At 71.2% G+C, this 115,343-nt stretch carries 77 protein-coding genes (1 of these 77 running past the window's edge); 43 read left to right on the top strand and 34 right to left on the bottom strand.

Annotation, left to right across the window (positions count from 1 at the left end; all coding sequences use genetic code 11):
- Positions 1-188: the 5' end (the start) of an NAD-binding protein gene (locus ACFWV3_RS35915; RefSeq protein ID WP_382418132.1), read on the bottom strand. It extends 190 nt beyond the left edge of the window; 188 of the gene's 378 nt are visible here — the first part of the coding sequence; the start codon lies at positions 186-188; its stop codon lies off the left edge, out of view.
- A gap of 224 nt (positions 189-412) precedes the next feature.
- Positions 413-778, bottom strand: coding sequence for a VOC family protein (locus ACFWV3_RS35910; protein WP_382418130.1), 366 nt, complete (start codon positions 776-778; stop codon positions 413-415).
- A gap of 55 nt (positions 779-833) precedes the next feature.
- Between ACFWV3_RS35910 and ACFWV3_RS35905 the strand changes: the two genes are divergently transcribed.
- The 8 genes from ACFWV3_RS35905 to ACFWV3_RS35870 all read left to right on the top strand — a co-directional run bounded on the left by ACFWV3_RS35905 (position 834) and on the right by ACFWV3_RS35870 (position 9,113).
- The gene (locus tag ACFWV3_RS35905) at positions 834-1,292 is read left to right on the top strand and encodes a MarR family winged helix-turn-helix transcriptional regulator (protein WP_382418128.1); all 459 of its coding nucleotides are present in this window, start codon (positions 834-836) and stop codon (positions 1,290-1,292) included.
- Positions 1,293-1,546: 254 nt separating this feature from the next.
- Positions 1,547-3,055, top strand: coding sequence for a sugar ABC transporter ATP-binding protein (locus ACFWV3_RS35900; protein ID WP_382418127.1), 1,509 nt, complete (start codon positions 1,547-1,549; stop codon positions 3,053-3,055).
- Entirely contained in the window at positions 3,052-4,080 is a 1,029-nt protein-coding gene (locus ACFWV3_RS35895; RefSeq protein ID WP_382418125.1) for an ABC transporter permease, read from the top strand. Before ACFWV3_RS35900 ends, ACFWV3_RS35895 begins: the two co-directional genes overlap by 4 nt.
- Positions 4,081-4,128: 48 nt before the next feature.
- Positions 4,129-5,157 carry a substrate-binding domain-containing protein gene (locus ACFWV3_RS35890; protein ID WP_382418123.1) on the top strand — a complete coding sequence of 343 codons (1,029 nt, stop codon included), beginning with the start codon at positions 4,129-4,131 and terminating at the stop codon, positions 5,155-5,157.
- 35 nt (positions 5,158-5,192) lie between these two features.
- Entirely contained in the window at positions 5,193-6,329 is a 1,137-nt protein-coding gene (locus tag ACFWV3_RS35885) for a Gfo/Idh/MocA family protein (protein WP_382418138.1), read from the top strand.
- A 26-nt stretch (positions 6,330-6,355) separates the two neighbouring features.
- Entirely contained in the window at positions 6,356-7,363 is a 1,008-nt protein-coding gene (locus ACFWV3_RS35880; RefSeq protein ID WP_382418121.1) for a sugar phosphate isomerase/epimerase family protein, read from the top strand.
- 38 nt (positions 7,364-7,401) lie between these two features.
- Entirely contained in the window at positions 7,402-8,625 is a 1,224-nt protein-coding gene (locus ACFWV3_RS35875; protein ID WP_382418120.1) for an ROK family protein, read from the top strand.
- Between the two features lie 164 nt (positions 8,626-8,789).
- Positions 8,790-9,113 (top strand): helix-turn-helix domain-containing protein, encoded by a 324-nt coding sequence (locus tag ACFWV3_RS35870; protein WP_382418118.1) that lies wholly within the window; start codon positions 8,790-8,792, stop codon positions 9,111-9,113.
- Here ACFWV3_RS35870 and ACFWV3_RS35865 read toward each other — a convergent pair.
- Positions 9,050-9,700 (bottom strand): TetR/AcrR family transcriptional regulator, encoded by a 651-nt coding sequence (locus tag ACFWV3_RS35865; RefSeq protein ID WP_382418116.1) that lies wholly within the window; start codon positions 9,698-9,700, stop codon positions 9,050-9,052. The two genes, ACFWV3_RS35870 and ACFWV3_RS35865, sit on opposite strands and share 64 nt — an antisense overlap.
- 113 nt (positions 9,701-9,813) lie before the next feature.
- Here ACFWV3_RS35865 and ACFWV3_RS35860 point away from each other — a divergent pair, with 113 nt between their 5' ends.
- Positions 9,814-10,248: a DUF6069 family protein gene (locus tag ACFWV3_RS35860; RefSeq protein ID WP_382418114.1), complete on the top strand. Its 435-nt coding sequence runs from the start codon at positions 9,814-9,816 to the stop codon at positions 10,246-10,248.
- Positions 10,249-10,515: 267 nt separating this feature from the next.
- Entirely contained in the window at positions 10,516-12,327 is a 1,812-nt protein-coding gene (locus tag ACFWV3_RS35855) for a protein kinase (protein WP_382418112.1), read from the top strand.
- A gap of 48 nt (positions 12,328-12,375) precedes the next feature.
- On the opposite strand, the gene ACFWV3_RS35850 is transcribed toward ACFWV3_RS35855, so the two are convergent.
- Positions 12,376-14,523 carry an ATP-binding protein gene (locus tag ACFWV3_RS35850; protein WP_382418110.1) on the bottom strand — a complete coding sequence of 716 codons (2,148 nt, stop codon included), beginning with the start codon at positions 14,521-14,523 and terminating at the stop codon, positions 12,376-12,378.
- A gap of 282 nt (positions 14,524-14,805) precedes the next feature.
- On the opposite strand from ACFWV3_RS35850, the gene ACFWV3_RS35845 reads away from it, so the two are divergent.
- On the top strand, positions 14,806-16,827 hold the full coding sequence (locus tag ACFWV3_RS35845) for a glycosyl hydrolase family 65 protein (protein ID WP_382418108.1): 2,022 nt from the start codon (positions 14,806-14,808) through the stop codon (positions 16,825-16,827).
- Between the two features lie 71 nt (positions 16,828-16,898).
- Here the strand turns inward: ACFWV3_RS35845 and ACFWV3_RS35840 are convergent, their stop codons facing one another.
- Entirely contained in the window at positions 16,899-17,399 is a 501-nt protein-coding gene (locus tag ACFWV3_RS35840) for a MarR family winged helix-turn-helix transcriptional regulator (protein WP_382418106.1), read from the bottom strand.
- An 86-nt stretch (positions 17,400-17,485) separates the two neighbouring features.
- On the opposite strand from ACFWV3_RS35840, the gene ACFWV3_RS35835 reads away from it, so the two are divergent.
- The 3 genes from ACFWV3_RS35835 to ACFWV3_RS35825 all read left to right on the top strand — a co-directional run bounded on the left by ACFWV3_RS35835 (position 17,486) and on the right by ACFWV3_RS35825 (position 20,428).
- On the top strand, positions 17,486-18,106 hold the full coding sequence (locus tag ACFWV3_RS35835; protein WP_382418105.1) for an NADPH-dependent F420 reductase: 621 nt from the start codon (positions 17,486-17,488) through the stop codon (positions 18,104-18,106).
- Positions 18,107-18,573: 467 nt separating this feature from the next.
- On the top strand, positions 18,574-19,554 hold the full coding sequence (locus tag ACFWV3_RS35830) for an NADPH:quinone reductase (RefSeq protein WP_382418103.1): 981 nt from the start codon (positions 18,574-18,576) through the stop codon (positions 19,552-19,554).
- 79 nt (positions 19,555-19,633) lie between these two features.
- The gene (locus tag ACFWV3_RS35825; protein WP_382418101.1) at positions 19,634-20,428 is read left to right on the top strand and encodes an NAD(P)H-dependent oxidoreductase; all 795 of its coding nucleotides are present in this window, start codon (positions 19,634-19,636) and stop codon (positions 20,426-20,428) included.
- 33 nt (positions 20,429-20,461) lie between these two features.
- Here ACFWV3_RS35825 and ACFWV3_RS35820 read toward each other — a convergent pair whose 3' ends face one another.
- Complete coding sequence (locus ACFWV3_RS35820) at positions 20,462-21,358, bottom strand: LysR family transcriptional regulator (RefSeq protein ID WP_382418099.1); 897 nt, start codon at positions 21,356-21,358, stop codon at positions 20,462-20,464.
- Between the two features lie 96 nt (positions 21,359-21,454).
- Here ACFWV3_RS35820 and ACFWV3_RS35815 point away from each other — a divergent pair, with 96 nt between their 5' ends.
- Positions 21,455-22,531, top strand: a complete 1,077-nt coding sequence (locus tag ACFWV3_RS35815; RefSeq protein ID WP_382418097.1) for an alcohol dehydrogenase catalytic domain-containing protein — start codon at positions 21,455-21,457, stop codon at positions 22,529-22,531.
- Between the two features lie 2 nt (positions 22,532-22,533).
- Here ACFWV3_RS35815 and ACFWV3_RS35810 read toward each other — a convergent pair whose 3' ends face one another.
- The 4 genes from ACFWV3_RS35810 to ACFWV3_RS35795 all read right to left on the bottom strand — a co-directional run bounded on the left by ACFWV3_RS35810 (position 22,534) and on the right by ACFWV3_RS35795 (position 25,900).
- Entirely contained in the window at positions 22,534-23,178 is a 645-nt protein-coding gene (locus ACFWV3_RS35810) for a dihydrofolate reductase family protein (protein ID WP_382418095.1), read from the bottom strand.
- 85 nt (positions 23,179-23,263) lie between these two features.
- The gene (locus ACFWV3_RS35805; RefSeq protein WP_382418093.1) at positions 23,264-23,935 is read right to left on the bottom strand and encodes an AIM24 family protein; all 672 of its coding nucleotides are present in this window, start codon (positions 23,933-23,935) and stop codon (positions 23,264-23,266) included.
- 19 nt (positions 23,936-23,954) lie between these two features.
- Positions 23,955-25,310, bottom strand: a complete 1,356-nt coding sequence (locus ACFWV3_RS35800) for a DUF2867 domain-containing protein (RefSeq protein ID WP_382418091.1) — start codon at positions 25,308-25,310, stop codon at positions 23,955-23,957.
- Positions 25,311-25,321: 11 nt separating this feature from the next.
- Positions 25,322-25,900, bottom strand: a complete 579-nt coding sequence (locus ACFWV3_RS35795) for a hypothetical protein (protein ID WP_382418089.1) — start codon at positions 25,898-25,900, stop codon at positions 25,322-25,324.
- Positions 25,901-25,989: 89 nt separating this feature from the next.
- Between ACFWV3_RS35795 and ACFWV3_RS35790 the strand changes: the two genes are divergently transcribed.
- From ACFWV3_RS35790 to ACFWV3_RS35770, 5 genes are all read left to right on the top strand, one after another.
- Entirely contained in the window at positions 25,990-27,342 is a 1,353-nt protein-coding gene (locus tag ACFWV3_RS35790) for a cryptochrome/photolyase family protein (protein ID WP_382418087.1), read from the top strand.
- 83 nt (positions 27,343-27,425) lie between these two features.
- Complete coding sequence (locus ACFWV3_RS35785) at positions 27,426-27,980, top strand: RNA polymerase sigma factor (protein ID WP_382418085.1); 555 nt, start codon at positions 27,426-27,428, stop codon at positions 27,978-27,980.
- Positions 27,981-27,991: 11 nt separating this feature from the next.
- Positions 27,992-29,041, top strand: a complete 1,050-nt coding sequence (locus tag ACFWV3_RS35780) for a hypothetical protein (protein ID WP_382418083.1) — start codon at positions 27,992-27,994, stop codon at positions 29,039-29,041.
- Positions 29,042-29,572: 531 nt separating this feature from the next.
- Positions 29,573-34,771, top strand: coding sequence for a CHAT domain-containing protein (locus ACFWV3_RS35775; RefSeq protein WP_382418081.1), 5,199 nt, complete (start codon positions 29,573-29,575; stop codon positions 34,769-34,771).
- Positions 34,772-35,115: 344 nt separating this feature from the next.
- On the top strand, positions 35,116-36,015 hold the full coding sequence (locus tag ACFWV3_RS35770; protein ID WP_382418079.1) for a S1 family peptidase: 900 nt from the start codon (positions 35,116-35,118) through the stop codon (positions 36,013-36,015).
- Here the strand turns inward: ACFWV3_RS35770 and ACFWV3_RS35765 are convergent.
- The 8 genes from ACFWV3_RS35765 to ACFWV3_RS35730 form a co-directional block, all read right to left on the bottom strand.
- A complete protein-coding gene (locus ACFWV3_RS35765) occupies positions 36,012-37,448 on the bottom strand; it encodes an FAD-binding oxidoreductase (protein WP_382418077.1) in 1,437 nt (478 codons plus the stop codon). The genes ACFWV3_RS35770 and ACFWV3_RS35765 overlap by 4 nt on opposite strands.
- A gap of 43 nt (positions 37,449-37,491) precedes the next feature.
- Complete coding sequence (locus ACFWV3_RS35760) at positions 37,492-38,415, bottom strand: zinc-binding alcohol dehydrogenase family protein (RefSeq protein WP_382418075.1); 924 nt, start codon at positions 38,413-38,415, stop codon at positions 37,492-37,494.
- Positions 38,400-39,266, bottom strand: a complete 867-nt coding sequence (locus ACFWV3_RS35755; protein WP_382418073.1) for a dioxygenase — start codon at positions 39,264-39,266, stop codon at positions 38,400-38,402. The genes ACFWV3_RS35760 and ACFWV3_RS35755 overlap by 16 nt, the downstream gene beginning before the upstream one ends.
- 3 nt (positions 39,267-39,269) lie before the next feature.
- Positions 39,270-40,046 carry a citryl-CoA lyase gene (locus ACFWV3_RS35750; protein WP_382418071.1) on the bottom strand — a complete coding sequence of 259 codons (777 nt, stop codon included), beginning with the start codon at positions 40,044-40,046 and terminating at the stop codon, positions 39,270-39,272.
- Entirely contained in the window at positions 40,033-41,172 is a 1,140-nt protein-coding gene (locus tag ACFWV3_RS35745; RefSeq protein ID WP_382418069.1) for a CaiB/BaiF CoA transferase family protein, read from the bottom strand. The genes ACFWV3_RS35750 and ACFWV3_RS35745 overlap by 14 nt, the downstream gene beginning before the upstream one ends.
- Complete coding sequence (locus tag ACFWV3_RS35740; RefSeq protein ID WP_382418067.1) at positions 41,172-42,608, bottom strand: amidohydrolase family protein; 1,437 nt, start codon at positions 42,606-42,608, stop codon at positions 41,172-41,174. Before ACFWV3_RS35740 ends, ACFWV3_RS35745 begins: the two co-directional genes overlap by 1 nt.
- Positions 42,609-42,674: 66 nt before the next feature.
- A complete protein-coding gene (locus ACFWV3_RS35735; RefSeq protein WP_382418065.1) occupies positions 42,675-43,487 on the bottom strand; it encodes an IclR family transcriptional regulator C-terminal domain-containing protein in 813 nt (270 codons plus the stop codon).
- A 28-nt stretch (positions 43,488-43,515) separates the two neighbouring features.
- Positions 43,516-44,487 carry a TerC/Alx family metal homeostasis membrane protein gene (locus ACFWV3_RS35730; RefSeq protein WP_382418063.1) on the bottom strand — a complete coding sequence of 324 codons (972 nt, stop codon included), beginning with the start codon at positions 44,485-44,487 and terminating at the stop codon, positions 43,516-43,518.
- Positions 44,488-44,816: 329 nt separating this feature from the next.
- On the opposite strand from ACFWV3_RS35730, the gene ACFWV3_RS35725 reads away from it, so the two are divergent.
- The 3 genes from ACFWV3_RS35725 to ACFWV3_RS35715 are packed head-to-tail and all read left to right on the top strand — an operon-like array spanning position 44,817 to position 47,421.
- Complete coding sequence (locus tag ACFWV3_RS35725; RefSeq protein ID WP_382418061.1) at positions 44,817-45,629, top strand: CPBP family intramembrane glutamic endopeptidase; 813 nt, start codon at positions 44,817-44,819, stop codon at positions 45,627-45,629.
- Positions 45,626-46,765, top strand: coding sequence for a sensor histidine kinase (locus tag ACFWV3_RS35720; RefSeq protein WP_382418059.1), 1,140 nt, complete (start codon positions 45,626-45,628; stop codon positions 46,763-46,765). The genes ACFWV3_RS35725 and ACFWV3_RS35720 overlap by 4 nt, the downstream gene beginning before the upstream one ends.
- The gene (locus ACFWV3_RS35715) at positions 46,762-47,421 is read left to right on the top strand and encodes a response regulator (RefSeq protein WP_382418057.1); all 660 of its coding nucleotides are present in this window, start codon (positions 46,762-46,764) and stop codon (positions 47,419-47,421) included. Before ACFWV3_RS35720 ends, ACFWV3_RS35715 begins: the two co-directional genes overlap by 4 nt.
- On the opposite strand, the gene ACFWV3_RS35710 is transcribed toward ACFWV3_RS35715, so the two are convergent.
- From ACFWV3_RS35710 to ACFWV3_RS35700, 3 genes are all read right to left on the bottom strand, one after another.
- Entirely contained in the window at positions 47,418-48,836 is a 1,419-nt protein-coding gene (locus ACFWV3_RS35710) for a hypothetical protein (RefSeq protein WP_382418055.1), read from the bottom strand. The two genes, ACFWV3_RS35715 and ACFWV3_RS35710, sit on opposite strands and share 4 nt — an antisense overlap.
- 469 nt (positions 48,837-49,305) lie before the next feature.
- Positions 49,306-49,923 carry a TetR/AcrR family transcriptional regulator gene (locus ACFWV3_RS35705; protein ID WP_382418053.1) on the bottom strand — a complete coding sequence of 206 codons (618 nt, stop codon included), beginning with the start codon at positions 49,921-49,923 and terminating at the stop codon, positions 49,306-49,308.
- Positions 49,924-50,012: 89 nt separating this feature from the next.
- Entirely contained in the window at positions 50,013-50,600 is a 588-nt protein-coding gene (locus ACFWV3_RS35700; RefSeq protein ID WP_382418052.1) for a D-alanyl-D-alanine carboxypeptidase family protein, read from the bottom strand.
- 233 nt (positions 50,601-50,833) lie between these two features.
- On the opposite strand from ACFWV3_RS35700, the gene ACFWV3_RS35695 reads away from it, so the two are divergent.
- The 3 genes from ACFWV3_RS35695 (at position 50,834) to ACFWV3_RS35685 (ending at position 54,328) form a co-directional block, all read left to right on the top strand.
- Positions 50,834-51,226: an SSI family serine proteinase inhibitor gene (locus ACFWV3_RS35695; RefSeq protein WP_382418050.1), complete on the top strand. Its 393-nt coding sequence runs from the start codon at positions 50,834-50,836 to the stop codon at positions 51,224-51,226.
- A gap of 120 nt (positions 51,227-51,346) precedes the next feature.
- On the top strand, positions 51,347-52,444 hold the full coding sequence (locus ACFWV3_RS35690) for a calcium:proton antiporter (RefSeq protein WP_382418048.1): 1,098 nt from the start codon (positions 51,347-51,349) through the stop codon (positions 52,442-52,444).
- 156 nt (positions 52,445-52,600) lie between these two features.
- The gene (locus ACFWV3_RS35685) at positions 52,601-54,328 is read left to right on the top strand and encodes an alpha/beta hydrolase (RefSeq protein WP_382418046.1); all 1,728 of its coding nucleotides are present in this window, start codon (positions 52,601-52,603) and stop codon (positions 54,326-54,328) included.
- On the opposite strand, the gene ACFWV3_RS35680 is transcribed toward ACFWV3_RS35685, so the two are convergent.
- The gene (locus tag ACFWV3_RS35680) at positions 54,310-55,467 is read right to left on the bottom strand and encodes a mandelate racemase/muconate lactonizing enzyme family protein (protein WP_382418044.1); all 1,158 of its coding nucleotides are present in this window, start codon (positions 55,465-55,467) and stop codon (positions 54,310-54,312) included. The two genes, ACFWV3_RS35685 and ACFWV3_RS35680, sit on opposite strands and share 19 nt — an antisense overlap.
- Positions 55,468-55,608: 141 nt before the next feature.
- Here ACFWV3_RS35680 and ACFWV3_RS35675 point away from each other — a divergent pair, with 141 nt between their 5' ends.
- From ACFWV3_RS35675 to ACFWV3_RS35660, 4 genes are all read left to right on the top strand, one after another.
- Positions 55,609-56,295 carry a FadR/GntR family transcriptional regulator gene (locus ACFWV3_RS35675; RefSeq protein ID WP_382418042.1) on the top strand — a complete coding sequence of 229 codons (687 nt, stop codon included), beginning with the start codon at positions 55,609-55,611 and terminating at the stop codon, positions 56,293-56,295.
- A gap of 158 nt (positions 56,296-56,453) precedes the next feature.
- Positions 56,454-57,878 carry an extracellular solute-binding protein gene (locus tag ACFWV3_RS35670; RefSeq protein ID WP_382418039.1) on the top strand — a complete coding sequence of 475 codons (1,425 nt, stop codon included), beginning with the start codon at positions 56,454-56,456 and terminating at the stop codon, positions 57,876-57,878.
- A 5-nt stretch (positions 57,879-57,883) separates the two neighbouring features.
- Positions 57,884-59,884, top strand: a complete 2,001-nt coding sequence (locus tag ACFWV3_RS35665; RefSeq protein ID WP_382418037.1) for an ABC transporter permease subunit — start codon at positions 57,884-57,886, stop codon at positions 59,882-59,884.
- Positions 59,881-61,155, top strand: a complete 1,275-nt coding sequence (locus tag ACFWV3_RS35660) for a mandelate racemase/muconate lactonizing enzyme family protein (protein WP_382418035.1) — start codon at positions 59,881-59,883, stop codon at positions 61,153-61,155. Before ACFWV3_RS35665 ends, ACFWV3_RS35660 begins: the two co-directional genes overlap by 4 nt.
- Positions 61,156-61,179: 24 nt before the next feature.
- Here ACFWV3_RS35660 and ACFWV3_RS35655 read toward each other — a convergent pair whose 3' ends face one another.
- Positions 61,180-61,971 (bottom strand): ribonuclease activity regulator RraA, encoded by a 792-nt coding sequence (locus ACFWV3_RS35655; protein ID WP_382418033.1) that lies wholly within the window; start codon positions 61,969-61,971, stop codon positions 61,180-61,182.
- A 267-nt stretch (positions 61,972-62,238) separates the two neighbouring features.
- On the opposite strand from ACFWV3_RS35655, the gene ACFWV3_RS35650 reads away from it, so the two are divergent.
- The 5 genes from ACFWV3_RS35650 to ACFWV3_RS35630 all read left to right on the top strand — a co-directional run bounded on the left by ACFWV3_RS35650 (position 62,239) and on the right by ACFWV3_RS35630 (position 67,464).
- Positions 62,239-63,369, top strand: coding sequence for a lipase family protein (locus ACFWV3_RS35650; protein WP_382418031.1), 1,131 nt, complete (start codon positions 62,239-62,241; stop codon positions 63,367-63,369).
- 24 nt (positions 63,370-63,393) lie between these two features.
- Positions 63,394-64,323 (top strand): D-2-hydroxyacid dehydrogenase family protein, encoded by a 930-nt coding sequence (locus ACFWV3_RS35645; RefSeq protein ID WP_382418029.1) that lies wholly within the window; start codon positions 63,394-63,396, stop codon positions 64,321-64,323.
- 34 nt (positions 64,324-64,357) lie between these two features.
- Positions 64,358-64,813 (top strand): SRPBCC family protein, encoded by a 456-nt coding sequence (locus tag ACFWV3_RS35640; RefSeq protein ID WP_382418028.1) that lies wholly within the window; start codon positions 64,358-64,360, stop codon positions 64,811-64,813.
- Positions 64,814-65,285: 472 nt separating this feature from the next.
- Complete coding sequence (locus ACFWV3_RS35635) at positions 65,286-66,134, top strand: hypothetical protein (RefSeq protein WP_382418026.1); 849 nt, start codon at positions 65,286-65,288, stop codon at positions 66,132-66,134.
- A 121-nt stretch (positions 66,135-66,255) separates the two neighbouring features.
- A complete protein-coding gene (locus tag ACFWV3_RS35630) occupies positions 66,256-67,464 on the top strand; it encodes an MFS transporter (protein ID WP_382418024.1) in 1,209 nt (402 codons plus the stop codon).
- Position 67,465: 1 nt separating this feature from the next.
- Here the strand turns inward: ACFWV3_RS35630 and ACFWV3_RS35625 are convergent, their stop codons facing one another.
- From ACFWV3_RS35625 to ACFWV3_RS35590, 8 genes are all read right to left on the bottom strand, one after another.
- Positions 67,466-68,311, bottom strand: coding sequence for an XRE family transcriptional regulator (locus ACFWV3_RS35625; RefSeq protein WP_382418022.1), 846 nt, complete (start codon positions 68,309-68,311; stop codon positions 67,466-67,468).
- Between the two features lie 19 nt (positions 68,312-68,330).
- Positions 68,331-95,612, bottom strand: a complete 27,282-nt coding sequence (locus ACFWV3_RS35620) for a hypothetical protein (protein ID WP_382418020.1) — start codon at positions 95,610-95,612, stop codon at positions 68,331-68,333.
- 97 nt (positions 95,613-95,709) lie between these two features.
- A complete protein-coding gene (locus tag ACFWV3_RS35615; RefSeq protein WP_382418018.1) occupies positions 95,710-97,578 on the bottom strand; it encodes a hypothetical protein in 1,869 nt (622 codons plus the stop codon).
- A 48-nt stretch (positions 97,579-97,626) separates the two neighbouring features.
- On the bottom strand, positions 97,627-98,136 hold the full coding sequence (locus ACFWV3_RS35610; RefSeq protein ID WP_382418016.1) for a YbaB/EbfC family nucleoid-associated protein: 510 nt from the start codon (positions 98,134-98,136) through the stop codon (positions 97,627-97,629).
- A gap of 44 nt (positions 98,137-98,180) precedes the next feature.
- The gene (locus ACFWV3_RS35605) at positions 98,181-98,945 is read right to left on the bottom strand and encodes an ESX secretion-associated protein EspG (protein WP_382418014.1); all 765 of its coding nucleotides are present in this window, start codon (positions 98,943-98,945) and stop codon (positions 98,181-98,183) included.
- Positions 98,942-100,603: a WXG100 family type VII secretion target gene (locus ACFWV3_RS35600; RefSeq protein WP_382418012.1), complete on the bottom strand. Its 1,662-nt coding sequence runs from the start codon at positions 100,601-100,603 to the stop codon at positions 98,942-98,944. Before ACFWV3_RS35600 ends, ACFWV3_RS35605 begins: the two co-directional genes overlap by 4 nt.
- A gap of 40 nt (positions 100,604-100,643) precedes the next feature.
- Positions 100,644-101,030, bottom strand: coding sequence for a hypothetical protein (locus ACFWV3_RS35595; protein ID WP_382418010.1), 387 nt, complete (start codon positions 101,028-101,030; stop codon positions 100,644-100,646).
- Between the two features lie 413 nt (positions 101,031-101,443).
- Positions 101,444-102,208, bottom strand: a complete 765-nt coding sequence (locus tag ACFWV3_RS35590) for an ESX secretion-associated protein EspG (protein WP_382418008.1) — start codon at positions 102,206-102,208, stop codon at positions 101,444-101,446.
- Between the two features lie 1,230 nt (positions 102,209-103,438).
- On the opposite strand from ACFWV3_RS35590, the gene ACFWV3_RS35585 reads away from it, so the two are divergent.
- From ACFWV3_RS35585 to ACFWV3_RS35575, 3 genes are all read left to right on the top strand, one after another.
- Complete coding sequence (locus ACFWV3_RS35585) at positions 103,439-105,016, top strand: MFS transporter (protein WP_382418006.1); 1,578 nt, start codon at positions 103,439-103,441, stop codon at positions 105,014-105,016.
- A gap of 94 nt (positions 105,017-105,110) precedes the next feature.
- Complete coding sequence (locus tag ACFWV3_RS35580; protein WP_382418004.1) at positions 105,111-105,362, top strand: hypothetical protein; 252 nt, start codon at positions 105,111-105,113, stop codon at positions 105,360-105,362.
- Between the two features lie 75 nt (positions 105,363-105,437).
- Positions 105,438-105,779: a collagenase gene (locus ACFWV3_RS35575; protein ID WP_382418002.1), complete on the top strand. Its 342-nt coding sequence runs from the start codon at positions 105,438-105,440 to the stop codon at positions 105,777-105,779.
- Positions 105,780-105,821: 42 nt separating this feature from the next.
- Here ACFWV3_RS35575 and ACFWV3_RS35570 read toward each other — a convergent pair whose 3' ends face one another.
- The gene (locus ACFWV3_RS35570; protein ID WP_382418000.1) at positions 105,822-106,766 is read right to left on the bottom strand and encodes a LysR family transcriptional regulator; all 945 of its coding nucleotides are present in this window, start codon (positions 106,764-106,766) and stop codon (positions 105,822-105,824) included.
- 109 nt (positions 106,767-106,875) lie between these two features.
- Between ACFWV3_RS35570 and ACFWV3_RS35565 the strand changes: the two genes are divergently transcribed.
- Positions 106,876-108,252, top strand: a complete 1,377-nt coding sequence (locus ACFWV3_RS35565; protein WP_382417998.1) for an aminopeptidase P family protein — start codon at positions 106,876-106,878, stop codon at positions 108,250-108,252.
- Here ACFWV3_RS35565 and glpK (ACFWV3_RS35560) read toward each other — a convergent pair.
- Positions 108,249-109,742: a glycerol kinase GlpK gene (gene glpK / locus ACFWV3_RS35560; RefSeq protein WP_382418136.1), complete on the bottom strand. Its 1,494-nt coding sequence runs from the start codon at positions 109,740-109,742 to the stop codon at positions 108,249-108,251. The genes ACFWV3_RS35565 and glpK (ACFWV3_RS35560) overlap by 4 nt on opposite strands.
- A 25-nt stretch (positions 109,743-109,767) precedes the next feature.
- On the bottom strand, positions 109,768-110,532 hold the full coding sequence (locus ACFWV3_RS35555; RefSeq protein WP_382417996.1) for an IclR family transcriptional regulator: 765 nt from the start codon (positions 110,530-110,532) through the stop codon (positions 109,768-109,770).
- Between the two features lie 243 nt (positions 110,533-110,775).
- On the opposite strand from ACFWV3_RS35555, the gene ACFWV3_RS35550 reads away from it, so the two are divergent.
- Genes ACFWV3_RS35550 through ACFWV3_RS35535 form a run of 4 tightly spaced genes read left to right on the top strand, consistent with a single transcriptional unit; the run spans position 110,776 to position 115,089 of the window.
- Positions 110,776-111,546: an MIP/aquaporin family protein gene (locus ACFWV3_RS35550; protein WP_382417995.1), complete on the top strand. Its 771-nt coding sequence runs from the start codon at positions 110,776-110,778 to the stop codon at positions 111,544-111,546.
- Between the two features lie 32 nt (positions 111,547-111,578).
- Positions 111,579-113,093, top strand: a complete 1,515-nt coding sequence (gene glpK, locus ACFWV3_RS35545) for a glycerol kinase GlpK (RefSeq protein ID WP_382417993.1) — start codon at positions 111,579-111,581, stop codon at positions 113,091-113,093.
- Positions 113,094-113,118: 25 nt separating this feature from the next.
- Positions 113,119-114,759, top strand: a complete 1,641-nt coding sequence (locus ACFWV3_RS35540) for a glycerol-3-phosphate dehydrogenase/oxidase (RefSeq protein WP_382417991.1) — start codon at positions 113,119-113,121, stop codon at positions 114,757-114,759.
- A gap of 27 nt (positions 114,760-114,786) precedes the next feature.
- Positions 114,787-115,089, top strand: a complete 303-nt coding sequence (locus ACFWV3_RS35535) for a hypothetical protein (RefSeq protein ID WP_382417989.1) — start codon at positions 114,787-114,789, stop codon at positions 115,087-115,089.
- Positions 115,090-115,343 lie beyond the last annotated feature (254 nt).

Raw genomic sequence — 115,343 nt, 5'->3', positions numbered from 1 at the left:
TCGTCGAGCGCGCACCGGTCCCTCCCGTCGCCCTGCACCGCGGTCGCGCCGTTGGCCGTGGCCTCGACGACGGAGTGGAAGACGGTGTCGAGGACGGTCAGGCGCGCGTCCGGCTGCGCTGCCAGCACGCGGTTCACGGCGCAGCGCCCGGTGTCGCCGTAGCCGATGGCGAGAACATGATCGGTCACGACCGGTGGTTCGGCGCGGTGGCCGGCCCGGATTGCCCTCCGGTTCGGCGGGCGTCACACCATCAGGTGGACTGTGGCCCCAGGACGATCCGAGCGCCCCGCGGCGTGGGTATGTCCACTGTGCGGATCCGCCGGATGCGGTTCAGCCGGCTCGGGACGGCGCCGCGCACGTCCCCGTGCGTTCGAGCAACCGGGCGCACGGGGACGCGGCCCGAGGGCACCGCTCAGGCCTTGTCGTGGATGGTGATCGCGTAGCCGTCCGGGTCGGTGAAGGTGAACGTGCGCCCGAACGGCCCGTCGACCGGCGCCGCCACGATCGGGACGTCCGCCGCGACCAGCCGGTCGTGCAGCTCCTGCGCGTCCTCGGCGTGCAGCCACAGGGCGACGCCGAGCCCGGGACGGCCGGCGTCCAGGTCCACTCCCGGCAACGGTTCCCGCACCGCGAACGACGCCGGCTTGGTGTCGAACACGACGGCGCCGGGCGGGCTGACCGGCAGCCTGCGCAGCCCGAGGTGCGTCTCGTAGAAGTCGGCGGCGCGGCCGAGGTCGCGCACCTGCAGGGCGAGGAAGTCGGGTCCGGTCACGGTCATGATGTCTCTCCTATGTCAACGTGCTGACATCTCGAAGGTATGTCATGATGCTGACATGAGTCAAGCCGAGGTGGTCGGCCCGCTGGACAAGGCCGTGGGGTACGCGCTGAAGCGGGCGGCGACCGCCCTGCGCACCGCGATGGACGCCGCCCTGCGCCCGCTCGACCTGACGGTGTCGCAGTACTCGTGCCTCGAGGTGCTGTCGCAGCAGCCGGGACTGTCCAACGCCGAGCTGGCCCGCGCCGTCTTCGTCACCCGCCAGTCGATGAACCTGGTGCTGCGCGGCCTGCAGGACCGGGGCCTGGTCACCCGCCCCGCCACCGCCGCGCACGGCAGGGCCCTGCCCACCGAGCTCACCGCCACGGGCCGGACCCAGCTGCGAGCCGCCAGCACCGCGGTGCGCGCGGTCGAGCGGCAGATGCTCGCCTCGCTCACCGGCGGCGAGCAGGACCGGCTGCTGCGGGACCTGGTGGCGTGCACCGAGGCGCTCGCGGACGCCGACGAGCCGCTGTAGGGTCCGCTCGACCCACTGCGTGACCGGCCGGTTCGCCTGCGTGACCCCGCCCGGCCCACCCACGCCGGTCAAGGGCGAAAGGTGGCCGATATGCGCCACGCCGCTCTGTTGACCCCCTTCGGAACCGCTCGTTACGTTGACGTCCTCAACGTGGAATCGCTGCTGGCACAACGGTTGCCGGTCCCGGAGGACTCAATGGTGAGCTCGCCCGCGCGTAGTCGCGCGCTCGTTCGGTCGTGGACCGGGGAGGCCGCATGACGGCCGCGGCACTGCTGTCGGTCCAGGGGCTGGTGAAGCGCTTTCCCGGCGTGACGGCGCTGGGCGGGGTGGACTTCGACGTCCGCGCCGGTGAGGTGCACTGCCTGCTCGGGCAGAACGGGGCCGGCAAGTCCACGCTCATCAAGGTGCTGTCCGGCGCGCACCGGCCCGACGAGGGCGAGATCCGGTGGCGCGGCGAGGTCGTCGAGTTCGGCAACCCCACCGCCGCGATGCGCAGCGGGGTGGCCGCCATCTACCAGGAGCTCGACCTCGTGGCGGGGTTGTCGGTGGCCGACAACGTGTTCCTCGGCCACGAACTGTCCACAATGGGCTTCAGCAGGCGGTCGGAGGCGCGGCGCAGGACGCGGGTGCTGCTCGACCGGCTGGGGCACGGGGACATCTCGCCCGACCGCGACGTCGGCCGGTTGTCCGTGGCGCACCAGCAGATCGTCAGCATGGCGCGGGCGCTGTCGCTCGACGGGCAGCTGCTCATCATGGACGAGCCGTCGGCCGTGCTCGACCCGGACGAGGTCCGCGTGCTGTTCGGGATCATCAGGGAGCTCACCGCCCAGGGGGTGGCGGTGATCTACATCTCGCACCGGCTCGCGGAGATCAGGGAGATCGGCGACCGCGTCACCGTGCTCAAGGACGGCCGCACCGTCGCGACCGGACTGGCCGCGCGCGAGGTCAAGACGCCGGACCTGATCGCGTTGATGACCGGGCGCACGCTCGACAGCGTCTTCCCGGACAAGACGCCCGTCGCCCCGGACGCGCCGGTGGTGGTCGAGGTCCGCGGGCTGACCGACGGCGCCCGCTTCCACGAGGTGGACCTCACCGTCCACGCCGGGGAGGTGGTCGGGCTCGCCGGTCTCGTCGGGTCCGGCCGGTCGGAGATCCTGGAAACCATCTACGGCGCCAGGAAAGCGGCCGACGGCACTGTCGTGGTCGACGGCAGGAAGCTGCGGCGGGGGAGTGTCGGCGCCGCCGTGCGCGCGGGGATGGGGCTGTGCCCGGAAGAGCGCAAGAGCCAGGGGCTGCTGCTCGACCAGGCCGTGTTCCGCAACATCACCGTCTCGTCGATGTCGTCGTTCGCCCGCTTCGGGTTCCTCGACGACCGCGCCGAACGGGCCCGCTCCGCGAAGCTCACCGAGTCGCTCGACGTCCGGCCCGCCGGCGTCGACCGGGTGGTGCGCGGGCTGTCCGGCGGCAACCAGCAGAAGGTCGTCCTCGCGCGGTGGTTGCTGCGGGAGTGCCGGGTGCTGCTGCTGGACGAACCCACCCGCGGCGTCGACGTGGGCGCGCGCAGCGAGATCTACGAGCTGATCCGCGAGCTGGCGGACAGGGGCGTGGCCGTCGTCGTCGTGTCCAGCGACGTCGAGGAGGTGCTGGGCCTGGCCGACCGGGTCCTGGTGGTGCGCGAAGGCAGGGTCGTCCACGAGGGACCGGCCGACGAGATCGACGAGTCCCGGGTCCTCGACCTGGTCATGGAAGGACACGCCGCATGAGCGAGGACACCGCCGCCCTGTCCGCGCAGGAGAGGACTCCCGTCGTGAGGAAGGAGTCGAGCCTCCAGTCGCTGCTCGGCTCCCCTGCCGGGCGCAACACCGGTCTCGTCGTCGCGCTCGTCCTGCTCTGCCTGGGCGGCGTCGTCACCGCGGGGGACCGGTTCGCCGACGTCGACAACGTGCTCACGATCCTGCGGCTCGCCGCGGTGATCGGCGTCGTCAGCATCGGCATGACGTTCGTGATCACCGGCGGCGGGATCGACCTGTCGGTGGGCGCGATCGTCGCGCTGTCGTCGGTGTGGGCCACCACCCTTGCCACGCAGGGGATCGCGAACGACACGCACTGGATCGTCATCGTGTTCACCGCGTTGCTGGTGGGCGGTGCGTGCGGGCTCGTCAACGGCGCGCTCATCGCCTACGGCCGGGTCGTGGCGTTTATCGCGACCCTGGCGAGCCTCGCCGCCGCCCGCGGGCTCGCCGAGATCATCTCCAACCGCAAGACGCAGATCGTGAACGTCCAGGGCTTCACCGCGTTCTTCGACGCATCGGTGCTGGGGGTACCGGTGCTCGTGGTGATCTTCGCGCTGGTGGCGGCCGGGGGCTGGGTGCTGCTCAACCGCACCACGTTCGGGCGCAGGACGTTCGCGGTCGGCGGCAACCCGGAGGCCGCGCGCCTGGCCGGCATCGACGTGCGGCGCCACACCGTGCTGCTCTACACGCTGCTCGGCCTGTGCTGCGGGCTCGCCGCCGTCATGCTCATCGCCCGCACCACGACCGGCAGCGCCACCCACGGCGGCCTGTACGAGCTCGACGCGATCGCCGCGGTCGTCATCGGCGGCACGCTGCTCTCCGGCGGCCGCGGCACGATCGCGGGCACCGTCTTCGGCGTCCTGATCTTCACCACGCTGTCGAACGTCTTCACCCTCAACAACCTCTCCATCTCCGCCCAGGCCGTCGCGAAGGGCGCGATCATCGTGGTCGCCGTCCTCCTCCAGCAGCGACTGGCCCGCCGCAGCAGCGCCTGACACCTCACCCCCGGACCAACGCCGCCACCTGAGGGAGACCAGAAACCCATGCAACTCAAGAGAACCGCACTTCTCTTCGCCGCGTCGGCGCTCGTGCTGACCGCCTGCACCGGCAACACGCCCGAGAACCAGGGCGGCGGCAACCAGGGCGGTGGTGTGAAGGTCACCAACGACGAGCCGGGCAAGAAGGTCGTCATCGGCTTCTCCGCCCCCGCCGCCGACCACGGCTGGATGGCCGCGATCACCGACGCCGCGAAGAAGGAGGCCGGCAAGTACTCCGACGTCGAGCTGCGCGTCGTCGAGGGCACCAACGACCCCAACCTGCAGATCAGCCAGGTCGAGACGTTCATCAACGACAAGGTCGACGCGATCGTCCTGCTGCCGTTCGACGGCGCCGCGCTCACCCCGGTCGCCCTCAAGGCCATGAAGGCCGGCATCACCGTGATCAACGTCGACCGGCAGTTCGACAGCCCGTTCGCGGCGCGCTCGACGGTGCTGGGCGACAACTACGGCATGGGCGTCTCGGCGGGCACGTACGTCTGCGAGCGCCTCAAGGGCAAGGCCGACGCCGTCGTCGCCGAGATCGCCGGCATCGACTCGCTGCCGCTGACCCAGGACCGCAGCAAGGGCTTCGCGGACGCGCTCAACGGCTGCGGGCTCAAGGTGAACAACCGCGTCGCGGCCGAGTTCACCGTCGAGAGCGGCGAGAAGGCGGCGGCGAACCTGCTGCAGGCGGCCCGCAAGATCGACGCCATCTGGAACCACGACGACGACCAGGGCGTCGGCGTCGCGGCCGCGGTCAAGAACTCCGGCCGCAGCGAGTTCTTCATGGTCGGCGGCGCGGGCTCGGCCAACGTGATGCGGGAGATCAAGGCGGACAACGGCCCGCACAAGGCGACCGTCATCTACCCGTCCACGCAGGGTGCCGACGGCATCCGCCTCGCGCGGCTCGCCGTGCAGGAGAAGAGCCTCGGCGACCTGGTCGAGGTGGAGATCCCCCGCGAGGTCCAGCTGTACGCGCCGGTCGTGACGAAGGACAACGTCGACCGCTACCTGCCGACCGCCTTCGAGTCCTAGGAGAACCGCACGTGACGACGACACTGGGCATCGCCATGATCGGCCACGCGTTCATGGGAGCCGCGCACTCCCAGGCGTGGCGGGTCGCGCCGCGCTTCTTCGACCTGCCGGCGCGGCCGGTGATGTCCGTGCTCGCCGGCCGCGACGCCGACCGCACCAGGGCCGCCGCCGAACGCCTGGGCTGGGCGGAGGCCGTGACCGACTGGAAGGCCGTGCTCGACCGCGACGACATCCACGTCGTGGACATCTGCACACCGGGCGACACGCACGCCGAGATCGCGGTCGCCGCCCTGGAGGCCGGCAAGCACGTGCTGTGCGAGAAGCCGATGGCCAACACCGTCGACGAGGCGGTCGCCATGGCGGAGGCCGCCGAACGGGCCGCGCGGCGCGGCGTGCGGGCCATGGTCGGGTTCACCTACCGGCGGGTGCCCGCGCTGGGCCTCGCCCGCGACCTGGTCGCGCAGGGCAGGCTGGGGCGCGTTCACCACGTGCGCGCCCAGTACCTGCAGGACTGGATCGTGGACCCGCAGGCGCCGCTGTCGTGGCGGCTCGACAAGGAGAAGGCCGGGTCCGGTGCACTGGGCGACATCGGCGCGCACATCGTCGACGCCACCCAGTTCATCCTCGGTGACACCATCAGCGAGGTGACCGGGACGCTGCAGACGTTCGTGCCGGAGCGGCCGGTCGCGGCCAGCCACTCCGGCCTGTCCGGCACCGCCTCCGACGAGACGGGCCCGGTCACCGTGGACGACGCCGCGCTGTTCCTGGCGCGGTTCGCGGGCGGCGCGCTCGGCTCGTTCGAGGCGACGCGGTTCGCCAACGGCCGCAAGAACGCGCTGCGCATCGAGATCAACGGCTCGGCGGGCAGCCTGGCGTTCGACTTCGAGGACATGAACGTGCTGCAGTTCTTCGACGGCACCGAGGACTCGTCGGTGGCGGGCTTCCGCCGGATCATCGTCACCGAGCCGGAGCACCCGTACGTCGGAGCCTGGTGGCCCGCCGGGCACGGGCTGGGCTACGAGCACGGGTTCACGCACCAGGCCGTCGACTTCGTGCGGGCGATCGCCGCGGGCACCGACCCCGCGCCGACGTTCGCCGACGGCCTGCAGGTGCAGCGCGTCCTCGCCGCCGTCGAGGACAGCTCGGCGTCTCGCACGTGGCAGCAGGTCTGAGCAGGGTTTCGAGGAGGGGACCGGAGATGGCACGTCCGATCACGTTGTTCACGGGCCAGTGGGCCGACCTGCCGTTCGAGGAGGTCTGCCGGCTCGCCTCCGGCTGGGGCTACGACGGCCTGGAGATCGCCTGCTGGGGCGACCACCTCGACCCGTGGCGGGCCGCCGAGGACGACGACTACGTCGCCGACCGGCTCGCGATCCTCGCCAAGCACGACCTGAAGGTGTGGACGATCTCCAACCACCTCACCGGTCAGGCCGTGTGCGACGACCCGATCGACGAGCGGCACCAGGGCATCCTGTCCGCCCGCAACTGGGGCGACGGCGACCCGGAGGGCGTGCGGCAGCGCGCGGCGGAGGAGATGAAGGCGACCGCGCGGGCCGCGGCGAAGCTCGGCGTCCAGACCGTCGTGGGCTTCACCGGCTCGTCGATCTGGAAGACCGTGGCGATGTTCCCGCCGGTGCCGGAGTCGATGATCGACGCGGGCTACCAGGACTTCGCCGACCGCTGGAACCCGATCCTCGACGTGTTCGACGAGGTCGGCGTCCGGTTCGCGCACGAGGTCCACCCGTCGGAGATCGCGTACGACTACTGGACGACCGTGCGCGCGCTGGACGCCATCGGGAACCGGCCGGCGTTCGGCCTCAACTGGGACCCGTCGCACTTCGTCTGGCAGGACCTCGACCCCGTCGGGTTCCTGTGGGACTTCCGCGACCGGATCTACCACGTCGACTGCAAGGACGCCCGCCGTCAGGTCGGCAACGGCCGCAACGGCCGGATGGGCTCGCACCTGGCGTGGGCCGACCCGCGGCGCGGCTGGGACTTCGTCTCCACCGGCCGCGGTGACGTGCCGTGGGAGCAGTCGTTCCGGATGCTCAACACCATCGGCTACGACGGCCCGATCAGCGTCGAGTGGGAGGACGCCGGGATGGACCGGCTCGTCGGCGCGCCCGAGGCGCTGGAGTTCATCCGGCGCAACGCCTTCGACCCGCCCTCGGCCGCGTTCGACGCCGCGTTCAGCTCCGGGGGCTGACCAGGCCCGCCTTCCGGAACCGATGTGACAATTGTTCGATGGAGAGCACCTTGGGTGTAGAGGCGGGAACGCCTGCCGCAGTGCTGCGCATGCTGATGGACGGCAGCCCGCGCACCCGGGCGGAGATCGTGACCGCGACGGGCCTGGCCCGCTCCACCGTGCGGGCGAGGCTCGACCTGCTCGTGGCGGCGGGCCTGGTCAGCGACAGCGGCACGGGGGAGTCGACGGGCGGCCGCCCGGCCGGCCGGTTCGGGTTCAACCCCACCGCCCACCTGGTGCTCGCGGCCGAGGTCGGTGCCACCCACGCGACGGTCGCCGTCTCCGACCTGGCGTGCCGGCTGCTGGCCGTGGAGCAGGTGGAGCTGGACGTGGCCGACGGCCCGGAGGTGATCCTCCCGCTGCTGGTCACGACCTGGCGCTCGGTGCTCAGGACCGTGCCGGACGCGGAGATCGCCGGTGTCGGCATCGGCCTGCCGGGCCCGGTCGAGCACTCCACCGGCCGCCCGAACAACCCGCCGATCATGCCGGGCTGGGACGGCTTCGACGTGCCGGCGGCGATCGCGGCGGAGTTCGCCGTGCCGGTGCTCGTCGACAACGAGGTCAACCTGATGGCGCTGGGCGAGCACACCGCCTCGCACCCGGACGTGCGGCACATGATCGTGGTCAAGGCCGCCACCGGCATCGGCGCCGGCCTGATCAGCAACGGCGTCCTGCACCGCGGCGCGGCGGGCGCGGCGGGCGACCTCGGCCACATCCGGGTGCCCGACGGCGGCTCGGCGCTGTGCCGCTGCGGCAACACCGAGTGCCTGGAGGCGGTCGCCGCGGGCCCGGCGCTGGCGGCCAAGCTGCGCGACCTCGGCCACCCGGCGCACTCGACGGCCGACGTGGTCAACCTGGTGCGCGCCGGCAACCTGGAGGCGGGCCGGGTCGTGCGCCAGGCGGGCCGCGACATCGGTGAGGTGCTCGCGGGCTGCGTGAGCATGTTCAACCCGTCGCTGGTCGTCATCGGCGGCCTGCTGGCGGAGGCGGGCGAGATGCTGCTGGCGGGCGTGCGCGAGTCGATCTACCGCCGTTCGCTGCCGCTGGCCACGGAGAACCTGCGGATCGTCGCGTCGGGCGCGGGCGTGACGGCCGGTGCCCTGGGAGCGGCCGCGATGGTGGTGCGGCACGTGCTGTCGCCGGAGGTGCTGGACGTGCGGCTGGGCGAGGTCGCGGCCGGTGCGGTCGCGGCGGAGGTGCAGCTGTCGTCCCACGCCACGTAGCTCGTCATGTGTTCGGAAAGGCCCCGGTCGTGGCTCCACGACCGGGGCCTTCGTGCTGTTCCGGGTCAGTAATGGCGGAGATCATCCGGAAGTTGCTTGCGATTTGGCATCGGTGCACCGACTTTTGATTGACACTCGCCAATAGTCGCGAATACGGTCACCACATGTCTGTGACCCGCGTAACAACGGGGTTCGTGGTCGCGGTGCCGCACCCCCGAGGCGAACGACTGAACGACGAGCACGCCGTGCGCGAGGAGCCCACGGCGGCGACTCAGCACCTGCTGCGTCTCATGCGCACCGGCGCGACCGACCGCGCCATCGCGCGCGAGCTCGACGTCAGCCTGCGCACCCTGAACCGGCGCATCTCGCGCCTGCAGTCGTTGCTGGGCGTGCAGTCGCGGTTCCAGCTCGGGGTGCTGGCCGCTCAGCTGGAGTGGCTCTCCGCCGGCGGCGAGGAGCCGGTCGCCGACGTCGAACGGTCCGCTTGACCACCGCGTAGGTCACCACCGCACCACTCAGGGCGGTGCCCGTCGAGGAACCGCGCCACCACGGCCTTGGGGTCGGCCGGTGCCTGCGTCGACCGCTGGTCGATCCGCCGGGCGAAGGCCCGCATCATGAGCGGCCCGACGAGCGCGAAGAACGTGTGCCGCGGCGGTTCGACGACGAGGGCGCCGCGGCGCTGGTGGTGCAGGATCACCTCGTCCACCTTCTCGAGCAGCGCCTCCGGCTCGGCGAGCACCGCCGCCACGTCCGGGCTGAACTTGGCCTCCCGCATCAGGGTGAGCACGACGCCGCCGCGGGTCTCGTAGAGGCGCGCGTAGTAGCTCACGATCGTGAACAGGTCGGCGGCCACGTCGTCGCCCGGCTGGTCGAGGTCGAGCGAGAAGCCGACGAAGTTGCTGCGCACCGCCTGCCTCAGCAGGTTCTCCTTCGAGGTGAACCGGCGGAACAGCGTCGCCTCGTTGATCCCGGCCGCCTCGGCGATCGCGCGGGTGGTCGCGCGCTCGTACCCCTGTTCGGCGATCACCGCCAGGACCGCGCCGAACACGGCCTCGTCCGACACCCTGCCCGCCACTCGCCCTCCTCGATCAGTCGCCGATGCAAGTGGACACTTGCACAACTGCGGCCCGGATCGCTAGGTTAATTTGCAAGTGACCGCTTGCAAAAGCCTATCGAAGGACAGGGCCCATGGCCGACACCAGCATCCCCACCCGCTCGTCAGCGCTCGCTCCCAGCACCGCGGAGGTCGTCGTCGGCCTGCTCGGGGCCGCGGTGGTCTCGATCGCGGTCAACGCGCTGATCGCCCTGGTGGCGGGCAAGATCATTCCCGCGGACGCCGTCCGCAAGGGCCTGTCGCTGCTGGAGTACGCGCCGGCGACCGTGATCGGCATCCTGCTCGGCACGCTCGGCTGGTACCTCGTGCGCCGCTTCGCCGGCAACCCGCGCCGGGTGCTGCGCATCCTCGTGCCGGTCGTCGTCGTGCTCTCGTGGATCCCCGACCTGGGCATCATGGCGGCGGGCGCCACCTTCGTGAACTCGCTCGCGCTGATCCTCATGCACGTCGTCGTCGCGGGCGCCACCGTGCCCACGCTGTCGCGCGTGCTGCCGCTCGGCGCGAAGTGAGCCCGGCCCTCCAGGGGTGAGCGGTCGTTCGAGGGAGATCCGGTTGTCGAACTCGGGCGGCCGGATCCGCCGCTTCCGGATCGTCCTCCGCCGAACCCTCGCCCACCCGGCCGTGCGGCACGACGTCCGAACGGATCAGGAACGATCCCGTCGTTCGCACACCTGTCGGTGTGCAAGTTTGTAGGCTGCTGCGTGCACCTGGGGGAACCCGTGGCGGTCGGCGCGCGTCGACCCGGTACGGGACGAGGCGCGCGGGACACGAGGACGATGACGGAAGAGACGTTCGGGCCGTACCGGATCGAGCAGCTGCTCGGCCGCGGCGGGATGGGCGAGGTGCACCGCGCCTACGACACGGTGCACGACCGGGTCGTGGCGCTCAAGAGGCTCTCGCCCGGCTACCACGACGACGAGGAGTACCGCGCCCGCTTCCGCCGCGAGGCGCAGATCGTCGCGAGGCTGCGCGAGCCGCACGTCATCCCCATCCACGCCTACGGCGAGATCGACGACCGGCTCTACCTGGACATGCGCCTGGTCGAGGGCTCGGACCTCTCCGACCTGATCGACGGCACGTCCGTCGAACCCGCGCGGGCCGTGCGCATCGTCGAGCAGGTGGCGAGCGCCCTGGACGCCGCGCACGCCGACGGGCTCGTGCACCGCGACGTGAAGCCGTCGAACATCCTCGTGACCTCCGGCGACTTCGTGTACCTGGTGGACTTCGGCATCGCCCGCAGCGCCTCCCCGGCCGCGACGAGCCTGACGGCGTCCGGTTCGGTGGTCGGCACCCTCGACTACATGGCCCCGGAACGCTTCGAGAGCGGCCCGGTCGACGGCCGCGCCGACGTGTACGCCCTGGCCTGCGTGCTGTTCGCCTGCGTGGCGGGCCGGCGCCCGTTCACCGCGGAGGGCACCGCCGCCCAGATCTGGGCGCACATGAGGGAGGAACCGCCCAAGGCGTCCCCGCTGAACGCGGCGGTGCCGGCGGCGCTCGACGCCGTGATCGCGAAGGGCATGGCCAAGGACCCGGCCGACCGCTACGCCACGGCGGGCGCGCTCGCGGTGGCGGCGGCCCAGGCCCTCGCCACGCCCGCCCAGGTCAGGGTGATGCCGCTCGCGACCCCGCCCGGTGGGCAGCCGGGGTTCGCCACCCCGCCCGTCGCGACCCCGCCCGGTGGCCAGGTCCTGACGCCACCCGGCCAGCTCGCAACTCCGCCCGGTGGCCAGCCCGCGACCCCGCCCGCCGCCGGCCGTCCACCGCTGGCGAGCCCTCCCGGCGGCTTCCCGCGGCCCGCCTCGGGCCCGCAGCCCCAGTTCCCCCGCCCGACCACGCCCCAGCACGGGCCGCCGTCCGGCTTCCACCCCCTCACCACGGGACCCCAGCCGTACCCGGCCACCGGCACCACGTCACCGGGCAAGCGCGCCGCCCTGGTCGTCGGCGCCCTCGTCGTGGTGGCCGTGATCGTCACGACCGTGCTGCTCGCCACCAAGGGCAACGAGATCCTCGGCTCTGGCACGTCCACCGGCACCACCACGAGCAGCACCCCGACGAGCACCAGCACCAAGAGCAGTGTCCCCACCACCTCGTCGACGACCACCACGACCCAGTCCCCGCAGCACGACAAGCTGATGGCCGCGCTGCCGGAGGCCTACCGCATCTCCAACCTGTGCCTGCCCACCACGCCCGCCCAGAACTCGATCGCGTCCGTCCGCTGCGGCACGGTCGCCGACACCGACCAGTACGCCCCGCCCCCGGACGCGGCGGAGTTCCTGCTGTTCGACGACCGCGCCAAGCAGGACGCGTTCTTCCTGTCCCTGGTGCAGGGGCGTGGGATTCCGCGCAACGACGAGCGCGGCGGGTGCCGTCCGAAGGTCGACGCCATCCACTACGCGCTCTACTACCGCGACACCAGCGGCCCGCTGCCCGGCGACTTCACGACGTGCTTCCTCGTCGACGGCGAGGCCCAGGTGTGGTGGGTCGACACCAAGACGCTCACCGTCGGCGTGCTGAAGAAGAAGGGCGACATCGACGTCCTCGACAAGCTCGACCTGTGGTGGAACCACAACGTGCTGTCGATGTTCTAGTGGTGCTCGGCCGGCCAGGAGACAGGACTTCGCCGAGCCGGAGACCGGTCAGGACCGGCGAAGGCCCTCGATCTTGGCCTCCACCTCGGCCTGGTCCGGGTGCTCGAGCTGCCGCAGCATGGCGCGGGCGAGCTCCCACTGCTCCAACGCCTTCGCGGAGTCGCCGGCCGCGTGGTGGGCGTCGCCGAGCCGCATCAGCGTGGCCGCCTCGTAGTAGTGGTCACCGACGTCGCGGTACAGCACCACCGACTTCTGGTAGTGCTCGATGGCCCTGGCGTGGTCACCGCTCATCAGGTGCGCGTAGCTCAGGCTGTCGAGCGCGTGGGCTTCCGCGTCGGTGTCGCCGACGGCCTGGTGCACGGCCAGCGCCTCCTCGCAGTGGCGCACGGCTTCGGCGTAGTCCTCGACGTGGGCGAGGGCCCAGCCGAGGTAGTTGAAGGCCCGCGCGCGCCCGAGCCTGTTGCCCACCTGCTCGTACAGGGCCGCTGCCTGGCCGGCGGAGCCCAGCAGCTTCTCCTGGTCGTCGGTCTGCTCGTGCACCCAGGAGACGGCGAGGCACGTGCCCGCCATTCCGTTGAGGTCACCGGTCCGGCGCCAGATCTCCATCGACCTCTCGTGGTGGCGCAGGGCTTCGTCGTACTCGCGCAGCTGGCAGTGGGCGTTGCCCATGCCGCGGTAGGCGCGCGCCTCGGCGGACTCGTTGCCCACGGCGATCGCCGACGCCGCCGCGATGCGCTGGATCGCGAGCCAGTCGCGCCAGTGCCCGAACCGGCCGCAGAAGGTCGTGAGCGTCCACGCCAGTTTCCAGGCGTGGTCGTGGTTTCCCTCCTCGGCCGCCCGTGCGACGGCGGAGATGAGGTTGGGGTACTCCAGCGTGAACCACGCGACGGCGTCCTCGTACCCGTCGAAGTCGCGGACCTCGGCGCCCTCGGCGGGGCTGCCGGCGTCGATCGCGCCCCGGAACGGTTTCAGCTTCCGGTCGGCGTTCAGGCTGGTGAACAGGTAGTGGTCCAGGAGGCGCCGCACAGCCATCCGCCGGAACTCCTCGTCGTCGACTTCGCGCACCAGTTCCACGAAGTAGCTGTGCAGCAGGTCGTGTGAGGTGAACCGGCCGCCGACCTCGTCGAGCATACCGTTGGACAGCAGCCGTTCCAGGGTTCTGCGCAGTCGCGACGAGGTGGTGCCGGTCAGCGCGAGCAGTGCGGGAAAGCCGAACTCGCGTCCGGTGTGCAAGGCCGTGAGCCGCAGCACCGCGGCGTCCTCGGGCGCCAGGGCCCGGTACGACCACGAGAAGACGGCCCGGAGGCCGGTCCTGCTGTCCTGCATCTCGAAACCGCTCAACCGGTCCCGCTCCTCCAGCAGCTCCTCCGCGAGCACTCCGAGCGGCTGGGACGGCGCGGTGAGCGCCCGCGCAGCCACGATCCGCAGCGCGAGCGGCAGTCCGGCGCAGCAGTCGATCAGCGCCTCGACCGAGCTCCGGTCGGCGGTCGTGCGCTCGGGTCCCCACTGGCGGGCGAGGTACTCGCGCGCGTGGCCGGCGGCGAGGGCGCGCAGGTCGATCCGGCGTGCCTCGTACGTCGTCGTCAGGACCGGCAGGGTGTTCCTGCTGGTGATGAGAACCGAGGACGACGAGTGCCCCGGCAGCAGCGGGAGGACCTGGTCGGTGTCCCGCGCGTTGTCGAGGACTATCAGCATCCGCTTGCCCGCGACGAGACTGCGGTAGAGCCCAGCCTGTGCCTGGAGGTCCACCGGAATGCTCTGCGGCGGGATCTGGAAGGCGTCCAGGAACGCGCGCACGGCGACGGCGGGTCTCAGGGGGTCGGCGACCGCGTCGAACCCGCGGAGGTCGATGTACAGCTGCCCGTCGGGGTAGCGGTCGAGGTTGCGGTGGGCCCAGCACAGGGCGAGGCACGTCTTGCCGACCCCGCCGATCCCGTTCACCGCGGAGATCAGCGCGGTGCCGGGCGAGTCCGTCCCGCCCGCCAGCGCCTCGTCCAGCGCCCGCAGCTCGTCCTCCCTGCCGACGAACAGCTTCGGCGCGCGGGGCAGCTGTGCCGGCCGGACCGGGACACCGCTCGTGAACACGACGTTGCCGACCACCGTGCCGACCTGGACCACGACGTTCGCCGGACCGGTCACGGAGTTGGTGATCGAGTCAGCCGGTAACTCCGGTCCGCCGTCCTCCGCGTCGTCCATCCTCGACCTCTCCGAACGCCGAGGATCTGGCGTCATAGTTCGCCGATGAAATCGTTCTGTCCCGCATGACAGCGGGTTTCATCGGCGGGTGCGGCCGAAACGTGACATCGGATTTGCCGATGCCGTCCGGGATCGGTTCCCCGCGGCTTCGCTCACCGGGCGTGAGCGAGCGTTGACAGAAGCGGACAGGATCATCGTCGACCCGGTCGCGTGAGAGCGGTTTCATGGTCCACTGCCCTCACGGCTCCGGTCGGGTCCGGGCGCCGGGAGAGGTGCGCGGGGATGAGCCAACGGCGGCGGATCGGACGTGTCCTTCTGGCCCTGACGACGATGGTCGGCGTCGTCACGGCGGCTCCACCGGCGAGTGCCGCCACCACACCGTCGCTCAGGTTCTCGAGTCCGCTGAGCCAGGCGCTGTACGGCGACCCGTACGCGGCCGCGCTGGACAACCTGTTGCGCGTCAACACCTTGGGCTACGACTCGAAGTACGACAAGAGCGGCCTGATGGACCCGGCGGTCGGCTTCGTCCGCGCGGGTGGCGGGTACCAGCAGCCGTGGACGCGAGACGCGTCGATCAACAGCTGGAACGCGACCAGCCTGCTGTCGCCGGGACTGGCCAAGAACACGCTCTGGGCCGTGGTCGACAAGGACTCCGCCGGCGCTCTGCGGGTGCAGCAGGACGACCAGCAGTGGGACCAGGTCGTCTGGCTCACGGCCGCGTGGAACCACTACCTGGTCACGGGTGACCGGGCGTTCCTGGACAACGCCTACCGCGCCGCCAAGAACACGCTGGCGATCCGCGAACGTGCCGGCACGGCCGGGTTCAACGCCACCTACGGGCTGTTCACGGGTGCCTCGTTCTTCAACGACGGCATCGCCGGCTATCCCGCGCCGCCCGCCGACGCGACCGAGTCGGTCAGCACCGGCAGCATGCCGTGGCCCGGTGTGGCGAGCGGGATGTACTTGAGCACCAACGAGGTCTACTACGCCGCGTACGTCAACGCGGCGAACATGGCCGACCGGGTGGGACAGTCGCAGGAGGCCGCCGGCTACCGCACGAAGGCGGCGGCGCTCAAGACCGCGATCAACCGGTACTTCTGGAACGCCCAGACGGGCCTGTACAACTACCAGCTGCTCGCCGACGGGACGCCCGGCGCGTACCAGGAGGGCACCGGGCTCGCGTTCGCGCTGCTCTTCGACATCGCGTCACCCGCCCAGGCGCAGTCGATCATCTCGCGCGCGCGGTCCATGACGTGGGGCATGCCCGACACCTTCCCGCACTGGGACCGCTACTCCGACGCGCAACCGGGGCGGCACAACGCGATCGTCTGGCCGCTGGTGCAGGGGTTGTGGGCCAAGGCGCTGGCACGGCAGGGCAACCAGAGCGGGTTCGCCTCCGAGGTGACGCGGCTGGCGAAGCTCGCCAACAACAACAGCGGCTACTGGGAGATCTACAACGGCAACACCGGTGTCGTCGACGGCGGCTACCAGAGGCTCGGCGACACGGTGAAGTTCCACTGGGGCTCCGAACCCGACCAGACCTGGTCCGCCACGGCGTACCTCGACATGGTCCACAGCGGACTGTTCGGGCTCCGGTACACCGACCAGGCCCTGACCTTCGCGCCGAACCTGCCCGCAGGCTGGGGTGACGTGACCCTGCAGAACCTGCGCTACCGCGGGGCGGACCTGACCATCACCCTGCGCGGCGCCGGTACCGTGATCGCCGCGGTGAAGGTCGACGGCCAGTCGTCGCGCGCCGAGATCCCCGCTTCCCTGACGGGCTCCCACACCGTCGAGATCACGCTGACGGGAGCGGCCGCCGGCGACCGCGACGGCGACGGCGTGCCGGACGCGCAGGACCGCTGCTCCGACATCGGGGGACCGGTCTCCGGCTGCCCCTCGCCGGCTCGCCTGGACGCGGAGGACGCGCGCAACACCGGCGGTGTCAAGACGAACGTCAACCACACCGGGTACTCCGGCCGGGCCTTCGTCGACGGCATCTGGGCCCAGGGCGCGGCGTCGGCGTTCACGGTGCACCGCTCGTCGTCCGGGCAGGGCACCGGCTCGGTGACGCTGCGGTACGCGAACGCCAACAGCGACGCGCGCACGATGACGTTGTCGGTGGACGGGCGCGCGGTGCGGCAGGTGAGCTTCCCGAAGGTCTCGGACAGCTGGGACGCCTGGGGCACCGTGACGTTCGACGGCGTGCCGGTGAGCGGGCTCGACCCCGTGGTGACGTTCTCGTTCGGCTCGGCGGACAGCGGGAGGATCAACCTCGACTGGCTCAGCTACAGCGGGGCCTGACCGAGCTCGCCGACGACCGTCTGGCGGCCGTCGACGGGCAGTGGTTCGTGAACGGCCAGTTCGCGGCCCTGTCAGCTCTCCAGCCACTCCGGCCGGGTCGTGGACGCCGGGTCCAGGTGCTCCAGGATCCGTTCGTACGCGCCGTGCAGCTGGTCGAGCTGCGCGGGGTCGAGAGCGTCGACGACCAGTTCCCGCACCGTCGTGACATGACCCGGCGCCGCCCGTTCGACCGCGGCCAGCCCCTCGTCCGTGAGGACCGCCCGGCTGGCCCGGCCGTCGTCGGGATCGGCCTCGCGCCGCAGGAGCCCCCGCGACTCGAGGCGCTTCACGACGTTCGACAGCCGCGACAGCGACGAGCTGGTCAACTGGGCGAGACGGCTCAGCCGCAGCGCCCCGCACGGCGTCTCGGACAGCATCGACAGCACGTGGTACTCGAAGAACGACAGCCCGGCGTCCCGTTCGAGCTGCGCGTCGAGGGTCGCGGGCAACCGGGTCAGCACGCGCACCATGTCGAGCCAGGCGAGACGCTGCTCCGCGGTCAGCCAGCGCGGATCCTTCGAGGCCGGGGTCACCTCACCAATTTACTTGACGCTTGAACCAAACGCACCTAGCCTCGGGCCTCAGAAAGTTCAACCTTGAACTATTTGCGGAGGCAGTCATGCGAGTCGCGATCATCGGTGCCGGCAACGTCGGAGCAGGCCTCGCCACAGCCGCGGTGACGGCGGGACACGAGGTCACCGTCGCCGCCGCCCACCACGAGAACGCGCTCAAGGTCGCCGAACACGTCGGCGGCAAGGCAGCTGCGACGGCCGAGGCGGCCAGGGACGCGGACGTGATCGTGCTGGCCGTGCCCGCCAGCGCCGCCGCCGCGGTGCTGGCCGAGATCGACTCGCCCGGCGCGGTCGTCCTCGACGCCACCAACCCGCTGAACGACACGTTGAGCGACCTCACCACCTCCGCGACCAGCCACGCCGAGGACCTCGCCGCCGCGGCACCGGGCGTGAAGCTGGTGAAGGCGTTCAACACGGTCTTCGCCTCTCGTCTGGGCGCGCCGAGCGAGGACGGGCAGCCGCTGGACGGGTACTACGCCGGTGACGACGACGCGGCGAAGGACCTGGCGGCGAAGCTGTTGGCGTCGCTGGGGTTCCGGCCGGTGGACGCGGGGAGCCTGCGGATGGCGCGGTCGCTGGAGGAGTTGGCATTCCTCAACGTCAGCTTGAACGCGCGGAACGGGTGGGCTTGGCAGAGCGGGTGGCGACTGGCGGGTCCGACGGCCTGAGGGACCCCACGCTCTGAGGGGGCCCACGCTCTGAGGGGGCCCACGCCCTGAGGGACCCCACGCCGTGAAGGGCCCACGGCTTGAGGGGGCCCACGGCTTGAGGGGCCCCGCGCCCTGAGGGGGCCTACGGGCTGAGGGGCCCCCACGGCACGAGCGAACCCGCGGCACGAGCGAACCCACGGCACAAGCGAACCCACGGCACAAGCGAACCCACGGAGCGAGCGGGCATTACGGCCCGAGGGGGCCCACAGAGCGAGGGGCCCCACCCGTACAAGGGACATCACTGGCTGAGGGGGCCGGTGCGCGAGACCGACGGCGCGAGGGATGCCTGCGATCTGGGGGACTTCCGCGGCTGGGCGACCCTCGCGACCGAGAACCCCCTCGGCCCGAGAACCCCCTCCACAACCCGAAAACCGCGCACCCCACCACCACCTCCTCCTCCACCACCACAAGAAAGCGAAGCCACCATGCTCGCCTCCTGGTACGACCGGCAGGGCCCCGCACGAGACGTCCTCCGGGTGGGCGAGCTGCCCGACCCCACCCCAGGCCCGGGCGAGGTCCGGGTCGCGGTCCGGCTGTCCGGCGTCAACCCCGGCGACACCAAGAAACGGCGCGGCTGGCTGGGGTCGGAGATGCCGTTCCGGCGCGTCATCCCGCACAGCGACGCCGCCGGTGTCGTGGACGCGGTCGGTGAAGGCGTCGACAGGAGCCGGATCGGGCAGCGCGTGTGGGTCTACAACGCGCAGTCCTACCGGGCGTTCGGGACGGCCGCGCAGTACACGGTGCTGCCTGAGCACCTGGCCGTGCCGTTGCCGGACCACGTGAGCGACGAGGTGGGGGCGAGCCTCGGCATTCCCGGGATCACCGCTCACCGCGCGCTGTTCGCCGACGGGCCGGTCGACGGGCGGACGGTGCTCGTGCACGGGGTGCTGGGTGGTGTCGGGTCGCTTGCGGCGCAGTTGGCACGTCACGCCGGCGCGACGGTCGTGGGCACGGTGACCAGGACGCGCGACCTGGATCTCGTCGACCCCGCGACGGTTCAGCACGCGGTCGCGCTCGACGACCCGGACCCCGTGAAGGCGATCCGGGCGGGCGCGCCGGACGGGGTGCAGCGGATCATCGAGGTCTCGTTGTCGGACAACGCCGACCTGGACGTCGCCGTGATCGCCGACGACGGCGTCATCGCGGCTTATGGCACGCGGAACGACCGGACGGAGCTGCCGTTCTGGCCGTTGCTCTTCGCGAACGTCACCGTGCGGTTGTTCGGCAGCGACGACTTCCCGGCCGCCGCGAAACGGGCTGCCGCACGGGAACTGACGGCCGCCGCGGCCGCCGGTGCGGTGAAGGTGCACGTGGGTGAGGTGTTCGGGCTCGACGAGATCGCCGCCGCCCACGAACGGGTCGATGCCGGCGGCCGCGGACGAGTCCTCGTCACCGTGAACCGCTGAGAAACGCGGAACGCCCGGACATGCGCGTCGGACGTTCGCACATTCCTGCGCACGGAAGTCCGCCGCTTTACTGGCAGGCATGACGATCGCTCATCCGCCGAAGCCGGACACCGTGCTCTGGGTGTACGCGCACCCGCGCCGCGACTCCCTGAACGACCGCCTCCTGCAAGCCGGCACGAAGGCCCTGTCGCAGCGGTACGAGGTCGCGGTCTCGGACCTCTACGCCCAGGGCTTCGACCCCGTGCTGTCCGAGCGCGACCTGGGAGACCTGGCGGCACGTCCCGGCAACATCGCCGAGCTCGCCGGGGAGGCCTACGTCCAAGGCCGGCTGCCGGAGGACGTGCGGCAGGAGCAGGCCAAGGTGGCCGCCGCCGAGCTGCTCGTGCTCCAGTTCCCGCTCTGGTGGTACGGGCCGCCCGCGATCCTCAAGGGCTGGTTCGACCGCGTGCTCACGAGCGGGTTCGCCTACGGTGACGACGACCCCGAGCTCGGGGTGCCCCGCCGGTACGGCGACGGCGGGCTGGCCGGGCGCAAGGCGCTGGTCGTGGTCACCGCCGGTGAGGACGAGCGGTCCATCGGCCCGCGCGGGATCAGCGGTGATCTCGACTCGCTGCTCTTCCCGGTCACGCACGGCGTGCTCTGGTACGTCGGGATCGAGGTGCTGGACCTGCACGTGGTCCACGACGCCGACTCGCTCGGTCCCGGCCAGGTCGAGCAGCAGGCCGAGCGGCTGGCGACCAGGCTCGGCGGGGTCGGCGGCGAGCGGGCGCGGCGGTTCCGGCGCCTGCGCGACGGCGACTACGCGCACACCCGCGCGCTGCGGGAGGACCTCGCACCCGGCCGCACGGACCTCGGGATCCACGTGGCCGAGTGACCGAGTGACCGAGTGGCCGGGGCCCGGCCGGCGTCACCCCTGGGCGGTCGTCCTGATCGCCTCGGTCACCGCCGCGACGGCCGCCGTGGCCGGGCCGGGAAGCCGGGCGACGAGCACCCGGCGCAGCTCGGCGGGCGCGCCCTCGACCCGCAGGACGGTCACCCCGGCGGGCAGCACCGGCACCATGCTCTCCGGCACGGTCGTGACACCGGCACCCCCGGCGACCAGGTGCAGCTTCGTCAGCCAGTCCCGTGCGCTGTGGACGACCCGCGCCCGCCCCGGCAGTCCCGGCCAGACGCCCAGCAGCGGTTCGGCCGACGTGGACGGCGTGGCGACCCACGGCGCGTCGACCAGCTCGTCCACGTGGACCGAGGTGCGGCCGGCGAACGGACCGGCGGCGGACGCGGCGAGGAGCAGCTCCACGTCCTGGACGGGCGTCACGTGCAGGCGGGGTGAGTCGCCGTCGGGCGGCCGGTGCGGCGGCCGGGAGGTCAGCACCGCGAGGTCGATCGACCCGGTGCGCAACGCCCGTGCGAGCGCGGGGGTGGTGCCTTCGCGGGTGGTCACGCGGACCCACGGCGCCGTCGTGGCGAGCCGGGCCAGCGCCGCGGGCAGGAGCACCGGGCCGGCGCTGAGGATCACGCCCACCCGCACGACCTCCGCGCGGGGATCACCGGACAGGTCCTGCCCGGCGGCGTCGACGGACGCCAGGATCGCGCGGGCGTGCCGCAGCAGCGTCAGCCCGGACCGGGTGAGCCGCACGCCGTCCGTGCGCCGCTCGAACAGGGTGGCGCCCGTGCTCCGTTCGAGCGCGATCGCCTGCCGGGAGACCGCCGACTGCGTGTAGCCCAGCTGCGCGGCGGCCGCGGTGAAGCTGCCCGACTCGGCGATCTGGCACAGCACCCGCAGGCTCGCGCTCGACACGTCCATGCCGACCACGCATACCAGAGATGCTCGATCTTCGCTTCCCGCATGCCGGTTCCGCTCCTAGCGTCGCAGGGGAACAGACAGTGAGGAGCTCTTCCCATGCGAGCAGCGACGTTGACGGCCTTCGGGTCCCCGCTCACCGTGCACGAGGTGCCCGACCCGCGAGCCGGTGGTGGTGAGGTGGTGGTCGAGGTCCTCGCGACCTGCCTGGCCCCGTACTCGGACGAGGTGTTCAGCGGTGCACGGCGTTATCCGCTCGAACCACCGGTCATTCCCGGAGTCGGCGGCATCGGCCGTGTGGTGTCCGTGGGTCCTGATGCGACGAAACTCCGCGAGGGGGACCTCGTGTGGTGCGACTGCACCGTGCGTTCCCGCGACGACGCACTGACGCCCGACATCACGTTGCAGGGCTGGAGTTCTCGCGGCGAAGGCGGCGCACGGCTGGCCCGCTATCTGCACGACGGATCGTTCGCCCAGCTCATGCGAGTGCCGACCGAGAACGTCCACCGACTGCCTGCGGAAGCCGACCCAGCGAGGTGGTCCGCACTGAGCGTGCACACCATCCCGTACGGCGGTCTGCTGGCCGGCGGCCTCCAGGCGGGGGAGACGCTGCTGGTCAGCGGGGCGACCGGCAACCTCGGCAGCAGCGCCGTGGCCGTCGCGCTGGCCATGGGCGCCGGGCACGTGGTGGCGCCCGGCCGCAACCGGGCCGTGCTCGACCTGCTCGCCGACCGGTTCGGCACGCGGGTCACCCCGGTCGAGCTGACCGGAGACGAGGACACCGACCGCGCCGCCATGAGCGCCGCCGCCGGTCCGGTCGACGTGGTGCTCGACGTGCTGCCACCCGAGGCACCCAGCATGGTGGCACGGGCGGCGGCCATGACCGTGCGGGAGCAGGGGCGGGTCGTGCTGATGGGCGGCGTCGGCATGCTCGGCGGTCCCGAGCTCGCGCTGCCGTACCCGTGGATCATGCGGAACTCGGTCACCGTGCGCGGGCAGTGGATGTACCCGCGCACGGCGAACGTCGGCATGATCCGCCTGATCGCCTCAGGCGCCCTCGACCTCGCCCCCGAACGCGTCACCACGTTCGGCCTCGGCCAGGTCAACGACGCCGTCACCCACGCGGCCGCGCACGGCGGACCGTTCGAGCGCACGGTCCTGGTGCCGGCCGCCTGACGTCACTTCCGCCAGAACAGGTGGTGCGTCACGCCGCTGGAGCTGGGCACGACGTCGAGGTGGAACCGGTCGAGCAGCTCGTCCGGCGACTTCCACAGCGGCACGCCGTGCCCCAGCTCGACCGGCGCCACCGCGACGTGCAGGGTGTCGATCAGGTCGGCGTCGAGGAACGCCCGGACGGTGGTGGCACCGCCGCCGATCCGGACGTCCCTGCCCTGCGCGGCCTCCTTGGCGAGCCGGAGCACGGCGGCCGGCTCGTCGTCCACGAAGTGGAACGTCGTGTCGGACAGCGTGAACGACGGCCGCACGTGGTGGGTCAGCACGAAGACCGGCGTGTGGAACGGCGGTTCGTCGCCCCACCAGCCCTGCCAGTCTTGGTTCTCCCACGGACCGCGGTGCGGGCTGAACTTGTGCGCTCCCATGATCTCCGCGCCGATGTTGTGCGCGAAGTCGCGGGTCAGGTAGTCGTCGAGCCCGCGGCTGCCACCGGGGTCGGTGCGGTTGGGCCAGCTCGCGGTGGCACCGGCCCACGCGAACATCGTGCCGGGATCGGCGTGGCCGAACGGCCGGTCGAGGGTCTGGTCCTCACCGGCGCCGTACCCGTCGCTCGACACGACGAAGTTCTGGACCTTCACCAGCTGGGTCATGGGTCTTCCTTCCGTTCCGGGTCGAGGGGTGGACCGCGCCGCCCGCGCGAACTCATCGGTCCGGGACCGACGAGTTCCGCGTCACCTACTGGGCGGTCGGGACGGGGTGACCCTCCGACGCCTGCACGACCACGATGCCCTGGCCCTGCAGCGCGAGCTGGTACGCCTCGCCGGAACCGCGGCCGATCACCGCGCCGAGCTTGGCCGTCTTCTTGATCGACGACCGCAGCGAGGTGGACCACAGGACCGCGGACTGCATGTCGACGTACGTCGGCACGTCCACGTTGAGCACGACCGGCGTCCCGTACGCGGTGACCGCGAGCGCCCCGGTGCCGGTGAAGGTGGTGTTGAACAGGCCGCCGCTGAGCATCGACGCGCCCTCGGTGCGGTTGATGTCCCACTGGAGCGTGCTGTCGAACGCGAGCACGTTCTTGCCGTTGACGGTGACGCTCTCGTTCTCCAGGTACAGCACGAAGATCTCGTCGGCGTCCTGGGCGAGGAACACGTCGCCGCTGCCGGAGACCTTCATCAGCGACATGCCCTCGCCGGTGAACGCCTTCTTGAACAGCTTGCCGATGCCGCCGGCGCCCTCGTAGGCGAAGTCGACGTCGCCCTGGTAGGCGACCATCGAGCCCTGCTTGGCGAAGAAGAACCCGCCGCTGCCGGTGAGGTCCACCTTGAGCATCCGCTCGTTCTGCAGCTGGAAGCTCCCGGGCTCGACGGCCCGCTCCTCGTGGTTGAACAGTGAACTGCGCATGCGGAGATCATGCAGGTGATCAAGGGCTCGCGCACGCCTTTCGGACGATCCCGCGCGCCATGGTCGCGAACACGATGTCGTGCAACGGTTTCTGCGCCACCCAGTACAGCTGCCCGAGCAGCCCGTCGGCGGTGAAGGTGACCTTCTGCCGGTAGCGCGTGCGGTCGCCCTCGCGATCGACGCGCATGTCGAGGAGGGTGTGGCCGGGCATCTTCATGTCCGCTCGCAACACCAGGTGCCGCGCGTCGTCGTCGCGGTGCACCACCGTCCAGAAGTCGACGACGTCCCCTTCGCCGACCTCCGGCGCGCGGCCCCGGTACAGGCCGATGCCGCCGAAGAGGTGGTCGATCGCGCCACGGACAGTCCACACGAGAGGGATCGTGTGCCAGCCGTCCTTGCCGCCCAACGTGTTCACCGTGCGCCACACGTCCTCCGGCGACGCTTCGGTCAGCACCGTCCGTTCCTCGGTGAACACCTCGCCGTTGGTGTCCTCCGGCTCCGGTTCGATCGCGGCGCGGATGGCGTTGTCGACGCTCGTCAGCCCGCCGGAAGGCTCGGGCAGCACGTCGGTGACGGGCGGGCCGTCGGTCACGAGGTCGTGGTCGAGCGACTCGAACAGCGGTTCCGCGACCGCGGCGGACACGGGCGTCACCAGCCCGGCGACCTGCGCGGCGAGCTTGTGCGACCAGACCGGCGCCGGCAGGGGCATCCTGACCGGGAGCCGCAGCACCCGCGCGCACCGCTGCACCAGTTCGAGGTAGCTGAGGCGCTCGGGGCCGAGGACGTCGAACACCCCGTCGACCGGCTCCGGCACGTCGGCCGCGGCGACCAGGTAGTGCAGGACGTCGGCGACCGCGACCGGCCTGCTGGTGTTGTGCATCCACGACGGCACCGGCACCCACGGCGTGAGGCGCGCGGACGAGCGCAGCAGCTCGAAGCTCGCCGAGCCGGCACCGATGATCATCGACGCCTGCAGCACGAGTGCGGGCACCCGGCCGGAGGCCACCACGTCGCCCACCTCGGCCCGCGAGGCGAGGTGCGCGGACAGGCCGGGGGAGTCCGGGCGCGGCCCGCCGACGTAGACGACCTGCCGCACGGACGCGGCCGACGCCTCCGCCGCGAGCACGACGGCGGCCTCGCGGTCGACGTCGGCGAAGTCCGGCCGGTCCAGCGAGTGCACGAGGAAGTACACGACCTCGTTGCCCGCCACCGCCTCCCGGACGGCGTGCGGGTTTGTGGCGTCACCGACGTGCACCAGGACGTTGGTGGGGAAGAGCGTCGCCTGCGCGCTGTCGCGCACCAGCACGGCCACCTGGTGGCCGGCGGCGACGAGCTCCGGGACGAGGCGCGACCCGAGGTGCCCGGTCGCGCCCATCACGAGACACCTCATCGGATGCCGGTCCGGTTCTGCAACGCCCCGATCTTCGTGCCGTACAGGAAGAACACCGCCATGAACACCTCGATCTGCTGCTGTGACGACAGTCCGTCGAGGTCGACCGCGACCTCGGTGTACCGCACGTCCGCGTCCTCCGCCAGCCGGCGGTTGAAGACCGCCCGCGCCACGTCCTGGCTGCGCTCGTCCACGTCGGCGTGGAACAGCCAGCGCAGGTCGCAGTCGGGCGGCAGCGGGTGCCGGACGAGCTCGGCGGGGTAGCGGGCGGTCATGACGCGCGCGGCCGTGTTGAGCGTGTGGGCGACCAGCAGCGGCCCCTTGCCGAAGTGGTCGACCATCGCCACGAGCTCCTCGAGCGTCGCGACGTCCTCCTCGATGCTGACCGGCGTGCCGATGTCGAGGTCGAGGCGTTCCATCGCCATCGCGACGTTCTCGAGCACCTGCTCGGGGTCGACGACGAGCCGGTCGCCGAGGTGCGCGCTCGCGCGGTGGTGGTGCGGATCGAGTAACTCCTGCGCCTCGCGGTCGAGGTGTGCGGGCAGCAAGTCTTCGTGGTCGGTCGTCACGCGCATGAACTGCCCGTTTTCGGGTAGGCGCAACCGTCCATTCACGAACGAATGAACGTGGGTTGCCGGTGGGCGGCACCGGGTACCGCTCACCGATGAGGACGTCGATCGCCCTGTTCACCCGCGACCTGCGGGTCCACGACAACCCGGTGCTGCACGCCGCGGCCGCGGCCGACCGGTGCGTCCCGCTGTTCGTGCTCGACGACGCGATCCTCTCGTCCTCGTTCTTCACCGCGAACCGAGCCTCGTTCCTCGCCGACTGCCTGACCGATGTGGACTCCGCGCTGCGCGACCGCGGCGGCAGGCTGGTCGTGCGCAAGGGGAAGACGGTCGACGAGGTCGCCAGGATCGTCCGCGAGCACGACGTCACCGAGATCCACGTCGCCGCCGACGTCAGCCGGTACGCCCGCCGCCGCGAGGAGGCGTTGCAGGCGCTGGGCGTGGACCTGCACGTGCACGACGCGTCGATCAACGCCGTGCCGCCGTTGTCCCTCACGCCGTCGGGCGGTGGCGACCACTTCGCCGTGTTCACGCCGTACTTCCGCAAGTGGGAGACCGTGCAACGCCGGGGCGTCCTGCGGGCGCCCGCGAAGCTGACCGTGCCGCGGCTCGGCGGCGAGGTGCCGAAGAACCTGCGTCACGGCACCCCGTCACCGGATCTCGCCCAGGGAGGCGAGACGGCCGGCCGGAAGCTGATGACGAGCTGGGTCAACGGCGGGGTGGACGACTACGCCGGCCTGCACGACGCGCTGGCCGACGACGCCACCTCCCACCTGTCCCCGCACCTGCACTTCGGCACGGTGTCGGTGACCGAGCTGATCGACCGCACCGGCACCGCGTCGGAGGGCGCCCGCGCCTACGTCCGCCAGCTCGCGTGGCGCGACTTCCACCACCAGGTGCTCGCCGCCCGTCCCGAGTCCGCCACGAAGGACTACCGCACCCGCGACGACCGCTGGCGCCGCTCGGACCGCGACTTCGAGGCGTGGCGGGACGGCCGCACCGGCTACCCGATCGTGGACGCGGCGATGCGCCAGCTCGCGCGCGAGGGCTGGATGCACAACCGCGCGCGGCTGATCGCGGCCAGCTTCCTGTGCAAGACGCTCTACCTGGACTGGCGGCGCGGCGCCCAGCACTTCGCCGACCTGCTGGTGGACTGCGACCTGGCGAACAACCAGATGAACTGGCAGTGGGTCGCGGGAACGGGCACCGACACCCGCCCGAACCGCGTGCACAACCCGCTGGCGCAGGCCGGCCGCTACGACCAGGACGGCGCCTACGTGAAGCGCTACGTGCCCGAGCTGGCCGACGTGGACCCGCGGTACGTCCACGAGCCGTGGAAGCTGCCCGAGGACGACCGGGCGGCGCTCGACTACCCTCCGCCGATGGTGGACCTGCACGAGGCCGCCGACCGGTTCGCGGCGGCACGCGGCCTGCGCCCACGTCACTGACCTGCGGGTTCCGGCTTCCTGAACACTTTCGTCGCGCGGTGGCAAAGACGGGGTGCAAGGGAGAAGCGAACCCTAGGAGCTTCATGTCGTCAGACGCGGAACTGATCGGCAGATCGCTGCGCGGAGACAACGACGCCTTCGTGGAGGTGATCAGCCGCCACGAGACCGCGATCGGGAACTACCTCGCGCGCAGGGTGGGGCGTCAGGCCGCCGAGGACGTGCTCGGTGACGTGTGGGTGGCGGCCTACGAGTCCCGTGCGACCTACGACCGCTCGTACCCCGAGGCCAGACCGTGGCTCTACGGGGTCGCGCTGAACAGGCTGCGACGCCACTGGCGGTCCGAACCGGCCGAGGACCCCGCACCGGACCTCACCGGCCTGGCCCGCGACTGGGACCCGTGGCCGGCGGTGGACGCCCGCGTGGACGCGCAGGCACCGCTGCGCAGGGCGCTGTCCCGCCTCAAACCGGAGGAACGGGAGGTGCTGGGCCTGGTCGCCTGGGAGGACCTGACCGTCGCCGAGGCCGGCCGGGTGCTGGACATCCCGGCAGGCACGGCCCGCCGCCTGCTGCACCAGGCGCGCAAGGCGTTGCGAGAGGCCCCGGAAGTGGCCGCGCTGCTCCGAGTCCCGACGACGTGAGAAGGCGACTCATGGACGAAATGGATCTGATGAAGAAGCTGAGCGACGTGCCGTCCCCGAGTCCCGAGGCCTACGACCGTGCCCGCACGGCACTGCGGACGGCGATGGCGGACCAGCCGATGAACACCGTCACACGCCCGAAACGCCGATTCTCCTGGCCCAGGGCGAGCATCGCCGCCATGGGCGCCGCAGCCGCGGCAACCGCCGTGGTGATCGCCACGACGAGCGGCGGCACCCCGGCCACCCCCACCGAGGCAGCCGCCCCACCCGCCGTCGAGTCCCCGCTGGTGAAACTCGCCTCCGAGGTCGAGGCCGCCGCCCAGCCGGGCGACGCCTCCCTGATCATCGGCACGAAACCGGCACCGGACGGCTCGCCGTACGTCTTCTACACCGTCTACAGCGACAAGGGACAGGTCTTCCACGGCGGCGACCCGAAGGACCTGGCCGCCACGGTGAAGAGGAACGACGACCAGGCGACCGACTTCGACCGCAAGATCATGGCCGCCGCCCGCCTGGCCGCGACCGGCGAGGTGGACAAGGCCAAGGACGGCATGCTCACCGCCGCGAACAGGAACTTCCTGGGAATCGGCGTGAGCCCCGCCGAGGCGGACAAGGAATGGGCGGACGCCCAGGCAGAGGTCGCCGAGATGTTCCGCAAGATGGGCAAGGAGCCGCCCGCCCCCAAGCCCCGCCCGACGGGCAAGGCTCTCGAGAGCCTGAAGAACAACCACCTGTGGAGCAACGCCACCCACGCCCTGTTCGTGGGCGCCGCCAACGCCGAGGTCCGAGCAGGCGTGCTGAAGCTGTTCTCCACCATGAGCGACGTGGTGACCGTGGTCGAGAGCTTCGCCGACGGCAAGCGAGTGCTGACCCTCACCGCGATCCCCGAGATCCTCGGCGGCGACGCCTCCTCGGCACTGACCATCGACGCCGACAACGGCCTCCCGATCCGCAACGAGGTGTTCCCTGCCAAGGACTCGCCGACTCCATCGCAACACGCGGTGGTGAGCTACAAGTCCTCCCGCGTAACCCTGGCCGACGTGGCGGCGGGCAAGATCTGACGATCGCTGAACCACACGCCAACGGCGAAGCCGAAGCCCCAGCCAATGCCGGAGGCGAGGCGAACAAAACCCCCGCACTCCCCACCGCGATGCCGAAGGCGAGCCGTGCAGACCTGACGCCGATGGGTAGCGGTGCACCCACTCGTGGTGTGGCGATTGGGGCTTGACTTTGGGTGCGAGGTGCTACCACTTGTGGATCGGCCGGGTGCGGAGCATCCGGCCTTTTCCGGCCGACTGAGCGCCTCGCAAGGGCCCCGAAGTCAAGCCCCAATCGCGGATCGTCGCGGAGCGGCGATGAACCCAGTCTTTCGTCCGAGGTGCACGACCACGCTGGAACAGGCACCCGACCGCAAAGGCGACCACGCCGGAACTCGCTCGCCCCACGCTGGAACAGGCACTCGACCGCAATAGGCGACCACGCCGGAACTCGCTCGCCCCACGCCGGAACTCGCCACCACCCCCTGTAACACCCCACCCCACCAGAGCGAGGAATCACCGCAGGCGGCAGCACCACCGGGAGAGCGGGTGCCCATGGCCGAGTTCACCCTCCACGGCCGTGCAGCGGAGGAACCGGCCCGCGACGACGAGTTCGCGGAGCTCTACGGCGCCGACGTCGGCTACGTGGTGCGCCGCGAGGTCGAGATCGCGGGCGTCAGCCGAGGCGACTCCGACACGGTGGTCCTGACGGGCGAGGACGACGACGTGGTCGAGGTCGAGGACACCGACGGCATCGTCACCTTCTACCGCGCCGCCACCCTGGCCGGTCTGGCACGGGACGCCAGGACGGACGTGGCCGCGTACCTGAACCAGCAACGCAGCCGCGGCGAGGGCGCGCGGATCGCGGCCGTCCGGCGCTCGAAGGTGGTGCTGCCACCCGCCGTCGCCCAGGCGATCGAGGACCTGGACGCGGTGTTCGCCCCCGGGCAGACGCGGCCGGGCCCCAGGCTGACGCGGTCGGGTGCGGGGCTGACGCGGTCGGGTGCCGGGCTGGTGGCCGGCCGGCTGGCGGGGTACGTGCTGGACCCGGCAGCGAAGAAGGCCGCCGAGGCGCTCACGAGCTGGATCGACGAACCGGTGCGCGACGACGCCGACGAAGCCGTGCGACGCCGCAAGCCCAAGACCCGTGGCGTGTACCGGGTGGACGCGAAGCTGTTGCTGGAGAAGGAAGGGCTGCTGACCGCGCCGCCGTCGGACGGAGCGGACCCCTACCTCGTGCTGGTGCACGGCACGTTCTCGCACACCGAGGCCGCGTTCGGGAAGCTGCGCGGCACGCCCGAGTGGGAGCGGATCGTCGACCGCTACGAGGGCAGGGTGCTGGCGGTCGAGCACGCGACCCTGGGGCTCACCCCCGCGCAGAACGCCCTGGACGCGGTGCGGCACCTGCCCGACGCACCGCTGCACCTCGTCAGCCACTCGCGCGGCGGGCTGGTCGGCGAGGTGCTGAGCTACGCAGCACGGCACGACCCGGTGCTGGACGCCTACGGCGAGCTGGACCACCCCGACCGCGCTGCCCTGCCCGCGCTGCACGGGGAGCTGGCGCAGCGGAACCTCCGGGTCGAGCGGTTCGTGCGCGTCGCCTGTCCCGCCATGGGCACCACGCTGGCGTCGGGCCGCATCGACCGGTGGGCCTCGTTCCTGTTCAACGTGTTCACCCTCGTGCCGGTGCTGCGCGAGACCGGGATGGCCGCGCTGGTCAAGAAGTTCCTGCTGGCGATGCTGGAGCAGCGGACCGATCCCAGGGTCATGCCGGGGCTCGAGGCGCAGATGCCGGAGTCGCCCTTCCTGCGGATGCTGCTCGCCGCGCCCGAGCTCGACGACGGGCTCGCCTCCATCGCGGGAGACGTGCAGGGCAGGGGTGTGCTGAACCGGTTGCTGACGCGCGGCGCGGACCTGTTCTACGGCGAGGACCACGACTTCGTCGTCCCGACCTCGTCGATGTCCGGCGGCGTCACCAGGAAGGGCTCGCGGCGCGCGTTCTTCCAGGGGCCGTCGGTGAACCACGGCGGCTACTTCGCCAACGAGGACAGCCGGCAGGCGCTGGAGAACTGGCTCGCGGGCAACACCGCGCACGGGTTCGACGAGCCCCCTTCGCCGCAGTGGCCGGTCAAGCGCGGCGAGGCCGTCGAGGTCACCGGCGAGGTCCTGCTCGTGCCCGACCTGTTCGGCTCGACCCTGAGGTTCGGGGGCCAGGTCGTGTGGCCGGACCTGGCGCAGCTGGTCGGCCGCGGCCCCGAGGTGGTCCTCGCGGGCCGGGAGGGCGAACCCGGCGACCTCGTCGGCGGCTACTCGCTGCTCGGGTCCGCGCTCGCCTCACGGCACAAGTTCGACCCCTGGGAGTACGACCCACGTCGCACCCTCACCGAGCTCGCGACCGACCTGCGGGCAAGACTGGAGACCAGCACTCCGCACGTGGTCGCGCACGGTGCCGGAGCCCTCGTGCTGCTCGCCGCGCTGGCCCAGGGCGACCTGCGGTCGCGGTGGAGCGCGGCCGGCGGCCGGGCCGTGCTGCTCGGACCGCCGCTCGACGGCAGCTGGCTCGTCGAGGCGCGGCTCAGGGGCAGGGACGCGTTCACCGCGGCGCTGGCGTTGCTGGACCACACCGCGGACGCCGCCGGGGTGGGGACCTGGCTCGGCGAGTGGGAGGTGCTGCGGGACCTGCTGCCGGGACAGGAGGCACAACAGCGGCGCGACGCCCTGCTGCCGCCGAGCTGGACGGGGATCAGCGCGGTCTGCGGCAGCGCCGAGCAGACGGTGTGCGGCAGGACCGCCGACGACGAGTACCAGGTCTCCCCGAACGGTGACGGGTTCTCCCTGCGCCCCGGCGACCGCGCCGACCGGCCGCGGACCTGGTACGCGCTCGTGCCGCACGCGGACCTGCCCTCCGACCAGGACACCGTGGCCGCCGTCCTCGACCTCCTCGCCGGACGGACGCCGGGCAAGCTGCTCACGGACCCGACCACCGCGCCGGGAGCCCCCGGCCCGCTCACCGACCCGCGCGGGCTCATGGTGCTCCCCACGGCGGAGGAGCTGGTCCGCCTGGCCTGGGGCGGCGGGCGGTCCGCGACGCGGCGCAGGGTGCTCAAGGTCGGTGTCGTGCACGGCGACCTGCGCTGGGAAGGCGGCGCGGTGCTCGTCGGGCACCAGGACGGCACGCCGATCAGCGGGGCGGAGAAGGCCCTCGACGCCCACCTCCAGGGCGCGCTCGAACGGCGCGCTGCGTTCCGCCAGTACCCCGGCAGGCTCGGGACGTGCGAGGTGTTCGGGTCGGCCGACGGACCGGCGGGGCTCGTCATCGGGCTCGGCGACGCGGGCGACCTGACCCCCGGAGCGCTGACCGCCGGCGTCACGCAGGCGGTGCTGAGGCTCGCCGCCGTCAGGGAAGACCGGACGCCGCAGGGTGTGGTGCCGGAGCCGTTGTCGATCTCGGCGGTGCTCGTGGGCACGGCGCTCGTGCCGCCGATGCCGGTCGAGAACTCGCTCACCTCGATCGTCACCGGCGTGCGCCAGGCGAACCGGCGGCTGGAGGACCTCCGCTCCCCGGTCGTCGTCGACGACCTGAAGATCGTCGAGCTGTACGAGGAACGGGCGATCCAGGCGACCAAGGCGGCCGTACGGCTGGCGCAGAGCCTCGACGTCAAGGGCGGCGAGGTGGTCGTCGAACGCCGCATGCTCCGCGGTGTCGACGGTAAGCCCGGTGAGCCGTCCGCCTACCGCGAGGGGATCTGGCGGACCGTCCGGATCGTCGCCGAGGAGAACGAGGGCGGCGAGCAGGGCGCGGCCGCGCTGTCGTTCACGAGCATCGGCCGGTCCGCGCGCGCCGAGCAACGGGTGAACACCGCCCAGCGCAAGCTGCTCGACGCACTCGTCACCGAGGCGATCTCGGACGAGCAGCCGGACGAGCAGCTGTACAACACGCTGTACGAGCTCCTCGTCCCGAACTCGTTGAAGGGACAGGGGTACGGCAGCGAGAACCTGCTGCTCCTGATCGACGAGGAGGCCGGCGCGCTGCCGCTGGAGATGCTCGCCAGCCGGTCGCACGACCTCGACGTGCAGCCGCTCGCCGTCGAGGTCGGGGTGATCCGCCGGCTGGAGACGCGCACGTTCGCCGAGACGACCCGCCCGTCGTCGGGGCACGCCGCGCTGGTGATCGGCGACCCCGCGCGCACCGGCATGCCGGAGCTGCCCGCGGCGCGCAGGGAGGCCAGGCAGGTGGCGGACCTGCTGAGGTCGAGGGGCTACGACGTCACCTCGATCATCGGCGACACGGACGACGACGACGTCGTGCCGATCCTCAACGCGTTGTTCCGCCACGAGTACCGCATCGTGCACATCGCCGGGCACGGCCACCTCGACCCGGACGACCGCTCCCGCAGCGGGGTGGTCATCGGCGACGGCGTCTACCTGAGCGCCCTGGAGATCGCGAAGATGCGCACCACCCCGGACGTCGTCTTCCTCAACTGCTGCCACCTCGGCGCCATGCGGATGAAGGACCACCGCACCCCGCGCGCCGACCTGTTCGCGTCCAGCATCTCCCGGCAGCTCATCGAGAACGGGGTGCGCGCCGTGGTCGCGGCGGGCTGGGCGGTCGACGACAAGGCCGCGTACAGCTTCGCCACCACGCTCTACGGCGAGCTGCTGGGCGGCAACGAGCTGGGCATCGCGAGCCTCAACGCCCGCAAGGCCGTGTGGGAGGGCCACCGCGCGACCAACACGTGGGGCGCCTACCAGGTCTACGGCCCGCCCGCGTTCCGGCTGGACCCCGCGGCCGGCGGGTCGTCGCGACGGGAGGAGCTGGTGGCGCCCCGCGAGCTGGCCGACGAGCTCGAGTCGGTGAAACGACGGGCGGAGGACGCGCCGGACGTGGAGGCCGCGGCGTTGGCGAAGGAGCTGCAGCTGCTGCTCGACGCGACGCCGAAGGAGTGGCTGGGCGGTGAGGAGCTCTCGGCGGTGGGCGACGTCTGGGCGTTGCTCGCGCGGTACGAGCAGGCGGTCACCTGCTACCAGGCGGCGCAGGACGACTGGGACGCGGCCGGGTCGGTCAGGTCCTTCGAGCAGCTGCTGAACGTCCGGGCGAAGTGGGCGGTCGAACGCATCAGGAGCGCCGACACCCCCGGCCCGAAAGCGGCCGACCTGCTCAAGCTGGCGGAGGACGCGGCGAACGTCCTGCTGGAGATGGGCAGGACGCCGGAGCGCTACTCGCTCAGGGGAGGCGTCGCACGCCGGCGCGCGCTGTGCGTGGCGAACGATCCGCAGCTGCTGACGAGCGCCCTGGCCGAGGCGCGCCAGGCCTACCAGGACGCGGTCGACCTCTACCGCGAACGCCACGGGTGCGTCCACTTCTACCCGGCGCTCAACGTGGTGGTGCTCGGCTGGCTCGTGTCCCGGCGCGACGAGCGGCAGCCGTTCGCCGAGGACGAGGCGCGCAAGCTCATCGCGGGCTCCCTCGTCTCCGCGCGGGCGATGCGCCGGCCGGACTTCTGGTCCCGCGTCACGCCCGCCGACGCGAAGCTCGCGGAGGCGCTGATCTCCGGGGAGCTGGCGGAGAACGTGGACGCGGTGGCCGAGGAGTACTTCCGGGCGTTCGCGCAGTCGAGCCTGCGCGCCCGCGCCGCCGTCTTCGAGCACCTCGACCTCGCCCTGTGCGCGCTGGACGGTGTCGCGTCCGCCGGTCCTGCCGTCACGGCTCTGGAGAGCTTGAGGGACCGGGTGACCGCGTGGAGCCCGCAGTAGAACGTGTGCTCTCCTCACGTCCCACCCGCAAGACTTCGTGCAGGTCAAGCCTTGCTCAATTCGGGTGCACCGGTCTCGTACGGTCCCTAACCTCGATCCATGAGGCTGCTCCTGTGGTTCACCGTCGCGTGCGTGTGCGCGCTGAACGGTGACCTGCTGCTCGCGGCCACCACGATGGCGTTCCTGCTCGGCTGCGCCACCGACCGCGGCCGCTGCTGAGTCCCGCAGTCCGACGAAACGGTCTAAACCGGTCCGCCTCCCGGTACGTACCCCCCAAGTGAGTGGATCTCCGGTCCGCTCGCCGCCGCACGACGAACTCCCCAGACCGTTCGCGAGAGGCCACCATGGGTGCACACCACGACGACCACCGCCGTCCGAAGATCATCGCGGCCGCCGTCGGCTTCGTCGCCGTCGCCATCACCGCCGCGACCTTCACCGCCAGCCAGGCGGCGCCCGACGTGCGCACGGCGCCCGAGAAGGCCGCGGAGACGTTGCGCGAGAAGGCGACCGCCACCGGCACCGCGTGGGCCACGGACCCGAGCACCGGCGAGGTCGTCGTGACCGCCGACAGCACCGTCACCGGTGCGAAGTGGGACAGCCTGAAGTCCACCGTGGACAAGATGGGCAAGGGCGTGCGGCTCCAGCGCACCGAGGGCACGTTCCGGCTGTTCGCGGAGGGCGGCGACGCGATCTTCGCGGGCAACAGCCGCTGTTCGCTCGGCTTCAACGTCGTCACCAACGACAACCGCCCCGCGATCCTCACCGCCGGCCACTGCACCGCCGCTGGACGCCAGTTCTCGCTCAACGCCGGTGGCAGGGCGGCCGCCACCGTGGCGCGGTCGACGTTCCCGGGCAACGGCGACTTCGCGCTGCTGACCTACAACAACCGCGACACCAACGCGCCCAGCCAGGTCGACACCGGCAACGGCGGCAGGGTCCAGATCCGGCGCGCCGCCGAGGCCCAGGTCGGCAGGCAGGTGCAGCGGATGGGCAGCACGACCGGCCTGCGCTCCGGCCGCGTCACCGCCCTCAACGCGACGGTGAACTACCCGGAGGGCCGGGTGACCGGCCTGATCCAGACGACGGTGTGCGCCGAGGGCGGCGACAGCGGCGGTCCGCTGTTCGCCGGCAGCGACGCGATCGGGCTGACCTCCGGAGGCAGTGGTGACTGCCGCCGCGGTGGTGTGACGTTCTTCCAGCCCGTCACGAAGGCGCTCGCCGCTGTGGGCGCACGAATCCCCTAACGGACCGACTGGGCGAAGGCGAACACCTTGTCCGGGTCGTACTTCGCGGCAACCTCCCGCAACCGCGCGAGGTTGCCGCCGTAGTACGCCTCCGCCCACTTCGGCATCTGCGGGTCGATGTAGTTGACGTACCCGGTGTCGCCGACGAGGGCGCCGAGGCCGTCCCGCACCTCGGCCACCGCACGGGCGGTCTCGGTGGCGCCCTCGGGCGGTGTCTTGAAGTAGATCTGGGCGGACGCCAGTGCCGTGCGGTGCGGGAACGCCGTGGCGTCCGGCTTGACGTCCGCCACCGCGCCGCCCAGGCCGTCGAAGATCAGGTACGACTCGTCGGACCGGCCCTTCATCAGCGCCACGGCCCGCGCCGGGTCGCCGATCGGCTCGCGCACGATCCGGGACGACGCGACGAACGACTCGTGCTCGACCCCGGTGCCGGCGAAGTACTTCACGGCACCGGAGTAGCCCTGCGGCTGGAGGAACCGGTCGGCGGGCGCGGGCAGTCCGGACAGCAGCGACGCCAGACCGCTCACGGACCCGATGAAGCACCCGCCGACGCGACAGGTCGGCTGGGCGCCGCCGCGGATGTTCACGTTGGCCCACAGCTCGTTCGGCGCCTGCGCGATCCACGTCTGCCACGCGCCGAGCACGTCCGCCGTCGCTCCGGCGGCGTACTCCAGCGAGAACACCGTGACCTCGGGAGCGGGCACGGTGGAGAACACGAACTCGGTGACGATCCCGAAGTTGCCGCCACCACCGCCGCGCAGCGCCCAGAACAGGTCGGGCTCCTCGTCGGCCGAGGCCGTCACCAGCCGGCCGTCCGCCGTCACGACCTTCGCCGACACCAGGTGGTCGCACGTCAGCCCGTGCTTGCGCGCGAGAACCCCGATGCCACCGCCCAAGGTGAGGCCCGCGACGCCGACGGACGGGCACGTGCCGGTGGGCAGGCAGCGGCCGGACGCGGCGAGCACCCGGGACACCTCGCCGAGCGCGGCACCCGCGCCGATGCGCACCTGGTCACCGGGCAGCACCTCGATCGCGGCGAGGTCGCGCAGGTCGATCTGCAGGCCGTTCTCCGGCGTCGAGTACCCGGCGTAGCTGTGGCCGCCGCTGCGGGCCGCGATCGGCGCCCGCAGCCGGGCCGCCTCGACGCAGGCCTGCACGTCGGCGGGGGAGGAGACGCGGGCGATCGCGGCGGGTTTGCGGCTGTCCCACACCGGGTTGAAGCCCTGGTAGGCGAAGTCGTCCCCACCCGGCAGCAGGAGCTGACCGGACAGCCGGGAGCGCAGGGCGGTCCAGTCGGGCGGTCCACTCGGAACGGTCGAACTGGACGGTGGCGCGCTCGGCGCCGGACCCGGTGGGGGCGTGGTGGTGCAGGCCGCGAGAGCGGCGCCGGCACCGGCCAGTCCTGCGACTTTCAGAAACCCGCGTCGATCCACCCGACCGATACTGGCACGACTTGATCACGCGTGCGCGGAACGGCTACGGGACCAGCACGATCCTCCCGTTCGCGGAACCGGAGGCCTGCCGGGCCCACGCGCCGGCGACGTCGGCGAACGGCATCACCTCGTGGTCGACCGCGAGCGAGCCCTCCACAGCGTGCCGGGCGATGGTCGTGATCGCCTCGGCCCGTTGCTGCGCCGTCAGCTCGTTGTTGGTGTATCCCGACAACCGCAGCGAACGGCTGCGCAGCAACGACGAGCTGACCGGGCACGTCTCCCCGGCCGAGCCACCGAGGTTCACCCACCGCCCGCCGGGGCGCAGGGCCTGGGCGGCGGCCGCGGCGGGAGCACCGAACAGCGGGTCGAGCAGCAGGTCGGCACCGGCCGCGACCTCGGCGAAGTCGGCGTCCAACGCCACCACGACGTCCGCTCCGGCCCGCCGTGCCCGTTCCCGGCCCGCTTCGGACCGGGCAGCGGCCACGACCCGTCCGGCACCGGCCAGCCGTGCGAGCTGGATCGCGGCCTGCCCGACGGCGCCGGCACCCAGCACGATCACCGTCTCCCCGGCCGCGAGCTCGCCGCGCCACGTCAGCGCCGTGTGCGCGGCGACCGCGGAGAGCCCGAGCGCGGCCATCGCGACGGGATCGACGCCGTCCGGCAGGAACACGAGGTCTTCCTGCCGTGCCAGGGCTCGCGTCGCCATGCTCCCGTCGCCGGGAGCCATCCCCGCCGTGGTCGGGAACCACACCGCGCGCCCGTCGACCGTCCCGACACCCTGCACACCGGGCACGTACGGCGTCGTGGGCACGCCGAAGTACGACGTTCCCGTGGCGCACAACAGGTCCAGCGGCGTGAGAGGCGCCGCCAGGACGTCGACGACCACCTCTCCGGACGACGGGGCGGGTTCGTCCCGGTCGGCGAGCGACGGCGGCTGACCGGGACGAACGATCAGTGCTGCGCGCACGGCTGGAGCACGAAGTCGTAGCGGGCCTCGACCCACGGCACGTCGATCGTGCCGCCGTCGGGCGTCGGACCGGGCTCGCGCGGCTCGAACGTGACCACCAGCTCCTGCTTGGTGCCGAACACGACGTCGCTGTCGAGGTACTCCGCGCCCTCCTCGAACAGGTGCGTGATCAGCGGCTCGTGGTCCTCCGCGGTGACCAGGAAGTGCACGTGCGCCGGCCGGAAGTGGCTGATCTCGGTCTGCTCGATCAACGCGCCCACCGGGCCGTCCATCGGGATCGAGTAGCCCTTCGGCGCGATCGTGCGCACGCAGTAGGTGCCGTCCTCGCGCGGGTGGTACTTGGCCCGCAGCCGCGCCTCGTCGACGTCGAGCTGCGACTCGTAGGCACCGTCCGCGTCGGCCTGCCACACGTCCAGCACGGCACCGGCGACCGGCGACCCGTCGAGCGACCGCACGGTTCCGGTGACGTAGAGCGGGGTTCCCTCCACGTCGTCGGACATGTCACCGCCGAACTCGAGCTCGGGGGAGCCGTCGATGTGGAACGGCCCGAGCACCGTCGCGGGCGTCGCGGCGGGGTCGAACCGGTGGTTCATCTGCACGACCAGCATGCTCAGCCCGAGCACGTCCGAAGCGAGGATGAACTCCTCGCGCTTGGAGTCGCTGATCTGGCCGGTGGCCGTGAGCCACTGGATCGCGGCCATCCACTCGGCCTCGGTGAGCCGGACCTCACGGGCGAAGTCGTGCAGGTGCTTCACGAGCGAGGTCAGCAGCTGGGCCGTGCGCGGGTCCTTCGCGGTGGCCCAGCGCTGCTGCGCCAGCTCGGTGATGTTGTCCTCGGTGACGAGCTGCATTGCTCACTCCTCTGCGGGCGCGACCGACCGCGTGTTCGAGTCCACGGACAGGAAGATGTCGTTGGCGACCGGGTGGCGCAGCTCCTCGGCGAGCTGCCCGATCAGTCCTGCGGTGCGGGCCAGCAACGCGAAGCCCCGCAACAGCTCCAGCGGCAGGCCGAGGTCGGCGAGCGCGGCGCCGCACGTGCCCGCGCCGTTGAGCGGCAGGGTCTTCCCGAGCACCCGCGGGTGCACCCGCCCGATCGCGGCGAAGAGCGAGAGGTGCGGCCCGGTCAGGCCTTCCTCCTCCGCGATCTGGAACAGCCGGGGCGTGCGCGGGTCGCCTGCCTTGTGCACGTGGTGGCCGAGGCCGGGAATCCGTGCCTTCCCCTGCTCCTGCACGGTCTTCAACGCGAGCTCGTCCCAGCCCGCCTCGTCGGTGGGCAGGTCGGCGGTGGTCACCACGGCGTTGAGGAACCGGCTCGCGTCCTCGGTCACGCCGAGGAACCTCGACCCGCCACCGAGCAGCCCGGCGGCGAGAGCGCCCTGCACCGAGTCCGGCGCGGAGAGGTAGGTGAGCCGGCTGACGATCGCGGTCGGCGTGAACCCGTGGTCGGCCAGCGCGGCGAGCACCGCCTCGAACAGCCGGGTCTCCCCAGGCGAGGGCCTGCGCTGGGTGGCGAGCCAGAACGCCAGCTCTCCGAACCCGACGCTGCCCATCACGTCCCGCGCGAGGTCCTTGCCCAGCAACGTGATCGTGTCGGGCGTCGACGCGCCGAGCGCCGTGTCATAGACCGTCACGGTCCTCCTTCAACCAGGCGCGCAGCTCGGCGCCGTGCTCGTCCAGTCCCGGCGGCGGGAGCTCGTACACCGCCGGGGTCTCCGAGAAGCGGATCGGGTGCCGCGTGGTCGGCACGTCCCCGACCACCACGACGGGGTCGAGCCCGAACCGTTCGGCCATCGCGAACCCGCCGTCGATCGTGTTGATCGGCCCGCACGGCACCCCGGCCGCCACGAGCAGGTCGAACCACTCGACGGCACTGCGGGTGCGCAGCCGTTCCTCCAGCACCGGCCGCAGCTCCTCGCGGTTGCGGGTGCGGTCGGCGTTGCGGGCGAAGCGCGGGTCGTCCGGCACCTCCGGCAGCCCGAGCACCTCGCACAGCTTGCGGAACTGCCCGTCGTTGGCCGCCGCGACGATGAGGTCGTTGTCCTTGGTGGGCAACGGCTCGTACGGGAACACGCTGGGGTGCGCGTTGCCCATCCGGAACGGCACGGTGCCGCCCGCGACGAACGCAGAGCTGTGGTTCACCAGGCCCGTGAGCGCCGACGACAGCAGGTTGACCTCGACGTGCTGGCCCTGCCCGGTCGCGTCGCGGTGGCGCAGCGCGGCGAGGATGCCGATCACCGCGTGGTTGCCCGCCATCACGTCGAACACCGAGATGCCCGCGCGGTACGGCGGCCCGTCCGGGTCGCCGGTGAGGCTCATCAGGCCCGAGATCGCCTGCACCATCAGGTCGTAGCCCGGCACGTGGCTGCCCTCGCCCGACCCGAACCCGGTGATGGACGCGTAGACCACCTTCGGGTTGTCGGCGCTGACCGAGGCGTGGTCGAGCCCGTACTTCGCGAGGCCGCCGGGCTTGAAGTTCTCGATCAGGATGTCGGCCCGCCGGGCCAGCTCGCGGCCCAGCGCGGCGTCGTCGGGGTCGCGCAGGTCGAGGGCGATCGACCGCTTGCCCCGGTTGACCCCGAGGTAGTAGGTCGAGACGTCCTCCCGCACGGGCGGCATCCACGTGCGGGTCTCGTCGCCCTGGGGCCCCTCGACCTTCACGACCGAGGCGCCCATGTCGGCGAGGAGCATCGTGGCGTACGGGCCCGCGAGCACGCGCGAGAAGTCGGCGACGAGCAGGCCTTCCAGCGGTCCACCCATCAGACGGACGTCCGGGTGTCGCCGCGGTAGTCCGTGTACGTGTACGGGTTGTCCAGCACCTTCGACTCGGGGATGTCCGGGTTCATGCCCTTCTCCCACGCCTCCTCGCCCAGCTGGCCCTTGAGGTGCTCGACGGTCTGCTCGACCTGCGAGCGGACGTTCTTCAGGTCGACGTCCACGAGCTTGTGGCCGCGCTTCACGATCCGCCCGTCGATGACGACCGTCTCCACGTCGGACCGTTGCGCCTGGAACGCCACGTGCCCGTACGGGTTGAGGATCGGGAACATCGCGGGGGAGTTCTCGTTGCGCAGCACCACGATGTCGGCCTTCTTGCCGACCTCGATGCTGCCGAGGTCCGACTCACGGCCCAACGCGCGCGCTCCGCCCATGGTCGCCCAGTCGACGACGTGCTCGGCCCGCAACGACGAGTGCGTGACGGTGTCATTGTTGGCGTGCGCGGCCATGTGCTCGCGTGAGCGGTCGGCGCCCAGCGTCGTGCGCATCGCGGAGAACAGGTCGGCGCTCCACCACACCGAGGTGTCCATCGACAGCGACACCGGGATGCCGTGCTTGCGGATCGCCCAGGTGGGCGGGTAGCCCTGGCCCGCGCTCTGCTCGCTCTCGGTCGACACGGAGATCGACCCACCGGTGGCCGCGATGCGGTGGTAGGCGTCCTCGGTCAGCGACGCGGCGTGCACGTAGACCGTCTCCGGCGTCATGAACCCGTTGTCGTACATGAGCTTGATGCCGTCGTCGTTCGTCGCGCCCCACACGCCCGCGTGGGTGGTGACGGGGACGCCGAGCTCGCGGGCGACCTCGAACGCGGGCTTCTCCGGGAACGACGGGTCGCCGGTGACGTCGAACGCGAGCTGGAAGCCCAGCACGTCGTCACCGGGGGTGATGCGCCGGCTCACGAAGTCGCGGAACTCGGGCTTCGCGGTCCAGGAGGCGGGGCTGTCCTGGATGTTGCCGTACGCCAGGACGAACCGGCCGGGCACCGCCTGCAACGCGTCGACGGCGGCGTCGGCGTGGTCGACCGTCTGCAGGCCGTGCGACCAGTCGACGGTGGTGGTGACACCCGCGTCGATCGCCTCGACCGCGCTGAGCAGGTTGCCCGCGTGGATGTCCTCGGGGCGGAAGACCTTGCCCCACTCCAGGTAGTACCAGACGAAGTACTGCGTGAGCGTCCAGTCGGCGCCGTAGCCGCGCATCGCGGTCTGCCACATGTGCCGGTGGGTGTCGATCATGCCGGGCATCACGATGCCGTCGGCGGCGTCGACCTCCTCGGTGCCCTCGGGGACCTCCAGGCCCTGCCCGATCGCGGCGATCCGGTCGCCGACCACCAGGACGTCGTGACCGGCCAGCACCCGGTGCTGACCGTCCATCGTCAGGACCGTGCCGTTCCGCAGGACAACAGGACGTCTTTCACCGACCATGACGGGCCTCCTCGACCGGCAGGCGGACAACTGTCCGTTGAATCCTCAACCTTCTCCGGTCACCCGTCAAGCTCCTGGCCGGAACTCGACGTGCGGCACCGAGCCGAGGCGCGCGAAGTCGGCACTGATGTCGCCGGCGGCCTGCAGCAACAGCGGGAGGTGGTGCTCCAGCATCCGCTCGACGGACGTCTCGGCCGCGTGGCAGTTGACGTTGAGACCGGCCACCACCGTGCCGTCGCCGTCGCGCAGCGGCGCCGCGATCGACCGGATCCCCGGCGCCAGCTGCTCGTCGGTCATGGCCCACCCGCGCGCCCGCACCTCCCGCAGCACGGCGTCGCGCTCGGCCGCGTCCGGCTGCCACCGCGCCGTGAGGCCGGACCGGGTGGGCTGCGCGAGCACCGCCTCCAGTTCGTCCGGTGGCAGCGCCGCGAGCTGCACCTTTCCCAGCGACGTGGGCAGCGCCGGGAACTTCGTGCCGATCTGGACCGACAGCGTGACGATCTTCGGCACCGCCACCCGCGCCACGTAGACGATGTCCGGCCCGTCGAGCTGGGCGATCGAGCACGACTCGCCGGTGCGCGCGCCCAGCCGTTCCATGTGCGGCCGGGCCACGTCCCACAGCCCCATCGACCGCACGTACGCCACACCCAGCTCCAGCACCTTGGGCGTGAGCGCGAACCCGGCCTCGCCCTGCCGCACGTACCCGAGCTCGACCAGGGTGAGCAGGATCCGCCGCGCGGTCGGCCTGGCCAGGCCCGTCACCGCCGCCACCTCGCTCAGCGGCATCACCGGGCGCAACGGCCGGAACGAGCGGATCACGTCGAGTCCGCGTGCGAGCGCCTCGATGAAGTCGGGGCCGGTGTCAGGTCTGGCAGGCATGCGGTCACGATAACGGACAGTTGTCCGTTCAGTCGGTCCCGACGTCGGCCTTCCGGGTGGCGCGCAGGCTCGTCAGCGTGACGACGCCGAGGGTGACCACGATGACCGCCAGCGAGAGCGGCGTCGGGATCTCCGGCACCGCGGGCCAGATCCCGTGCGCCCAGTGCAGCACCAGCTTCACGCCGATGAACGCGAGGATCAGCGACAGCCCGTGGTTGAGGTGCACGAGCTTGGCCAGCGCGGTGTGCAGCACGAAGTACAGCGCGCGCAGGCCGAGCAGGGCGAACGCGTTGGTGGTGAACACGAGGTACGGGTCCTCGGTGATGCCATAGACGGCGGGCACCGAGTCGATCGCGAAGACGACGTCGGTGGCGAAGATCGCGACCACCACGATGGCGAGCGGGGTGAGAGCGCGCCGGCCGTTCTCGGAGACGAGCATCTTCGTGCCGCGGTAGTCGTCGGTGACCGGCATGAGCTTGCGCATGAACCGCACCGACCGCATCGTCGAGACGTCCTTCTCGGCGGTGGCCTCGCCGGTCATCGCCGAGTGCAGGATCTTCACCGCCGAGGCGAGCAGGACCAGGCCGAACACCAGGAACGCCCACGTGCCGGCGGACAGCATCGCGGCACCGGCGGCGATGAACACGCCGCGCAGCACCAACGCGCCGACGATGCCGTAGAGCAGCACCCGTTGCTGCACGGCGGGCGGCACGCTGAACGCCGCGAGCAGCAGCATGAAGACGAAGAGGTTGTCGACCGAGAGCGACTTCTCGACGACGAACCCGGTGATGAACTCGATCGACTGCCCGCCGCCGAACTCCCACCACAGCCAGAGCCCGAACACGAAGGGCAGCGCGAGGTAGAACACGGACCACCCCGCGGCCTCGCGCAACGACACCTCGTGCGGGCGGCGGGTGACCAGGAAGTCGACGACCAGCAACGCGACCAGCACGGCGATGCTGATGAACCACAGTGCGGGTGATGCCACGGAACCGGGCACGGAGCTCTCCCTCGAACGCGATCGTTCGAGGTCTCCTTCACCCGCGGGCGGGCGGCCCCCCGAGGACGCTGCGGAGCGTCCGTACTGACCGGGCAGGCGCTTGGGAAGTACTCCCCTCGGCGCGGACAGTATCACGGTCGTTAAAGGATAAGTAAAGCCGAAGTAAGTGGCTGTCGTCCGAGATCACACCGCGAGAGCCGCGCGTGATCTTGTCCCCCGTGCGAGCTACACGCAGGTGTCCACCGCGTGGTGACGTTGCGGAGCGCCGAAATCCATAGCGTTTCCGGCATCGCGGCAGACGGCCGCGGACGTCGGACGGAGGAACGATCATGCGACTGGTGAAGCAGCTCGTGGTGGTGGCGGTGGTCTCGCTGGCCGGGAGCCTGGCGGTGCAGGGGATGGGCTGGAACCCGCCGTTGACGCTCGTCTTCGGTCTCCTCACCGCGGTGCTGGCGCTGCTCGCGTACCGGTGGGTGGTGCGCAAGACCGAGAAGCGCGACCCGGTGGAGGCCGACTTCGGCATCGCCGCCGGCGCGCTCGGCCGCGGCGTGCTGATCGGCCTGGTGATGTTCCTGGCCGTCATCGCCAACATCGCGTTCCTGGGCAGCTACGAGCTGAAGGGCTGGGGCTCGGTCGGCGGAGCGGTCGCGCTCTTCGGGTTCATGGCGGCGGCCGCGGTGACGGAGGAGCTGATGTTCCGCGGGGTGCTGTTCCGGATCGCCGAGGAGCGGTTCGGCACGTGGATCTCCATGACCGCCACCGGGTTGCTGTTCGGGCTCGTGCACTTCTTCAACCCCAACGCCACGCTGTGGAGCTCCATCGCGATCGCCGTCGAGGCCGGCTTCATGCTCGCCGCCGTCTACGCCGCCACGCGCAACCTGTGGGTGCCGATCGGCGTGCACTTCGCCTGGAACTTCGCCCAGGGCGGCATCTTCAGCACCAGCGTCTCCGGCAAGGACGCGCCCCAGGGCCTGTTCGACGGCGCGACGTCCGGGTCCCCGCTCGTCAGCGGTGGCGAGTTCGGGCCGGAGGCGAGCCTCTACACCCTGGTGGCCGGTGTGGTCGTGACGGTCGTGTTCCTGTGGCTGGCGAAGCGACGGGGCAACCTCGTGCCGCGCCGTACCGCTACCCTCGTCGCGTGATCAGCCTCCTGCGGCGGGTTCCGGAGCTGTGGCGCCGTCTGGACGTCATGGTGCAGGACGCCCCGATCGCGTTGCTCCTCGTGATCGCCTCGTTCGTCCCCGCCTTGCACAACAAGGGAACCCACCTCGGTGACGTCCCCACCCACGTGATGGACTCGCTCGCCCTGGTGGTGATCGCGATCGAGTGCCTGCCGCTGCTCGTGCGCCGCCGGTGGCCGTTGGTGTCCATCGGGCTCGTGTCGATCGGGTTCGCCGCGGACCAGCTCATCGGCTACCACACCGTCGCCGGCACGGCGTTGCCGATCGCGTTGGTCAGCGCCGGTCTGCACGTGACGCGGTTCCGGCGGACGGCGGTGATCACGTTGTCGGCCGCCTACGCGATGCTCGCGGTGGCGTTGGACCGCAGCGGGTCCGACGAGAACGCGGCCGGTTTCATCACCTTCTACCTGGCACTGGCAGCGGCTTGGGCGATCGGTGCGTGGTTGAGGTTGTCCCGTGCCGCCGAGGCGGAACGCCGCAAGCACGTCGCGGAGGCCACCCGCATCGCGGAACGGACGTCGATCGCCCGCGAGCTGCACGACGTCGTGACGCACCACGTGACGGCGATGGTGGTGCAGGCGGAGGCGGCGCGGTACCTGACGGCCGCTCCCGAGCGGCTGGACCAGACCCTGCAGACGATCACCGACACCGGCCGCCGGTCGTTGACGGACCTGCGGCACCTGCTGGACCTGCTGAACCCCGACCACAACCCGGAGTCCGTCGGCGACCTGCGCAGCCTGGTCGAGCAGACGCGCCAGGCCGGTCAGCCCGTCGAGTTCGCCGAGGAAGGCGAGGCCGTGCGGGACACGGGCAGTGCCGAGGTCGTCGCGTACCGGGTCGTGCAGGAGGCGTTGACCAATGCGCTGAAGTACGCGCACGGCAGCCCCACTAACGTCTACGTGCGTTACGGAGAAAGGGAAATCACCGTGGAGGTCGGCACAACGGGCGCCAAGAGGTCCGCGGCGGCCAGTGGCAGCGGGCGCGGCCTGGCCGGCCTGCGCGACCGCGTCGACGTGCTCGGCGGTGAGTTCTCGGCGGGACAACGGGAAGGCGGCTTCGTGGTCCGCGCGCGCATCCCGGCGGGCAACCCGTCGTGACGGCACCGGTCCGCGTGCTGGTCTGCGACGACCAGGCCCTCATCCGCACCGGGTTCGCGACGATCATCGACGCGCAGCCCGACCTGGAGGTGGTGGGGGAGTGCGGTGACGGCCGCGCGGGCGTGGACCTGGCGCGGAAGCTGAGGCCGGACGTCGTCGTGATGGACGTGCGGATGCCGGTGCTCGACGGCATCGAGGCGACCCGGCTGCTCGCGGGCGCCGGCGTCGCCGACCCGGTCAAGGTCCTGGTCGTGACGACGTTCAACCTCGACGAGTACGTCTACGAGGCCCTGCGTGCGGGCGCCAGCGGGTTCCTGCTGAAGGACGCCCCGCCACCCCAGCTGCTGCAGGGCATCCGGACCGTGGCGAGCGGCGCGGCCCTGCTCGCCCCGGAGGTGACCCGCCAGCTCGTCGGCCGGTACGCCGCCCGCATCCGCCCGGCGAACGGCACCGAGCCCGAGCTCCCGCTGGCACCGCGGGAGCTGGAGGTGCTGCGGCTCATCGCGGAGGGCCTGTCCAACAGCGAGATCGCCGCGGCGCTGGTGATCAGCCAGGAGACGGTGAAGACCTACGTCTCGCGCATCCTGACGAAGCTGGACCTGCGCGACCGCGTGCAGGCCGTCGTGTACGCCTACCGCCGCGGCCTGGTCACCTAGATCCAGACGAGCTTCGCGAGCTGCAGCAACAGAACCAGCGCCGGAAGCAGCAACGCGACCTTGCCGAACACCGCGAGCATCGCGCGGTTGCTGCGAACCCCCAGCGCCCGCTTCTGCGTGCCGTTCTCGTGCTGCGCTGCCTGGATCGCGCGCGCCACGTAGAAAACCGGTGCGCCGTAACGGTTCTTCTCACCGGGGAACGGCCCCACCGCCTGCACCCGCGGATGCCAGTTCTCGTCGAACACGACCACGGCGGACGTCCACTGCTCCGTCTCGACGTCCTGGAGCCCGGTCGGCGACGGCAACAGCGCGTCGAGTCGTCCGATGTCGTACTTCCCGGGCACCAGCAGCATCAGCTTGCCCGGCGGCTGTCCCGCGCGGGCCTGCTCGACCTCCCACCACAGCCCTTCGCCCGCACCGAGCCGGATGACGATCAGCTGGGCCATGTCCATCAACGCGAGCACGCCGTCCTGCCAGTCGCCGCCCGGCAGGTAGAACCGCGCGGCACCGAGGTGCGGCAACCGTTCGCCGGGCTGCCCGACCGCCACCACGGGCCCGAACGCCCCGAGCGCGCTGACGAGCTGCTCCTCCCGCGAGTGGATCGTGAGCAACCCGGACGGCAGCGCACCGGGCAGGTCGTCCACCACGGCCGCGGTCCGGTCGTCGTCGAAACCCCTCAGGTACAGCACGGGTTTCCGCCAGTCCGAGCTGAGCGTCTGAGCCGCCGTCCGCGTCGACCGCGGCCGCGAGTACCGCAGGACGTAGAACGCGACCGTCAACGCGACCAGCCCGCTCACGAGCATGATCCCCCTGATGTCCCAGGGAATCTCCTGCGCACGGGTGACCGCCACGATGCCCAGGAAGCCCGCCACCATGAGCACGTACCCGACCCCGCTGACCACCATGAACACCGGCCGCCGCCACACCGGCCTCTTCGGCGTGAACCGGTTGACCAACGCGACCACTTCCGCGTTGGCCCCTGCCCTCCGGCGCCGGAGGACGACCGCGGCCGCGACGAGCACCGCCCCCACCACCAGCCACGGCCACGCGCGCCCCCAGGCCGCTTTCGTCGTGGCATCGAGCTCGGCCTGGTCTTCGGCGATCTTGCCGGGCAGGTCGTCGACGAACTTGTGGGCGAGGCCGACGTCACCTCGTTCGGCCGATCCGGCGGCCAGCGAGACCGACGCCCGCGTGCGGCTGCTCGACGGCGAGCGCTGCCGGAACCACTCCTCGATCTCCGTGGCCTTCGCGACGTCACCGGTGTCGAGCGCGGTCAGGAACGCCGCGTGCTGAGCGCGTGCATCGCGGAAGGCGTGGCTCTCGCGCAGGTCCTGACCCGCTGTGATGGCCAGCAGCAGGGCCACGTAGGCGACGACGGCGGTGGTGGCCGTGACGAGCCTGGTCAGTGTGCGCACGGGGGTCAGCTGATCACGTGCGGGGTGGAGGGGGTGGCGGATTGGCGGGGGATCGCCCGAAGCGAGCAGCGGGGCGGCCGGTCGGGGGTGGCAGCGAGGCGGCTGGTCGGGGTGGGGGCGGGGCGGTCGGTCGGGGTGGGCAGCGGGATGGACGGTCTGGAGCGGCAAAGGAGTGGCCGCCGACGCGAGCCGAGGGGCGACGGGGTCGGACGTCCGAAACTGTCGGTGCCGCCTGCCAGACTGGGCCGCGGGGGACTCTTGTCACGAGGGGACCCTTGCGAGAGCGTGCCCAACCGCCTGAACGAGCCACACCCAGGCGCCTCACCGCTGCCCGCACGGACCGCCGCCGCACACGAGCGGCCCCACGCCAGGCGGCCCAACTGCTCGCACGCGCCAATCCCCAGCGCCGAACCACCGCCCACCGCGTCCCCGACTGGCGTCCCCGACTGGCGTCCCCGACAGGCCAGCCCTACCGGCGCGTGATCCCCGCCAGCACCAGCCCCCGGATCTCCGCCGCGATCTCCTCCACCCCGAGCGCCGGCTCGTGCGCCTGCCACTCCCGCAGCAACCCGGTGATCGCCCCCACCAGCGCGATCGCCGTCAGCCGGTACGACCGCACCGGCGCCACCCCGGCAGCCGCCGCCCGCTCCGCCTCCGACTCGATGAACGACGCCCACGTGCCGACCCACCGCACGTGCTGCTGCTCGATCTCCGCGTTCACCCCGACGGCCTCGACGTAGTTGAGGCGCGCGGCCCGCGGGTCGGCCGTCGCGCTGGCCACGAACACGTCGAGCAACGTCGTGACGCGCGAGGAGAGATCGGTCGATGCCAGCGTGGCCAGCGACGTGCGGACCGCGGCGAACGCCGAGGCGTTGATCTGGTCGTGCAGCGAGCGGAGCAGGTCTTCCTTCGAGGCGAACTCCTCGTAGAAGTTCCTCGTGGAGACGCCGGCCGCCGTGCACAGGGCGGAGATCGTGGTGGCCGCGAAGCCCGTCGACGTGAACAGCGCCAGGCCGGCCTCCAGCAGGCGGGCGCGGCGGTCCGCCCTGCGCTGCTCGGAGGAGATGCCGGCGTAGGCGCGGGCCACGGCGTGCTCCGATCTGGTAACTGGGATTGTCAGATTAGCCACGGGCAACCTGCCGCGCACCCCGGGCGTCTAGACCTCTGCGCGGGTTCTCAGCTGCCGGTCGCACTCGGTTCGAGTGCGGGGCAGCCGCTCGTGGGGTAGCGGGTGTTGTACTCGAAATGCCACTGCTCGTTTTCGTAACGGCGGCACCAGCCGAGGGTGCTGCCGTTTTTCTCGACCCATTTCGCCGATTCGATCGGCTGGATGTCGACGGCAATCCCGAGAACGTGCATCGAACGGTCCGGCGGGTTCAGGACGTAACGCGAAGCGAGTTCTTCCGTGCCGAACTTCTGCACCGCCTCGTCGAACTCCTTCTGCTGTTGCTGCCGGCTGCGCTTGCCGTCGTTCAGGCAGAGCTGAACGCCCTGCTCAGCGGCCTTCGCGCGGAGTGCCTGCCAGGCTCGTGAAACGTCGGGCGCGAGGCCTTCCGGCTTCTCGTCGAAGTAGCGGGCGTCGATGGGGCACGGCGGTCCGTCCGGCGGTCCCGGCACTTCCGCGAGGATCGCGAGCGCCTTTCCCGGATGGCGGTCGAACACGAGCGTCAATCTCCCCAGGTAGCCCAGTGCGCCTCCGGCGGAAACCACGAGCGCGACGATCACGAGCACGCCTGTCACGACGCGTCTGGAGGTCTTGGACATGAATGGGATAATACGGGTTCGCGCACGGGCGTCTGTCAGCAACCCGTAACAGTCCGTCGGCAGCTGTGTCCCGGCGAACGTGGCGCCTGCCACATCCGTTCGGCCCAGTCCGATCCGGGAAATGTGATCGGTGAACGATTCCTGGCCCCTTTCGCCGCCGCGAAACATGCTGGCAACATCTGCGTCGGCCGAGAACCGGCCCGTTTTCGTGAGGTCTCAGGAGGACCGTTTTCATGTCCGGCCGCATTACCGCGATCGTTGCTGTGCTCGTGTCCCTTCTTGCTTTCTCCGGCACCGCGCAGGCCGCCCCGGCGTCCCACCGGGCGACCGCGCTGCTGCTCTCGGTCCGGTACTCCGAGGTGGAGGGCGGTGCCGCCAAGGCGACCGTCCTGACCTGCGAACGAGGTGACCGGCATCCGCGCAGGGCCCTCGCCTGCGCGACGCTGGACGCCGCCGGCCCCGACCTCGGGGCGATGGAGTCCGACGAGCGGGCGTGCACGTTCATCTACGCGCCCGTCGAAGTTTCTCTCTTCGGTTTCTGGCGGGGTGTGCCCGTGAACGAGACGCACACCTATCCGAACTCGTGCGTCATGCTGGCGCACACCGGTGCCGTGTTCGATTTCTAGGCACCGGCCATCAATGCGGGGCGGGGCGCGGCAGGGGCGCCCCGCCCCGCATTCTTTTGCGCACCGAAGGGGCGTTGCGCCGAATGGCGGACGGCCCTTCCGGTGTGCGAGGGTGTGATCATGGCCGCCACCTCGCGCTTCCCGCTGCTCTCCTGGACGACCATCGCTCCCGTGCTCGGCGTGCTCCTGCTCGCCCTCACGTGGGGACGTGAGCTCGGTGGCGTGCTCGTCGCGCTCGTGGCACTGGTGCTCGCCGCGACCGTGCTTGCCGCCGTGCACCACGCCGAGGTCGTGGCGCTGCGGGTGGGGGAGCCGTTCGGGTCGCTGGTCCTCGCGGTCGCGGTGACGGTCATCGAGGTGGCCCTGATCGTCACGCTGATGGTGTCCGGCGGGCCCGACGCGTCGTCGCTCGCCCGCGACACGGTGTTCGCCGCGGTCATGATCACCACGAACGGCATCGTCGGCATCGCCCTGCTGCTCGGCGCCCTCAAGCACGGCACCACGCTCTTCAACGCCGAGGGCAGCGGCGGCGCGCTCGCCACCGTGATGACGCTCGCGGCCCTCACGCTGGTGCTGCCGACGTTCACCACGACGACCCCCGGCCCCGAGTTCTCCGGCCCGCAGCTCGCGTTCGCCGCCCTCGCCTCCCTGGCGCTGTACGCGATGTTCGTCTTCACCCAGACCGTCCGGCACCGCGACTTCTTCCTCCCCGTCGACGAGGACGGCGTGATCGAGGCCGACGAGCACGCCGAGGCGCCGTCCGGCAGGGCCGCGCTGGCCTCGCTCGGGTTCCTGGTCGTCGCGCTGGTCGCGGTCGTCGGCCTCGCCAAGATCGAGTCACCGGCGATCGAGGCGGGGGTGCGCGCCGCCGGCTTCCCGCAGTCGTTCGTCGGCGTCGTCATCGCACTGCTGGTGCTGCTGCCCGAGACCATCGCCGCGGCACGGGCGGCGTTGCGCGACCGCATCCAGACGAGCCTCAACCTCGGCTACGGCTCCGCGATCGCGAGCATCGGCCTCACCATCCCGACGATCGCGCTCTCCACGATCTGGCTCGACGGCCCGCTGATGCTCGGCCTCGGCTCGACGCAGATGATCCTGTTGCTGCTCACCGTCCTGGTCAGCGTCCTCACGGTCGTGCCGGGCCGCGCGACGAGGCTGCAGGGCGGCGTCCACCTCATCCTGCTGGCGGCGTTCCTCTTCCTCGCCGTCAACCCGTAGCGCCGGCCCGGCTTCGTCCACTTCGGACTCTGTGCGGGAACGACGCTGCACGGCAACAAGAATCGGTACTGGCCGAAAGTACGAGGTGCGGTGGACACCGCGTCGGCGGGGCTGCTCGGATGGGGGTGCCCGGATCCCTGTCGCGAAAGGACCGCCGTGCGCAGAACAACCGCCGCCGTGGTGCCCACCCTGGTCACAGCACTGGTCACAGCCCTCGTCGGCACCGCCGCACCGGCGAGCGCGTCGACCGACCCGTTCGCCCGGTACGCCGGGCAGCAGCTGTCCTGGGGTGCCTGCGCCTTCACCCCTCAACCGGGCGCGGCGCCCGCCGAGTGCGCGCTCGTGACCGTGCCCAGGGACTGGGCGGAGCCCGACGCCGGCCGGGACCTGACCGTCTCGGTCAGCCGGGTCGCCGCGTCCGGGGAGCACCTCGGGTCGATGCTGCTCAACCCCGGTGGTCCCGGTGGCCAGGGCACCTCGATGCCCGGCGAGATCGCCGCTCTCCAGCCCCAGCTGCACGAACGCTACGCGCTGATCGGCATGGACCCGCGCGGCACCGGCCAGGAGGGCGGCACCGCACCGGAGACGTGCGACGTACCCGTCGGCCGTCTTTCCCAGCGCACCGACCTCGACGCGCGCGATCGTTCGGAAGGCAGCATCGCCGAGCACCTGAAGCTGCCGCGTGCCGTCGCGGAGGCGTGTCAGAGCGAGGCGATCACGCCGTACCTCACGACCTGGCAGACCGCGCACGACATGGAGCTCATCAGGATGCTCCTGGGTGAGTCCACTTTGGACTACCTGGGCTACTCCTACGGCACCTGGCTCGGTGCGAAGTACGCGTCGCTCTTCCCCCACAGCGCCGGCAAGGTGGTGCTGGACTCCAGCACGAACTTCCAGGGGCGGCTGCAGGCCGCGTTCGAGGCGTGGCCGGAGATCAACCAGCGGATGTTCGAGGGCTCGTTCGTGCCGTGGATGACGCGGCAGTTCCCGGACGACGTCGGCGCGACGCCGCAGGAGGCCACCGCCAACTGGGAGCGCGCCAGGAAGTTCTTCGCCGACAACGGCACGAGCCCCGACCAGTTCGACGCGCTCTTCACAGGCATGGGTTCCCCGCTGCGCTGGGTGTTGGGGGCACTGGTGTTCGTGCTGGGGGTGAAGGGCGCGAACGGCGAGACCTCCGCGGCCGGCTCACCTCTCGCGTCCCAGCTGGACGCCCAGGCCCGCGCCGTGTTCGGCACGCCGCTCGAGTCGCTGACCCCGGCCGCGGTGGCACGGGCGCTCGCCGACGACCCGGCGGACTACCAGTCCGTGCCGGCGACCCGCTACGCCGTGGCGTGCGGTGACCAGCCGACCCGGTCGGCTGCCTGGTACCGGCGGCTGTCCGACCAGCAGGGCCCGCGGTTCCCGTTGTTCGGCTGGCAGTACGGCCTGAGCGAGCCGTGCGCCTTCTGGTCGGACGCACCGCGGCAGCAGCTGCCGACGCTCCCGGCGGGCGTGGCGAGCCGCGTGCTGGTCGTGCAGGGCGAGCTCGACCCGCAGACCGGCTACGAGCAGGCCAGGTCCGCGGTGCGCGCCGCGCCGGGAGTCAGTCTGGTGTCGGTGGCGGACAGTCCTTTCCACGGCCAGTACGGCATCGAGGGCAACCCGTGCGTCGACGGCGCCGTGAACGTGTTCCTGCTGCGCAACTCGCGGCCGGGCGACATCACGTGCCCCGGCGTCCCGCTGCCGAACGAGACCGAGGTCCACCCGGTCCCCGGTCCGGTCGCCACGGCGCCGGTCGGCGTGCTGACGGCCGCGCAGTCACCGCTTCCCGCGCTGCGGGACTCGGTGCGGGCACGGGTCAGCGATGCCGCCGGACCGCTGCGCTACTCGAACACCCCGTAACCCGCGACGGCGTGGGCTCGGACACCGTCCATGTCGAGCTCCACGCCGATCCCGGGGGTGTCCGGGATCGTGATGTAGCCGTCCTTCACGATCGACCCGCTCCCGTCGGGAGCGTGGACGTAGCTGTCCCACACGGCGCGCTCTTCGAGGGCGTGCCACTCCTGGACGAAGAAGTTCGGGATCGCCGCGCACTGGTGCGACGTCGCCATCGTGCCGAGCGGCGTCGACACCAGGTGCGGCGCGAACGGGACGTAGTGCATCTCCGCCAGGTTGGCGATCTTCTTGGCCTCGGCGAGACCGCCGCACTTGGGCACGTCCGGCTCGATGACGTCGACGGCGCCGCGTTCGAGCAGCTCGCGGAAACCCCACCGCAGGTACAGGTTCTCGCCCGCGCAGATCGGCGTGCGGGTCTGCGCGCGCACCCGCACCAGCGCGTCGACGTTCTCCGCCGGCAGCGGTTCCTCCAGCCACATCAGGTCGAACGGCTCGAGCTCCCACGAGATCCGGCACGCGCTGGGGACGTCGTACCGCGCGTGCAGGTCGATGGCCAGGTCGACGTCCGGTCCGATCGCCTCCCGCACGGCCGCCACGCGCTCGACCATCGACCGCAGCTCGGCGGCGTTCACCGTGTGGTTGAAGTCGTCGAACTTGGCGGGGTGGCGCAGGTTGTCGATGTCGAACTTGAGCGCGGTGAAGCCCTCCGCGACCATCCGCTGGGCCCGGTCGACGCACCCGGAGACCGAGCCGGCCGGGTCGTCGCCGTCCCCGCAGTCGGCGTAGAGCCGGACCCGGTCGCGGAACTTGCCCCCCAGCATCCGGTACACCGGCTGACCGGCGGCCTTGCCCGCGAGGTCCCACAGCGCGAGCTCGATCCCGGACAGGGCGATGACGAACACCCCGCCCTGCGGTCCGGCGAAGACCTTGTTGCGGCGCAGCTTCTCCCAGCACCGCTCGACGTTGCGGGGGTCCTCGCCGATCAGCAGGGGGGTCAGGGACTCGATCATCCCGACGACGGCCCCCGCGCCGGCGTCGGGGTTGGCCTCGCCGAAACCGCTGAGGCCTTCGTCGGTGTCGATCCTGACGAGGGTGGCCTCGCCGTGGTAGGCCACCACCGCCGTCGTGACGTTCACGATCCGCATGTGCTCTCCCCGCTGGTGCCGCGTGGTGCAAATGAGACGGACTGTCGCTGTCGCTGTGCTCAACTTGTCCTATAAGCTGATGACATGCAAAGGGGACAAGAGTCTCGGGACGCTGTCAAGGTCCGGACTCTTCCTGTCCAGGTGGCCGCACTCCTGACCCGGCGCATCGTCAGCGGTGAGGTCGACGACGGCCGTGCGCCGTCCGAGCTCGACATCGCCCAGGAGTTCGGGGTCTCCCGCGTGGTCGCCAGGGAGACGCTCAAGATCCTCGCCTCGCTGGACATCGTCGACGTCGCGCAGGGCCGTCGCGTCGTCGTGCGTCCCCCCGCGGAGTGGGACTACCTGAGCCCGTTGCTGGTCGAGTGGCTGCCCTCCGAGACCGTCGGGGAGCTGCTGCAGGAGCTGCACCAGATGCGCGTGGTGCTCGAACCGGAACTCGCCGCGATGGCGGCGGCGAGCGCCACCGGGCAGAGCCTGGACCGGCTCAAGGCCGGGATCGAGCGCATGGCGGAACTCGAGGGGGACCCGAACGCCTACCTCGAGGTCGACCACGAGTTCCACATGGAGATCTGCCGGGCGGCGGACAACCGCATCCTCGACCGGATCATGTACTCGGCCCGCTGGCTCGGCACGGCCAGCAGGCGCATCACCAACGAGGCGCCGGCCGCGCTGCGCAAGGCCACCGGCGACCACGCCGAGATCTACGAGGCGCTCGTGGCGCGCGACCCCGACCGGGCCCGCGCGGCGATGCGCAAACACCTCGCGAACAACTCCGCACTGCTCGCGGAGAAGGAGAAGCGCACCAAGCGGGCCGCTCGGCGGCGCTAGCAGATCGCACCACCGCACCACCGTCTTCCGCTCCACCTGTGCGGCGCTCCGTCGCCGCATGAACGACCCGGCAGCAGGTCTCGCCTCGCTGTCCCGCCGGTTGCAACGTCGCCCCGTCGGTACGCGTCCGCTCGAGCGGACGTGAAAAAGGAGTGGTCATGGAAGAGAAAGCGGGCTTATCGCGGCGCACTTTCCTGGGGGTGAGCGCGCTCGGCGCGCTCGGGCTCGCAGGCTGCGGAGGCGGCGGCCCCGCCACCCCGCAGGTCGACGTCCAGGTGCCCCAGGCACTGCTCGACCAGGCCTCCTCGCTGCGCGGCGGGTCGGTCGGGATGCTCTCGCAGAAGCTCTACTCGGAGTCGGCCAACAAGGCGCTCGACAAGTCGCTGCAGGTGTTCGCGCAGGCGACCGGCACGACGGTCCGCAACGACCTGGTCTCCGGTGACGCCGGGGACATGGTCGCGAAGATGGACGCCGAGGTGAAGGCCGGCACGAGCCGCGACCTCGCGTTCGTGAGCGACCGGCGGTTCGTCGGCCAGCTGCACAACCTCGGCGCCCTCACCGACGTCACCGATGTCGTCGACGAGATGCGCAAGCTCTACGGGGAACCCGCGACGGAGGCGAGCACCTACTGCGTGTTCGGCGGCCGCTGGTTCGCGATCCCGTACCACTTCATCGCGTCCGCGATGTACCTGCGCAAGGACTGGTACCAGGAGAAGGGACTCCCGCTCAAGCCCTACTACACGTGGGAAGAGCTGCGGGACAACGCGTTGGAGGTCTCCGACCCGGCGAAGAAGCGCTTCGGCTGGGGCCTCACGGTCAACCGCTCCGGCGACGCCAACGGCTTCATCGCCAACGTCATCAACTGCTACGGCGGCGCGATCGCGGACAACACCGGCACCAAGGTGGTGTTCAACTCGCCGGAGACCGTCGCCGCCGTCAGCTTCATCGGGGACATCTACACGAACCCGAAGTACACGCCGATGCTGCCACCGGGCGTCGGCAGCTGGACCGACTCGAGCAACAACGAGAACTGGCTGGCCCAGATCCTCGGGCTCACGCTCAACCAGTTCAGCGTCTACGCCGACTCGAAGACCAAGAACAACCCGGTGTACGGCAACACCCACCCGTTCAACGGCGCCACCGGGCCCGCGCTGGACAAGCCGCTCGCGTTCGGCGAGTCCAACTCGTTCGTCGTGTTCAAGGGCGCGAAGAACGCGGACCTCGCCAAGGTGGTGGCGAAGTACATGGTCAGCGGGACCGCGCTGCTCGGTGTCGCGAAGGGAGCGCCGTGCCTGGTGAACCCGTCGTGGGACAAGGTGTGGGACTCCGATCCGTACTACACGACCGGTGACCAGGCGTTCCCGGCGCTGCGCGAGCAGACCCGCACGAAGCTCCCGGTGACCACCAAGACCGGGTTCTCGTTCCCGCAGGCGCCGAGCCCCGGCGAGCAGGCGGCGACCGCCGCGTACGTGCTGACCGACATGATGCAGTCGGTCATCCAGGGCACCAAGCCGGCCGACGCCGTCGCGGCCACCCACGCGCGGATCGTGCAGGTCTTCGAGCAGCAGGGCTACAAGCAGTGACCGTCGTGCGCGAGCGCCCGGCGCCGGCCAGTCCGGCGCCGGGCGGTGCGCCCTCGGTCCCGTCGTCGCAGCGGCTGCTCGGGCGGGACTGGCGCCTCGCCGCGGTCTTCATCGGGCCGACCCTCGTGCTGGTCGCGGGCCTGATCCTGGTGCCGATCGCCGACTCGGTGTTCACCAGCACCACGGAACGCCACGGCGCGGAGACGGTCTTCGTCGGGCTGGACAACTACACGGCCCTCATCAACGACACCCTGTTCCACAAGGGAGTCGTCAACTCGTTCGTCTTCACCGCGTACGCCGAGATCTTCAAGGTCGTGCTCGGCCTGATCGCGGCCATGATGCTGCACCACATGCGCCGCGGCCGGGCGTTCCTCGCCGGGCTCATCCTGCTTCCGTGGGTGGTGCCGACGGTCGTCACGGCCTTCACCTGGCGGTCGCTGTTCGACCCGATCTTCGGCAGCGTCAACGTGCTGCTCACCGACTCCGGCATCGGGCCCGTGCTCGCCTCGATCGGGCTCGTCGACCGCTGGCCGGCGGAGTGGCTGTCGGATCCGGCGCTCGCGATGCCGTCGGTCATCCTGGTCAACGTCTGGAAGGGCATCCCGTTCTTCACGGTGACGTTCCTCGCCGGGCTCAAGGCCATCGACAGCGGGCTGTACGAGGCGGCCATCGTGGACGGTGCGTCGCCGTGGCAGCGCTTCGTGCACATCACGCTGCCGGGCCTGCGGCACGTCATGATCGTGACGGTGCTGCTGTCGTCGATCTGGACGTTCAACAACTTCGACCTGATCTGGCTGATGACCCAGGGCGGGCCGGGTGACGCGACCGCGCCGTACGTGATGGTCGCCTACTCCAAGGCCATCCAGCAGCTGCAGCTGGGCGCGGGCGCCGCGGTGACACTGGTGATGCTGCCGGTCGTCGCGATCCTGGTCGTCATCCTCGTGCGGATGATGCGCCGCAACGACCTGCCGGGCGCGGGCGACCTGGGGCGTCGCCGGCTGAGTCCGGCGCAGCGCAAGGCGATGCCGTGGGTGATCGTCGCGGGTTCGGTGCTCGTGCTGGTGTGGGCGTCGCCGCACATCGTGTGGAAGGCCGCGTTCGTGCTGGGCGTGTTCGTGGTGCTCGCGGCCGCCGTGGGACGGGTCGTCTCCGTGCTCGCCGCGCGGGGCAACCGGCTGGCGGCGCGGTTGGTCAGCGGCACCGGCAGCGGGATCGCGCTCATCGGCCTGCTGGGCTTCGTGCTGGCTCCGCTCTACTGGATGACCGTCACGGCCTTCAAGTCCGACAACCAGATCGTCGCGCGCACGGACGACCTCTGGCCCACGCCGTGGACCACGGAGCAGTTCACGAACCTGTTCACGGACAGGGCGTTCGGCACCTGGTACGTCAACACGGTCATGGTGTCGGTGGCGTCCACGGTGATCGCGCTGGTCTGCGCGGCGCTGGCGGGCTATGCGCTGGCACGGCTGAGGTTCCGCGGTTCGGAGAGCTTCACGGTGACGATCCTGCTCACCTACGTGATGCCGGGCGCGCTGCTGTTCATCCCGCTGTACCAGATGATGAGCGGGATCGGGCTCAACGACTCGTTGTGGTCACTCGTGCTCGCCTACCCGACGTTCACGCTGCCGTTCGCGACATGGCTGCTGGTCGGCTACTTCAAGTCGATCCCCGCCGACCTCGAGGAGGCCGCGCTGGTCGACGGCTGCACGCGGTTCGGGGCGTTCCTGCGGATCACGTTGCCGCTGGCCAAACCGGGCCTGCTCGCGGTCGCGCTGTTCACGCTCACCAACGCGTGGAACGAGTTCCTGTTCGCGTTCGTGTTCATCACCAACGACGACTACAAGACGCTGCCGGTCGGCATGCAGTCGATGATCTTCGGCGACGTCGTGCCGCAGGGTCAGCTGGCCGCGGCGTCGCTGCTGATCAGCATCCCGGTCGTGGTCATGTACGCGTTCGGGCAGCGGTTCCTGACCGAGGGCCTCACGGCGGGCGCGGTGAAGGGGTGAGCGCGGCGGCGATCACGGAGGAGCACGTCTCGACGGCGTCCCGGCCGAGCGACCTGCGCATCACCGACCTGCGCGTGGCCAACGTGGACGGCGTGCCGTTCCGCTCGTCGATCATCAGGATCGACACGAACCAGGGCCTCGTGGGCTACGGGGAGGTGCGCGACCAGGCCAGCGCCACCTACGCGCTGGTGCTCAAGAGCCGGCTCGTGGGGGAGAACCCCTGCAACGTCGACAAGATCTTCCGCAAGATCAAGCAGTTCGGGCATCACGGCAGGCAGGGCGGCGGGGTCTCCGGCGTCGAGATGGCGCTGATGGACCTCGCCGGCAAGGCCTACGGCGTGCCCGCGCACGCGTTGATCGGCGGCCGGTTCCGCGACGAGGTCCTCTGCTACGCGGACACCCCGTCGCTGGCGGACCCGCACGCGATGGGCGCCCGGTTGCTGGAGCGCAAGGAACGCGGGTTCACGATGCTCAAGATGGACGTGGGCATCGACCTGCTCTGGGACGTGCCGGGAGCCCTGATCGCACCGCCGGGCGCCCGCGCGAACCTGACCACGATGCACCCGTTCACCGGCATCCAGGTCACCGCGAAGGGCGTCGAGCACCTGGCGTCCTATGTGGACGTCGTGCGGTCCGTCGTCGGCTACGACGTTGCGCTCGCCGCCGACCACTTCGGCCACATCGCCCTCGACTCGTGCATCCGGATCGGCCGCGCCCTGGAACCGTTCACGCTGGCGTGGATCGAGGACCTGATCCCGTGGCAGCTGACCGAACAGTGGCGCCAGCTCACCCGGTCGGTCGCCGTGCCGACGTGCACGGGCGAGGACATCTACCTGCTGGACGGCTTCCGGCCGTTGCTCGACACCGGCGCGATCCGGGTCGTGCACCCGGATCCGGCGACCGCGGGCGGCATCGCGGAGACCAAGCGGCTGGGCGACTACGCGCAGGAGCGCGGGATCCCGATGGCGTTGCACCTGGCGGCGTCGCCGATCGCGACCATGGCGTGCGTGCACCTGGCCGCCGCGACGGAGAACTTCCTGGCGCTGGAGCACCACGCGGCCGAGGTGGAGTTCTGGAGCGACCTCGTGACCGGCCTGCCCCGCCCGTTGATCCAGAACGGCCACATCACCGTTCCGGACACACCGGGCCTGGGGTTCGGCGACGTCGACGAGGAGCTGCTGCAGCGCCACCTCGACCCGCGCGACCCGGTGTTCTTCGCGGAGACGACGCACTGGGACGGGGAGGCGAGCCACGACCGTCTCTGGAGCTGAGCCGGCGGGCTCCTTTCGCGCCTGTCATGAAGGGGACTGTCGCGAAGGGAGCCCGCCGGGCGTCGCCCACCTCGTCTGGGCGCGTCCCTGTTCCGCGCGCCACTTCTCGTACTCGGGCCGCGCCTCGTCCGACAACGGGTAGTACCGCCGCAGGTCGCCGCCCTCGGACAACCGGATCCGGGAGAACTCCTCCCACTCCGCGTGTTCCTGGGCGACGGCGATCAGCGCGGGCGCGAGCTTGACCGGCACCACGACCGCCCCGTCGTCGTCGGCGACGACGATGTCACCCGGCTCGACGAGCGTGCCACCACACGCGACCGGCACGTTGACCGCCGTCGGCACGATGTCGGTCTGGGCGTGGAAGTTCGGTGTGGCACCGCGGATCCAGAGCCCGAGACCGAGCTTCTTCGCCTCGCCGGTGTCACGCAGGCACCCGTCGATCACCACGCCCGCGCCGCCACGACCCTTGAAGTAGGTCAGCATCATCTCGCCGAACACCCCGCTGCCCATGTCCCCGCGCGCGTCGACGATGATCATGTCGCCGGGCTGCGCGTGGTACATCACGTGCCGGTGCAGCTGTTTCTCCGGCTCGGCGTACTCGTCGACGGGGTAGAGGTCCTCGCGCTTGGGCAGGAACTGCAACGTCAGCGCCGGACCGGCCACGCGCACGCCGGGTGTCACCGACACGGGCCCGCGGATGAACGCGCTGCGGATGCCCATGCGACTGAGCTCGGCGCTGGCTGTCGCGCTGCCGATGGCCGCGAGGGCCGCGCTCAACTCTGCAGGCGGGCGAACGATGTCGTGCGTCTCGACCACGTCGGTAGCTCCCTCGGATCCGCGCTGACCGCTACTGTCGGAGAGTCTCGTACCCAGCCTAGTACGCCGCGAACTCCTTTGGTGGAAAGGAATTCCGCGTTTTCGGTGGATCACCGCGGCTCTTGTCGGGTGGTAACCGGCTCGTGCGGCCGCGGTGGCTCACAGGCGGGACGCGGCTCGCGCACCGTGACCCGAACGTCGTATTGCCACCTTACGACGTTCGGCCCTAGATTGCGGTAACGCCGGTTACCACAAAGGGGTCCACCGATGCCGCTCCGCGCCGTGCTCACCGCCGTTCTGCTGCTGTCCGCCCTGGTCGCACCCGCGCACGCGGCCGCGCCGGGGGAGCTGGTCAGCAGCAGGGAGGTGGCGTGGCACCCGGAGCCGTTGCGGCTGCTGTCCGCCCCGGTGAAGGCCTACGACATCCGCTACCGCTCGACGTCCGCGACGGGAGAGAGCACCGTCGTGTCCGGCATGGTGCTGGTGTCGCCGCTGCCGTGGAACAACGGTCCGCGCCCGATCGTCGCGTACGCCATGGGCACGCAGGGCATGGCCGACCGGTGTGCGCCGTCGCAGCAGCTGCAGAACGGCACCGAGGTCGAGATCGCGTTCCTCGCCCAGGCGATGTCCAAGGGCTGGGCCGTGGCGGTGACGGACTACGAAGGCCTTGGCACGCCAGGAGATCACACGTACGCGGTGTCCCGTTCGGAGGGACGTGCGCTGCTCGACGTGGCACGGGCGGCGGCCTCGGTCCCCGGTCTGTCCGCCGCCGCCCCCGTCGGTGTTTTCGGCTACTCCCAAGGTGGTCAGGCCGCGTCGTCCGCCGCCGAGCAGTGGAAGTCGTACGCGCCTGAGGTCAACGTCGTCGGCGTCGCGGCGGGCGGCGTGCCGGCCGACCTGAACGCGGTGGCGAAGTTCAACGACGGCAACGCGGGGTCGGGCCTGGTGTTCGCGGCGGCCGCCGGATACGCCACCGCCTACCCGGAGCTGCCGCTGTCGTCGGTGCTCAACGCCCGCGGCCGGCAGGTGATCGACCAGATCCGGCAGTCGTGCGTCGCCGAGATCGCTCTGGTGGCACCGTTCACGCGGCTCAACTCGCTGACGACGACACCGGACGTCATCCAGAACCCGTTGTGGCAGAAGAGGTTGAACGAGAACGCGCTCGGTTCGGTCAAGCCCGGCGCACCCGTCTACCTCTACCACGGCACGCTCGACGAGCTGATCCCGTTCGGCGTCGGGCAGAAGCTGCGCTCGCAGTGGTGCGCGCTCGGTGCCGACGTGCAGTGGACGCCGCTGCCGTTGCTCGGCCACGTCACCGCGGTCAGCGCGTGGGGCACGAACGCGCTGAACTGGCTCGGCGATCGCTTCGCCGGCCGCGCGACGCGTCCTGACTGCTGACCGCCGCTCTGACATGATCGGCCCATGAGGTGTGTGGTGCTCGACGACTACCAGGGCGTGGCGCTCGCGAACGCCGACTGGTCGGGCCTCGACGTGACGGTGCTGCGCGACCACCTGGACGATCCGGCCCCGGCGCTGGCCGACGCCGAGTGCGTCGTGGTGATGCGCGAACGGACTCCGTTCCCCGCCTCGCTCTTCGCGCGGCTGCTCCACCTCCGCCTGCTGGTCACGAGCGGCATGCGCAACGCCTCGATCGACCTGGCCGCCGCCCGCGAGCGCGGCGTCACGGTGTGCGGCACGGGCAGCGCCAAGACCCCGCCGACCGAGCTGACCTGGGCGTTGCTCCTGGGCCTTGCCCGCAACCTGGCCGCCGAGAACGCGGCGTTCCACGACGGCGGCCCGTGGCAGAGCACCGTCGGCACCGACCTGGCCGGCGCCACCCTGGGCTTGCTCGGGTTCGGCAACCTCGGCACCGCGGTGGGACGCGTCGGCAAGGCGTTCGGCATGGACGTGGTGGCGTGGAGCCCCAACCTGACCGCCGCGAAGACCGGCCCCGAGGGCGTCCGGCTCGCCGGCGACCTGCACGACCTGCTGCGGCAGAGCGACTTCGCGTCGATCCACCTCGTCCTGAGCGACCGCAGCCGCGGCCTGGTGGACGCGGCCGCACTGGCCTGCCTGAAGCCGTCCGCGTTCCTGGTCAACACCTCACGGGCCGGCATCGTCGACAGCGCGGCACTGCTGGAAGTGCTGCGGGAGAAGCGAATCGCGGGCGCGGGACTCGACGTGTTCGAGGTGGAGCCCCTACCACTCGCCGACGAGCTGCGAACGCTGCCCAACGTCCTCGCCACCCCACACCTCGGCTACGTGACGCGGGCGAACTACCGGACGTACTTCACCGAGGCCGTGGAGAACATCCACGCGTTCATCGCGGGTGAACCGATCCGGCAGCTCTAGCAACTCATTACCTACCGGTAGTAAGTTCGGCGCCATGACGCCCGACGCCTCCGCGCACATCGAGGTCACCGCCACCCCGCAGCGGGTGTTCGACCTGGTCAGCAACCTGCGCAGCCTCGGCGGCGTGGCCGAGGAGTACCAGGGCGGCAAGTGGCTCAACGCCGCCGGCCCCCGCGTGGGCGCCAGGTTCCGCGGCCTCAACAAACGCGGCTGGCGAATCTGGCCGACCACCGCAACCGTCACCGACTGCGACGCGACCCGGTTCGCCTTCGAGGTGAAGTCACTCGGGCTGGCCGTCTCCCGCTGGCAGTACGACATCGAGCAGACCGCCGGCGGCTGCCGCGTCACCGAGTCCACGTGGGACCGCAGGCCCGCCTGGTACAAACCGTTCACGATTCTCGCCACCGGGGTGACGGACCGCGCCGTGACCAACCAGCGCAACATCGAGGCGACCCTGCGCCGACTCAAGCGAGCCGCCGAGTCCTCCTGACTCTCGAACGAAAACCTCGCGCTCGATTCTGTGAATCGCAACAATGGACAGTGCTGAATCGCCGTATAAACGCACTGCCGCCCCGCAGATCAAGCGATGTCGAAGGCGAGTCGTCTTCCCGGACACCGCTGGGTAGCGGTGCACCCAATCGCAATCGTCGTGGAGCGGCGATGAACACCCTCGCTTCGTCCAAGGTGCACGACCACGCTGGAACTCGCCGTGCCAAGGCGCCCCCGCTGGAACGCAACAGGACCACTGCCCCCACCGGTATCACTACTTCGGTCTACAACGCCCCATTGGCCACCCCCGGGCCCAAACCCCGAAAATGCCCCCTGACCAGCAAGATCAACCCCTGCACCCGAACCTTAAACGAATTTAAAACCGCAACTTCCCCCGACATCTTGAACCCACTCCGTGACCTCCCCGTAGTCATCGGTACAACACCGGCCAGACCACCCCGAGGAGACACAGAATGGGCGCTCGACACCGCAAGCCCGTCATGATCGGCGCGGGCGCCATGCTCGCGGTCGCTGCTGTCGCCGGCGGCATCTTCGCCTTCAGCAGCACCAACTCGAACGCGGCTGAGGACTGCGGCGGCCTGGACACCGCGCTGCAGAACAACCTCACCTTCATCGCGGGCCAGCAGGCCAACCCGGACGCCCAGTCCGACGCGCGGATCGCCAACCGGCAGGCGGTCGTCAACCTGATCAACCAGCGGCGCGCGGCCGCCGGGTGTGGCAACAACGTCCAGGCGAAGCCCGAGAAGGGCCAGGCCGCGACGTCCGGTGAGGACTGCGGTGGCCTGGACAAGGCGTTGCAGAACAACCTGACGTTCATCGCCGGCCAGAAGGCCGCCCCTGACTCCCAGTCCGAGGCGCGCATCGCGAACCGCCAGGCCGTGGTCGACCTCATCCAGCAGCGGCGCAAGGCGGCGGGCTGCACGGGTGACGGCGGCGCGGCCAACGCGGGCCAGAACCAGGGCAACCAGGGCCAGCCGGCTGCCCAGCCGCCTGCCACCCAGCCGCCGCCCGCGGCTCAGCCTCCCGCGAACCAGGGCGACGGCGGCGCGACCGGCCAGCAGGTGTGCGTCGGCTCGACCGTCACGCTGTCCGGTGAGGGTGGCGCCCCCGCCGCGTCCAGCGGCACGTTCCCGGTCGGCACCACGCTGAAGGTCACGAACCTCGACAACAACAAGTCGACCACCGTGAAGGTGGCGTCGGTGTCCGGCAGCTGCGCGCTGCTGAACAACGCGGCGTTCGAGCAGGTGCGCGAGCCCGGCAAGTTCCTGATCCGCCGGGCGCGGATCGAGAAGATCGGCTGACCGAGCACCGTCCACAACGGACGGCCACTCCCGGGGAAGGCGCGGGGGAGTGGCCGTCCGTTGTGCTGTGCGGGCGTCAGGTGGGATGTTGGCCTGGCCCCCGAGCCACGGAGCGAGCCACGTGACCGAGAACGCAGCACCGCCGTCCGTCTTCCGGAACACCGCGTTCCTGCGGCTTTGGACAGGCACGACGGCGTCCGGACTCGCGATGTGGGCGCTGCCGTTCGTACTGGGCCTCGCCGTGCTCGAACGCTCGATCACCGCGGTGGAGCTGGGCGTCGTGCTCGCCACCAGGACGGCGGGTTTCCTGGCCGCCGTGCCGGTCGCGGGCGTGCTCGCCGACCGCCACCCGCGGCGCGCGGTCGTGTTCTGGTCGTGCCTGGTCGCGGGGCTCACCACGCCGGTGATCGCGCTCGGCATGGGCCGGTCGCTGCTGCTGATGGCCGTCGCCGCGACGGTCGTGGGCGCGGGGCAGGGCGCCTGCCGGCCGGCGTTCCAGGCGATGGTGGCCGAGGTGGTGCCCGAGCACGGACGCCAGCAGGCCAACGCCGCGACCACGCTGGCGATCAGGGTGACCACGCTGGTGGCGCCGAGCCTGACCGCGCTGGCGGCACTGCTCGTCAACGCACGGGAGCTACTGGCGGCCACCGCCGTTGTCTGGCTGATCGCCGCGCTGGTTCCGCCCGGGGGACAGAGCAGGCCCGCACCCGCCGCGGGCACCCGCGCGAGCTTCACGACCGACTTCCTGGACGGCATCCGCGAGGCACGTCGTCACCCGTGGCTGCTCGCCGGGCTCGGCGCGCTGACCGCGGTGATCGCCACCGGCTACTCCGCGACGGCCGTGGTGCTGCCGCTGGTCAGCAGGGACCGCTACGACACCGAGGCGGTGCTGGCCGCCGCCACCACCGCGTACACCGTCGGCGCGCTGGCGGGCGCGATGCTGATGGCCCGCTGGCGGCCGAAAGCCGCGGGCTGGGTCGCGTTGACGGGCCTCGCCCTCTACGGGCTGATCCCGCTGGTGCTGCTGGTCCCCGTGCACCCGGTCGTCGTGGTCGCCGCCTACGCGGTCACGGGCATCGGCATCGAGCTGTTCAACGTGCCGTGGTTCACCGCCGTGCAGCGCGAGGTCGAACCGTCGAAGCTCGCGCGGGTCTCCTCGCTGGACTTCCTGCTGTCCTACGGCCTGGCGCCGGTCGGGCTCGCGCTCATCGCCCCGGCGATCGACGCGTTCGGGGTGAGCGCGGTGCTCGGCGCCTGCGCGGTGGCCTGCTTCGCGGTGCCGGCGGCGGCCGCGCTGGTGCCCTCGTCGCGGAGGTTCAGCGCGAGGTGACCTACCAGGTCCACCGGAAGCCGCGCACGCCAGGAGGCACGTCCAGGGCCACGTCCAGCAGGGTGCGGCCGGGGGTGACCGACGAGCCGTCGGCGAGCTGGACGACGGACGCGGGCACGTCGCCCTCGAACGTCACCTCCAGCACGTACTCCCGCGTCGGCAGGCGGAACTTGCGCTCGTAGTTCGTCGCCGGCGGGCACGGCGCCTGGTTCACCAGCTCGTGCTCGATCACGACGCTCTCCCCGCGCAGCAGCGGCCGGTCGAACACCAGCTCCGCCACCAGCAGCCCCTCGGCCTGGTCGGCGACCACCCGGCCCACCGTGCAGTTCTTCAGCGCCCGGACGTGGGGGAGCGGCCGGTCGTGCTCGTCCACGTGCATGATCACGACCCAGCGGTCGGGACCGTTCATCGACGCCGACAGCACCTGCCGCGACCGGAAGCTCCGCTCGGTGCGGTCGGCGCCGACCGTCACGAAGTCCTGCTGGCTGACCCTGATGAGCTGGTCGTCCCACTGCGTGTCGAGGTCGTGCAGCGCGTGCTCGACGGGCTTGGGCGACGGCCAGAACGCCGACATCGGCGCCGGGGCCCTGCGCAGCCAGCGCCCGCGCGGGCGGGGAGGCCCGAGCAGCTCGGACAGGTGGCCGGGCGGCACCTTCAGGATGTGCTCCAGGTGCACGACGGCCTGCAGCGACTTCTTGCGCTCCGGCCGGCTGCGTCCGGTCTGCCAGTAGCTCAGCGTCGCGAGCGACACCGACACGCCGTTCTGCGACAGGTGCTCGCGCAGGCGCTCCAGACCGAGACCACGATTCGTGATCGCCGTCCGGAGCGCCTCCGCGAACTCGTCCACGCAGGTCACGCTAATCGATTCACGCGTCCCGCTGAAGTGGCTGGTGAGGCCGGTAGGTCACCTGGCGGCCGTCGATCACCATGTCGACGTCGACGGTCTCCTGGAACGGCGGGCCCAGCGGCACCAGCGTCACGGGCTGACCCGACGGCGGGTGGATCCGGACGTTGACGCCGAGCTGCGTCGCGATCAGGCGTGCCACCAGGTCACGGGCGTTGGTGGCGCCCGTGTTCTCGTTCGTGTCGGACTGCAGGTGCCAGTTCTGGTTCTCCACCAGCGCGCCGCCGAGGTGGTTCGGGTGCATCGGCCGGTCGGCGGTCCACCCGGCGACGTCCCTGGTCACCGCCTGGTGGTTCGCCGCGAGGTTCACCACCTGCTGCCGCAGGCCCGCCGGGTCGAGGCCCCTGGCCTGCCCGATGGCGGCGTAGATGCCGTTCGGGGTGACCGGCGGCGGGGACTGCCCACCGAGCACCTCCTCGTGCAGGAATCGCAGCTGCGCCCTCGTCGCGTCGAGGCGGGCGCCCGCCGCCGTGCCCGGTCCGGAGGACGACCCGGCCACCGGGGCCGGGTCCTGCGCCACCGGTGCCGAGTGCTGCGCGGTGCCGGTCCCGCTCTCCGGCCGGACCCACGTGTCCGCCGTGAGGCCGGTGGCGTGCTGCGGGGTGGTGACCTCGGTCGTCGCCCCGGTCACCCACGGCGTCGCGGGCGCCGCCGGCTCCACCGGGCCGGCCGCCGGCGTCACGTCCTCCTCGACGATGTACAGGGCCTGCAGCTCCGCCTTGAGCTCGGCGATCTTCGCGTCGGTGAGCTCGACGCCCAACCCGCCCTGCAGCGCCACCCTGTTGTCCGCCGCGGCACGGGTGAACTGCTCCGCGCTGACCACCGTGTTCTTCGGGAGCACCTGGGAGGTGGTCAGCATCCGGAGCGCCCACTCGGCCTGGCTGGACACGTCGGTGCCGGTCATGGGGTTGTCGGCGACCGTCTCCTCCACCGACGGACCGCCGATCATGTCCTGCCGCGCCTGGTCTTGGGCGAAGTTCGTGGCGCGGTTGTAGCCCTTCTCGTGGTCGAAGATCACGTTCGTCAGCATGGCGGGGTCGGCCGTGAAGGTCGGCGCGTTGTTGATCATTCCCCACAAGCCGTGCGCCCAGTCGGTGAACGCCGCCCGCTGCTCCGGGGTGGTGAAGTCGCCGAACGCGGCGCGCTGCTCGCGCTCGATGACCGGCCGGCTGAACTCGGCGTTGAGCGCGTCCGTGACCGCCTGGACGCCGTGCTGGTCGATCAGTGCGGCGACGTCGTCGGTCCTGGTGTCGAGCATGACCGACAGGTGCAGCAGCTCGCGGCCGGCCTGGTGGTCGAGGTACGCGCCGGGCCTGTCCAGCTCGGCCTCCACGTCCCTGGCGAGCTGGGGAGCGTTCTGCATCGCCTCCGCCGCCAGAGCCTGGACGTGGCTCTGGATCACCACGGCCGGCACCGGGGCCGGCGTGTGGTCGCCGGTGTCCGGGGTCGAGCGGTCCTGTGCGGAAGTGTCACCGCTGGTGTCCGCCGGGTTCGCCGGCGCCTGGCGGGTCGACGGACCTTCACCGCGGTCGACGTCCGCCGGCGGCGTGCCGTGGCTCGTCGGGGCGGGCCCGCCGTCCGTGTCCGTGCTCGACGACGACGTGGTCGTGGCCGACCTCGACGCGTTGTAGTCGGCGATCTTGCCGTCGACCACGGTCTTCTGGTCCCACCACTTCTTCTGCTCCGCGTCCGCGGCGCGACGGGCGTCGTCGAGCTTGGTCTCCGCGTCCTTGATCAGCGCCTGCTGGGCGTCGCGGTCGGTGACGATCTTGGTCTCCGCGTCGGTGTACGCGGTCGCCGCGTTGGCGCGGACGGCGTCGGCGTCGGCCACGACCTGCTGCTGCGCCGTGACCTCGGCCTGCCGGGCCTGCGCCACCCCGGTCTGGACCTCGAGCTGCGCCCTGGCGTCGCGCAGCTGCTGCTGCGTGCGCTGGAGCGCGTTCCGCGCGGCGTCCGCCTCGGCCTGGGCCGCGCGCACCTCGGCGTCCGTGCCGCCGTTGGCCCTGGTCTCCTCCAGCGCGAGCTGGGCGTCGACCGCCACGGCGTTGAGGCCGTCGATCCGCGAGTCCAGGACGTTCACGGTGTGCTGCGTCCTGGCGGCCTCCTGCGCGGCCGTCTCGGCCCGCGTCTCGAGGTCGGGGAGCTTCGCCTGCTCGTCGAGGTGCGCCTGGATCGCGTTGTTGTAGCCGGACTGGACCGGCGTGAGGTCCGAGTCGTTCTTCGCGAGCTTCGCGGCGGCGGAGTTGATCACCGACTGCGCCTCGTGCCGCCGGGCGTCGACGGCGACCTCGGCGGTGCGCCAGTCGTCCGCGGCCTTCTTCAGGTCGGTCTGGGCACTGTCCAGGTCCGGGCTGAAGTTCGTGCCCAGCAGGGTCTGCGCGTCCGTCGCCGGCATGCGCACCCCGGCCGAGTTCGGCACGGACAGGTCGACGACGGAGGTCCTGCCGCCGACCGTCGCGACGACGCGGTACTCGACGCCGAACTGCACCAGGCCGGTCCGCACCTTCGGCTTGACGTTGTTCGTCTTGTTGTCGGTCGGCCCGCCGGACACCGCGGACGAGTCCTCGCCCGCGTGCCGCAGCTCGACACCGCTCGGCAGGAAGTTGGCGGTGTCCTTCGGGTCGTCGCCCTGCTTCACCGCCGCGCTGCCGGCCGCGAGACCCACCGACGCGTCGCCGGTCTCGCTGACCTTCGCCTCGGTGCTGGTCGCGGTGACCTGCGACCTCGGGTTCTCCAGGGCCACGCCGTCGCTGAGCGACCCGAGCGTCGGGTCGACCAGCCGCGCGTAGACCTTGACCTCGGCGTCCTGCCCGAACGTCAGCGCCGCTTCCTTGAGTCCCGGCACCTCGAGCGGGCCGCCCAGCATCGACGGCAGGTGCGGCTGGAGGTTCTCCGGGCTGAGCGTCGTCAGGAGGCTGTTGAGCGGGCCGGTGCCCTTGCCGGTGATGCCCTTGCCGGCCCCGGCGTCGGTCAACGCCGTCACCGCGGCCGCGCGCAGGTCCTTGGCACCGCGGAAGCTCTCGACGGACGCCTTCTGGGGCAGCTGCGTGGCACGGGCGTCGCTCTGGAACGCGGCGATCTCCGCGGGGCCGGCGAACCGGCCGTCCAGCTTGCTCGCCTCGGCCTTGTAGGGCTGTGCGGCCGCTCCGCCGGTGACCTTCTGGTTGTCCGCGTGCAGGCGGACGGTCATGTCCTGCACACCGCTGGAGGCCTTCGCGACCTCCGTGTCGCCCTTCTCGACGACGAGCTCGAACTCGATCGGCATGGAGTAGCGCGCCGCCGGTCCGCTCGCGGCGCGGAGGTGGCCGAACTGGTCGGTCGTCGAGTTCGTGACCGAGCTGCTCTTCGACTGACCGATGTTCGCCGCCGCGACCACGCCCGACGTGCCGGACACGTTCGGGTTCGCGCTGCCCGGTGCGGCCATGCCCGGCGCCTTGAGCCCGAGGCTCCAGGCGGTGCCGCGGCCCTGGCCGGAGGAGACCTTGTTCGAGCCGGCGATCGTCGACTCCATCTCGACGCCGTCGTTCACCACGTCCTGGAACTTCGGCGTCTGCGCCTTGGCCCGCAGCGTGACCTGGTACGAGTCCTTGCCGAACGTGCCGGGCTGGTGCACCAGCAGCGGCACGCCGCCGTCCAGGGCGCTGTCGATCATCGCCTGCACGCTCGCCGGCGAGCTGAAGTCGACCAGGCGCTGCATGTTGCTCATCGAGTCCTTGAGGACCGAGTCGGGCAGCAGCGAACCGCCGAAGCGCTTCGAGGTCTTGGCGTTGACCTCCGCGGCCAGCTGGGTGACCACACCGGACAGGTCCGGCACCTCGTCCACGGTGGACAGACCGAGCGCGCCCGGCTCGCCGTTCGCCACCGTCGCCGGCGGCGCCATCGTCGGCATCTCCGGCTTGGGCACGTTCGGCTTGACGTCGGGCAGCAGGCCCATGTCCCGTGCGACGTCCTCGGTCACGCGGACGAACACGGACTTCGGCATCGAGACGGTGGCGCCCTCGGCGTGCGGCGTGCCGCCGTAGAGGAAGTTGCCGGACCGGCTCTCGCCGACCACCGTGACGTCGGCGTCGAGCTGCACCAGCACCGTGCGGGCACCGGCGGGCGTCACGAAGTTGCGGTCGTGGCTGCCGCCGATCTCGCTGGCGGACGACTTCGAGTCCGACCACGGCGTGTACTTGCCGGCCACCGCGACACCGCCGGCGCCGCTGGCGGGCGTGGGCTCGCCCTTGGGCACGGGAGCGGAGTTCGGCTTGATCGGCAGGTTCATGCCGCCGGTCAGGTCGACGGACCGGGTGGTGGACGACGACTGTCCCGCCTTGTAGCCACCGGTGCTCGCGTTCTCGGTACCGGTGGTGTCCGAGATGGACACGAGCTTCGGGTTGCTCAGGCCGAACTTCACGCCGATCGCGCCGGTGCGGTCGGTGACGCGGCGGTCGTACTTGAGGCCCTGCTCCTGGATGCCGGTCTGGGTCAGGGTGCGCAGGTTCGCCTTGATGTTCTCCGGGGAGAACATCTTGTCGATCTGCGCCCGTGATGCCGTGCCCGGCACGGTCAGCGCCGAGTCGCCGCCCGCCGCGCGGTTGAGCGCGTCGATGGCCTGCTGGCGCAGCTCCGTCGTGTTCGCGACGGCCTCCACGTGCAGGAACTCCGGCGACTTCTCCTTGGTGGGCGTGCTCAGCAGCTGGTTGACCGTCGGCGAGTCGGCCAGCACCTTCGACTCCGGCTTGCCGGGCTCGAAGCCCTTGCCGGGATCGGCGTCCAGGGTGGAGCTGTCGGACACCCACAGGTTCACGCCACCCTTGATGGACGTGAGACCGCGTTGACCCGTCTTCGCCACGCTGCGCTCCTTGGGCGCGTGGTGGCCGGGCAGATCCGGCGTGACGCGCCGCACCCAGGCACGGGGCCGGGTGAACGTGGTGATCTCGAACTCGAGCTCCACGTCGCTGTGGAACACCTGGGCGTTCGGGCTGCCGATGTTGAGCGAGGTGCTGTTCACCGACGGGCCGGCCGCGACCTTGTCCGACCACGAGTGGTTGTACTTCGCGCCGAACTGCGGCGCCGGGCTCATCTTGGCGACATCGGTCTTGGCGGGGATGACCACCTTGCCCTCGACACCGGCGCTCCAGCCCTTGGTGGTGGTCGTGGAGCTGTCGAGCTTCGGACCGGTCGACGACGCGTCGCGGATGTTGCGCGCGTCTGCCTGGCCGAGGTGCTCGGTGTTCGTGACCTTCGCCTTGACGGTGATGTTGACGTAGGTGTTGCTGGTCGCGTCGCTGTTCTTCAGCTGCACCTGGACGCCGGGGCCCATCAGGCTGTCCATGTTCGCCCGCAGCGCGGCCGGCGAGAGCTGCGTGTTCAGCTTGCGCTGGTTCGCGACCTGCTGGGAGACGTCCGCGAAGCTCTTGCCCTTGCTCGACCGCGGGTCCGAGTTCGTGTCACCCCAGTTGGGCAGGAACTTCTCGAAACCGCGCAGGCCGCGCAGCGCGCTCTCGACCTGGGGCTGGACCTCCGCCGCCACCTCGAACTCGCCGACCTTGGCGTTGCCGGCCGCGATCGTGTCGCTCAGGTACGGTGGCGCGAACTTCGTGCCCTTGGTCTTCGGGTCGGCGACCGAGTCGCGGGTGCCGTCCGGGGTCGGCAGCCCCAGCGAGGCCGCCTCGTTCAGCCCGAGGCGCAGGTACGTCGTGACGGGGATCTTGACCGGGGCACCGCTCGGCGCGATGACCTCGATCTCGGCGCGCACCTTGTACATGCCGGTGTCGCCCTTGATCTGGATGCCGCTCTTGTGGCTGGTGTTGATGCCCGCGTTGGTGTTGTCGGCGATGCGCGCCGAGTAGCCGGCCGTGACACCGCCCTGGCCGCCGACCACGTCCGGGAGGCCCGCGTTGAAGCCCAGCCCGGCGTTGAAGTCACCGCCGGACTTGGTCGTCGAGGACACACCGCTGCTGTGCGCGGCTGTGTCGTGCAGGCGCAGCACCGAGCTGTCGTGCGTGCCGACGAGCTCCGCGGTGAACAGCTGGGCCTTCATCTGCACCGCGGCGCCCTTGCTGGCGTGCGGGCTGATGAGGTCCGGCGACGTGACGGCCGCGCCGCCGAGCATCGCGCCGAGGTTGTTGCGGATCTCGGTCGGGCTCAGGAAGTTCTGCAACGCCTCGCGGCCCGGCGAGCCGACCTTGGTGATCGACGGGTGCAGGTTCCGCGCGACGTCGGCGAACGCCTTCGCCTGGTTCTCGACCGTCACGACCTCGGGCGCGGGGTGCTCGACCTTCGCGCCCCAGTTCTTGATCGGGGCCGAGTGGATGGTCTTCGCGTTGGGGGAGCTCGCGATCGTCGCCAGGTCGTTCGGGATGTTCAGCGTGACGGACGTGCCCGTGCTGACGTCGGGCAGGTTGCGGATGCCACCGCTGGCGTCGGCGAGGGTGATCTCGTAGGTCACCCCGACCGTGGCCTCGGTCGTGCCCTCACCCGCCCGGATCGCGCGCTGGTCGGTGAGCGACGACGACATGTTCTGCGACTGCGCCGGAGTGGCGAGCTGCGACTTGCCGCCGAGCGAGCCGTACGGGCCGAAGCCCTGGCTGGCCGCGACCGCACCGCCGATGTCGTTGGCCGTGGCGACGGTGTGCGTCGTCGCGGACGAGTTCCCCGACTGCGCCACCATGTCGGTCTTGGTGGTCGGCGCGGCGACGGGGGCCGTGGTCGTCTGCGCGTGCATGGTCGCGCGGACGTTCGCCTCGTACCAGTTGTTGCCGATCTTGACCTGGAAGTTGCGGCCCTTGTCCAGGAACGACTCGAAGTCGCCGTTGATCGCCTGCTGGATGCGGTTCGCGTCGGCGGGCTTGAGGTTCGGGATACCCGCCGTGACGTTCTCGGCGCCGCGCACCTCGGTGGGGGCGATGGAGCCGAGCGCCTTGTTGCCCTGGAAGAAGTCCGGCAACGTCTGCGTGCCCGGCATGACCTGGCCGACCGCCGGGGCCCCCAGCGCGGTCATCGGGATGACCGGGTTCGGCGTGGGGTTCGGGCGGGTCTGGACCTCGGGTTCCGGCGACGCCGAGTCGCGCTGGGCGGACGTCGACGTGTCGGTGGGCGACGTGGTCCCGGGTGAGGTGGTCTCGGGTGAGGCCGTGTCGGTCGTGGTGTCGGTGGCCGGGGCCGGCGTGGTGTCGGCAGGCGGGGTCCAGCCGGGCGGCGGCGGGACGGTCGCCGGGCCCGCGGGCTCCAGCCTCGTGTCCGGCACCATCACCTGGCTGTTGGCGGTGCGCTCGACGAGCCACAGGTGCCGCGGCCGCACGCCGGGGTCCTTCAGGTGGACGTCGGAGCCCATCATGCCGCCGTCGTTCTTGTGCACGCCGGAGTTCGTGTCGTGCTGCTGGAACACCCGCGAGCTGTCGCTGTACTCGTCCGGGACGCCCAGGTAGTGCAGCGTCTCGTGGGCGAGGACCTCGGGGGAGGCGTCGCCGTTCCAGTGCGTCTGGTCGACGCCCTTGCGGTCCGGGTCGACCTTGACGGTGGTGTGGGCGTCCGCCGCGTTGTCGGTGAACTCGAGGTTGAGGTGGAACTGGTCACCGCTCGGGAGCCGGAAACCCTGGTTCAGCAACGAGTTCACGCCGTTGCGGGCGTTCTCCTTGACCTGCGCGACCAGCTCGGGCGAGGCGTTCGCGGCAGGGTCGACGTGCACCTTGACGGTGTACTCCTGCACGAACTTGCCGGGGCTCGTCTCGATGCGCCGCAGGTCGTAGTTGATCAGGCCCTGGTAGGACCTGATGTTGCGCGGCGTGCTGTCCGTGCGGACGTCGTGCACCGTCACGTCGACCGTGCGGACGTCCTTGTCGTTGCGGCGGTCGGCCCACGTGTCGCGGCCGGCCGGCTTCTCCGGGGCGAACCAGTCCGCGGTCTTCGCGGGGTCGTGGCGCCACGACTCGTCGGTGATGACGTCCTTGCCCTGGTGCGACTCCGGGGTCGGAGGCGTCATCGCGGGCGGGGCGCCGCCACTCGTGACCTTCTTCGGCGGCGCGTCGGTGGCCGGGGGAGCGGGCCGGGACGCGTCCTGGTCCGTGCTCGCGGGCGGCGGGTCGGCGAAGACCAGCGTCGGCGGCTGTCCGGGACTGAACCGGATCAACGGCTCCGCGTTCGGCGCCGTCTGCTGGTGGCGCGACACGATGTCGTTGAAGATCTTCTCCTGGAACGCGCCCTGCGGCTCCCAGTACATGTGGGCGCCGTGCTGCACGCCCATGTTCCGCTGGGTCAGCAGCCACACGTTGAGGTCGTAATCCCCGTTCTGCTCCACGCTCAGCGAGCTGCCGTCGTCGGGACGACGGATGTCGTAGACGTCGTGGTCACCGGTGATCTGCGTGAAGTCGCCGGACTTGTTGGCCTGCACGATGCCGTTCTCGACGCGGTACCGGCCCTGCGCCTCCAGGTCCGCCATCTCGGGGCCCAGCTCGGCGAACTCCCGCGTGCGGTTCTCGAAGCGCTGCCGCACGCTGTCGCGGATCTCCGGCGGCAGCGAGTCGTAGTCCGGCTGCTGCGGCTCGAAGAAGCCCACGAGCCCGATCGTGTTCGGGTCCGCGCCCAGGTGGACGTCGAGGGGGCTGATCGTCTTGGCCTTGATGTCCTTCGGCTTCGGGACGGCGCCCTGCTCCAGCCACCGCACGGAGTCCGCGTTGGTCGGCCGCACGTCGTAGACGAGGTTGAACCGGTCCGCGAGGTTCTGGAACCGCGCCTGGTTGAGCCGCGGCATGCCGAACTCGTCCTGCAGCCGTTGCGGCGTCAGCGGACCACTGGCGTCCTGCGGCGACGTCCACTCGCCGTCGAGCAGCTGCTGCGGGCGCGGCGCCGTCTCGACCTTCGCGTCCAGTTCGTCGAAGAGGTCCTCGACGAACGTGTCCGCCACCTTCGGGACCTCCACGCCCAGGTGGTCCGGCGTCGTGGTGCCGGCGGGCGGCGCCGCGGGAGCCGGACGGGTCGGCGCGGGCGGCGTGGTCGTGCTCGGGCCCGACCGGGACGAGCTGGGCTCCGCACCGCCGCGGCTGCTCTCCGCCACCGAAGACTCGGAGGGAAGCGGGGGCAGCGGCTTCTGGTTCGCGTCCGGCGTGGTGCCGGACGGCTGCGGCGTGGTCTCGGCCGGGGCGGGCGGCAGCGGCTTGCCGTCGGTGTCCGCCGTGGTGTTCGTGGTCGTGTCGGCGGGCGGCGGCGTCGGCGCGGGCGGAGGCGTCGGCTTCGGCGGCACCGGAGGCGGCGACGAGTTGTACGCGTCGACCTCGTTGTCCACGGTCGCCTTGGCGTCCCACCACTTCTTCTGCTCCGCGTCGGCGGTGCGGCGGGCGTCGTCGAGCTTGGTCTCCGCGTCCTTGATCTTCTGCTCGGCCGCGGCCCGCTCGTCCGAGAGCTTCTGGTGGGCGTCCTCGGCGTCGGCACGGGCGGCGTCGGCGTCGGCGACGACCTGCTGCTGGGCCTGGAGCTCCGCACGGGCGTCGATCGCGGCCTGGCGCTGCGTGTCGAGGTCCGTCTGGGCGTCCGCGAGCCGCTGCTGGGCGTCGGTCAGCGCGGTGCGGGCCGTGTCGGCCTCCTGCGCGAGCCGGTCCAGCTCCGGCTTCGGCGCGCCGTTGATCTGCGCGTCGTCCAGCTTGTTCTGCGCCGTGAGCGCGTCCTGGTTGAGCGACGCGATCTGCGGGGTCAGGTCCTGGATCTTCGCGCGGCTCTGCTCCACGTCCGCCACGGCGGTGTCGAACGCGGTCTGCTTCGCCTGGAGATCGGTCTCGGCGTTCAGGTGCGTGTCGATGGCCGTGTTGAGCTTCGTGGCGGCGTCACCCAGCGGCTGGTCGGTCTTCGCCAGCACGGCGGCGGACTCGTTGATCGTGTCCTGGGCCGCGTGCCGGGCCTCGTCGACCTTCTTCTCGGCCTCGCGCCAGTCGTCGGCCGTCTTCTTGACCTCGGTCTGGGCGTCCTTCAACGAGTCGCTGAAGTTCTGGTTCAGCATCGTCTCGACGTCGGAGGCGGGCATGCGCACGCCGGCCGAGCCGGGCACCGTCAGGTCGACGACGCCGGTCTTGCCACCGATGGTCGCGACCACCCGGTACTCGACGTCGAACTGCACGAGACCGGTGCGCGGCGCGTCCTTGGGCTTGACGTTGCCGCCCTGGGCCTGCGCCGGGCCGCCGGAGACCGCGGACGACTCCTCGTTCGCGTGCCGCAGCTCGACACCGCCGGTGCCGAAGTTGACGGTGTCCTTCGGGTCGCCCTGCTTGACCGCCGCGCTGCCCTGGGCGAGGCCCACCGACACGTCGGAGGTGTCGGAGACCTTGCCCTCGCTGGAGGTGTCGGTGGTCTTCGTCGTCAGCGGGGTCTCGATCTTCACGCTGTCGCTGAGCGACCCCAGCTGCGGGTTCACCAGCTTCGCGTAGACCTTGACGTCGGCGTCCTGCCCGAACGTCAGCGCCGCTTCCTTGAGCCCCGGCACGTCGAGCGGGCCGGAGAGCATCGACGGCAGGTGCGGCTGCAGGTTCTCCGGGCTCAGCGTGGAGAGCAGGCTGTTGAGCGAGCCCGTTCCCTTGCCGGTGAGGCCCTTGCCCGCGCCCGCCTCCGTCATCGCCTGCACGGCCGCGTTCCGCAGGTCGTTGGCACCGCGCAGGTTCTCCACCGACGCGGTCGTCGGCAGCTGCGTGGCGCGGGTGTCCTGCTGGAAGGCGAACGCCGCCTCCGGCGTGCCGAACTCGCTGCCGCGCTTGCTCGCCGCCGACATGTACGGCTGCGGGGTCCCGTGACCGGTGGTCGGCTGGGAGATCTTCTGGTTGTCCGCGTGCGTGCGGACGACCATGTCCTGCTCGACGCTGGTCGCCTTCGCGACCTCCTTGTCGCCCTTCTCGACCACGAGCTCGAACTCGATCGGCACGCTGTACTGCGCCGCCGGTCCGCTCGCGGTGCGGGTGTGGCTGAACGCCTCGGTGGCCGAGTTCGTCACCGAGCTGCTCTGGCTGGAGCCGATGTTCGCGCCCGCCGCGACACCCGCGGTGCCGGAGGTGTTCGGGTTCGCGCTGCCCGGCGAGGCCAGGCCCGGTGCCCGCAGGCCGAGGCCCCAGCCGGTGCCGCGGCCCTTGCCGTCGCTCGTCTTGCGGGAACCGCCGTCGTTGTGCGACATGTCGACGCCGTCGTTGACGACCTGGTCGAACTTCGGCTCGCCCGCCTTGGCCCGCAACGTGACCTGGTACGAGTCCTTGCCGAACGTGCCGGGCTGGTGCACCAGCAGCGGCACGCCGCCGTCCAGGGCGCTGTCGATCATCGCCTTGACGCTCGACGGCGAGTTCAGGTCGACGATGCGCTGCAGGTTGCTCATCGAGTCCTTGAGCACCGAGTCCGGGATCAGCGAGCCGCTGCCGAACTTCTTGGTGTTCGTGGACAGCTGCGACGTGAGGTCGTTGACCGCCGCCGAGAGGTCCGGGACCTTCTGCACGTTGGACAGACCCAGCGCGCCTGGCTCGTTCGGGGCCACCGTCGACGGCGGCGCCATCTGCGGGAAGTTCGGCTTGGGAACGCTCGACTCGACCTTGGGCAGCACGCCCATCTCGCGGGCGACGTCCTCCGACACGCGCACGAACACCGACTTCGGCATGGACACCGTGACGCCCTCGGCGTTCGGCGTGCCGCCGTGCACGAAGTTCCCCGCGCGGCTCTCGCCGACGATCGTGAACTCCGCGTCGACCTGGACCAGCACGGTCCGGGCGTCACCCGGCGTCGTCCGGCCGCGGTCGACGTTGCCGGAGATCTCGTTCGACTCGGTCTTGGTGTCCGACCACGGCGTCACCTTGCCGGTGACCGCGGCACCGCCGGACCCGCTGGGGTTCGACGGCTGGCCTGCGGGCGGCGGGGTGACGTTGGGGCGCACCGGGATGTTGATGCCCGCGGTCAGGTCGACCGACCGGCTCGTCGTGGACGACTCACCGGCCTTGTAGCCACCGCTGACCGAGTTGTCGGAGCCGGTGGTGTCCGAGATGGACACCAGCTTCGCCTCGCCCAGCTTCACCGACATGCCGATCGCGCCGGAGCGGTCGGTGACGCGGCGGTCGTACTTGAGGCCCTGCTCCTGCACGCCGGTCTCGATGAGCCGCTGCAGGTTCGCCTTGATGTTCTCCGGGGCGAACATCCTGTCGATCTGGGCGCGCGACGCGGTACCCGGCGTGGTGAGCGCCGAGTCGCCCTTGGCCGCGCGGTTGAGCGCGTCGATCGCCTGGTCCCGCAGCTCCGTCGTGTTGGCGACGGCCTCCACGTTCAGGAACTCCGGCGACTTCGGCCGGGCTTCCTTCGGGTTCAGCAGGTCCTTGACGGTCGGGGAGTCGTCGAGCTTCGTCGACTGCGGGTCACCGGGCTTGAAGCCGTCACCGGGGTCGTTCTTGAGCGTCGAGCCGTCCGACACCCACAGGTTGACCTTGCCGTCGATCTTGTCGAGTCCGGCACCGGTCTTGGCGACGGTCTTGACGTCCGGCGCCTGCTGGCCGGGAGCGCCGGGCACGACCGTGCGGACCCACGTGCGGGGCCGCGTGAACGTCGTGATCTCGACCTCGAACTCCACGTCGCCCTGGAAGACCTGGGCGTCCGCGCTGCCGGGGTTCGACGACGTGGCCGACACGGCCGGTCCGGCCGAGGTCTTGTCCGTCCACGAGTGGCTGTAGGACACACCGGCCTGCGGCATCGGGGTGAGCGAGGCGACGCCGGTCTTCACCGGGATGTTCGCCCTGCCGCTGATGCCGCCGGTCCAGCCCTTGGTGGTGCTGGTGCTGGCGTCGAGCTTCGGACCGGTCGTGGTGGAGTCGCTGACCGCGTGCTTGTCGGCCTGGCCGAGGTGCTTCGGGTTGGTCAGCTTCGCCTTGACCGTGACGTTCACGTAGGTGTTCGTCGTCTTGCCGGAGTTCTTCAGCTGCACCTGGACACCCGGACCGAGCAGGCTGTCCATGTTCGCCTTCAGCGCGGCGGGGGAGAGGTTCGCGGTCAGCTTGCGCTGGTTCGCGAGCTGCTCAGCCACGTCGGCGTAGCCCTGGCCCTTGCTGGAGCGCGGGTTCGCGTCCGGGTTGTTCCACTGGGGCAGGAACTTGCCGAAGCCGGGGATCTCCTTGAGCTTCGACTCGACCTGGCTCTGCACCTGGGTGGACGGCGCGAACTCGCCGACCTTGGCGTTGCCGGCGGCCAGCGTGTCGGCCACGTAGGGCGGCAGGAACTTGGTGCCGGCCGTGTCCGGGTCCGTCGTCGAGTTGCGGGTGCCGTCCGGAGTCGGCAGCCCCACGGCGCCGGCCTCGTTCAGGCCCATGCGCACGTGGGTCGTGATCTCCATCTTCACGGGCTTGCCCGCGGGACCCTGGACCTCGACCTCGGCGGTGACCTCGTAGAGACCGGTCTCGCCCTTCACGCCGATGCCGGACTTGTGGTTGGAGCTCGAGCCCGCGTTCACGCCCTCCGCGACCTTCGCGGAGTAGTTCACGGTGGCGCCGAGCGTGCCGCCGGCCTGGCCGGGGACGCCGATGTTGCCGCCGAACCCGGCGGTCACGTCGCCACCGGACTTGGTGGACGCGGACACACTGCTGCCCCAGGCGGAGGTGTCCTTGAGGTCCAGCGCCGCGTCGGCGTGCGTGCCGACGAGCTTCGCGTCCTTGAGCGTCGCCTTCATCTGCACCGCGGCGCCCTTGCTGGCGTGCGGGCTGATCAGGTCGGGCGACGTCACGAAGCCGCCGAGCATCGCGGGCAGGTTGTTGCGGATCGAGGTCGGCGACAGGAAGTTCTGCAGCGCCTCACGACCCGGCGAGCCGACCTTGGTGATCGACGGGTGCAGGTTCTCCGCGACGTCGTTGAACAGCTTGCCGGAGTCCTTGACGGACACGGCTTCCGGCACGACGTTCTCGGCCTTCACGCCCCAGTTCGCGTCGGGCGGCGTGACGGCGGCGGAGGACTTGCCGGAGTCGACCATCGTGCTGAGGTCCGCGGGGATCTGCAGCGTGACGTCCGGACCGGTGCTGAGCGTGGAGAACTGCTTCGGGTTGCCGCTCGCGTCGGTCAGCGTGATCTCGTACGAGACCGGCACGGTGACCTTCTTCGAGCCCTCGCCCGACTTGATCGCGCGCTGTTCGGTGATGCTCGTGTTGGACGCCTGCGACACCGCGGGCGTCGCCAGCGCGGCCTTGCCGCCCAGCGAGCCGTACGGGCCCATCGCGACACCGGCCGTGGCCGAACCGCCGACGTCGTTGGACGTGGCGACGGTGTTGGTCGTCGTGGACGCCGCGGCCGCCTGGTAGTTGACGTCGACCTTGGTGTCGGCCGCGTCGGTCACCTTGGTGTTCGCGTCCGCGTGCATCTCCGCGCGGATGTTCGCCTCGAACCAGGCGTTGCCGATCTTCACCTGGAAGTTGCGGCCACCGTCGAGGAACGTCTCGAAGTCGTTCTCGATCGCGTCCTTGATGCGGGCCTGGTCGTCGGGCTTGAGGCCCTTGATCTCGCCCACGACCGCGTCCGCGCCGCGCACGTCGGTCGGCACGATCGAGCCGAGCGCCTTGTTGTCCTGGAAGAAGCTCGGCAGGTTCGTGTCCGGGACCTGGCCGACCGGCTGCGGCGCCAGCGTGGTCATCGGGATGACCGGGTTGGGCGTCGGCTTCGGCGGGGCGGGACGGGTCTGCGCGTCCGCCTCGGGTGCGGACCGCGGCTGCGTGTCCGCGTCGGGCGTGGACCGCGGCTGCGTGTCCGTGCCGGGTGCGGGCGGCGCGGGACGCGTGTCCGCGTCGGGCTTCGGCGGTGCCGGGCGCGAGTCCACGTCCGCGTCCGCGGTCTGCCGCGAGTTCTGCAGCTCCTGGGTGAAGTCGCGGAACGACTCGAGACGGCTGGTGTCGTGCCCGCCCGCCCGCGCGTCCTGGATCTGCTGGTCGACGTGGCTCTGCACACGGGCGATGTCGGCGTCGCCGTAGACGTTCCACGCGGGCGCGTTGACGTCGGCGGGCAGGCCGAGGGCGTGCGCGGTGATCGACGCGTCGCGGTTGGCGGTGAGCTGGTCGACCCGGCTCTGGGCCCGCTGGATCTCGCGCTGGGCCTGCTGGCGCGCGGCGACCTGCTCGGTGATCGTCTGCTGCGGCTTGAACGCGTCCGGGACGAAGTTGGCCTCGTCCATCAGCTTGAGGTCCGCCTGCGCCTTGGCGAGGCTCGCCTGGGCGAACTGCGTCCGCATGTCGTAGACCCTGGGCGTGCCCGCGCTGCGCGCCACGTCGGTCATGTTCTGCAGCGCCGACAGCTGGTCCGGGTTCGCGGAGTGCTCGGGGTTGGTCTGCATCCCCTCCAGCGTCGCGACGTCGAGGCCGTACAGCGACGCCTCGAAGGAGCGGCCGGGGGAGGGCTGGTTCTGCGCGACCTCCGCGGGCGGGGTCTCGACGCTCGGGCTCGCCGGGGCGTTGTCCCGGACGTCGCCGTCCTGCTGGACCGACGCCGAGTCGTTCGCCGGGACCTTGCCCTGGTCGCCGCTGCGGATGTCCCTGACCGTGTCGAGCAGGCGGTCGAGGTCCGGCGTCGGCCGGCCGCCGACGCGCGCGTCGTTGACGAGGGTCTCGACGTGCGTCTCGAGGTCGACGATGTCCTGCGGCGACACCGACTGCCAGCCGGGGGCGTCCTGGTTCGGTGGCAGGGTCAGCGCGTACGCGGTGAGCGCGTCGTTGCGGTCGTACTGCAGCCGGCGCAGCTCCTGCGTGAGCTGGTCCGCCTGCCGCGTGAGCATCCGCTGCTCCGCCTGGCGCGCGGCCTGGTCGGTGCGCATCAGCTCGGTCTTCCAGGCGTCCGGCAGCGCGTCGGTGACGTGCTTCAGGTTGCCCACCTGGGTGTTGGTCTGCTTGATCTCGGCCTGGAGGTCCCGCAGGTGCTGCTCGATGCCTCCGTTCTTGCCGGCGATCTCCTGGTTGCGGGCCATCTGGGCGATCTCGGCCAGGCGGTCCTGGCTGTCCATGTTCTGGTCGGCCAGCGCGTCGAGCTCGGCGGCGGACTTGCCGAACAGCGACGCCTTGAAGGCGGCGTGCGCCTCGTACGGGCTGATCTCGCGCGCGTCCACCTCGGAGTCCACATCGGACTGCGCATCGACGTCGGACTGGGAGTCGACGTCGGACTGCACGTCGGACTGCACGTCGGGGCTCGGCTGCGCCCACATGGCGTCCCTGGCGGCGATCTTGGCTGCCAGGCCCTCGCGGACCTGCCGCGCCTCCTCGATCTTGGCCAGCAGCTCTGCCTGACGTGCCCTGGACGCCTCGGCGTTCTGCTTGTTCTGCTCGATCTTCTGCAGGTGGGCGTGCAGGTCGGCAACCTGCTTGATGCGGTTCGCGTACTCGGGGTTGGTCGCGAACGACAGCTGGTGCTCCGACTGCTTGACCAGCGCCTCGGCCTCGGCGATCTTCCCGTCGAAGTCGAAGTTGCTGTGGTCCTCGTAGCCGAGCATGCGGTTGACGAAGCCGCGGACGCCGGTGTTGTCGGCCTTGCCGTTCTTGAAGTCGTCCAGGATCTGGTTGGCCTTGTCGACCTGGGCGGTCAGCCCGGCCACGCCGTGCCGGGAGACCTGGGCGATCGCGGCACGCGCGTCCGCCTCGTTCTTGACCCGCTCGTGCAGCGCCTTCAGCTCCGTGGCGTCGAAGCCGGCGTTCTCCGCCGCCGCGATCTCCTGGGTCAGGTGCGCGTCGAGCTGTGCGCGCGCCTGCGGCCCGACCCTCGCGAGCCCGTCCGCGTTCGGGCCCGCCACGAAGTTGTCGAGGGCATGGGTCATGCCGGCCCTGGGACCCGAGTTCCGCAGCGTGTCGATCTGGCTGTTGACGTCGGCGAGGGCATCGGTGTTCTGCGCGATGTCCTGCTTGATCTGGGCCTGGTTCTGGCGGGCCTTGTTCGACTGGAACGCGCTCGGCGTCCACGTCGTCTTGGCCTTCGACTCGTTGATCTTGGTCTGGAGGTCCGCCCGCTGGTCCAGCAGGTCCTTGAGGAGCCCCTGCGGGCCGCCGGGGTGCTCGGCCCCGCGCTTGACCATGAGCGCCTGCTGGGCCGCGTCGAGCAGGGTCTTGTTCTGCGGACCGTTGTTCAGGTCGGCGATGGTCTGGGCGATCTCCGCGGAGGATTTGGTCGAGAGCGAGGCTTCCAGGCCGGCCCGCAGCTGCTGCGGCGACGGGGCGCCGCCGGGGTTGAACGTGCCGTTCTGCGAAGTGACCTGCACCTGCGTCGCGCCGTCCGGGCCGTGCACGGTCTGCACGCCGTCGTTGTCGACGACGACCTGCACGTCGAGGGCCTGCCCGATCGAGTCGGGGAAGTGCGAGCCGACGTGGGAGTCGGCCCACGACGGCGTCTGCAGACCGTGGGCGACGAGGTCGGCGGACGACGGCAGCGCGCCGTTCGTCTTCACCTCCTGCGTGACGTGGTTGATCATGTCCACGTCACCGGGCTTCATGCCGTCGGTGTCGAGACCCGCGTTGACGACGTCCCAGCGCTTCGACGACCCGTTGGCGAGGTCGTTCGAGAGGTTCGCCCGCCACTGGTCGATGTTCGCCCGGGTGTCGGGCAGGTTCGGGTTGAGGTCCGGGTGGTACTTCGCGAGCGTGTCGGGGTCGACCTGGCTCGCGACGAAGTCCGACAGCGCGGGCGGGTTCAGCCCGGGGTGGTTGTGGTTCTGCGGGTTCTGCCGGACGTCCGCGACAACGGCGTCCACAGTGGACTGCACATCGCTGTTGCCTGCCAGCGGTCCGGCGCCCGGCACCGAGACGTGCTGGAACGCGGCACCGCGCAGCACGGACTCGACCAGGCCGGTCCTGTCCGGGTTCGGCGCCGGCGACTGCGCGGGCTGGGCCGTCGAGCCGGGCGGAGGAGCCGGACGCGTGTCGGCGTCGGGCGCCGAGCGGGTCTGCGTGTCCGCCTGGGGCGCCGGACGCGTGTCCGCGTCGGGCGTGGCCGGCGCGGGGCGCGTGTCGACGCTCGCGGTCCCGTCCTGCCGTGCCTGCTGGACGTCCTGGGTGAAGTCGCGGAGGTTCTGGAGGTGGCTGGTGTCGACCCCGCCCGCCTGCCCGTTCTGGATCTGCTGGTCGAGGTGGGTCTGGACGTTCGCGATGTCGGCATCGCTGAACTGCCGCCACCCGAACGAGTTCGGGTCGGCCGGCTGCTGGAACGCGTACGCCGTGAGCGCCGCGTCCCGGTTGTTCGCGAGCTGGTCGAGGCGGTTCTCGTACCGCTGGATGTTGGCCTCGGCCGTCTGCTGGCGGGCCGCCTGGTCGTCCAGCGTCGCCTGGGTCTTGAACATGTTCGGCATCAGGTCGGCGGCGTGCCACCTGTTCAGGTCCGCCCTGGCGTCGTCGAGCCTCGTCTGGACGGACTGCGACCGCGCGTCGTAGGCGAAGGGCGGCGCGGCGGTGCGCGAGATGTCGATCGCGTTCTGGATCGCGGCCGCGCGCTCGGGGTTGTTCGCGTACTGCGGGTTGGCGGCCATCTCCTGCAACGCCGGGGTGTCGAGGCCGTACAGCGACGACTGGAACGAGGGCACCGGCGAGCCCGTGTGCACGGGGTCGAAGCCGCCGGGCACGCTCAGGTCGACGTCCGCGATCGGCGGCCGCGACGCCGGGTCCTGCATGAACGGCATGTCCCGCGGGGCGGGTGCCGGTGCGGGCTGGGCCGCGGGTGCGTTCTGGTCGACGGCGGGAGCCTGGTCGCCGTTGCGGACGTCCTTGATCGTGTCGGCGAGCCGGTCGAGCTCCGGGGTCGGCTGGCCGGTGGCCCGCGCGTCGTTGATCAGCCCCTGCACGTGGTTGTCGATGTCCGCCACGTCCTGCGCGGGCATCGACTGCCACGCGGGGGAGTTGGGGTCGGCGGGCAGCGTCAGCGCGTGCGTGGTGAGCGCGTCGTTGCGGTTGAACGTCAGGTTGTCGAGCTCGATGTTGAGCTCGGTGTCGCGCAGTTCGAGGATCCGCTGGTCCAGGTCGCGTTGCGCCTGGCTGGTGGGCGTCAGCTCGGTCTTCGACGCGGCCGGTCCCGCATCGGTGATGTTCTTCAGGTTGTTGATCTGGTCGCGCGTGTCCCTGATCTCGTTCTGCAGGTCCTGCGCGTGCTGCTCGATGCCGCCCGGCTTCTGCACCGCCGCCAGGTTGCTGGCCATCTGGTCGATGTCGTTGGTGCGGCTCGGGTTGCCGGCGTTCTCGGCGCGCAGTGCGTCGAGCTCGGCGGAGGACTTGCCGAACAGCGAGGCCTTGAACGAGGAGCTCTCCTGCCGCGCCTGCTCCGCGCGGGCCTCCGCGGCCGCCCTCTCCTGGGCGACGCGCTCGGCGTTCGCGGCCATGTCGGCCTTGTTCCGCGCGTCGACCCGGTCCAGCAGCTGGTTCATGCCGTGGATCTTCTCGGCCTTCGCGACCCGGTTGCTGTACGCGGGGTCGTTCGCGAACGCGAGCTGCTGCTCGTTGGTCTTCACCACCGCGTCGGCGTTGGCGATCTCCGCGTCGATGTCGACGCTGCTGTCGAACTCGCTGTTGAAGAAGCGGTTCATGAAGCCGTCGATGCCCGTGTAGAGGTCGCGGTTGCCGCGGAAGTCCTCCAAGGACTGCTTGGCGCTCTCCACGTCGGCCGCCAGGCCTTCGACGCCGTGCTTGGAGATCTTGTTCATCGCCGCGCTCACAGCCGGCTCGTTCTGCACCCGCTGCTGCAGTTCCTTCAGCTTCGAGGCGTCGAACCCGGCGTTCTCCGCGGCCGCGATCTCCTGCGTCAGGTGCGTGTTGAGCTGGTCGAGGGCGGGCTGCTTGAGGTCGGCGAGCTTGTCCAGCTTCGGGGCACCGACGATGTTGTCGACGACGTTGGTCAGGTTCACCCTGGTGGCGTTGTCCTGGATCGTCTTGAGCTGCTTGTCGACGTTGTTCTTCAGATCGGTGTCCCGCGCGATGTCCTGCTTGATCTGCGCCTGGTCCTGGCGGACCTGGTTCGACTGCAACGGTCCCGGCGTCAGGGACAGCTTGGACTTCGAGTCGTCGATCCGGCTCTGGAGCTGCGCCTGCCGGTCCAGCAGGTCCTTCTGGAACCCGCGCGGACCGCCGGGGTGCTCGGACGCGCGCTTGATCAGCTGCGCGTCCTGGGCCGCGTTGAGCAGGGCCTCGTTCTGCTTGCCCTTGCCCAGGTCGGCGATGGTCTGGGCGATCTCCGAGGAGGACTTGGTCGAGAGCGAGGCTTCCAGGCCGGCCCGCAGCTCCTGCGGCGACGGGGCACCGAGGGAGTTGAACGTGCCGTTCTGGTTGCTGACCTGCACCTGCGTCGCGCCGTCCGGGCCGTGCACGGTCTGCACGCCGTCGTTGTCGACGACCACCTGCACGTCGAGGGCCTGCCCGATCGAGTCGGGGAAGTGCGAGCCGACGTGGGAGTCGGCCCACGACGGCGTCTCCAGGCCGTGCGCGACGAGGTCGGCGGACGACGGCAGCGCGCCGTTCGTCTTCACCTCCTGCGTGACGTGGTTGATCATGTCCACGTCGCCCGGCGTCACGCCGTCGGCCTTCGGACCGGCGTTGACGACGTCCCAGCGCTTCGGCGTCCCGTTCGCGAGATCCGCGGCGAGGTTCGCCCGCCACTGGTCGACGTTCGCCTGGGCGTCGGGCAGGTTCGGGTTGAGGTCCGGGTGGAACTTCGCCAGCGTGTCGGGGCTGACCGTGTTCGCCACGAAGTTCGACAGCGCGGGCGGGTTCAGCCCGGGGTGGTTGTGGTTCTGCGGGTTCTGCCGGACGTCGTTGACGACCGCGTCCACAGTGGACTTGACGTCGGTGTTGCTCACCAGCGGCGACGAGTTCGGGACCTGGACGCCCTGGAACGCCGCGCTGCGCAGCACCGACTCGACCAGGCCGACCTTGTCCAGGTTCGGCTGGTGCGGCTGGTTGGGACGGATGTCGACGTCGGCGTCCGAGTTCGTGTCGGAGTCGAAGTCGTAGCTGCCGGGAAGACCCGGCGTGTCCGTCGGCCTCGTCTGCACGTCCGGACCGAGGTCCTTCGGACCGGTGTGGGTGTCCGGGTTCGCCGGTGCCGGGGTGCCGTCCGCGGGCTTGGGAGTCCAGTCGGCCGGCGGCGGCACGGTGGCGGGACCGGCCGGGTTGATCGTGGTGTCGGGCACCATGACCTGGTTGTTCGCGGTGTCCTCGATCCGCCACAGGTGGCGCGGGAGGATGCCGGGGTCCGGCAGGTGGACGTCGGCGCCCATGATGCCGCCGTCGTTCTGGTGCACGCCCGAGTTGGTGTCGTACTGCTGCAGGACGCGGCTCGAGTCCTTGTACTCGTCCGGGATGCCCAGGTAGTGCAGCGTCTCGTGGGCTAGCACCTCGGGGCTCGCGTCGCCGTTCCAGTGCGTCTGGTCGGCGTTCGGGTTGTTCGGGTCGACCTTGACGCTGGTGTGCGCGTCGGCCTTGTTGTCCGTGAACTCGAGGTTCAGGTGGAACTGGTCACCGCTGGGCAGCCGGAAACCCTGGTTGATCAGGTTGTTGACGCCGTTGGTGGCGTTCTCCCTGACCTGGGCCACGACGGCGGGGTCGACGTTCGCGGCAGGGTCGAGGTGCACCTTGACGGTGTACTCCTGCACGAAGTTGCCGGGCGTGGTCTCGATCCGGCGCAGGTCGTAGTTGATCAGGCCCTGGTAGGACTTGACGTTCGACGGCGTGCTGTCGGTCCGCACGTCGTGCACCGTCACGTCGACGGTGCGCACGTCCGTGTCGTTGCGGCGGTCGGCCCACGTGCTGCGGTCGGCCGGGTTCTTCGGCTCCGACCACTCGGCGGTCTTCGACGGGTCGTGGCGCCACGACTCGTCGCTGCGGACGTCCTTGCCCTGGTGCGACTCCGGGGTCGGCGGCGTGGCGGCCGGCGGCGCGCCGACCTTCGGCACGTCCTTGCGGGTGCCGTCGGGGTTCGTGTTCGAGCTCGGAGCCGGCGGTGCCGGGGGAGCGGGCGGTGCCGGCGGCGGGGTGGCCGGGGCGTCCCTGGTCGGCGCCGGGCCGTTGTCGGCGGTGGTGTTCGGCGCCGGGGTGTTCTGTGCCGGGGTGTTCTGCGCCGGCGGGGTGTTCCGCGCGGGCGCGTCGGTGTCGGCCGACTTGTTGGTGTCCGTGTTCGGCTTGACGTCGGCGTCGGTGTTCGGCCTGGTGTCGGCGTCCGGCTTGACGTCGGAGTCCGGCCTGGTGTCGGGGTTCGGCCTGCTGTCGGCGTCGGGGTTGCCCGGTGCCGGAGGCGCGCCGCGCGTGCCGTCGCTCGGGTCGCTGCCGCGCGGGTCGCCGTCGCGGGAACCGCCGTCCCTCGAACCGTCCCTGCCGCCGTCCGTGTCCGGTCCGTCGCCCCTGGAGCCGGGGCCGTTGTCGGTGGTGTTCGGCGCCGGCCGGGGCCTGCCTTCGCCGACGGCGTCCTTCAGCACGTCGTAGGCCGGCGTGACACCGGGTTCCGGCGTCTTGTCCTTGAGCGGGCGGTCCTGCTGGAACGTCTCCGGGTCCTGCTTGAGGATCTTGTACGACCCGTGCTCGGACAGGTCGTCGAAGGCTTCCTTGCGGAACGCGTCACCCAGCGGGTGCCGGAAGGGGATCTCGTGCGTGTCGATGCTGTTCTTGAAGTCCTTGCGGGCGTCCGCGGTGCCGTCGAAGTCGTAGCTGCCGGGCAGGCCGGGCGTGTCCGTCTGGGAGATGGCGTTGATGGTGCCGTGGATGTCGTTGCGGTTGGTCGCCTCGTGGATCGCGAACGCCTGCACGTGCGGCGGCGGCCCGTTGGGGTTCGGGTTGTTGTTCGCCATGTACTGCTGCAGCTGGGCCTGCGCCGACACCAGGGACAGACCGCCCTGGGTGTAGTCGATCAGCACCACGTCCTTGCCGGGCGGCAGCCCGCCCAGGAACTCCCCGAAGTGCTGGTCGAGCATGGCCTGCTGCTCGGGGGTCATCGGCGGGACCTTGGGCTTGCCCGGCTTCGGGGCGTAGGCCGGGTCGAGGATCGAGTCGGGGTCCGCCGGCGACGGCCGGAAGTCCGACAGCGGGATGGACGCCGCGTCGTGACCCTGGTTCTGCAGCGCGGCGACGACGGGCGCGGGGCTGCGGCCCAGTCCGACGTAGGAGAACTGGTCCGGCGGGTACTTGTTGGTGATGTCGGTGGCGAGGTCGTTCACCGCGTCCAGTACGACCTGCTGCTCGTGGATGTTCTGCTGGGCAGCGGCATCCCGCATGTCGTTGTGGAAGTCCGCCGCGTTGTCGATGTCGTACGACTTGGGCGGGCGGGTGGCGGCGTCCGGGCCCGTCGGGTACAGCAGCGGGTGGATCTGGGAGCTGACCGTGGTCTGCTTCGGCCCCAGGTCGATCCCGTTGTCCGCCAGCCACTGCTTGGCCATGTACGGCGTCAGGCCGACCGTCGTGTTGTCGTCGACCTTGATGCCGACGAAGTCCGACGGCGGGTTCGGCATGCGGTCGAGGTCGTTGTTCTTGGCCGGGTTGGGCCAGTAGCCCGAGTCGTCCTTCGGGTCGGGGGCCTTGTAGCCCTCGATCCGCTGCTCGACCTCGGTCTGGAACTCGACGGCGTCCTCGAAGGCCGAGTCCGTGTCGCTGTCGTTGTTCGGGTTGTTGTTCTGGTTGCCGCGGTTGCCCTGGTTGCTGGGCCCCGCCGGGTTCGGCGGCGTGACGACCGGCGCCACGACGAGGTCGGGCGTGGCGTTCGGGTTCGCCGACGTGTTCGGGTTCGGGGTGGCCGTGGTGTTCGGGTTCGGCGCCGCGCCGGTGGGCGACGGGGGCGACGGCCGCGTCTGGACGTCGGCGCTGGGCGCGTTGACGGGCGCGTTGACCGGAGGCGCGGCCGGGGCCGGACGCGTCTGGGCGGGCGGCGGGACGTTCGCCGCGGGGTTGGCCGACGGCGTGTTCGCCGACGGGACGTTCGTGTTCGGCGCCGGGTTCGGGTTCGGGGTGTTCGCCGACGGCGCGTTCGTCTCCGGACGCGGTGCGGGGGCCGGGTTCGTGTTCGGCGAGGTGTTCGCCGCCGGGACGCTCGTCTCCGGACGCGGCGACGGCACGCTGGCGGGCGGCGTCGCGGTGTTCGGCGGCGGGGTGGTGGCCGGCGGGGTGTTCGGGTTCGGCGTGTTGACGGGGGGCGCGCTCGGCACGTTCGCCGGTGGCGTGTTCACCGACGGCGCGTTGGCCGGCGGCGTGTTGGTGTTCGGCGACTGCGTGTTCGGTGCCGGGTTCGGTGCGGGCGCGGGGTTCGGTGCCGGTGCCGGGTTCGGCGCGGGTGCCGGGCTCGGCGTGTTCACCGGCGGTGCGGCCGGTGCCGGGCGCGTCTGTGCCGGCGGCGGCGTGTCCGCCCTCGGCGGCTGGGACGACGGCGTCGTCTCCTGCCTGGGCTGCGGGGTGGTGGCCGGCGTCGTGTTCGGCGACGGCGTGTTGCTCGGCGGGACGTTCGCGGCCGGCGCGTTCGACTGCGGGACGTTCGTCGAGGGCGTGTTCGGCGACGGCGTGTTGACCGGCGGCGTGTTGACCGGCGGTGCGCTGACGGGCGGCGGTGCCGGGCGCGAAGACGCCGGAGGCGGCGTGTTCGTGTTCGGCGCGGGCGCGTTGGCCGGCGGGGTGTTGACCGGCGGTGCGGCCGGTGCCGGGCGCGTCTGGGCCGGGGGTGGCGTATTCGTGTTCGGCGCCGGGGTGCCGGGCGTGTTGACCGGCGGGGCCGCGGGGGCCGGGCGCGTCTGGGGCGGAGCGGTCGACGCGTTGGGCGACGTCGTGCTCGGCGGAGGCGTGTTCGGCGACGACGTGTTCGGCAGCGGCGTCATCGGGGTCGGCTTCGGCGCCGGCGGCGGCGTCGAGGACGACGTGCCGGGTGCCCTGGTGATCGTGTTGTCGGGCGTGGGGGCCTTGGGCGCGTCGAACGCGCCCTTGTTCGCGCCCGTGACCGAGCCGCCGAACTTGTTGCCGCCGCGCTCGCCGCCGACGCCACCGGCACCGCCGGGTGCGCCACCGGGGGCCATGGGCGGCGCCATGCCGCCCGCGTTGGCCGCGGACGACGGGACGGGACCGGGGGTGGCACCGCCACGCGGGGCGTTCTGCGAGGGCGAGGTGACCGCGGAGCTCTGCGGGCCGGGGGTCTGCGGACCCTGCGCGCCGGGAGTGCCGGGGTTGCCGGGCCCGTTGTAACCGGGCGCGGTGGGCGTGAACGCGGCAGGGCTCTTGGCGCCGCCACCGGGCGTGGCACCACCGGGCGTGGCACCACCGGGAGAAGTACCACCGGGGGTGGAGCCGGGCGTGCCACCGGGCGTCGAGCCGGGGTTGCCGGGGCCGTTGTAGCCGGGCGCGGTCGGCGTGAACGCCGCGGGCGCCTTCGGGCCGCCGGGGGTCGAGCCGGGCGTGGTGGAGCCCGGCGTGCCACCGGGGTTGGAACCGGGGACCGCACCGGGCCCGTTGTAGCCGGGCGCGGTCGGCGTGAACGGCGCCGGGATGCTCGGCTTCGGGGCCGGCGGGGGAGTCGAGGGCGAGCTGCCGGGAGCCCGCGTGATGGTGCTGTCGGGCGTCGGGGCCTTGGGCGCGTCGAACACGCCCTTGCCGGCCGTCGCGCCGAACTTGTTGCCGCCGCGCTCGCCGCCGACACCACCGGCACCGCCGGGTGCGCCACCGGGCGCCATCGGGGGAGCCATGCCGGGCGACGCGCCGGGCGTGCCACCGCGGGCGCCACCGCCGGCCGCCGGGTTCGAGGTGCCCTGCGAGCCGGGTGCCGTCACGCCGGCCGAGCCGCCGGGGGTGGTGGGGCCGTTGTAACCGGGCGCCGTCGGGGTGAACGCGGCGGGCGCCTTGGCACCACCGCCGACACCGCCGGACGTGCCGCCGGGGGTACCACCGGGCGTGGCGCCCGGCTTCGCGCCGCCACCGGGCGTGGTCGAGCCGGGCCCGTTGTAGCCGGGCGCGGTCGGGGTGAACGCAGCGGGGGACTTGACGCCGGGCGTGCTGCCGGGAGTGCTGCCCGGCTTGCCGGCACCGCCGGGGTTGGTCGCGCCGGGCCCGTTGTAACCGGGCGCGGTCGGCGTGAACGCGGCCGGGCTCTTCACGCTGGGCGTGCTGCCGCCGGGCCTGGTCGAGCCGCCACCGGGGTTGGCGCCGCCGGCGGGACCGGTGTAACCGGGCGCCGTCGGGGTGAACGGCGCGGGCGACTTGACGCCGCCACCACCGGGCGTGGCGCCGGGCTTGCCCGCACCACCGGGGTTGGTCGCGCCGCCGGGGCCGGTGTAGCCGGGTGCGGTCGGGGTGAACGCGGCGGGAGCCTTGGGGGCGCCGCCGGGCGTGGCGCCGCCGCCCTTGACGTTGGGGGTCGCGCCGACGGACGGGCCGCCGGGGACGTTGCCGCCGGTGGGCGTGAAGCTCGCGGGGCCGCCCTTGACGTTCGGGGTCGCGCCGACCGAGGCGCCACCGGGAACGGTGCCGCCGGTCGGGGTGAAGCTGGCGGGGCCGCCCTTGACGTTGGGGGTCGCGCCGACGGACGGGCCACCGGGGACGTTGCCGCCGGTGGGCGTGAAGCTGGCAGGCCCGCCCTTGACGTTCGGGGTCGCGCCGACGGACGGACCGCCGGGCACGTTGCCGCCCGTGGGCGTGAAGCTCGCGGGCCCGCCCTTGATGGCGTTGGGACCGGTCGCGTTCGGTCCACCCGCGACGTTGTTGCCCTTGGTGTTGGTGCCCGCGCCGTTGATGGCGTTGGGACCGGTCGCGTTCGGACCGCCCGCGACGTTGTTGCCCTTGGTGTTGTTGGCCGCGCCGTTGAGCGAGTTCGGCCCCTGGTAGTTGGGACCGCCCTGGGGGTTGTTGCCCAGGGTCGTGTTCGCGGCGCCCTGCGGCGGCTTGGCGTTGGTCGTCGTGTCGAACGACTGGAAGTTCTTCTGCTGGGTCTGGTCGGTGTTGTTGAACGTCTGCTGCGTGGCCTTGAGCTTGTCCTGGACGTCGGTGAACGCCTTGGCGCCCTTGTCCGCCTGCGAGACGGCGTTGTCGTTAGACGAGTTCAGGGCCGGCACCGCGAACAGCCCGATGGGGCCGAGCGCGTTGCCGCTGAAGTTCAGGCCGCGCAGGCCGCCCGAGATGCCCGTGAGCCGGGACCCCAGGTCGCCCGCCTTGTTCTGCAACCCCTGCATCGAGGAGTCGCTGACGGAGAAACCGCTGTTGCCGGTGGGACCGCCGCTGTTACCCGTGCTGGGTGCCGGCGTGGACCCCGGGTTCGGCGCCGGGTTGGTGTTCGGTGCCGGGTTCGGGTTGGGATTGACGTTCCCCTTGGCCATGAGCGGCGCTTCTCCAGTACTGCGTCAGAACGAGGCGGGACCAGGGGTCCCGGCTGTCGGCTGGACTTACTCTGCGGACCGTGCGGGCTCGGACCGACTACGGCCGCGCCGCGCCGCCGTCCGTCCGGTCGCTCTCGAAGGCGGCGGTCGGCCGGAGCGGCTCGTTCGCCATGAGCGGGTTGACGCTCTCGTAGACCGGCTGGGCCTCGATGCGCGAGTACTCACGCGGCTGCGCCGGCTCGAGGGCGTCGGAGGCGTACGACATCTGCGTCCGCGCCATCGGCTCGTAGCCCGCCGACATCGGCTGGAGCGGCTCCGAGGACGGCGTGGAGTCGGCGTAGTACATCTCCCGCGCCTGCATCGGCTGAACGTCGTGGACCGGGGCCCCCGCCGTCTGGCTGACACCGGACACCATCGTCGAGTCCGTGGCCGCGTCGGCGCGCTGGAACATCTGCGCGGGCTGGGCCTCGACACGTTCGAACGCCTGCATCGGCTGGAGCGGCTGCGCCTCGACCCGCTGGAACGACTGCACCGGCTGGAGCGGCTGCGCCATCTCGGTGCGGTGCACCGCCTGCAGCGGCTGGACGGGCTGAGCCATCTCCGTGCGGTGCACGGACTGCTGCATCGGTTGCAGCGGTGCCATCTCCGTGCGGTGGACGGCCTGCTGCATCGGCTGCAGCGGTTCAGCCGCGATGCGCTGGGCCGCCTGCATCGGCTGCAGCGGCGCGTCGGGCATGCGTGCGACGTGTGCGGCCTGCAGCGGCGCGTCGGGCATGCGTGCGACGTGTGCGGCCTGCATCGGCTGCAGCGCTTCCCGGGCACGGAGCTCGCCCTGCTGCGCCGGTCGCACGGCCTCCCGGGCACGGAGCTCGCCCTGCTGCATGGGCTGCAGGGCCTCCTTGGCGCGGAGCACGCCCTGCTGCGCCGGCTGCGCCTGCGCCATCCTGGCCATCATCGGGGCGGTCGCCGTCGCGGTGCCGTCGGCCTGGACGGTGCCGACGCGGTTGTGCAGCACACCCTGCGCCGCGGTGGTGTCCGCGAGCATCTTGCTTGCCGTGGCGCCTGCGGTGGCCGTACCGGTGCCGGTGCCCTGGCCACCGGTCTGGCCACCGGTCTGGCCGCTGCCGCCACGCGCCTCGTCGACGGCCTTGTCGACGTCGTTCTGCGCCTTGTAGCCCTCGTAGCCGATCTCGGCGGCGTCGGCGCCGTTCTCGAAGCGCTCCCAGCCCTTGCTGATCTTCTTCATGATGTCGTCGACGTCGCCGATGCGCTTCATCTGGCGACCCAGCGCGGCGACGACGCGCGCGACGCGGGACGCGATGTTCACGCCCAGCGCGACGGCCTTGCCGACCGCGAAGCCGCAGAAGATCGGGATCGAGGCGCCGAACGTCGGGATCATCGCGGCGGCGGCGAGGATCGCGCCACCGATCAGCGAACCGATGAGCTGGGCGATCAGGTCGCGGACGATGTCGCGCAGCACCGTGACCAGCATGCCCATGATCGCGACGATCTTGGCCTTGGTCTCGACGGCGCTCGCGAGCTCGTCGAGCTCCTGGTACATGCCGTCCATCGAGGTCTTGAACCGCTCGGACGACTGACCGGTCCAGCCGTCGAACGTGGCGAGGCCGCTCTTGTGGTCCTCGGCGAGCTGGCGGAGCTCGACCGCGCGGGCCTTGTTGGCCTCGACGTTGGCCTGGATCTCCTCCGGGTTGCCCATCAGCTGGTTCAGGGCGTCGCGCAGGAAGCTCACGTGCTCGATCAGCCAGCCCACGCCGGCACCGATGATGCTGCCCAGGGGGTCGATCGCGAGCATCACCGTGGCCGAGGCCGCACCGATGGCGTTGAACGTGATGTCGAGAGCCTTCTCGGTCTCGGACTCCGCGTCCTTGCTGATGCCGTCGATGAGGCTGCCGTAGGCCTCGATGAACAACGAGCCCTTGAGCTTGTTCTCCTCGGTGATCTTCATCCCGGGAGGTGACGCGATTGGGGTTTCTGGCGCTGTCATCGTTGTTCCTTACCAGGGCTGGTTGTCGTCGTCATCGTCGGCGGCCGCTCGGGGCCGCCCGCGGACCGGCGGCGGCGCGGGGGCCGCCGGCCTGCTCACCGGCGGGGGAGCGGGAGCCGGTTCCGGCTCGTCGTCGACCTCGTCGTAGGTGTCGTTCTCCTCGACCTCGTTCTCGTCCGCCGGGATCGAGTCCGAGACCATCTGGTACGCCTCGGTGCCCTCGCCGAGCGGCTTGAACAGCTCAAGCACCTGCTCCGCCGCCTGCTTCTGGGCCTTGCGCGCGGTCTCCAGGATCACCGCGGTGAGCCGGGGGCCGCCCAGCTCCATCGCGCGGTGACCCAGCTGGAGGTTCTGCAGGCCGCCGTTGGGGCCCACCGTCACCGTGACCGCGCCGTCCTTCGACGTCACGGTCGCGGAGGACGCCGCGAAGTTCTCGGTCAGGTTCTCCGACTTCTGCTTCAGGTCGGCCAGCTTGGCCTCGTACTCTTCGACCCACTGGTACGGGTTCGCGGATGTCACACGGTCCTCCGGCGGCGGTGGTTCAACTGCGGCGCGATTTTCTTCTAAGCGAGCACAGCGTCGATGCGGGTGGCGATGCGGTCGTTGTCAGTCGGCGAGAGGCTGAGCCAGCCGTCCGAGTTGACCATCAGGTAACGGCCCTGGTGGGTGTCGAACCAGTTGATCACGACGTTCGCGCGCTGCTGGTCGCGGGTGACGCCGAACTGGCCGCCCGCGACGCGGTTCGCCGCGAGCTCCCCGAACTGCTTGGCGTCCTGCGGGGACAGCCCCGCCTGCTGCAACGCGTTCAGGTCGTCGTCGCCCTTGTCCTCGGCCACGCCGAAGAAGTCGTCGGAGGCGTTCTGCTCCTCCGCCTCCTTGATCGCGACCGCTTCCTTGAGCGTCTCCACCCGCACGTTGACCGCCGTGCCCGGACCGGGCTCACCGTCGGGCAGCACCCGCACGATCTCGCGGGCGATGCCGGTCTCCCGGATGGTCAGCAGCCCCACCCGGTCGTCGTCGATGATCGCCAGCACGGCCCGGTCGCCGTTGGACGCGGCCAGCGCCCGCACGGTCCGGTCGAGTCCCGCGACGGCGTCGACGGAGACCTTGTGGCTGTCCAGCAGCCGGAGGTGGTCCTCCAGCCGCTGGTTGCCGACCAGACCGCGCTGGCGCAGCTCGTCGAGCGTGTTCTCACGCAGCACCCGGCGGTCCTGCTCGGTGTCGCCCTCGCTCGGCACGTCCAGCGGGTAGGGCATCCTGCCGAGCCGCAGCTCGTGCCACAGGACGTCGAACTCGCGCGGCGAGAGCAGGAACTCCGGCGTGATCACGACGCGTCAGGCCCCTTCTGCTTCTTGGCCTTCGCGGCACCGATGACCGACGGAGGCAGGTTCTCACCGGGGACCTCGAACAGGTCGCCGCCCATGATGTAGCTGGCGGAGCGGTGTTCCTTGTCGTCCTCGCCCTTGCCGCCACCGGGAGCGCCGCCCATCGGGGCACCACCCATGCCGGCACCGGCCGCGGACGCGCCACCGGGGCCCGTCATGCCCATCGGCATGCCGCCGCGCATCTGGCTCTGCACACCGGCGGAGCCACCGGGCGTCATCGAACCGCCCGCACCCGCGCCACCGGCCGCGCCGCCACCGAACCCGCCGCCGCCACCGGCACCCATGGAGGGGGTGAACCCCTTCATGCCGGCACCCGCGCCGCCGCCACCACCGGCACCGCCACCACCGCCGGCGCCGCCACCACCGAAGCCACCGGTTCCACCAGGACCGGTGTAACCCGGCGCCGAGGGGTTGAACTTGGGATTCTGCGGCACGTAGTTCGGGTTGGTGATGTCCTTGCCGACGGTCGGCACCTTGGGGATCTGCGACTGGTACTGGCTGTCGCCGCCCTTGCCGCCGGTCGAACCGGGCGTGAAGCCGCCCATCTGGGGCGTGTAGGTGCTGCTGCCGCCCCCGCTGCCGCCACCACTGAAGCCGCTGGTGTACGTGCTGCCGGTGTTCGCGGCGGGGGAGTAGTTCGGCGCGGTCGGCGTGTACGCACCGGCCGTGTTGGTGTTGCTGCTGCCGGGGTTGTAGTTCGGCATCTGCGGCGTGTAGCTGCCGCCGCCACCACCGCCGCCGCCACCTCCGTTGGAGCCCGTGGCACCGGGGCCCGTGTAACCGGGAGCGGACGGGTTGTAGGACGCCGCGGCGGGCTGGTTCGCACCGGTTCCCGCGCCGGCACCGCCGCCGCCTGCGCCACCACCGGCACCGCCACCCGCGCCACCGTTGACGCCGGGCGGGGCCGAGACGGCACCGGCACTGGCGGCCTGGGTGGACATGAAGGCGTCGACGCCGCCGAGCGCGGGCGCCGCACCCGAGCGGCCCACGGCCATCACCGGTTCCTCGACCTGGCCGGTGTTCGGGTTGAACGGCGGCTTGAAGGTCGGCACCGACGAGTCGATCTGCCGGGAGTTGCTCTCCATGGTGGTCATGACGGTGACCGCCTGGTCGTGCGCGGCCCGCGAGGCCGCGTTGGCCATCGCGATGTCCATCGAGGCGGCCACGAACGCGGGCGTGCCCGGCTGCGAGAGCGCGGCGGCCGCCTTGTTGTAGTCGAACTCGACGGGCGCCGGCATCTGCGCGCGGGCGGACTCCATGACGCGGCCCTGGTCGGCGACCTTGGTGCCGACCTCGACAGCGGTCTTGGCGGTCTCGTCGACCCAGTCCCCGAGCTTCTTCATCGCGTCGCGCGCGGCCTCGGCGGCCCCGCCCGTCCACTTGGACTCCGACGCGGTGATCACGGAGTTGATGGTCCGCGACGCCTCGGTGAGCTCGTTGCCGTACTTGCTCCAGTCGGAGCTGATCTGGCCGGCCTGGCCGGGGTCGTTGTTGTTGTGCACCGCGGCGTAGAGCTCTTGGTGCGATCGCGACGCCCAGTTCTGCGGGTCCGTGAGGACCGGGACGTTCTCGATCTGCCTGGGGTCGGTCTCGGGGGGCATGACCGGCTCGCCTCTCGACTCGATGGACACGACGGGGCCGTCAGGCTCCCGTGGTGCCCATGTGCTTCTTCAGTTCGGTCTGCTGTTCCTCGTCGAGGCGCGTGAAGTTCTCGATCGCCTCCACGATCGAGTTCTTCGTCTGCTCGAGAACCGTGCGGTACGCGGTCATGACGCTGACGAACGAGTACTGCTCACCCTCCGCCCGGTGGGTGAACTTGTCGCGCATCTTGTCGCCGACCGGGTTGGCGCCCAGCGGCGCCGGACGGGCGATGCTGTTGTTCGCGCGCTCGAGCCACGAGTCGACCTGGTCGATCTGGGCCTGGAACTGCTTGCGGAGCTCCTCGCCCGCGTCCGGGTCCAGCTGCACCTGACCCGAGCTGACGGTGTCCTTGAGCGGGACAGCGTCGTTGTCACCGACGATGTACATGCGGGCAGTATCGGGGGTTCTTTGTTACATCGCTCGCTTTCCCGCGTGCGAGTTACCAAATGAGACCGACGTTCACAATGCGCTGAGTCGGGGCGAAACGGGCCACTACCAGGTGAACGACGTGTAACGAACGTGATCGTTTGCGCAGGTTGTGGGAGCGCTCTCCGCCTGCTGCCCGAACGGGCGTCCCGCCCCTGTTCACACCACTCGATCGGGCAGTCACCAGGGGGCTGTGTGATCCAAATCACATAGGTCAATACCTGGAATTTAGGGCGGTCTTGAGGTTGATCACGCTCAGGTTCGTCCATCACCGGATCGGTTGAATCCGGGGACCCGGTGAGACGAGCGCGGGCGCACTCGACAGAGTACGCCCGCGATGACCGTTTTGGATCAGTTCTGTGCTTCGGATCGCCTCACGCCAGCACGGCGTTGATGCGCGTCGCGATGCGGTCGTTGTCGGTGGGCGAGAGGCTCAGCCAGCCGTCGGAGCGCACCATCAGGTAGCGGCCCTGGTGGGTGTCGAACCAGTTGATCACCACGTCCGCGCGGTTCCTGCCGTGCGTGACGCCGAACTGCCCGCCGGCGACGCGGTTGTTCGCGAGCTCGTCCATCTGCCGGGCGTCCTGGGCGGAGAGCCCCGCCTTCTGCAGCGCCTGGCGGTCGTCGAGCTCGTCGTCCGCGGCGCCCCACGGGTCCTCGGAGTCGTCGTCCTCCGGCTCGGCCTCCTGGAGCGCGACCGCCTGCTGCAACGTCTCCAGCCGCACGGAGAGGGCGCTGCCGGGACCGGCCTCGCCCGCGGGCAGCACCCGCACGATCTCCCTGGCCAGCCCGGTGGGCCTGATCTCGGTTAGCCCGACCCTGCCGTCGTCGATCACCGCGACCACCGCCTGCGACCCGTTGGACGCGGCCAGCGCCCGCACGGTCCGGTCGAGCCCCGCGACGGCGTCGACGGACACCTCGTGGTCGTCGAGGACCCGCATGAGGTCCTCGAGCCGCGCGTCGTCACCGATGCCGCGCCGGCGCAGCCCCTCGAGGGTGCTGTCCTGCAACGCCTTGCGCTCCTGTTCGGTGTCTCCCTCGCTGGGCACGTCGAGCGGGTACGGCATTCTGCCGAGCCGCAGCGTCTGCCACAGCACCTCGAACTCGCGGGTCGACAGCAAGTACTCGGGCGTGATCACGAGTGCTCGGACCTTTCTCTCCTCATGGCGACTGTGCGCGCAGTATCGAGCAGTTTTCGGACACGTGGTCACGATTCATCGGATACGTACCCGGTCGAGGCGATTTTTCACAATCTGTCCCGGCAGGTCGGGGCCGTGGTGGCGGTGGGGGCGAAAGGGCACTTTAGGGGCGGTGTGCGGGAGTGTGGGAGCGCTCTCATGTCGGTGGTCGGAGGGGTGCGGCGGGGGTCGTTCACAGGGTGGTGGCGGGGCGGGTGCGGCTGTTCGCGTGACCCAACTCACACGGTTGGGCGCCTATTGAGACGTGCAGGTCGCTTTGGGGCTGGTGGTTCGGGGTGTTCGGCGGGTGTTGTCGGATTGATGGCTTCAGTGTGGACCAAAGTCAATCACTCCGCCCCGTCGGGTCTTCCAGCGCGCGCTCCGGCAGCGCTCCAACCGCGCCTCGACCCCAGACCAGCGCCACGCCGCGCCGCGCCGACCAGCGCCGACCCGCCACCCCGCGCCACTCTCGCCCGACGCCACGCCGCCCCACGCCGGCCAGCCCGCGCCTGGTCTCCGCGCCGACGCGCGCCAACCCGTCCCGCCTCGCCCCGCCTCCACCCTCGCCCCGCCTCCACCCTCGCCCCGCCTCCACCCTCGCCCTCGCTCTCCGGTCCGACCCGCCTGGTCTCGCCCCTGCTCTCCGCACCGACCCCGAATCGACAGCGACCCCGCACTGCCGCCTGCAACCCTCGCCGCCTCCGACGCCCGGCGAGCCCGCACTCCCGTCAAGCTCGGAGGCCGGCCGGGCTCAGCCCAGCCCTCGCCTCGAACCGGCACCGCGCCCTCCCTGGCCCCGACCTCACGCGGCCTCGATCCCGAAGCCCGCCCCGCCGGCCCCCTTGGCGTCCCGCCCCCGCGTCCTGCCCACCCCGCGACCGCCTGCCCCCGCGTCCTGCCCGCCCCGCGTCCGCCCGCCCCGCGTCCGCCTGCCCCGCGTCCGCCTGCCCCGCGTCCGCCTGCCCCGCGTCCGCCTGCCCCGCGTCCGCCTGCCCCGCGTCCGCCTGCCCCGCGCCTGGCTGGCCCTCCGCCCATCCTCCGCCTGTCCTCCACGCGCCCGTCCCGACCTCCGCCCCCGAAGCTCCTGAACCCCCAAAACCCACCGCCCCCAACCCCGAAGCCGCAAGCCCCTCGCCCCTCTCCCTCCACCGGCGCTCGGCGGCGCACCCACCAGGGTGTGAGGATCGTGCGGTGACCGTCTCCCCGTGGGCGCCCCTGCGCCGCAGCGCGTTCCGGGCGCTGTGGCTCGCCCAGTTCGCCTCCAACATCGGCACGTGGGCGCAGACCGTCGGTGCCCAGTGGCTCATGGGTGACCTCGGTGGCACGGCGCTGCAGGTCGCGCTCGTGCAGACCGCCACGACGCTGCCGGTGTTCCTGCTCGTCGTGCCGGCCGGGGCGCTCGGCGACATCCTCGACCGGCGGCGGGTGCTGCTGGGCGGGCAGGCGTTGATGCTGCTCGGCGCGGGTGGGCTGATGCTGCTGGCGGGCACGGGCAGTGCGTCGCCGGCGAGTCTGCTCGGGTTGCTGGCGCTGATGGCGATCGGGCAGGCGTTGTCGATGCCGTCGTTCCAGGCGATCCAGCCGGAGCTGGTGTCGCGCGAGGAGATCCCGCAGGCGGCGTTGCTCAACGGCGTCAACATGAACGTGGGCCGCGCGATCGGGCCGGCGCTCGGTGGGCTGCTGATCGCGCTGGCGGGGCCGGAGGCGACGTTCGCGTTCAACACCGTCTCGTTCCTCGGCGTGCTGGTCGTCCTAGCCCGGTGGCGGCGGCCGTCGGACCACCGGCCGCTGGGAGCCGAGCACATCACCACCGCGCTGCGGACGGGGGCGCGGTACGTGGGCAGTTCGCCGTTGTTCCGGCGGGTGCTCACGCGACTGACGGTGTTCATCGTGTTCGGCAGCGGGTTGTGGGCGTTGTTGCCGGCGATCGCGCGTGGGCCGTTGCAGCTCGACGCCAGCGGGTACGGCGTGCTGCTCGGCAGTGTCGGCGCAGGGGCGATCGGCGGCGCGTTCGTGGTGCCGAAGTTGTTGCAGCGCATGAGCAAGAACCGGCTGGTGCTGTTCGCGACGCTCGTCTACGTGGCGGCCACGAGCACGGCGGTGCTCACCGCGAGCGTGGCGCTGGTGATCGTGGCGATGCTGTTCACCGGCGCGTGCTGGATCGCGACGCTGTCGACGTTCAACGCCTCCGCGCAGATCATGCTGCCCGCCTGGACGCGGGCCCGCGCGCTGGCCTACTACCAGCTGATCCTGATGGGCGGCCAGGCGCTCGGCGCCGTGGTGTGGGGTGCGATCGCGGACGCGTACGGGCTGAGGACCGCGATGATCGTGCCCGCGGTCGCGATGGCGGTGCTCGTGACGTGCGCGACGAGGTGGCTGCCGTTGATCGACCGGCCGCTCGACGTCAGCCCGGCCACGTACTGGGAGGAGCCGCCGGAGATCGGCGACACCCAGGCCGGTCCGGTGCTGGTCACCGTCGAATGGCCGGTCGCGGCCGAGAACGAGGCCGAGTTCATCGACGCCATGCAACGCGTCGGCAGGGCGCGGCGGCGCACCGGCGCCACGATGTGGGGGCTCTTCCGCGACACCGAGAAGCCCGAGACGTTCCTCGAGACCTTCACCGTCGCGACCTGGCAGGAGCACCTGCGCCAGCACGTCGAGCGCGGCACGGTCGTCGACCAGCAGAACCAGGAGACGGCGCGGGCGCTCGCCAAGGGACCCGCGCACGTGCGGCACCTGCTGTTCGCGGAGCCGACCAAGCCGGAGTAGCAGTCCATAGCAGCGGGCTATGAGCGGACGAGATGATCGCGGGATCACCGGTGGTGTGACGCTCGGAGGCACCTCGCCCCCTGCGGAGGACCTCATGAGATCGCTCGCGTTGGCGCTGGTGGCCGGTCTGCTCGCACCCGCCACGGCGCAGGCCGCCGAAAGCACGCCGGCAAGCCCGCTGCTGCCGCCGGAGGTGGCCAGGAACCTCCACCACACGACCACGCCACCGGTCCGCGCTACCGCCGTCGACTACCCGGCCGACCTGCGCGCGCTGACTTCGGTGCTGGACAACTACACCAGCGCCGACGACGACCGCCAGTACCTGGTCCACGACGCCACCCGCTAGCTCGGCAGGTTCCTGCAGTACAACGACATCGCGCCGCGCTCCCTGCTCACCGACCTGGCGCGGCGGGGCGACGTCGTGGGCCGGCTCGCGCCGCCGTGGGTCGGCGTCGCCGAGATGGCCGACTGGTACGACAAGGCCAACCGCGGCCGTTACGGCACGTGCGACTTCCGCGCGACGATCGACCGCCGCGTGCTCACCGTGCGGTACACGTGCAGCGCGTCGCTGAGGATCCGCGCCCAGCAGCTGACGCGGACGCAGCTCCGCCAGACGTGCGCCTCCCTCGCGGGTCAGGACGCGGCCTTCCACAGCGTGGTGCGCGATCTGGGACCTGTCGCGGGCGCCCGGGACCACCTGACGCGGGTGGTCGGCGCCCGGTACGACGCGGACTGGTTCGCCTGGCTGGGCACGGTGGCCTGACGGGGGAGTCGCGCGGTCCGGTGGACGCCGGGCCGCGTGGTCTCAGCCCGTCGAGGTCAGCGCCGCTCCCCGCTCCTCCCACCACGGCCGGAAGACCGGACTGGCCAGCGCCTGCTCCGAGTACGCCGCCAGCACCTCGGCGAACACCCTGCTCGCCTGGCCGAAGCGCAGTCGTTCCCGCCGCCAGCAGAACACCAGCCGCATCCGCATCGGCGACCCCGCCAGCGGCCGCACCGCCACCCCCGGACCGCCCTGCGACGTCGGCTCGACCAGCTGCACGGCCTGGCCCGCCGCGATCAGCTGACGGCCGGCGCCGCTCGGCATCTCGAACCGGATCCGCGGCACGAACCCCACCGCCCGGCAGGCCGCGCGCAGGGCCGTCAGCGACCCGTCCTCGGCTCCCGGCGGGCCGACCCACGACGCGTCGGCCAGGTCGGCGAGGTGCACTTCCGACTGCGAGGCCAGGGGATGTGAGGCGGGAAGTGCGATGTGGACGGGCACCCACGGCACCACGATCCGTTGTCCGACGCCGCGCGGCAGGCCGAGGTCGCCCTCCTCGTCGACCGCGATCACGGCCGCGTCGAGGTGGCCGTTCCCCAACGCCAGCGCGAGGCCTGTCGAGGACGGGTCGACGACCATCGTCACGTCGTCGAGCAGGGTCTCCAGACGCGCGTACAGCGGGGCGACGCACTCCATGTGCACCGAGCCGAAGCGGACCGGTCCGTCCCGGCCGGTCATGTCCGAGCCGAACGCGTCCAGCTCCACCAGCAGCAACCGGGCGCGTTGCAGCATCTGCGCGCCCAGGGCGGTGGGGACGGCGCCGGCGCGGCCGCGGTCGAAGAGCCTGCCGCCGACCAGTCGCTCGACCCGTTGCAGCAGGGTGGTCAGGGAGGGCTGGGAGATGCCGAGCTGGGTCGCCGCGCGCGAGAGGCTGCCCGCGTCGCCGATGGCGCAGACCGCCCTCAGGTGCCGGATCTCCAGTTCCATAGCTCCAGGCTATCCCCGATCCGGATTGGCGGGACCCCGCCGGGAGGCGCGAGGGTGGTAGGCGAGGACCACTCCGGAGGGAAGCGAATTGGCTCGCACACGCCGCGACATGGCGAAACTGGTGGACGCGGACGGGTTCCGCACCTACATCCGCGACGGCTGGGGCGAGTGGGACAGCTCGATCGACCTGCCGCCGGGCACCGCCGAGGCCGCCCGGGAGCACCGCGCACGGCTCGCCGGGGCGTTGCCGGGCAAGAGGATCGCGCTAGCGGCGGGACGGGCGCACGTCCGGTCCAACGACATGTTCCACGAGTTCCGCGCCGACAGCGACTTCGTGTGGCTGACCGGCTGCCAGGTCGAGGGCGCCGTGCTGGTGATGTCCGGCGACGACGCGACGGTGTTCGTGCCCGTGCCGTCGGAGACCCACAGCGTCGACTTCTTCGGCGACGCCGACCGCAGCCCGTTCTGGATCGGCGCCGCCGCAGGCCCGAAGGAGTGGGGCGAGGCGCTCGGCATCACCGCCCGGCCGATCGAGGACCTCGCCACCGCCCTGCGCGGCCGTCACCCCGAGACGCTGACGGCCAAGGGCGTCGACCCGCTGCTCGACGCGCTCACCGGCTCGCACAGCGACGACCTCCGCACCACCCTCGCCGAGCTGCGCCGCATCAAGGACGACTGGGAGGTCGACCAGCTCCGCCAGGCCGTCGACGCCAGCGTGAAGGGCTTCGCCGACGTCGCCATGGAGCTCGGCCAAGCGGTGCGCGGCGGGGGAGAGCGCTGGCTGCAGGGCACGTTCGACCGCCGTGCGCGCACCGAGGGCAACGGCCCCGGCTACATCTCGATCGTCGCCGCCGGCCACCACGCCCCGGTGCTGCACTGGACGCGCAACGACGGCCGCGTGAACGACGCCGACCTGCTGCTGCTCGACGCCGGTGTGGAGATGAGGTCGCTCTACACCGCCGACGTGACCCGCACGTTCCCGGTGGGCGGCGAGTTCTCCGGCGCCCAGCGCCAGGTCTACGACCTCGTGCACGCCTCGCACGTCGCGGCGCTCGCGGAGGTCAGGCCGGGCAACGACTACAGCGCCTTCCACCACACCGCCATGCGGGTGCTCGCCGAGGGCCTGCACGACTGGGGCCTGCTGCCGGTCAGCGTCGACAAGGCGCTCGACCCCGGCGGCCAGCACCACCGGCGCTACATCGTCTGCGGCACCGGGCACTTCCTGGGCCTCGACGTGCACGACTGCGCCGACGCCCGCCAGGAGACCTACCAGCAGGGCATCCTCGAACGCGGCATGGTCCTGACCGTCGAGCCGGGCCTGTACTTCCACCCCAACGACGAGACGCTGCCGCCGGAGCTGCGCGGCATCGGCGTGCGCATCGAGGACGACCTCGTCGTCACGTCGACGGGCGCGGACGTCCTGTCGGACGCGCTGCCGATCGCGGCGGACGACGTGGCCGCCTGGGTGCGCAAGCAGCGCTCCTAAGTGGACGGACTGGAGCGGGCCCAGGCGAACGTCAGTTCCACGGCCCGCTTCCAGTTCGCGTACTCGTCCTCGCGGTGCCGGGCGTCCATCACCGGGTTCCACCGCGCGGCCAGGTGCCAGTTGCGCCGCAGGCCTTCGAGGTCCGGCCAGTACCCGGCCGCGAGCCCCGCGGCGTAGGCGGCGCCGAGCGACACCGTCTCCGCCACCAGCGGCCGCATCACCGGCACGTCCAGCACGTCCGCGATGAACTGCATCAGCAGGTGGTCGGCCGTCATTCCGCCGTCCACCTTGAGCACCGGCGTCGGTGTCCCGAGGTCGGCGTTCATCGCGTCGACGACCTCGCGCGTCTGCCAGCCGGTCGCCTCCAGCACGGCGCGCGCCAGGTGGCCCTTGTTGATGTACGACGTCAGCCCGACGACGAGCCCGCGCGCCTGCGCTAGCCAGTGCGGCGCGAAGAGCCCCGAGAACGCGGGCACGATGTAGCAGCCGCCGTTGTCCTTCACCGTCCGCGCCAGCGTCTCGATCTCCGGCGCGGAGTGGATGAGGCCGAGGTTGTCGCGGAACCACTGCACCAGCGACCCGGCGACGGCGATCGAGCCCTCCAGCGCGTACGCCGGCTCGCCGCCGATCTGGTAGCCGATCGTCGTGAGCAGCCCGTGCTTCGACCGCACCAGCTCGGTACCGGTGTTCATCAGCAGGAACCCGCCGGTGCCGTAGGTGCCCTTGATCGACCCCTTCTCGAAGCAGGTCTGCCCGAACAGTGCCGCGTGCTGGTCGCCCAGCGCCGCCGTGATCGAGATGCCCGGCACCACCCGCGTGGTCGTGCCGGAGATCTCCGTCGACGGCCGGATCTCCGGCAGCATCGAGGCGGGCACGCCGAAGAACTCGAGCAGCACCGGGTCCCACTGGCGCGTCGAGAGGTTCATCAGCATCGTCCGCGACGCGTTGGTCACGTCGGTGACGTGCAGGCCGCCGCTCACGCCGCCGGTGAGGTTCCAGATCAGCCAGGTGTCCATGGTGCCGAACAGGACGTCGCCGCGCTCGGCCTTCGCGCGCAGGCCGGGGACGTTGTCGAGCATCCACCGCAGCGACGGCGCCGAGAAGTAGGTCGCCAGCGGCAGGCCGCAGCGGTCGCGGACCTCCTCGATCCCCGGCTTGCTCTGCCACTGCGCGACGAGCTCCTCGGTGCGGATGTCCTCCCAGACGATCGCGCGCCCGACGGGGACGCCGGTGTGCCGGTCCCACAGCACGAACGTCTCGCGCTGGTTCGTGATGCCCAGCGCCACCACCTGGTCGGCGGTGATCCCGGACTGCCGCAGCGCCTGCGGCATGATCCGGTCGACGTTGCGCCAGATCTCGACCGCGTCCTGCTCCACCCAGCCCGGCCGCGGGTGGTACTGGCGGTGCTCGCGCTGGGCCACCGCGACGAGCCGGGCGTTCTGGTCGAACACGATGCAGCGCGTCGACGTCGTCCCCTGGTCGATGGCCATTACGAACCGTTGCACGGCGAGCCCCTCAGTTCTCGTCGACAAGCGAAGTGGTCACGGACTCCGCGGCCTGCGCGACCAGCCTCACCAGCGCGGCGCGCGGCCGCCCCGCCGAGTCGCACAGCCGGTCGGCGGAGCCGGAGATCCCGATCGCGCCGACGACGAGGCCGCCGGGGATCCGGATCGGCGCGGCGATGCTCGCCTCGCCCGGCATGTACTCCTCGGCCTCGCCCGCCCAGCCCTGCGACCGGACCTCCGTCAGCACGCGCTCCAGCATCTGGGCGCGCGTGATCGTCCTGCGCGTCAACGACGTCAGCTCCCGCCGGCGCGCGGCCGCGGACAGGTCCGGGTCGTAGGCAAGCAGCACCTTGCCGAGCGCGGTCGCGTGCAGCGGCAGCATCGCGCCGATGCCGAGGGTCTGCATGGAGTCGTCCGGCCGGAACACGTGGTGCACGACGAGCACGGCGCCGTCGTGGTGCATGCCGATCCTGACCTCCTGACCACTGCGGGCGGCCAGCGTGTCGGCCCAGTTGATCGATCTGGACCGCAGCTCGTTGGCGTCCAGATAGGACGTTCCGAGGTGGAGCAGGGCCGCGCCGAGCCGGTAGCGGCCGGTCGCCGGGTCCTGCTCGACGAACTCGACCCGTTGCAGCGTCCGGAGAATCCCGTGCGCGGTGCCCCGCGCCAGACCGAGCGAGTCCGCGATCTCCGTGAGACCGTGGTGGCCGGAGCCGCGCGCCAGCAGCCGCAGCACGGCGGCGGCGCGTTCGATCGACTGGATGGGTCCCGGCACCCGGAAAACGTAATTGAGACGACCCGTGTCGGCAATGTCGAACAGTTAGGGCGGCCGTCACCCTCGGAAACCGGCCTGAAACGCCTTGTCTGCGCGCAGCGTGACCGGGTGGTCACGCGTTCGGGGGTCGCAGGTGTCGACATTGTCGAAACGCGCCCGTTGAGCAGGCGTGACGCGGCTCATTACGTTCCGGCTCAGTCACCACGGGGTGATCAGCCGTTCAAGGACGAATGGGAGGCCAGCGTGGGTCTCGGGACTGTCTTCCTCAGCGAGGTGCTCGGCACGGGCGTCTTGCTGTTGATGGGTGCGGGCGTGGTGGCCAACGTGCTGCTCGCCAAGTCGAAGGGGTTCGACGGCGGCTGGCTGTTGATCAACTTCGGCTGGGGCCTCGGCGTCTTCGCCGGTGTCTACATCGCGTACAAGTCTGGTGCGCACCTCAACCCCGCCGTGACGGTCGGCATCCTCACCAGCGGTGCGTCCGAGTACGCCCCCGGTGTGCCGGTCAGCCTCGGCTCGACGCTCGTCTACTTCGCCGGTGAGATGATCGGCGCGTTCCTCGGCGCGGTCGTCGCGTGGCTCGCCTACAAGCCGCACTTCGACGAGACGCCCGACGAGGGCCTCAAGCTCGCCGTCTTCTCGACCGGCCCGGCGATCCGCAGCTACGCCTGGAACCTCGTCTGCGAGGTCATCGGCACGTTCGTCCTGGTCATGGTCGTCCTCGCGTTCGGCAAGACGCCCACCCAGCTCGGCCCGCTGGCCGTGGCGATGCTCGTCGTCGGCATCGGCGCCTCCCTCGGCGGTCCGACCGGCTACGCGATCAACCCCGCCCGCGACCTCGGTCCGCGCATCGCGCACGCCCTGCTGCCGCTGTCCTACAAGGGCACCGAGGGCGAGGCTGCCAAAACTGATGTGGTCAGCAAGAAGGACTCCGACTGGAGCTACGCCTGGGTGCCGGTCGTCGGCCCGCTCCTCGGCGGCGCGCTCGCCGGTGTCGTCGCCGCGATCGCGATCTGACGTCCCCTGACCATCCCGAAAGGACCTCTCCGATGACGCAGTACGTTCTCGCCGTCGACCAGGGCACGACCAGCACGCGGGCCATCATCTTCGACCACAGCGGCTCCATCGTCGCCGTGGGCCAGAAGGAGCACGAGCAGATCTTCCCGAGGGCCGGCTGGGTCGAGCACAACCCGGTCGAGATCAAGGAGAACACCCGGTTCGTGATCGGTCAGGCGCTCGCCAAGGCCGACCTCAACACCGGCGACCTCGCCGCCGTGGGCATCACCAACCAGCGCGAGACCGCGGTGGTGTGGGACAAGAACACCGGCGAACCCGTCTACAACGCGATCGTCTGGCAGGACACCCGCACACAGGCGATCGTCGAGGAGCTCGGCGCTCTCGGCGGCGGTGCCGAGCGCTATAAGGCGAAGGTCGGCCTGCCGCTCGCCACCTACTTCTCCGGTCCCAAGATCCGCTGGATCCTCGACAACGTCGAGGGCGCCCGTGAGCGGGCCGAGGCCGGCGACCTGCTGTTCGGCAACACCGACACGTGGACGCTGTGGAACCTCACCGGCGGCCCCAACGGCGGTGTGCACGCCACCGACGTCACCAACGCGTCGCGGACCATGCTGATGGACCTCGACACGCTGCAGTGGGACGCCGAGATCGCGGGGGAGATGGGCATCCCCGTCTCGATGCTCCCGGAGATCAAGTCCTCGTCGGAGGTCTACGGGACCGGGTCGGGCGGTGTGCTCAAGGGCGTGCCGATCGCCGGCATCCTCGGCGACCAGCAGGCCGCCACGTTCGGCCAGGCCTGCTACGAGCCCGGCACCGCGAAGAACACCTACGGCACCGGCAACTTCATGCTGCTCAACACCGGTACCGAGAAGGTCGCGTCGAAGAACGGCCTGCTGACGACGGTCTGCTACAAGATCGGTGACGAGGCCCCCGTCTACGCGCTCGAAGGCTCGATCGCGGTCACCGGCTCGCTGGTGCAGTGGCTGCGCGACAACCTCGGCATCATCGGCTCCGCGCCGGAGATCGAGACGCTCGCGCGGTCGGTCGAGGACAACGGCGGCGCCTACTTCGTGCCCGCGTTCTCCGGTCTGTTCGCGCCGTACTGGCGAGCGGACGCCCGCGGCGCGGTCGTCGGCCTCACCCGGTTCGTCAACAAGGGCCACCTGGCGCGCGCCGTGCTGGAGGCGACGGCGTTCCAGACCCGCGAGGTGCTGGACGCGATGAACGCCGACTCCGGCGTGCCGCTGACCGAGCTGAAGGTCGACGGTGGCATGGTCGCCAACGAGCTGCTGATGCAGTTCCAGGCGGACGTGCTCGACGTGCCGGTCGTCCGTCCGGTCGTCGCCGAGACCACCGCGCTCGGTGCCGCGTACGCCGCCGGTCTGGCCGTCGGCTACTGGTCGTCGCTCGACGAGCTGCGCGCGAACTGGGCAGAGGACAAGCGCTGGACCCCGGAGCTGGCGGCCGACGAGCGCGAGCGCGAGTACCGCAACTGGAAGAAGGCGGTGACCAAGTCGTTCGACTGGGTCGACGCCGACGTCCGCTGAGTCTGTTTTAGAGGAGCTGAAGAAGTTGTTCGCGAGGCTGGATCCGGCTCGGCGTGCGCAGTCGCTCGAAGCGCTGGGCAGCACGGAGTTCGACGTGCTGGTCGTCGGAGGTGGTGTGGTCGGTGCCGGTGCGGCGCTGGACGCGGCGTCCCGCGGCCTGTCCGTCGCGCTGGTCGAGGCAGACGACTGGGCGGCGGGCACGTCGAGCCGGTCCAGCAAGCTCGTGCACGGCGGGCTGCGGTACCTGGAGCAGCTGGAGTTCAAGCTGGTCCGGGAGGCCCTGAAGGAACGCGGCCTGCTGCTGCGCCGGCTCGCACCGCACCTGGTGCGGCCGGTGCCGTTCCTCTTCCCGTTGAAGAAGCAGTGGGAACGCGCCTACGTCGGCGCGGGCGTGATGTTGTACGACTCGATCGGCGGCGCCGGTGCCGTGCCGATGCACCGGCACCTGTCGCGGTCGAAGATGGCGTCGGTCGGGCCGTCCATCGACGCCTCCGCGTTCGCCGGCGCGATCCGCTACTACGACGCGCAGATGGACGATGCCCGGCTGGTGTCGACCCTCGTCCGCACCGCCGCGCAGCACGGCGCGACCGTGGTGTCGAGGGCTCGGGTGACGTCCTTGCTGCGCACCTCCGGACGTGTCTCCGGTGCGTCCGTCCGGGACGAGCTTTCCGGTGTGACACATGTGGTCCGTGCGCGGCGAGTGATCAGCGCGACCGGTGTGTGGACCGACTCGCTGAACTCGATGTCGCCCGGGACGGCGCCGTTCCACGTGCGGATGTCCAAGGGCGTGCACGTTCTCGTGGACCGCTCGCGGATCGAGCTGGACGGCGGTCTGATCACCCAGACCGAGAAGTCGGTGCTGTTCGTGATCCCGTGGGGTGCCTACTGGATCATCGGCACCACCGACACGCCCTACTCCGGGTCGCCTGAGGACGTTGCCGCCACCCCCGAGGACGTTTCGTACATCCTCGACCATGTGAACGCGGTCCTCCGCACGCCGCTGTCGGAGTCCGACGTCGTCGGCACGTACGCGGGGCTGCGGCCCCTGTTGGACGGTGCGTCCGGCGACACGGCCCAGTTGTCGCGCGAGCACGCGGTCGCCGAACCCGAGCCGGGGTTCTTCGTGATCGCCGGCGGCAAGTACACGACCTATCGCGTGATGGCGGCGGACGTCGTCAACGCCGCGGTCGCCGGGCTCGGCCGCGCGGTGGCGCCGTCGCTGACCGCCCGGCTGCCGCTGTGCGGGGCGGTCGGGTTCCACGAGCTGTGGGCGGACCGGGCTCGCGTCGCGGCCGAGTCCGGCCTGCCCACGTCCACAGTGGAACGTCTGCTGCGCCGCTACGGGTCTGCGGTGTCAGACGTCCTCGCTTTGATCGCACAGGATCCGTCGCTGGCGGAGCCGGTGGCCGGGTACCTCGCGGCGGAGATCGTCTACGCGGTCACGCACGAAGGTGCGTTGGGACTGGAGGACGTTCTTGCCAGGCGGACACGAATCGCCATGGAACACCTCGACTTCGGTGTATCGGTGGCGGGCCAGGTGGCTGAACTGATCGCCGCGCCCCTTGGCTGGTCGGTGCGGGAGCGGGATGCTGCGATCTCTGCTTACCGGGACGGGGTGTCGTCGGCGGCCCCGGTCCGGGACGTCGCGGCCCAGCCGGGGACGTGACACGGCCAGCCAGGATGTGACGGTGAGATGGACAGCGTCGAGTTGATCGGGCGGTTGCGGCGGGAAGGTGGGTTCCGGCTGCTTCCGCTGCTGGGGGAGAGCGGGGAGGTTGCCGGGGTGCACCTCTCCCGGTTTCTTCCCGGTGGGAGTCTTGATGTTGTCCAGGCTTGGGATTCTCGGTTCGCGGTCTTTGCTCGGGTGCCGGACGTGTTCGACGAGGCGGCGCCCTTTGAGTCTGTTGGGGGGATGGTGGTTCGGGGGCCGTTTTCTCGGGTTGTCGCGCCGTTGTTGCCGTTGCAGGCCGGGTTGATCCCGTCGGCTCGTCGGTGATCTTGTCGCCTGTTTGCTGGGTGGTTGGCTTGCGCTGTGCGTGCGCCTGGTGCGTGCGTGGTGTCGGGGGGCTCTGCCCCCAAACCCCCGACACTCCCAAAGGAGCCCCTCCAACGCCTTGAGCGGGTTGATGGCACGCCTGTTTGTGTTGGGCGGCTTGCTGTTGCGTAGGTGGTTGCGTTGCGGTGGTGGCTCCCCCGTCTAGCGCTAGCGAGCGAGCCACACGTGAGGAGGGGTGTCAAGCGGGCGAAAAG

The organism is Lentzea sp. NPDC059081 (assembly GCF_042738015.1).
GTDB lineage: Bacteria > Actinomycetota > Actinomycetes > Mycobacteriales > Pseudonocardiaceae > Lentzea.
The sequence above is the reverse complement of the archived record's forward strand: the minus strand, read 5'-3'. Positions and strand labels throughout refer to the sequence as shown.

What these genes read in the sequence shown, in the direction of transcription:
- ACFWV3_RS35735 (WP_382418065.1), bottom strand. Translation starts at nt 43,487, where the DNA reads ATGCCTGCCAGACCTGACACCGGCCCCGACTTCATCGAGGCGCTCGCA.
- ACFWV3_RS35835 (WP_382418105.1), top strand. Translation starts at nt 17,486, where the DNA reads ATGCGAGTCGCGATCATCGGTGCCGGCAACGTCGGAGCAGGCCTCGCC.
- ACFWV3_RS35845 (WP_382418108.1), top strand. Translation starts at nt 14,806, where the DNA reads ATGAGCCAACGGCGGCGGATCGGACGTGTCCTTCTGGCCCTGACGACG.
- ACFWV3_RS35700 (WP_382418052.1), bottom strand. Translation starts at nt 50,600, where the DNA reads ATGTCCAAGACCTCCAGACGCGTCGTGACAGGCGTGCTCGTGATCGTC.
- ACFWV3_RS35740 (WP_382418067.1), bottom strand. Translation starts at nt 42,608, where the DNA reads ATGGTCGGTGAAAGACGTCCTGTTGTCCTGCGGAACGGCACGGTCCTG.
- ACFWV3_RS35670 (WP_382418039.1), top strand. Translation starts at nt 56,454, where the DNA reads ATGGAAGAGAAAGCGGGCTTATCGCGGCGCACTTTCCTGGGGGTGAGC.
- ACFWV3_RS35785 (WP_382418085.1), top strand. Translation starts at nt 27,426, where the DNA reads ATGTCGTCAGACGCGGAACTGATCGGCAGATCGCTGCGCGGAGACAAC.
- ACFWV3_RS35860 (WP_382418114.1), top strand. Translation starts at nt 9,814, where the DNA reads ATGGCCGACACCAGCATCCCCACCCGCTCGTCAGCGCTCGCTCCCAGC.
- ACFWV3_RS35890 (WP_382418123.1), top strand. Translation starts at nt 4,129, where the DNA reads ATGCAACTCAAGAGAACCGCACTTCTCTTCGCCGCGTCGGCGCTCGTG.
- ACFWV3_RS35810 (WP_382418095.1), bottom strand. Translation starts at nt 23,178, where the DNA reads ATGACCCAGCTGGTGAAGGTCCAGAACTTCGTCGTGTCGAGCGACGGG.
- ACFWV3_RS35570 (WP_382418000.1), bottom strand. Translation starts at nt 106,766, where the DNA reads ATGGAACTGGAGATCCGGCACCTGAGGGCGGTCTGCGCCATCGGCGAC.
- ACFWV3_RS35815 (WP_382418097.1), top strand. Translation starts at nt 21,455, where the DNA reads ATGCGAGCAGCGACGTTGACGGCCTTCGGGTCCCCGCTCACCGTGCAC.
- ACFWV3_RS35680 (WP_382418044.1), bottom strand. Translation starts at nt 55,467, where the DNA reads ATGCGGATCGTGAACGTCACGACGGCGGTGGTGGCCTACCACGGCGAG.
- ACFWV3_RS35725 (WP_382418061.1), top strand. Translation starts at nt 44,817, where the DNA reads ATGCGACTGGTGAAGCAGCTCGTGGTGGTGGCGGTGGTCTCGCTGGCC.
- ACFWV3_RS35600 (WP_382418012.1), bottom strand. Translation starts at nt 100,603, where the DNA reads ATGCCCCCCGAGACCGACCCCAGGCAGATCGAGAACGTCCCGGTCCTC.
- ACFWV3_RS35635 (WP_382418026.1), top strand. Translation starts at nt 65,286, where the DNA reads ATGGGCGCTCGACACCGCAAGCCCGTCATGATCGGCGCGGGCGCCATG.
- ACFWV3_RS35875 (WP_382418120.1), top strand. Translation starts at nt 7,402, where the DNA reads ATGGAGAGCACCTTGGGTGTAGAGGCGGGAACGCCTGCCGCAGTGCTG.
- ACFWV3_RS35805 (WP_382418093.1), bottom strand. Translation starts at nt 23,935, where the DNA reads ATGCGCAGTTCACTGTTCAACCACGAGGAGCGGGCCGTCGAGCCCGGG.
- ACFWV3_RS35850 (WP_382418110.1), bottom strand. Translation starts at nt 14,523, where the DNA reads ATGGACGACGCGGAGGACGGCGGACCGGAGTTACCGGCTGACTCGATC.
- ACFWV3_RS35615 (WP_382418018.1), bottom strand. Translation starts at nt 97,578, where the DNA reads ATGAAGATCACCGAGGAGAACAAGCTCAAGGGCTCGTTGTTCATCGAG.
- ACFWV3_RS35800 (WP_382418091.1), bottom strand. Translation starts at nt 25,310, where the DNA reads ATGGGCGCGACCGGGCACCTCGGGTCGCGCCTCGTCCCGGAGCTCGTC.
- ACFWV3_RS35775 (WP_382418081.1), top strand. Translation starts at nt 29,573, where the DNA reads ATGGCCGAGTTCACCCTCCACGGCCGTGCAGCGGAGGAACCGGCCCGC.
- ACFWV3_RS35905 (WP_382418128.1), top strand. Translation starts at nt 834, where the DNA reads ATGAGTCAAGCCGAGGTGGTCGGCCCGCTGGACAAGGCCGTGGGGTAC.
- ACFWV3_RS35885 (WP_382418138.1), top strand. Translation starts at nt 5,193, where the DNA reads ATGATCGGCCACGCGTTCATGGGAGCCGCGCACTCCCAGGCGTGGCGG.
- ACFWV3_RS35650 (WP_382418031.1), top strand. Translation starts at nt 62,239, where the DNA reads ATGCCGCTCCGCGCCGTGCTCACCGCCGTTCTGCTGCTGTCCGCCCTG.
- ACFWV3_RS35825 (WP_382418101.1), top strand. Translation starts at nt 19,634, where the DNA reads ATGACGATCGCTCATCCGCCGAAGCCGGACACCGTGCTCTGGGTGTAC.
- ACFWV3_RS35830 (WP_382418103.1), top strand. Translation starts at nt 18,574, where the DNA reads ATGCTCGCCTCCTGGTACGACCGGCAGGGCCCCGCACGAGACGTCCTC.
- ACFWV3_RS35535 (WP_382417989.1), top strand. Translation starts at nt 114,787, where the DNA reads ATGGACAGCGTCGAGTTGATCGGGCGGTTGCGGCGGGAAGGTGGGTTC.
- ACFWV3_RS35895 (WP_382418125.1), top strand. Translation starts at nt 3,052, where the DNA reads ATGAGCGAGGACACCGCCGCCCTGTCCGCGCAGGAGAGGACTCCCGTC.
- ACFWV3_RS35580 (WP_382418004.1), top strand. Translation starts at nt 105,111, where the DNA reads ATGAGATCGCTCGCGTTGGCGCTGGTGGCCGGTCTGCTCGCACCCGCC.
- ACFWV3_RS35690 (WP_382418048.1), top strand. Translation starts at nt 51,347, where the DNA reads ATGGCCGCCACCTCGCGCTTCCCGCTGCTCTCCTGGACGACCATCGCT.
- ACFWV3_RS35880 (WP_382418121.1), top strand. Translation starts at nt 6,356, where the DNA reads ATGGCACGTCCGATCACGTTGTTCACGGGCCAGTGGGCCGACCTGCCG.
- ACFWV3_RS35745 (WP_382418069.1), bottom strand. Translation starts at nt 41,172, where the DNA reads ATGGGTGGACCGCTGGAAGGCCTGCTCGTCGCCGACTTCTCGCGCGTG.
- ACFWV3_RS35820 (WP_382418099.1), bottom strand. Translation starts at nt 21,358, where the DNA reads ATGGACGTGTCGAGCGCGAGCCTGCGGGTGCTGTGCCAGATCGCCGAG.
- ACFWV3_RS35855 (WP_382418112.1), top strand. Translation starts at nt 10,516, where the DNA reads ATGACGGAAGAGACGTTCGGGCCGTACCGGATCGAGCAGCTGCTCGGC.
- ACFWV3_RS35780 (WP_382418083.1), top strand. Translation starts at nt 27,992, where the DNA reads ATGGACGAAATGGATCTGATGAAGAAGCTGAGCGACGTGCCGTCCCCG.
- glpK (WP_382417993.1), top strand. Translation starts at nt 111,579, where the DNA reads ATGACGCAGTACGTTCTCGCCGTCGACCAGGGCACGACCAGCACGCGG.
- ACFWV3_RS35620 (WP_382418020.1), bottom strand. Translation starts at nt 95,612, where the DNA reads ATGGCCAAGGGGAACGTCAATCCCAACCCGAACCCGGCACCGAACACC.
- ACFWV3_RS35770 (WP_382418079.1), top strand. Translation starts at nt 35,116, where the DNA reads ATGGGTGCACACCACGACGACCACCGCCGTCCGAAGATCATCGCGGCC.
- ACFWV3_RS35595 (WP_382418010.1), bottom strand. Translation starts at nt 101,030, where the DNA reads ATGTACATCGTCGGTGACAACGACGCTGTCCCGCTCAAGGACACCGTC.
- ACFWV3_RS35910 (WP_382418130.1), bottom strand. Translation starts at nt 778, where the DNA reads ATGACCGTGACCGGACCCGACTTCCTCGCCCTGCAGGTGCGCGACCTC.
- ACFWV3_RS35755 (WP_382418073.1), bottom strand. Translation starts at nt 39,266, where the DNA reads ATGCAGCTCGTCACCGAGGACAACATCACCGAGCTGGCGCAGCAGCGC.
- ACFWV3_RS35645 (WP_382418029.1), top strand. Translation starts at nt 63,394, where the DNA reads ATGAGGTGTGTGGTGCTCGACGACTACCAGGGCGTGGCGCTCGCGAAC.
- ACFWV3_RS35565 (WP_382417998.1), top strand. Translation starts at nt 106,876, where the DNA reads ATGGCGAAACTGGTGGACGCGGACGGGTTCCGCACCTACATCCGCGAC.
- ACFWV3_RS35640 (WP_382418028.1), top strand. Translation starts at nt 64,358, where the DNA reads ATGACGCCCGACGCCTCCGCGCACATCGAGGTCACCGCCACCCCGCAG.
- ACFWV3_RS35870 (WP_382418118.1), top strand. Translation starts at nt 8,790, where the DNA reads ATGTCTGTGACCCGCGTAACAACGGGGTTCGTGGTCGCGGTGCCGCAC.
- ACFWV3_RS35695 (WP_382418050.1), top strand. Translation starts at nt 50,834, where the DNA reads ATGTCCGGCCGCATTACCGCGATCGTTGCTGTGCTCGTGTCCCTTCTT.
- ACFWV3_RS35900 (WP_382418127.1), top strand. Translation starts at nt 1,547, where the DNA reads ATGACGGCCGCGGCACTGCTGTCGGTCCAGGGGCTGGTGAAGCGCTTT.
- ACFWV3_RS35790 (WP_382418087.1), top strand. Translation starts at nt 25,990, where the DNA reads ATGAGGACGTCGATCGCCCTGTTCACCCGCGACCTGCGGGTCCACGAC.
- ACFWV3_RS35795 (WP_382418089.1), bottom strand. Translation starts at nt 25,900, where the DNA reads ATGCGCGTGACGACCGACCACGAAGACTTGCTGCCCGCACACCTCGAC.
- glpK (WP_382418136.1), bottom strand. Translation starts at nt 109,742, where the DNA reads ATGGCCATCGACCAGGGGACGACGTCGACGCGCTGCATCGTGTTCGAC.